General features: G+C 60.2%; 109 protein-coding genes, 5 tRNA genes and 1 pseudogene (2 of these 115 cut by a window edge). 60 read left to right on the plus strand and 55 right to left on the minus strand.

The features are described 5' to 3' along the window. Nucleotides 1-2,022 carry the 3' portion of a hypothetical protein gene (locus AB5287_RS08630; protein ID WP_368221056.1) on the plus strand. The gene continues 33 nt to the left of window position 1, outside the view, so the window shows 2,022 of its 2,055 coding nt (coding positions 34-2,055); its start codon lies beyond the left edge, outside the window; its stop codon occupies nt 2,020-2,022. Between the two features lie 225 nt (nt 2,023-2,247). Here the strand turns inward: AB5287_RS08630 and valS are convergent, their stop codons facing one another. The 8 genes from valS to AB5287_RS08670 form a co-directional block, all read right to left on the minus strand. Next, the gene (gene valS / locus AB5287_RS08635; protein WP_347014168.1) at nt 2,248-4,983 is read right to left on the minus strand and encodes a valine--tRNA ligase; all 2,736 of its coding nucleotides are present in this window, start codon (nt 4,981-4,983) and stop codon (nt 2,248-2,250) included. 143 nt (nt 4,984-5,126) lie between these two features. After that, nucleotides 5,127-6,653, minus strand: coding sequence for an ABC transporter substrate-binding protein (locus tag AB5287_RS08640; protein WP_007051521.1), 1,527 nt, complete (start codon nt 6,651-6,653; stop codon nt 5,127-5,129). A 61-nt stretch (nt 6,654-6,714) separates the two neighbouring features. Then, nucleotides 6,715-7,401: an endonuclease III gene (gene nth / locus AB5287_RS08645; protein ID WP_007051520.1), complete on the minus strand. Its 687-nt coding sequence runs from the start codon at nt 7,399-7,401 to the stop codon at nt 6,715-6,717. A gap of 58 nt (nt 7,402-7,459) precedes the next feature. Further along, the gene (locus AB5287_RS08650; RefSeq protein WP_007054758.1) at nt 7,460-8,242 is read right to left on the minus strand and encodes a response regulator transcription factor; all 783 of its coding nucleotides are present in this window, start codon (nt 8,240-8,242) and stop codon (nt 7,460-7,462) included. Nucleotides 8,243-8,420: 178 nt separating this feature from the next. Further along, a complete protein-coding gene (locus tag AB5287_RS08655) occupies nt 8,421-9,125 on the minus strand; it encodes a hypothetical protein (protein WP_338714669.1) in 705 nt (234 codons plus the stop codon). A 108-nt stretch (nt 9,126-9,233) separates the two neighbouring features. After that, complete coding sequence (locus AB5287_RS08660; protein ID WP_061870061.1) at nt 9,234-9,818, minus strand: manganese efflux pump MntP family protein; 585 nt, start codon at nt 9,816-9,818, stop codon at nt 9,234-9,236. Between the two features lie 233 nt (nt 9,819-10,051). Next, nucleotides 10,052-10,546: an inorganic diphosphatase gene (locus tag AB5287_RS08665; protein WP_007054759.1), complete on the minus strand. Its 495-nt coding sequence runs from the start codon at nt 10,544-10,546 to the stop codon at nt 10,052-10,054. A gap of 227 nt (nt 10,547-10,773) precedes the next feature. Beyond that, the gene (locus tag AB5287_RS08670) at nt 10,774-13,014 is read right to left on the minus strand and encodes an alpha-1,4-glucan--maltose-1-phosphate maltosyltransferase (RefSeq protein WP_013140162.1); all 2,241 of its coding nucleotides are present in this window, start codon (nt 13,012-13,014) and stop codon (nt 10,774-10,776) included. Nucleotides 13,015-13,257: 243 nt separating this feature from the next. Between AB5287_RS08670 and AB5287_RS08675 the strand changes: the two genes are divergently transcribed. Further along, complete coding sequence (locus AB5287_RS08675; protein WP_007056508.1) at nt 13,258-15,249, plus strand: cell surface protein; 1,992 nt, start codon at nt 13,258-13,260, stop codon at nt 15,247-15,249. Here AB5287_RS08675 and AB5287_RS08680 read toward each other — a convergent pair. Beyond that, complete coding sequence (locus tag AB5287_RS08680; protein ID WP_013140164.1) at nt 15,215-15,496, minus strand: hypothetical protein; 282 nt, start codon at nt 15,494-15,496, stop codon at nt 15,215-15,217. The genes AB5287_RS08675 and AB5287_RS08680 overlap by 35 nt on opposite strands. A gap of 303 nt (nt 15,497-15,799) precedes the next feature. Here AB5287_RS08680 and AB5287_RS08685 point away from each other — a divergent pair, with 303 nt between their 5' ends. The 3 genes from AB5287_RS08685 (at nt 15,800) to AB5287_RS08695 (ending at nt 18,927) form a co-directional block, all read left to right on the plus strand. Then, entirely contained in the window at nt 15,800-17,026 is a 1,227-nt protein-coding gene (locus AB5287_RS08685) for a site-specific integrase (protein WP_059280599.1), read from the plus strand. Between the two features lie 64 nt (nt 17,027-17,090). Beyond that, nucleotides 17,091-18,299 (plus strand): DNA cytosine methyltransferase, encoded by a 1,209-nt coding sequence (locus AB5287_RS08690; protein WP_118088626.1) that lies wholly within the window; start codon nt 17,091-17,093, stop codon nt 18,297-18,299. Next, the gene (locus AB5287_RS08695; protein WP_059280600.1) at nt 18,286-18,927 is read left to right on the plus strand and encodes an Eco29kI family restriction endonuclease; all 642 of its coding nucleotides are present in this window, start codon (nt 18,286-18,288) and stop codon (nt 18,925-18,927) included. Before AB5287_RS08690 ends, AB5287_RS08695 begins: the two co-directional genes overlap by 14 nt. 44 nt (nt 18,928-18,971) lie before the next feature. Here AB5287_RS08695 and AB5287_RS08700 read toward each other — a convergent pair whose 3' ends face one another. The 5 genes from AB5287_RS08700 to AB5287_RS08720 form a co-directional block, all read right to left on the minus strand. After that, nucleotides 18,972-19,202: a hypothetical protein gene (locus AB5287_RS08700; RefSeq protein WP_118088591.1), complete on the minus strand. Its 231-nt coding sequence runs from the start codon at nt 19,200-19,202 to the stop codon at nt 18,972-18,974. Beyond that, on the minus strand, nt 19,195-19,806 hold the full coding sequence (locus AB5287_RS08705) for a replication protein (RefSeq protein WP_081049859.1): 612 nt from the start codon (nt 19,804-19,806) through the stop codon (nt 19,195-19,197). Before AB5287_RS08705 ends, AB5287_RS08700 begins: the two co-directional genes overlap by 8 nt. A 15-nt stretch (nt 19,807-19,821) precedes the next feature. Further along, nucleotides 19,822-20,643, minus strand: coding sequence for an ATP-binding protein (locus tag AB5287_RS08710; protein WP_368221059.1), 822 nt, complete (start codon nt 20,641-20,643; stop codon nt 19,822-19,824). A gap of 41 nt (nt 20,644-20,684) precedes the next feature. Further along, nucleotides 20,685-21,074: a hypothetical protein gene (locus tag AB5287_RS08715; protein WP_051126051.1), complete on the minus strand. Its 390-nt coding sequence runs from the start codon at nt 21,072-21,074 to the stop codon at nt 20,685-20,687. Between the two features lie 79 nt (nt 21,075-21,153). Then, nucleotides 21,154-21,321, minus strand: coding sequence for a hypothetical protein (locus AB5287_RS08720; RefSeq protein WP_196228170.1), 168 nt, complete (start codon nt 21,319-21,321; stop codon nt 21,154-21,156). Nucleotides 21,322-21,464: 143 nt separating this feature from the next. Between AB5287_RS08720 and AB5287_RS08725 the strand changes: the two genes are divergently transcribed. Then, nucleotides 21,465-22,538, plus strand: coding sequence for a helix-turn-helix domain-containing protein (locus AB5287_RS08725; protein ID WP_368221061.1), 1,074 nt, complete (start codon nt 21,465-21,467; stop codon nt 22,536-22,538). A 376-nt stretch (nt 22,539-22,914) separates the two neighbouring features. Beyond that, complete coding sequence (locus tag AB5287_RS08730) at nt 22,915-23,628, plus strand: tyrosine-type recombinase/integrase (RefSeq protein ID WP_368221062.1); 714 nt, start codon at nt 22,915-22,917, stop codon at nt 23,626-23,628. On the opposite strand, the gene AB5287_RS08735 is transcribed toward AB5287_RS08730, so the two are convergent. From AB5287_RS08735 to AB5287_RS08830, 20 genes are all read right to left on the minus strand, one after another. Beyond that, nucleotides 23,625-23,975 (minus strand): phage holin, encoded by a 351-nt coding sequence (locus AB5287_RS08735; RefSeq protein WP_368108124.1) that lies wholly within the window; start codon nt 23,973-23,975, stop codon nt 23,625-23,627. The two genes, AB5287_RS08730 and AB5287_RS08735, sit on opposite strands and share 4 nt — an antisense overlap. Then, nucleotides 23,972-24,769 (minus strand): N-acetylmuramoyl-L-alanine amidase, encoded by a 798-nt coding sequence (locus AB5287_RS08740; protein WP_368108123.1) that lies wholly within the window; start codon nt 24,767-24,769, stop codon nt 23,972-23,974. The genes AB5287_RS08735 and AB5287_RS08740 overlap by 4 nt, the downstream gene beginning before the upstream one ends. 12 nt (nt 24,770-24,781) lie before the next feature. Then, a complete protein-coding gene (locus tag AB5287_RS08745; protein WP_368108121.1) occupies nt 24,782-25,012 on the minus strand; it encodes a hypothetical protein in 231 nt (76 codons plus the stop codon). Beyond that, entirely contained in the window at nt 25,009-25,617 is a 609-nt protein-coding gene (locus tag AB5287_RS08750; protein ID WP_368108120.1) for a hypothetical protein, read from the minus strand. Before AB5287_RS08750 ends, AB5287_RS08745 begins: the two co-directional genes overlap by 4 nt. Then, nucleotides 25,614-27,137, minus strand: coding sequence for a hypothetical protein (locus tag AB5287_RS08755; protein ID WP_368221063.1), 1,524 nt, complete (start codon nt 27,135-27,137; stop codon nt 25,614-25,616). Before AB5287_RS08755 ends, AB5287_RS08750 begins: the two co-directional genes overlap by 4 nt. 3 nt (nt 27,138-27,140) lie before the next feature. Next, nucleotides 27,141-29,009 (minus strand): tape measure protein, encoded by a 1,869-nt coding sequence (locus AB5287_RS08760; protein WP_368108118.1) that lies wholly within the window; start codon nt 29,007-29,009, stop codon nt 27,141-27,143. A 161-nt stretch (nt 29,010-29,170) separates the two neighbouring features. Continuing rightward, nucleotides 29,171-29,443 (minus strand): hypothetical protein, encoded by a 273-nt coding sequence (locus AB5287_RS08765; protein WP_347014745.1) that lies wholly within the window; start codon nt 29,441-29,443, stop codon nt 29,171-29,173. Next, nucleotides 29,443-29,826 carry an HK97 gp10 family phage protein gene (locus tag AB5287_RS08770; protein WP_368108117.1) on the minus strand — a complete coding sequence of 128 codons (384 nt, stop codon included), beginning with the start codon at nt 29,824-29,826 and terminating at the stop codon, nt 29,443-29,445. The genes AB5287_RS08765 and AB5287_RS08770 overlap by 1 nt, the downstream gene beginning before the upstream one ends. Beyond that, a complete protein-coding gene (locus AB5287_RS08775) occupies nt 29,826-30,239 on the minus strand; it encodes a hypothetical protein (protein WP_368108116.1) in 414 nt (137 codons plus the stop codon). The genes AB5287_RS08770 and AB5287_RS08775 overlap by 1 nt, the downstream gene beginning before the upstream one ends. Before the next feature lie 21 nt (nt 30,240-30,260). Beyond that, a complete protein-coding gene (locus tag AB5287_RS08780) occupies nt 30,261-30,629 on the minus strand; it encodes a hypothetical protein (RefSeq protein ID WP_368108115.1) in 369 nt (122 codons plus the stop codon). Further along, nucleotides 30,626-30,952 carry a hypothetical protein gene (locus tag AB5287_RS08785; RefSeq protein WP_368108113.1) on the minus strand — a complete coding sequence of 109 codons (327 nt, stop codon included), beginning with the start codon at nt 30,950-30,952 and terminating at the stop codon, nt 30,626-30,628. Before AB5287_RS08785 ends, AB5287_RS08780 begins: the two co-directional genes overlap by 4 nt. Nucleotides 30,953-30,960: 8 nt before the next feature. Then, complete coding sequence (locus AB5287_RS08790; protein WP_368108112.1) at nt 30,961-32,613, minus strand: HK97 family phage prohead protease; 1,653 nt, start codon at nt 32,611-32,613, stop codon at nt 30,961-30,963. Beyond that, nucleotides 32,603-33,751 (minus strand): phage portal protein, encoded by a 1,149-nt coding sequence (locus AB5287_RS08795; protein WP_195526907.1) that lies wholly within the window; start codon nt 33,749-33,751, stop codon nt 32,603-32,605. The genes AB5287_RS08790 and AB5287_RS08795 overlap by 11 nt, the downstream gene beginning before the upstream one ends. Nucleotides 33,752-33,834: 83 nt before the next feature. Continuing rightward, on the minus strand, nt 33,835-35,292 hold the full coding sequence (locus AB5287_RS08800) for a hypothetical protein (RefSeq protein ID WP_229081588.1): 1,458 nt from the start codon (nt 35,290-35,292) through the stop codon (nt 33,835-33,837). After that, a complete protein-coding gene (locus AB5287_RS08805; RefSeq protein WP_195526908.1) occupies nt 35,289-35,603 on the minus strand; it encodes a hypothetical protein in 315 nt (104 codons plus the stop codon). The genes AB5287_RS08800 and AB5287_RS08805 overlap by 4 nt, the downstream gene beginning before the upstream one ends. A gap of 116 nt (nt 35,604-35,719) precedes the next feature. Beyond that, the gene (locus tag AB5287_RS08810; protein WP_347949455.1) at nt 35,720-36,442 is read right to left on the minus strand and encodes an HNH endonuclease signature motif containing protein; all 723 of its coding nucleotides are present in this window, start codon (nt 36,440-36,442) and stop codon (nt 35,720-35,722) included. Further along, the gene (locus tag AB5287_RS08815; RefSeq protein ID WP_368221065.1) at nt 36,432-36,656 is read right to left on the minus strand and encodes a DNA-binding protein; all 225 of its coding nucleotides are present in this window, start codon (nt 36,654-36,656) and stop codon (nt 36,432-36,434) included. The genes AB5287_RS08810 and AB5287_RS08815 overlap by 11 nt, the downstream gene beginning before the upstream one ends. Further along, the gene (locus AB5287_RS08820) at nt 36,638-36,979 is read right to left on the minus strand and encodes a hypothetical protein (RefSeq protein ID WP_368108108.1); all 342 of its coding nucleotides are present in this window, start codon (nt 36,977-36,979) and stop codon (nt 36,638-36,640) included. The genes AB5287_RS08815 and AB5287_RS08820 overlap by 19 nt, the downstream gene beginning before the upstream one ends. Nucleotides 36,980-37,550: 571 nt before the next feature. Continuing rightward, nucleotides 37,551-37,706, minus strand: coding sequence for a hypothetical protein (locus AB5287_RS08825; protein ID WP_347903479.1), 156 nt, complete (start codon nt 37,704-37,706; stop codon nt 37,551-37,553). Further along, nucleotides 37,703-37,939, minus strand: coding sequence for a hypothetical protein (locus AB5287_RS08830; RefSeq protein WP_347903477.1), 237 nt, complete (start codon nt 37,937-37,939; stop codon nt 37,703-37,705). The genes AB5287_RS08825 and AB5287_RS08830 overlap by 4 nt, the downstream gene beginning before the upstream one ends. A 101-nt stretch (nt 37,940-38,040) precedes the next feature. Here AB5287_RS08830 and AB5287_RS08835 point away from each other — a divergent pair, with 101 nt between their 5' ends. Continuing rightward, complete coding sequence (locus AB5287_RS08835; protein WP_347903475.1) at nt 38,041-38,283, plus strand: hypothetical protein; 243 nt, start codon at nt 38,041-38,043, stop codon at nt 38,281-38,283. A 182-nt stretch (nt 38,284-38,465) separates the two neighbouring features. On the opposite strand, the gene AB5287_RS08840 is transcribed toward AB5287_RS08835, so the two are convergent. Beyond that, nucleotides 38,466-38,672 (minus strand): helix-turn-helix transcriptional regulator, encoded by a 207-nt coding sequence (locus AB5287_RS08840; RefSeq protein WP_343017892.1) that lies wholly within the window; start codon nt 38,670-38,672, stop codon nt 38,466-38,468. Between the two features lie 415 nt (nt 38,673-39,087). Next, nucleotides 39,088-39,164, minus strand: a tRNA-Met gene (locus tag AB5287_RS08845). A 215-nt stretch (nt 39,165-39,379) separates the two neighbouring features. On the opposite strand from AB5287_RS08845, the gene metA reads away from it, so the two are divergent. From metA to nucS, 10 genes are all read left to right on the plus strand, one after another. Further along, nucleotides 39,380-40,414 (plus strand): homoserine O-succinyltransferase, encoded by a 1,035-nt coding sequence (metA, locus tag AB5287_RS08850; RefSeq protein WP_007051484.1) that lies wholly within the window; start codon nt 39,380-39,382, stop codon nt 40,412-40,414. Between the two features lie 461 nt (nt 40,415-40,875). Beyond that, a complete protein-coding gene (gene atpB, locus AB5287_RS08855; protein WP_007051483.1) occupies nt 40,876-41,688 on the plus strand; it encodes a F0F1 ATP synthase subunit A in 813 nt (270 codons plus the stop codon). A 103-nt stretch (nt 41,689-41,791) separates the two neighbouring features. Next, nucleotides 41,792-42,019, plus strand: a complete 228-nt coding sequence (gene atpE, locus AB5287_RS08860; protein ID WP_003831420.1) for an ATP synthase F0 subunit C — start codon at nt 41,792-41,794, stop codon at nt 42,017-42,019. A 56-nt stretch (nt 42,020-42,075) separates the two neighbouring features. Beyond that, nucleotides 42,076-42,594: a F0F1 ATP synthase subunit B gene (locus tag AB5287_RS08865; protein WP_007051482.1), complete on the plus strand. Its 519-nt coding sequence runs from the start codon at nt 42,076-42,078 to the stop codon at nt 42,592-42,594. A 34-nt stretch (nt 42,595-42,628) separates the two neighbouring features. Continuing rightward, nucleotides 42,629-43,465 carry a F0F1 ATP synthase subunit delta gene (locus AB5287_RS08870; RefSeq protein ID WP_007054765.1) on the plus strand — a complete coding sequence of 279 codons (837 nt, stop codon included), beginning with the start codon at nt 42,629-42,631 and terminating at the stop codon, nt 43,463-43,465. A gap of 75 nt (nt 43,466-43,540) precedes the next feature. Beyond that, the gene (gene atpA, locus AB5287_RS08875) at nt 43,541-45,172 is read left to right on the plus strand and encodes a F0F1 ATP synthase subunit alpha (protein WP_007051480.1); all 1,632 of its coding nucleotides are present in this window, start codon (nt 43,541-43,543) and stop codon (nt 45,170-45,172) included. 3 nt (nt 45,173-45,175) lie between these two features. Continuing rightward, nucleotides 45,176-46,099: a F0F1 ATP synthase subunit gamma gene (locus tag AB5287_RS08880; protein ID WP_007051479.1), complete on the plus strand. Its 924-nt coding sequence runs from the start codon at nt 45,176-45,178 to the stop codon at nt 46,097-46,099. Between the two features lie 8 nt (nt 46,100-46,107). Continuing rightward, nucleotides 46,108-47,580 (plus strand): F0F1 ATP synthase subunit beta, encoded by a 1,473-nt coding sequence (atpD, locus tag AB5287_RS08885; protein WP_007051478.1) that lies wholly within the window; start codon nt 46,108-46,110, stop codon nt 47,578-47,580. Then, complete coding sequence (locus AB5287_RS08890; protein WP_007054766.1) at nt 47,580-47,873, plus strand: F0F1 ATP synthase subunit epsilon; 294 nt, start codon at nt 47,580-47,582, stop codon at nt 47,871-47,873. Before atpD ends, AB5287_RS08890 begins: the two co-directional genes overlap by 1 nt. A gap of 87 nt (nt 47,874-47,960) precedes the next feature. Next, nucleotides 47,961-48,731, plus strand: coding sequence for an endonuclease NucS (nucS, locus tag AB5287_RS08895; RefSeq protein ID WP_007051476.1), 771 nt, complete (start codon nt 47,961-47,963; stop codon nt 48,729-48,731). Nucleotides 48,732-48,776: 45 nt separating this feature from the next. Here the strand turns inward: nucS and AB5287_RS08900 are convergent, their stop codons facing one another. Then, a complete protein-coding gene (locus tag AB5287_RS08900) occupies nt 48,777-49,766 on the minus strand; it encodes an FKBP-type peptidyl-prolyl cis-trans isomerase (RefSeq protein ID WP_007051475.1) in 990 nt (329 codons plus the stop codon). 80 nt (nt 49,767-49,846) lie between these two features. On the opposite strand from AB5287_RS08900, the gene AB5287_RS08905 reads away from it, so the two are divergent. The 3 genes from AB5287_RS08905 to AB5287_RS08915 all read left to right on the plus strand — a co-directional run bounded on the left by AB5287_RS08905 (nt 49,847) and on the right by AB5287_RS08915 (nt 53,155). Then, nucleotides 49,847-50,926, plus strand: a complete 1,080-nt coding sequence (locus tag AB5287_RS08905; RefSeq protein ID WP_007051474.1) for a hypothetical protein — start codon at nt 49,847-49,849, stop codon at nt 50,924-50,926. Beyond that, nucleotides 50,926-51,933: a hypothetical protein gene (locus AB5287_RS08910; RefSeq protein ID WP_007051473.1), complete on the plus strand. Its 1,008-nt coding sequence runs from the start codon at nt 50,926-50,928 to the stop codon at nt 51,931-51,933. The genes AB5287_RS08905 and AB5287_RS08910 overlap by 1 nt, the downstream gene beginning before the upstream one ends. A 247-nt stretch (nt 51,934-52,180) precedes the next feature. Further along, nucleotides 52,181-53,155: a tetratricopeptide repeat protein gene (locus AB5287_RS08915; protein WP_368221071.1), complete on the plus strand. Its 975-nt coding sequence runs from the start codon at nt 52,181-52,183 to the stop codon at nt 53,153-53,155. Between the two features lie 86 nt (nt 53,156-53,241). Here AB5287_RS08915 and AB5287_RS08920 read toward each other — a convergent pair whose 3' ends face one another. Next, a complete protein-coding gene (locus AB5287_RS08920; protein ID WP_029680132.1) occupies nt 53,242-53,868 on the minus strand; it encodes a CYTH domain-containing protein in 627 nt (208 codons plus the stop codon). A gap of 97 nt (nt 53,869-53,965) precedes the next feature. Between AB5287_RS08920 and AB5287_RS08925 the strand changes: the two genes are divergently transcribed. From AB5287_RS08925 to AB5287_RS08970, 10 genes are all read left to right on the plus strand, one after another. Continuing rightward, nucleotides 53,966-54,041 (plus strand) — tRNA-Arg (locus AB5287_RS08925). A gap of 365 nt (nt 54,042-54,406) precedes the next feature. After that, nucleotides 54,407-54,796 carry a Rid family detoxifying hydrolase gene (locus tag AB5287_RS08930; protein WP_007054771.1) on the plus strand — a complete coding sequence of 130 codons (390 nt, stop codon included), beginning with the start codon at nt 54,407-54,409 and terminating at the stop codon, nt 54,794-54,796. Nucleotides 54,797-54,978: 182 nt separating this feature from the next. Beyond that, nucleotides 54,979-55,896 (plus strand): 1-acyl-sn-glycerol-3-phosphate acyltransferase, encoded by a 918-nt coding sequence (locus tag AB5287_RS08935; RefSeq protein ID WP_010081634.1) that lies wholly within the window; start codon nt 54,979-54,981, stop codon nt 55,894-55,896. A 93-nt stretch (nt 55,897-55,989) separates the two neighbouring features. After that, complete coding sequence (locus AB5287_RS08940) at nt 55,990-56,991, plus strand: NAD(P)H-dependent glycerol-3-phosphate dehydrogenase (protein ID WP_368221073.1); 1,002 nt, start codon at nt 55,990-55,992, stop codon at nt 56,989-56,991. Between the two features lie 186 nt (nt 56,992-57,177). Next, a complete protein-coding gene (locus AB5287_RS08945) occupies nt 57,178-58,365 on the plus strand; it encodes a D-alanine--D-alanine ligase family protein (protein ID WP_007055652.1) in 1,188 nt (395 codons plus the stop codon). 252 nt (nt 58,366-58,617) lie between these two features. Next, a complete protein-coding gene (locus AB5287_RS08950) occupies nt 58,618-59,784 on the plus strand; it encodes an ABC transporter substrate-binding protein (RefSeq protein WP_007051466.1) in 1,167 nt (388 codons plus the stop codon). Nucleotides 59,785-59,795: 11 nt separating this feature from the next. Further along, nucleotides 59,796-60,746, plus strand: a complete 951-nt coding sequence (locus AB5287_RS08955; protein ID WP_007055662.1) for an ABC transporter permease subunit — start codon at nt 59,796-59,798, stop codon at nt 60,744-60,746. Then, nucleotides 60,743-61,597: an iron ABC transporter permease gene (locus AB5287_RS08960; protein WP_007051464.1), complete on the plus strand. Its 855-nt coding sequence runs from the start codon at nt 60,743-60,745 to the stop codon at nt 61,595-61,597. The genes AB5287_RS08955 and AB5287_RS08960 overlap by 4 nt, the downstream gene beginning before the upstream one ends. Nucleotides 61,598-61,601: 4 nt before the next feature. Then, nucleotides 61,602-62,879: an ABC transporter ATP-binding protein gene (locus AB5287_RS08965; protein WP_368221076.1), complete on the plus strand. Its 1,278-nt coding sequence runs from the start codon at nt 61,602-61,604 to the stop codon at nt 62,877-62,879. Between the two features lie 303 nt (nt 62,880-63,182). Next, complete coding sequence (locus AB5287_RS08970) at nt 63,183-64,226, plus strand: CPBP family intramembrane glutamic endopeptidase (RefSeq protein WP_007051462.1); 1,044 nt, start codon at nt 63,183-63,185, stop codon at nt 64,224-64,226. Between the two features lie 38 nt (nt 64,227-64,264). Here AB5287_RS08970 and AB5287_RS08975 read toward each other — a convergent pair whose 3' ends face one another. The 5 genes from AB5287_RS08975 to AB5287_RS08995 form a co-directional block, all read right to left on the minus strand. Beyond that, nucleotides 64,265-65,062: a mechanosensitive ion channel family protein gene (locus AB5287_RS08975; RefSeq protein ID WP_007051461.1), complete on the minus strand. Its 798-nt coding sequence runs from the start codon at nt 65,060-65,062 to the stop codon at nt 64,265-64,267. 80 nt (nt 65,063-65,142) lie between these two features. Continuing rightward, entirely contained in the window at nt 65,143-66,576 is a 1,434-nt protein-coding gene (locus AB5287_RS08980; RefSeq protein ID WP_007051460.1) for an aspartate ammonia-lyase, read from the minus strand. Nucleotides 66,577-66,693: 117 nt separating this feature from the next. Continuing rightward, entirely contained in the window at nt 66,694-67,425 is a 732-nt protein-coding gene (locus AB5287_RS08985; protein WP_007051459.1) for a TetR/AcrR family transcriptional regulator, read from the minus strand. 90 nt (nt 67,426-67,515) lie between these two features. Continuing rightward, nucleotides 67,516-68,922, minus strand: a complete 1,407-nt coding sequence (locus AB5287_RS08990; RefSeq protein WP_007051458.1) for a DUF2974 domain-containing protein — start codon at nt 68,920-68,922, stop codon at nt 67,516-67,518. Between the two features lie 321 nt (nt 68,923-69,243). After that, the gene (locus tag AB5287_RS08995) at nt 69,244-69,795 is read right to left on the minus strand and encodes a methylated-DNA--[protein]-cysteine S-methyltransferase (RefSeq protein WP_007051457.1); all 552 of its coding nucleotides are present in this window, start codon (nt 69,793-69,795) and stop codon (nt 69,244-69,246) included. 193 nt (nt 69,796-69,988) lie between these two features. Here AB5287_RS08995 and AB5287_RS09000 point away from each other — a divergent pair. The 4 genes and pseudogenes from AB5287_RS09000 to AB5287_RS09015 form a co-directional block, all read left to right on the plus strand. Next, nucleotides 69,989-70,061 (plus strand) — tRNA-Gly (locus AB5287_RS09000). A 46-nt stretch (nt 70,062-70,107) separates the two neighbouring features. Continuing rightward, nucleotides 70,108-70,179, plus strand: a tRNA-Val gene (locus AB5287_RS09005). Nucleotides 70,180-70,227: 48 nt separating this feature from the next. Then, nucleotides 70,228-70,300: transfer RNA gene (locus AB5287_RS09010), tRNA-Val, on the plus strand. A gap of 256 nt (nt 70,301-70,556) precedes the next feature. Further along, nucleotides 70,557-71,273 (plus strand): annotated as a pseudogene (locus AB5287_RS09015) (helix-turn-helix transcriptional regulator); the annotation flags it as partial. A gap of 46 nt (nt 71,274-71,319) precedes the next feature. Here the strand turns inward: AB5287_RS09015 and AB5287_RS09020 are convergent. Continuing rightward, nucleotides 71,320-72,597 carry an MFS transporter gene (locus tag AB5287_RS09020; protein ID WP_011068433.1) on the minus strand — a complete coding sequence of 426 codons (1,278 nt, stop codon included), beginning with the start codon at nt 72,595-72,597 and terminating at the stop codon, nt 71,320-71,322. Nucleotides 72,598-72,784: 187 nt separating this feature from the next. Next, the gene (locus AB5287_RS09025; protein WP_012576769.1) at nt 72,785-73,801 is read right to left on the minus strand and encodes a carbohydrate kinase family protein; all 1,017 of its coding nucleotides are present in this window, start codon (nt 73,799-73,801) and stop codon (nt 72,785-72,787) included. 403 nt (nt 73,802-74,204) lie between these two features. Between AB5287_RS09025 and rpmB the strand changes: the two genes are divergently transcribed. The 3 genes from rpmB to rsmD all read left to right on the plus strand — a co-directional run bounded on the left by rpmB (nt 74,205) and on the right by rsmD (nt 78,180). Beyond that, nucleotides 74,205-74,399, plus strand: a complete 195-nt coding sequence (gene rpmB / locus AB5287_RS09030; protein ID WP_007051452.1) for a 50S ribosomal protein L28 — start codon at nt 74,205-74,207, stop codon at nt 74,397-74,399. A gap of 99 nt (nt 74,400-74,498) precedes the next feature. Then, nucleotides 74,499-77,342: an ATP-dependent DNA helicase RecG gene (locus AB5287_RS09035; RefSeq protein ID WP_368221077.1), complete on the plus strand. Its 2,844-nt coding sequence runs from the start codon at nt 74,499-74,501 to the stop codon at nt 77,340-77,342. 226 nt (nt 77,343-77,568) lie between these two features. Continuing rightward, entirely contained in the window at nt 77,569-78,180 is a 612-nt protein-coding gene (gene rsmD / locus AB5287_RS09040) for a 16S rRNA (guanine(966)-N(2))-methyltransferase RsmD (protein WP_007051450.1), read from the plus strand. A gap of 23 nt (nt 78,181-78,203) precedes the next feature. Here rsmD and trmD read toward each other — a convergent pair whose 3' ends face one another. Beyond that, nucleotides 78,204-79,019, minus strand: a complete 816-nt coding sequence (trmD, locus tag AB5287_RS09045; protein ID WP_007054789.1) for a tRNA (guanosine(37)-N1)-methyltransferase TrmD — start codon at nt 79,017-79,019, stop codon at nt 78,204-78,206. Between the two features lie 73 nt (nt 79,020-79,092). On the opposite strand from trmD, the gene AB5287_RS09050 reads away from it, so the two are divergent. The 19 genes from AB5287_RS09050 to AB5287_RS09140 all read left to right on the plus strand — a co-directional run bounded on the left by AB5287_RS09050 (nt 79,093) and on the right by AB5287_RS09140 (nt 102,386). Beyond that, nucleotides 79,093-80,739: a U32 family peptidase gene (locus AB5287_RS09050; RefSeq protein WP_007051448.1), complete on the plus strand. Its 1,647-nt coding sequence runs from the start codon at nt 79,093-79,095 to the stop codon at nt 80,737-80,739. Between the two features lie 77 nt (nt 80,740-80,816). Next, entirely contained in the window at nt 80,817-81,797 is a 981-nt protein-coding gene (locus AB5287_RS09055) for a polyphenol oxidase family protein (RefSeq protein ID WP_012576783.1), read from the plus strand. Between the two features lie 79 nt (nt 81,798-81,876). Beyond that, a complete protein-coding gene (locus AB5287_RS09060) occupies nt 81,877-82,752 on the plus strand; it encodes an IspD/TarI family cytidylyltransferase (RefSeq protein WP_049137692.1) in 876 nt (291 codons plus the stop codon). A 9-nt stretch (nt 82,753-82,761) separates the two neighbouring features. After that, a complete protein-coding gene (locus tag AB5287_RS09065) occupies nt 82,762-83,439 on the plus strand; it encodes a pyroglutamyl-peptidase I (protein ID WP_007051445.1) in 678 nt (225 codons plus the stop codon). Between the two features lie 147 nt (nt 83,440-83,586). After that, entirely contained in the window at nt 83,587-85,164 is a 1,578-nt protein-coding gene (locus AB5287_RS09070; RefSeq protein ID WP_007055711.1) for a hypothetical protein, read from the plus strand. A 114-nt stretch (nt 85,165-85,278) separates the two neighbouring features. Then, entirely contained in the window at nt 85,279-86,622 is a 1,344-nt protein-coding gene (locus tag AB5287_RS09075; RefSeq protein ID WP_007055726.1) for a C1 family peptidase, read from the plus strand. Between the two features lie 291 nt (nt 86,623-86,913). After that, the gene (locus AB5287_RS09080) at nt 86,914-88,047 is read left to right on the plus strand and encodes a 3-deoxy-7-phosphoheptulonate synthase (RefSeq protein ID WP_007051442.1); all 1,134 of its coding nucleotides are present in this window, start codon (nt 86,914-86,916) and stop codon (nt 88,045-88,047) included. Between the two features lie 128 nt (nt 88,048-88,175). After that, entirely contained in the window at nt 88,176-89,408 is a 1,233-nt protein-coding gene (locus tag AB5287_RS09085) for a 3-deoxy-7-phosphoheptulonate synthase (protein ID WP_007051440.1), read from the plus strand. A 121-nt stretch (nt 89,409-89,529) separates the two neighbouring features. After that, nucleotides 89,530-90,243, plus strand: coding sequence for a 5'-methylthioadenosine/S-adenosylhomocysteine nucleosidase (gene mtnN, locus AB5287_RS09090; protein ID WP_007051439.1), 714 nt, complete (start codon nt 89,530-89,532; stop codon nt 90,241-90,243). A 250-nt stretch (nt 90,244-90,493) separates the two neighbouring features. Beyond that, nucleotides 90,494-91,825, plus strand: a complete 1,332-nt coding sequence (locus AB5287_RS09095; RefSeq protein WP_117646676.1) for a cell wall metabolism sensor histidine kinase WalK — start codon at nt 90,494-90,496, stop codon at nt 91,823-91,825. Between the two features lie 198 nt (nt 91,826-92,023). Next, entirely contained in the window at nt 92,024-92,728 is a 705-nt protein-coding gene (locus AB5287_RS09100) for a response regulator transcription factor (RefSeq protein WP_032747128.1), read from the plus strand. Between the two features lie 248 nt (nt 92,729-92,976). Next, nucleotides 92,977-94,110 carry a phosphate ABC transporter substrate-binding protein PstS gene (gene pstS, locus AB5287_RS09105; RefSeq protein WP_014485891.1) on the plus strand — a complete coding sequence of 378 codons (1,134 nt, stop codon included), beginning with the start codon at nt 92,977-92,979 and terminating at the stop codon, nt 94,108-94,110. A gap of 210 nt (nt 94,111-94,320) precedes the next feature. Then, nucleotides 94,321-95,274 carry a phosphate ABC transporter permease subunit PstC gene (gene pstC / locus AB5287_RS09110; RefSeq protein WP_007055708.1) on the plus strand — a complete coding sequence of 318 codons (954 nt, stop codon included), beginning with the start codon at nt 94,321-94,323 and terminating at the stop codon, nt 95,272-95,274. Continuing rightward, nucleotides 95,274-96,272 carry a phosphate ABC transporter permease PstA gene (gene pstA / locus AB5287_RS09115; RefSeq protein WP_008782854.1) on the plus strand — a complete coding sequence of 333 codons (999 nt, stop codon included), beginning with the start codon at nt 95,274-95,276 and terminating at the stop codon, nt 96,270-96,272. Before pstC ends, pstA begins: the two co-directional genes overlap by 1 nt. Before the next feature lie 52 nt (nt 96,273-96,324). Further along, the gene (pstB, locus tag AB5287_RS09120; RefSeq protein WP_007054799.1) at nt 96,325-97,104 is read left to right on the plus strand and encodes a phosphate ABC transporter ATP-binding protein PstB; all 780 of its coding nucleotides are present in this window, start codon (nt 96,325-96,327) and stop codon (nt 97,102-97,104) included. A 296-nt stretch (nt 97,105-97,400) separates the two neighbouring features. Then, on the plus strand, nt 97,401-97,979 hold the full coding sequence (locus AB5287_RS09125; RefSeq protein WP_007054801.1) for a LemA family protein: 579 nt from the start codon (nt 97,401-97,403) through the stop codon (nt 97,977-97,979). A gap of 63 nt (nt 97,980-98,042) precedes the next feature. Further along, on the plus strand, nt 98,043-100,313 hold the full coding sequence (locus AB5287_RS09130; RefSeq protein WP_196019480.1) for a DUF2207 domain-containing protein: 2,271 nt from the start codon (nt 98,043-98,045) through the stop codon (nt 100,311-100,313). A 65-nt stretch (nt 100,314-100,378) separates the two neighbouring features. Beyond that, a complete protein-coding gene (locus tag AB5287_RS09135) occupies nt 100,379-101,242 on the plus strand; it encodes an aldo/keto reductase (RefSeq protein WP_013140228.1) in 864 nt (287 codons plus the stop codon). Nucleotides 101,243-101,333: 91 nt separating this feature from the next. Continuing rightward, on the plus strand, nt 101,334-102,386 hold the full coding sequence (locus AB5287_RS09140) for a nucleoside hydrolase (RefSeq protein WP_368221082.1): 1,053 nt from the start codon (nt 101,334-101,336) through the stop codon (nt 102,384-102,386). Nucleotides 102,387-102,508: 122 nt separating this feature from the next. Here AB5287_RS09140 and rimM read toward each other — a convergent pair whose 3' ends face one another. The 5 genes from rimM to ffh form a co-directional block, all read right to left on the minus strand. Next, nucleotides 102,509-103,132: a ribosome maturation factor RimM gene (gene rimM, locus AB5287_RS09145; protein ID WP_196024799.1), complete on the minus strand. Its 624-nt coding sequence runs from the start codon at nt 103,130-103,132 to the stop codon at nt 102,509-102,511. Nucleotides 103,133-103,154: 22 nt separating this feature from the next. Further along, nucleotides 103,155-103,388 (minus strand): RNA-binding protein, encoded by a 234-nt coding sequence (locus tag AB5287_RS09150; RefSeq protein ID WP_007051427.1) that lies wholly within the window; start codon nt 103,386-103,388, stop codon nt 103,155-103,157. A 20-nt stretch (nt 103,389-103,408) separates the two neighbouring features. After that, entirely contained in the window at nt 103,409-103,870 is a 462-nt protein-coding gene (rpsP, locus tag AB5287_RS09155) for a 30S ribosomal protein S16 (protein WP_007054806.1), read from the minus strand. Between the two features lie 232 nt (nt 103,871-104,102). Next, on the minus strand, nt 104,103-105,212 hold the full coding sequence (locus AB5287_RS09160; protein WP_007054807.1) for an endonuclease/exonuclease/phosphatase family protein: 1,110 nt from the start codon (nt 105,210-105,212) through the stop codon (nt 104,103-104,105). A gap of 76 nt (nt 105,213-105,288) precedes the next feature. Then, nucleotides 105,289-106,941, minus strand: coding sequence for a signal recognition particle protein (gene ffh / locus AB5287_RS09165; protein ID WP_022527326.1), 1,653 nt, complete (start codon nt 106,939-106,941; stop codon nt 105,289-105,291). Nucleotides 106,942-107,245: 304 nt separating this feature from the next. On the opposite strand from ffh, the gene AB5287_RS09170 reads away from it, so the two are divergent. Further along, complete coding sequence (locus AB5287_RS09170) at nt 107,246-108,154, plus strand: cation transporter (protein WP_007055692.1); 909 nt, start codon at nt 107,246-107,248, stop codon at nt 108,152-108,154. Nucleotides 108,155-108,172: 18 nt separating this feature from the next. Here the strand turns inward: AB5287_RS09170 and cysS are convergent, their stop codons facing one another. Then, a complete protein-coding gene (gene cysS, locus AB5287_RS09175) occupies nt 108,173-109,822 on the minus strand; it encodes a cysteine--tRNA ligase (protein ID WP_007054809.1) in 1,650 nt (549 codons plus the stop codon). Nucleotides 109,823-110,040: 218 nt separating this feature from the next. Here cysS and AB5287_RS09180 point away from each other — a divergent pair, with 218 nt between their 5' ends. Beyond that, the gene (locus tag AB5287_RS09180) at nt 110,041-110,769 is read left to right on the plus strand and encodes a type 1 glutamine amidotransferase (RefSeq protein WP_007054810.1); all 729 of its coding nucleotides are present in this window, start codon (nt 110,041-110,043) and stop codon (nt 110,767-110,769) included. A gap of 47 nt (nt 110,770-110,816) precedes the next feature. Further along, nucleotides 110,817-113,120 (plus strand): ABC-F family ATP-binding cassette domain-containing protein, encoded by a 2,304-nt coding sequence (locus AB5287_RS09185; RefSeq protein WP_368221086.1) that lies wholly within the window; start codon nt 110,817-110,819, stop codon nt 113,118-113,120. 52 nt (nt 113,121-113,172) lie between these two features. On the opposite strand, the gene AB5287_RS09190 is transcribed toward AB5287_RS09185, so the two are convergent. From AB5287_RS09190 to ilvN, 3 genes are all read right to left on the minus strand, one after another. Next, nucleotides 113,173-113,592 (minus strand): type II toxin-antitoxin system VapC family toxin, encoded by a 420-nt coding sequence (locus AB5287_RS09190; RefSeq protein ID WP_368221087.1) that lies wholly within the window; start codon nt 113,590-113,592, stop codon nt 113,173-113,175. 9 nt (nt 113,593-113,601) lie between these two features. After that, nucleotides 113,602-113,880 carry an Arc family DNA-binding protein gene (locus AB5287_RS09195; protein WP_007054812.1) on the minus strand — a complete coding sequence of 93 codons (279 nt, stop codon included), beginning with the start codon at nt 113,878-113,880 and terminating at the stop codon, nt 113,602-113,604. 155 nt (nt 113,881-114,035) lie between these two features. After that, nucleotides 114,036-114,071 carry the 3' portion of an acetolactate synthase small subunit gene (gene ilvN / locus AB5287_RS09200; RefSeq protein WP_007054813.1) on the minus strand. It continues 519 nt past the right edge of the window, so the window shows 36 of its 555 coding nt (coding positions 520-555); the start codon falls outside the window, past its right edge — the gene reads right to left on this strand; it ends in the stop codon at nt 114,036-114,038.

A 114,071-nucleotide genomic window follows, 5' to 3' on the forward strand; every position in this document is an offset into this window, starting at 1 on the left:
TTGTGCGTGGCTTCGATTCTCGGCGGTGCTTGGATGTCTCGTCCGACTCCGGTTGATTACGGTCCGGTGCTCGCTACGGCAAGTGATATGTACGCCGTCACCGATGCCGAAGGGGAGCCGGTCCGTTGGTATGTGGTAGGGAAGGGCGGCGCCGGCAATGGCGCCAGTGCCGATTCCGCCAATAGTAATTCCGGCACGTCCAAGGTTTCTCGTATCCCCGCTTCCGCCGCCACCCTGCCATGGAAAGTCAGCGTCACCTACTCGCTTGACGGTCCGAACGTCGAGGCAAACGAGGTTGCCGGCGCGTCTGGACTGATCGGCGTGTATATCGATATTAAGCCGCAAACCAAGGAAGCCAACCGTACGATCCCGGTTGTCGCCTTTACCGTGCCTACGCAGGTAGCCGATGATGTTTCCGCTGACAACTCCATTACGGTGACCACGCAAGGTTCCAATACCGTAGTCGCCGCAGCTGGAAAAGCCGCAACCGGCTTGGAATTCAGCTGCTATATGAACGCCAAAGACTTCTCCATGAGTTCCGTGGCGCTCGCCGTATTGCCTTCCAATTCCAGCAGTCCGGCAGTTGGTGCTAATCCCGATGCCGCGAATGCTGCGAATGCTGCCGCACAGCCTGCTGCCGATACGGATGTCGCCCAACTCACCGCCTCTGCCGCCACACTGGTCGATTCACTGACCGACGCCGGTTCTGGTGAACAGCAACAGCTCATCGAGCAGCTTCAAACCCTGCGCGATAACGAACGTGCGCTGAACAAGTCTGTAGTGGCCGAACGCGAAACCGCCCATAAGCGGACGTTTGAAGACTATATGGCCGCGTATGTGGGCTCATATACCACGCACCTGTCTGGATCGATTGGCACCTCCACCCAGTTGCCGGCGTTGATGGGCACGGCCGGCGAACTGTCCGGGGACACGCCTTTGGCTCAAGCCGTACTCGACTTGGCCAACGCGGTGAACAACGTCAGTGCCGCACATCAGCATGCCGGTGCGGTCGATGCGTTGGACGAGGTGATTCGCCGCATCCAGCAGCAAGGCACCACCGGACTGGTGGATGATCTGATCGCCGAGGCTTCGGAGGAAGCCACTCAAGGCTCCAAGCAATACGCCGATGGCCAGAGCCAGCTCTCCGCCGCAATGATTCCGTATTCGATGAAATACACGGACGTTTACACGGCCAATTTGAGCGCCCTGACCGGCGGCACGTCCTCGGGCGCCACCGCTTACGAGAGCCAAGCCATCGCCGAAACCAACGGTAGCGATGAACTCGCCGACGCTCAATCCAAGGTCGATGCCGCGATGAGCACGCTTGCCACCGCCTCCGAGCATACGGGCAAAGCCACGGCCTTGCGCCAGATTGTATTGCGATTCTCCGATCAGTTCGAAGGCGGCGCGTCCTCGGCTTCCGGCAGTGATGGTGATGGTTCGTCCGGTGATATCTCTTCCGATCCGGTGACCGAGGCTCAGGCACTGACCGGCCTGGTCGATTCGCAATCGCAATCGTTCTACGGCAAGACCCGGGTCGCCCAAGCCAAGCGTAAGGCCGATGCCGCCCGTAAGCAGGCCAAAGCCGCGCAACAGCAGCAGTCGCAGCATTCCAAGGCCTCACTGGTCGATGACACCATGTCCATGTCTGCTGGCGATGTGATGAACTATGCGGGTGGTCTTACTTCGGCCATCGGTGGTGGTGATAAGTCCGACTCGTCTAAGAGCGCTGGTTCGGGAACGAACGACTCAGCCAAGTCGAGCGACACTGGCGATTCCGGCAACGGCAAGGCCTCCAACGCCAGCGATTCCGGCAACAATCTTGACACCGCTCCAGTACTGTTCGGCTTTGGCACTGGCGGCACGCTGTTCAAGCACGATATGAACGCGCTGATTAATGAGACCGTGAAAATCAGTGATGCTGGCACGCTCTTGGCGCAGGCCGTCGCGCAGCTCGACAGCCCCAATACGCAACAAAAAACCGCCGAAACCCGATATCTCATCGTGATTCCGACGGTGTGATGGTGTATGCGGGATATTTGCGTGCCGTCCCACAGTCGTGTCATCCGAACGTCAAAAAACAAAAGAGGGGAACCTCAATAGGTTCCCCTCTTTTGTTGTTGTGCGTAACGTTCAGTGCTTTGGCTTCTTAGCTGGCCGAGCCGTTAAGCGGGAAGCCCGGTGGGCTTCCCGTAGGCTCGGAACGAGCGGCATTGCCGTGAGACCTACTGTTGTTGTGCGTAACGTTCAGTGCTTTGGCTTCTTAGCTGGCGGCTCACCGAGCTCGCTGGCTTCGACGGCGACCTCGGTTTCGGGCGTGCCTTCGGCGGCGGATTCCTCGGCGTGCTTGGCCACCAAGTCGAACTTGCCGACCACGCGACCGGCCTGCGCGATATCGCCCAAGGCGGCGTGAATCGCTTCCACACCTTCCGAAGCAGCGGACAGTGCCACAGACAGGATTGGGGTCTTCATGGAGACCTTGGCCTCGGACTTGATCTTACGCAGCTGCTCCACGGCCTTGCCGGCCCAAGTCAGCAGTTCGGGGGAAGCACCGGTGGCGGCCTCGACATACGGGTCCACGACCGGCCAGACGGCGCGATGCACGGAACCGGAACCGGCGTGCATCCAGCTCCACACTTCCTCGGTGGCGTACGGCAGGTACGGGGCCAGCAGACGTGCGAAGGCGTCCAGGCCCAGACCCAGAGCGGTGCGGGCGGACTTCACAGCCTTCTCGGACGGCACATTGCCGTGCTCGTCCGGAGTGCCATAGGCGCGGTTCTTGACCAGCTCGATGTAGTCGTCGCAGAACTGCCAGAAGTAGGACTCGATGACTTCCAGCGCCTTGGAATGCTCGTAGGATTCCAGCGCCTCGGTGGCCTGACGCACCACCAAAGCCAGCTTGGCCATAGCGGCGCGATCCAGCGGTTCGGTCACATCGGCCGGGTTCCACGCGGCCTCGGCGGCAGCGCCCACGTGATGGTTCTCGTCCTCACGGCCGATGGCCAGCGCGAACTTGGTGGCGTTCAGCAGCTTGATGGCCAGTCGACGGCCAATCTTCATCTGGCCGATGTCGTACGTGGCATCGAGGCCCAGGCGAGCGGCGGCGGCCCAGTAACGCACGGCGTCCGCGCCGAACTTCTCGATCGGCTCGTTCGGCACCACGACGTTGCCCTTGGACTTCGACATCTTCTTGTGGTCAGGGTCCAGAATCCAGCCGGACAGCGTGGCATGGGCCCACGGCAGGCACTTGTTCTCCAAGTGCGCGCGGTCCACAGTCGAGAACAGCCAGGTGCGGATGATGTCCTGACCCTGCGGGCGCAGGTCCATCGGGAAGGTGGAAGCGAACAGGGCCTTGGAGGCCTCGTCCGGCTCGGCCCAGTGGGTCACGATCTGCGGGGTCAGCGAAGAGGTGGCCCAAGTGTCCATGATGTCCTTTTCGGCGGTGAAACCACCGGGCACATCACGCTGGGACTCGTCGTAGCCCTCCGGCACGTCGATGGTCGGGTCGATCGGCAGACGATCCTCGGACGGAGTGATCGGGTGATCGTAATCCGGCTCGCCGGAAGCGTTCACCGGGTACCACAGCGGGAACGGGACGCCGAAGAAGCGCTGACGGGAGATCAGCCAGTCGCCGTTCAGGCCGTGCACCCAGTTCTCATAACGCACGCGCATGAAGTCGGGGTGGAACTCGAGTTCCTTGCCACGCTCGATAAGCTCGGCGTTCAGCTTGGCGTCGGTACCGCCGTTCTTCAAATACCACTGGCGGGAGGTGACGATCTCGAGCGGCTTGTCGCCCTTCTCGTAGAAGTTCGTCATACGCTTGGTCGGGGTCGGCTCGCCGTCCAGATCGCCGGACTCGCGCAGCTTGTCGACGATGATCTTGCGGGCGGAGAACGTGGTCTTGCCAGCGGTTTCGGCAAAGACCTCGCGGCCGGCCGGGTCCTCGATCCAGTCCGGGGTATCCATCACGATACGGCCGTTGCGCTGGATGATCGGGCGGGTGGGCAGCTTCAGGTCGCGCCACCACTCGACGTCGGTTACATCACCGAACGTACAGCACATGGCGATACCGGCACCCTTGTCCATTTCGGCGGCCGGGTGCGCCAGAATCGGCACCTTGACCTTGAACAGAGGGGAGTAGACGTACTGGCCGAAGTACTGCTTGTAGCGTTCGTCGTTCGGGTTGGCGATCAGCGAGGTGCAGGCCGCCAGCAGTTCGGGGCGGGTGGTCTCGATGTAGATCGGGGTGCCGTCCTCAAAGCGGAAGGCCACCTTGTGGTAGAAGCCGGGGTATTCGCGCGATTCGAGCTCGGCCTGGGCCACGGCGGTCTGGAAGGTCACATCCCACAGGCCGGGGGCGTCCTGCTGGTAGGCCTCGCCACGGGCGAGGTTGCGCAGGAAGGCCTTCTGGGCCACACGCTGCGGGTGCTGACCGATGGTGTGGTAGGTCTGCGACCAGTCGATGGACAGACCCAGCTTGCGCCACAGGGCCTCAAACAGCTTCTCATCCTGAGCAGTCAGACGCTCGCACAGCTCGATGAAGTTCTTGCGGGAAATCGGCACCTGATCCTTGGCGTCAATCTTCTTGCCATCAGTGCCTTCAAACGGCGGCTTGAAGTCCGGGTCGTAAGGCAGAGACACGTCCACGCGCACGCCATAGTAGTTCTGCACGCGGCGCTCGGTAGGCAGGCCGTTGTCATCCCAACCCATCGGGTAGAACACGTCGTAGCCGCGCATGCGCTTGTAGCGCGCAATCACATCGGTGTGCGTGTAAGAGAACACGTGACCCACGTGCAGCGAACCGGAGACGGTGGGCGGCGGGGTGTCGATGGAGTAGACGGCCTTGCGGTCGCGGGTGTTGCGGAATTTGTAGGTGCCGTCTTCATCCCAGACGGTGCGCCACTTGTCCTCAAGTCCGTCCACGCCGACCTTGTCGGGCAGCGGGGTGAGGTTGGCGTTGATGATGGATTTGCCTTCAGTCATAAGGCCAAAGTTTATGCACGTTGCATGACAAGCCGAACTGTACAGTAAACAGCCCAGTAGGCTGTTCGCAGGCGAGGTACGAACGATCGAACGATAGTGAGCCAAGGACTATCGGGCGTAGCCCGTCCGTGACTGAAGGTTGCCTACTTCACCGTCAACCCGGCCAGCGGCATGCGGCGATTGATCATCGAGGTCGGGTAGCCGGAGACCTTGGTGGACGCCACAGTGAAGCATTTGCGGGTATACAGCCAATCACTGGCCGCATCCTCGCTGATCAGCCGGGCGTACGCCTTCATTCGTGCCTCATAATCGGCGTCATTAGTGGCGGCGCGAGCATCCGCATAGGCCTGTTGCGCTTCGGTATGGTCGTAATGGAACATGGAATCGGGGTCGGCGAATATGCCGGCATCATCCGTGCCGTCCATGCTCATCACGGTCAGTTCCCATTTGCCGTCCTTGATTCGTTTGGCATAATCCTCATCGGAGAGCACTTCAAGGTTCACCGTGGGGCGCGGCTGCCGCTCGATCTGCTGCTTGATGGTTTCGGCCAACGACCGGTATTCTTCGGGAACCACCAGATTCACCGTAGTCAGGTATTGCGCACCAAAGTAGGAGAACATCTGCCCAGCTTGGTTTTCGTCATGCGGGTACAGTCCGGTCAAATCTTCGTATCCGGGTTCCAGCAGGCTGATGGGGCCGCCCAATGCTCCGGCTGCGTCGGGTTGGGCGGAGGCGATGCCGGCTGCGTCGATTTGATAGCGGAAGGCTTTACGCGCCTGTTCGTCGGAGAGCAGCGAATCGGTGCCGTTGTTGTAGGCCAGCAGCACCTTATCCGTAGTGGCCCCCTCCTTGACGGTCAGGCCATCCTTGCCGTTCAAACCGGTGGCCGTCGAAGCCGAAACCGGTGCCGCCATATCGAGACTGCCGTCGGTCAGGGCCTTGCTGAGCGCATCGGCGTCGGAGTATTGCATAAATTCAACGACATTGCTGGCCGCTTTGGTGCCATGGTAGGTATCGCTGCGCGCCAGCTTCAGGGAATGGCCAGGCTGGAAATCGGCCACGGTGAATGGTCCGGAACCTATGGCCTTGCGTTGATAATCGGCACTGGACGACTCGGAATCGTAGACAATGCCGAGTCTGCCGGACAGCGCTCGCAGCAGCGTCGGATTGGGCTTGGCAAGCGTAATGACCACCGTGGTGGCGTTCGGATTGGCGACCGACGCCAGATCGCCCAATTCGTCGACGTCCGCCACCTTGTTGGTCACGTTCTGTTGCAACGACCACACGGCGTCCGAGGCGTCCAACGTATGGCCGTTCGAGAAGGTGACGCCCGATTGCAGTGTCAGGGTGACGGTCAGTCCGTCATCGGAAGTCTTCCAGCTTGTCGCCAGTCCCGGCTGAAGCTTGTTGTCTTGATCGACGGTCACTAATGTCTCATACACATTGTCGACGAGCAGGCGTTCGGCTGCCGCAGAGGAATCGGACCGAATATCCAAGGATTGCGGCATATCGTCGATGCCAATGGTCACATCGGCATCGAGGGATGATCCCGGCTGGAACCGGTTTTGCATGAACGTCCATCCCACAACCACGAGTGCGCCGAGTGCCACGGCGACTCCGAGAAAAATCCCCCACTTGGACCATGTATTGTCCCGCTTGCTGTGCTGCATGGTTTTCAGTCTAGCGGTGGATTCAGCCTAGAATCCGCAATTCACCATGATGAGGTATGAGTTAGCGCTTGGACGTGCTCTTGCCGGCGGGCGGCGCATAGCTAGGGCAGGTGTCGGACAGCGGGCAGTTGGCGCAGTCAGGGGTACGTGCGTGGCAGGTGGCCCGGCCGAACAGAATCAGTCGGTGGCTGAGATTCGTCCACTCTTCGGGCGGAAAACAGGAGGTGATTTCCTTCTCGATTTTCACGGGATCGGGGTGTGCGGACCGCCAATCCGACCGCCAACGCAGTCGTCCGGTTACGCGCATCACATGCGTATCGACCGGGAATCCGGGGATATCGAACGCGTTGCCGAGCACGACGTTCGCGGTTTTGCGGCCGACCCCCGGCAAGCTGGTCAGTTCATCCATCGTGCGCGGCACCACGCCGCCGAATCGTTCGTCCAGTGCCGTGGCCAGTCCGATGAGATGCTGGGTTTTCGAACGATAGAACCCCAGCGGATGAATGATGTCTTCGACTTGGGCCGGGTTCGCGGCCGCCAAGTCACGGGCGGTGGGGTAGGTGGCGAACAGTTCCGGGGTGACCGTGTTGACACGCTTGTCGGTGGTCTGGGCGCTGAGCACGGTGGCGATCAGCAATTCGAGCGGATTCGAGAAATGCAGTGCGCAAGCGGGTGCCGGAATCACCTGGCGCAGAATGTCGTATTCGTCATGCATGCGCGTGAGACGCGCGGATTTGGTTTCTCTCATCGTATGGACCTAAGCGGCGTAATATCGATGATTGATGGTTTGCAGCGCCGCTGGTCTGTCAGGCGACGGTGTTGAGATCGGGAGTATCGTCATCGGTGTCGATGGCGGCAGAGGATGCTTTGGCGGCCTGCTGTGCGGCGGCAGTTTCCTTATCCGTCTCCGGCGGGTCGAATCGGTAGCCCACGTTGCGCACGGTGCCGATGAGGTGTTCGTATTCGCCGCCGAGCTTGGCGCGCAGACGACGGATATGCACGTCGACCGTACGAGTGCCACCGTAGTAGTCGTAGCCCCATACTTCCTGCAGCAACTGGGCGCGCGTGAACACGCGGCCGGGGTGCTGGACCAAGTACTTGAGGAGTTCGAACTCCTTGTATGCCAGATCGATGGGGCGTCCATGCAGGGAGGCGGTATAGCCGTTGGTGTCCACAATGAGGTCGCCGGAGCGAATCTGGCCATCTTCCACCGTGGTGGTGGATTCGGCGGGAGAACCGGCTGCTGCGGCTGCGGGAGCGTTGCCGCGCTCGGAGACCAATCGCAATCGGCCCTCGACTTCGGCCGGGGAAGCGGTGGCGACCACCACATCCGCAATGCCCCACTGGGAGTTGACCACGGTGAAGCCGCCTTCGGTCAGCACCAGCACGATTGGCGTGGACAGGCCGGAAGCGTGGATGAGGCGGCACAAGGTTTTGGCGGTCGCCAGATCATCGCGTGCATCCAGAAACAGAATGGTGTTCTCCGGCATCTTCACCAAGCTGGCTGCATCCATCGGCAGTACGCGGACGCGATGAGAAAGCAGGGCGAGTGATGGCAAAACGGTGGCGGGGTCGCTGGCGAAAGTCATCAACGTAAGATCCGTCACGCTAATCCCCCTTATCCTGCAATGTGTTACGCAATTGCTCGGTGTGGCTGTACGAGTCGTCAGCGGCGTTATGCCGCTTTCGCACGGTTTTCATTATTCTACGCGCTTGTAGTGGACACATAGGTTACAAGTTTGCGGAATATGGAACGGTGGACGTCCATCAACCGATGATACGGCCGAGCACCAGTGCGGTTGCGGCGATGGTCACGCCCATCAGCATTACCGGCATCAGGCCGGTACCGATCCACGGATAACGGATATCCGGGTCCGGATCGGCGTCGCGCACCCACAACGTGGAAGCCACGGCCAAAGCCAGTCCCAAAACGATGAGGATGATCAGGGCAACGGTTCCCGCAACGGTGCCCTTGGCGAGCATCGCGCCCAAATCAGGTAGGAAGCACCAGCCGGCCACGGCGAGAGCTGCCACACCGGAAGTCACGGCGTGAGAGAGTGCGCGGATAAGATGTTCGCGCTTCTCACGAGCCATCTGGCGTCCGAAGGAGAAGACCACCAGCACCACCAGCAGCAGGCCCATGGCCAGTGCCCATGAATACCAAGGAAGTACCGAGCCATCCGCAGCGGTCTGATCCGGCGGAACCTCGCTGGTCGGGAAAGGTACGATGACGAAAATCAGAGAAATCGCGCCAAACACCAAAGTGACGATACGATCCAGCATGCTGCCGCGGAACGGCCAGAACACGACAAATGCGGCCAACGTCAGAGCGGCGATAATCAAAGGGATGATGGGGACGGTGCCAGGGGAGGGAATGACCGTGGCTGCGATGAGCAGTACATAGGACGTCAGTTGGGCCAACAACATGCTCAGGGCTTTGTTCTTCCAACCCTCCTGGGTGATCTCGGTCATGATACGCCTCTCAGATAATCGAATTTCCATCCCAATCCTACGTCGGGCATTGGAACGGTGAAATCAAACAAAATAGCCCTTTCTGGTGAAGGGGCTTATGACACTAAATCAGAACGCGATAACGCCCAAATGCTCCAACAGCACTTTGACGCCAAGTAGAATCAGCACCACGCCGCCGGCGATCTGCGCCGGCTCCTGCCAGCGGGAGCCGAACGCGTGGCCAATGTACAGGCCCGCAGCGGAGAACAGTCCGGTGACCACACCGATGCTGAGGATGGCGAATGCCATATGGGCTTTGGTGAACATGAAGATCAGACTCACGCCCACGGCGAACGCATCGATGCTGCAGGCCACGGCCAGGGGAAGCATATGCTTCCAATCGAACTGGGCGGTCTCCTTGGAGTTTTCCTCATCTTCTTCGAAGGCTTCGTGAACCATGTTGCCGCCGATGAACACCAACAGGGCGAAGATGATCCAATGGTCGAATTGGGTTACGTATTTGCTGAATGTAGATGCCGCGAAATAGCCGAGAATAGGGAACAGCATCTGGAATCCGCCGAACCAGAGGGTGCTTTTCACGGCGTCTTGTACTCGTACGCGGGATACGGTCAGGCCTTTGCCAATGGATACGGCGAATGCATCCATAGCTACGGAAACAGAAATAAGCAGGATTTGAATGATTATCGAAATCATGGTGTGACAGAAGGTTCATCGCCGGATTACCGTGCGATGGGCCTCGACCAGCGTTCCTACACGCCGCCTACGCCTAGTTGAAAAGACAAAACATTACTGTATCACAAAATACAAGCTCCCTCTGTTGGGGAGCTGGCGCAGTGAAACTGCGACTGAGGGAGAGTAGAGCGGCTTTGCCACAAATACAACAAAAGGCCCCCGAAGGGGCCTCCTGTCAACGATTCAGAATCGAATCACTTCTCGGAATCGGCGAGACGCTGACGCGCGGCAATGATTTCCTTTTCGGCGGCGTCAGCACCAGTCCAGTAGTCGCCCGGCAGGACTTCCTTGCCCGGCTCCAGAGCCTTGTACTGCTCGAAGAAGTGCTTGATTTCGGCCTTGTGGTACTCGTTGACGTCGTCGATGTCCTTGATGTCATCGAAACGAACGTCGGCGGGCACGCACAGCACCTTGTCGTCGCCGCCGGCCTCGTCGACCATGTGGTACAGGCCCACGGCGCGGCACTCGACCACGCAGCCCGGGAACACGGAGTTCGGAATCATCACGAGAGCGTCCAGCGGATCGCCGTCCTCGCCCAGGGTGCCGTCGATGTAGCCGTAGTCATCCGGGTAACCCATTGCGGTGAACAGGGTACGGTCCAGGAAGACGCGACCGGTCTCGTGATCGACTTCGTACTTGTTCTTGGAGCCGCGCGGAATTTCCACAACGACGTTGAAGGTTTCTGCCATGTCATTTCTCCTTGAAAATCGACAGTTACGTTATCGTCTCACCACAATACCCTGTTTACGCCTGCAAAACAGGTGCGGAACTCAAGAAACCGTGCTGAGATTATGCCGACACTATGCCCAAACAGACGAAATCCTCCCCTTGAGGGGAGGATTTCTAGCGGTTTACGCGCACGATAAACCCATGCACGTCAACGGCATCACTGTTGCATTACCGTTGCAGTACCGCATCACTGCACGGACAGGATGTGGGCCACATCCGCCCAAGGAGCCAGAGACACGTAGTTGTCCCAACCCCACTGGAATTCGCGGCCGGTCAGCTCGTCGCGCACGTTGAGCGGGCGGTCGGTGGGCAGACCCAGCTCGCTGAGTTCCAGGTGAATCATCGACTGGTGTGCGTTGTGTCCATCGAGGTTCACGACCACAATCAGCGTGTCCGCTTGGCCGGTACCGGTCAGTTCGGCCGGCGTGTGGCGTGCGAAAGCCAGAATATTCGGGTCGGACGTAGGCAGCACGGTGAGGTTGTGGTAGCTCAACGCGGCCGGGTGGGCGCGACGAATCTTGTTGAGTGCGGTGAGCATCTCGGCCACGCCGTACTGCTTGGCCTTGCTCCAATCGCGAACCTTGACCTCGTACTTCTCGTTGTCGATCTGCTCTTCGAAGCCGGGGCGCTGCTTGTTCTCGATGAGTTCGTAACCGTTGTAGATACCCCAGGACGGCGAGCCCATGGCTGCCAGCACCGCACGCACGCAGTGGCCGGCTACGCCGTTGTCTCGCACGTAAGCGGTGAGAATATCCGGCGTGGTGGGCCAGAAGGTGTTGTGCTGGTAGTAGCCGTCGTCGCCATTGGTGACCGGCAGATACTCTTCCAGTTCGTCCTTGGTGTTGCGCCACGGGAAGTAGCAGTGGGACTGGGTGAAGCCCACGTAGCTCAGGGCGCGCATCATGCCCGGGCGGGTGAATGCCTCGGCCAGGAACAGGATCTCCGGGTGCTTCTTGGTCACGGCGGCAATCACGTCCTGCCAGAAACGCACCGGCTTGGTGTGCGGGTTATCGATGCGGAAGATGGTGACGCCCGCCTCGATCCACAGATTCATGATGCGTTCGACTTCTTTTTCGATGCCGGGCATGTCGGCGTTGAAGTCGATCGGGTAGATGTCCTGATACTTCTTCGGCGGGTTCTCGGCGAAGGCGATGGAGCCGTCCGGCTTGTGGCGGAACCAGTTCGGGTGGGCCTTGACCCACGGGTGATCGGGCGAGCACTGCAGGGCGAAATCAAGCGCGATTTCCAGACCCAGTTCATGTGCACGCTGGCACAGGGCCTTGAAATCGTCCATGGTGCCGAGCAGTGGATCCACGGTGTCGTGGCCACCTAGCTCGGAGCCGATGCCGAACGGGGAGCCCGGGTCATCGGGGCCGGCGACCAGCGTGTTGTTGCGGCCCTTGCGGTTGGTCACGCCAATCGGGAAGACCGGCGGCAGGTAGACGATGTCGAAGCCCTCGACAGCGGCGCGTTCGAGGCCGGCCATCGAAGTCTTCAGCGTACCCTGAATGATCTTGCCGGTGTTCGGATCGATGGTGGCGCCTTCGGAACGCGGGAAGAACTGGTACCAAGCCGCGAAGCTGGACTTCGGGCGTTCCACCTTGAAGCGCTGGGGCTGGCTGGGGGAGATGCCGTCGCGCAGCGGGTGAGTCTCGTGCAGGGCGGCGATGGTCGGGTTGTCGCCGGCGGCGAGACGATCCTCGGCGCTCAGCGTCTGATCGGCCATGGTCTCAGCGGCCTTCTCCAAGGTCTTGCGATCGCGTGCGGTCAGGCCGGTGTCCGGGGTTTCGGCCCAACGGGCCAGCAACTCGGCACCGGAATTGAGTGCGTTGTCCACGTCGTCCATCACACGCACCTTGATGCGGGCGTCGTGCAGCCAGGAGACGTACGCGTCTTCCCAACCTTCGATGGTCACGGTCCATTCGCCGAGCTGACGCTTGACGGCCGCGTAGCCATCCTCCCAAGGCTTCAGATCGCTGTGCTCGCCGCACTTGACCATCACGGTCCAACGATCGAGGCCGGGATTTACGCAGGTCATGGCCCGGCGCATGGTTTCCTTGCCGCGCGGGTTGCGCACGATGGCGGTGGCACCCACCTTGGTACGGCCTTCGATGAACACCTGGGCGGTCATCTCAAACGGTTCGCCGAGTTCCACACGGGCGGGGAAGATGCCGCGCTCCTCGGCGGGAGTGATGTCCATGACATTGATGCGGCCGAACTGGCCGGGCTCGTTTGCTTCGATGGACGGTGCGGGGGCTTCGACAGCCAGGCCTTTCAGCGCTGCTGCGGCGCGTGCCGTTTCGGCGCTGACTCTCTTGCGCTTGGTTGCGGGGCTCTTTCGGGCAGAAGTCGCCTTTGACTTCGTTTTCGTGGTGCTGTTATCGGTATTACTAGTGCGCGTGGTCGCGCGATGTTGTACTGCTGCCATAAGGCCCTATTCTAAGGGCTTTTGAACATATGTTGCGCATTGTGGATAACTATCAGGTAAACGTTCGGTCAACCGCATGAGGTGGATAACTCGGCGGAAGAGTTATCCACAACTCGCCGGCAAACGGCAAGCTCGGACCACATAGGTCGAAAAACCGGCTGTAGCGAATGAAAATCTGCCATGATCGTGGCCTACCCGCACACAGTGCAGTATGCGGGGAAACGTACCAGGAAAGGACGAATGATGATAACGACATGGCGGCAACGGGGCATGGCCATCGTAGCGATGCTGACCGGTCTGATAATAATGGTGGGAGTGGTGTTCGGCTCGGCGAATACGGCGTATGCCGCGACGTTGACGCCCGCCGACGAAAGATATCACGTGGCGTTTCCATACAACGATATGGAATATTACGTCGGTGTCGCGGGGCTGGACGCTTCGGGCAACAAGTACTACTGCATCGAAGCGGGGAAACTGAGCGACTATGTGATAGGCCCCACCACGGTGCTTGCCTCCGATGAGAACGCCCGGCGTATGGCATGGATCCTTGACCGGTACCGCGACACGGATGCCGCCACCCATGCGGCGATCGGCATCATCGTGCAGGATCACTTCGGGCGCGATCGGGACGAGTGGGCGAGACAGATGGCGGTCATTCAAGGCCGGTACCCCGAGATCGTGGCGAAGGCGGCCCGGATATGGGATCAATCGGCCGGCAAGACGCCTGCGGGCACGACGGTGGAACGCACCGATGCCGAGGCTTTGCGCAGCGGTTCCATCTCGGTGAAAGTGGTGAACCGCGCCGGTGACGCGATCGCGGGAGTGCCGTTCACCGTCACCTTGCAGGGGGCGGCGCGGTTCGTCCAAGGCGGCAACACGTTCTCGGGGGTGTCGACGAGCGCCGGGTCCTCGATCGCGTGGGAGGCGACCGGCGCCGGCGAGGTGACGGCGAACACCACATACGAGTATGGGCGGATGCACGTCATGGACAGCACTCAGGACATGCTGGCCTTTGACTCGATGGCTTCCACTGGCGGCGCGTCGACGACATTTCGGGTGCGTAAGGATTTTGTTCCGGCGGTATCCACCAAGGTCTCCGAGAAGGTGCTTGATGTGGCTTCTCCGGTGTTCGATGACGTGACCAGTGGCGTGGCGGATGCGGACAGTTATTGGGTGCCCGATTTGGAATTGCAGGCCCGCGGATACTATTTCGATGGTCTTGATACGGGCGATGTGGGCAATGTCATTACGCCGAATGCACAAGAGAGCGCCGATGCTTTTCTTGCGCGATTGGCGACTTTGGGTTATGAGCCGGTGGCCTATGGCAAGGCCTCTTTCACCGGGGTGGGGCAGCAGGCACGTGTGCAGGCCATGACCAAGCCGGATGACGGTGCCGCTTACCGGACCAAGCAGAATAGCGGTTTTGGCACATGGGTATGGGTGTTTCGGCGGTCCGAGCAGAGCAAACAGGCGCAGGAATACCTTATAGGCGACTGGATAAGTCCGTTTATGGAGGCTACGGAAAGCAATACAAGTCGCAGGAAGCTAGAAGTCATGTCGACGGTCACTGAGCATTCGGCGGATATCGGTGCCGAGCTCAGCGACACCATTACCGTATCGGGATTCCCTGCGGATCATGGCCAGTATGCCGGCAACGAAGAGTATGAGTTCGCGGCGGATCGGCCGTATGCGACGGTGAGCGTATGGTGGTCCGGCGATCCCGACAACCCCTCCAACGATGAGGCGTACAAGCCATCCGGGGGAGAGGTTCCCACGGAAGACGACAACCACCGGTTGCTGGCCACCTGGGAGATTCCCGCGATGAACGGCACGTTCAAAATCGGCGCCGGGGCGTTGGACGCGCATGGCGCTCCTATGTATCTGACCGCCGAACGGCCTGGGTGGTACGTGTTCGTCTGGCGGTTCGAGGGGGATGACCGTGTTTCCCCGGCGTCCAGCCGGTATGACGATGCCTGGGAGCGTGTGCGGGTGTTGCCCCCATGCGAGTCGGAGAAACCGTGCGAACCGGAGAAACCCGAGACGCCGCCGGCGCCGGCGGAGGCAACCACGCCCAACCCTCGCCCGTCACTGCCCGTCACGGGTGGCGATGTGTCGCTTGCCTCGGTTCTGGCCGTGTCAGCTCTGGCGATAGGCGCCATACTGTCCATCGTCGTTCGGTGGCGTCGTCGCTATGACCGATTCAAGCACTGGACGATGCGCTGGCCGATACGTTGACCCGCTGCGGCATGATGCCGATGATGTCGGCTGGATGGTGAACCACACTCCGCTTCTGAGCAGAAGAACGGGAGCTGGGCACGAAGTCGATCGTAACATACGACTTGTGCCCGGCTTCCGCTTCGTTGAGAAACTTCACGCCTGTCGCCTCCCGTGGATTAGACAACTGAAGATCCGCGATGAAAATGACGAGACGTTTATGATCGCCGACTTCCCTGGGCACCGTAGCTGCCTGATCGCCTTTCATCCATATCGCCACGGTAAACGGAAAGGCCGCTGATTTCGGTACCGAAATCAGCGGCCATATAACCACGTTCGTAGCGGGGCATGGATTTGAACCATGGACCTCTGGGTTATGAGCCCACGTTTTCTCATGTTGTTCTGAATTGGTATTGTCTAGTATACATTGAGACAATGGCTTAAAATGCGGCGTGTTGAGTGATTTAAGTTGGTTCTGATTGGTGGGTTTGTCCAACTTTTGTCCAGAAAATCTTTGTCCAGATTTGTCCAAATCTGATAAGATGAAGGCATCTACGAAGGAGGTGCCGAGATGGCGAAGCGGGAAACGTCGGGGCAGATCACCGAGCTGGAGCGCGGCCGCAGGTACTCTATCCGCGTGCGTCTTGCGCCGGATGAAAACCACAAGTCGTGGCATTGGTCGAAGTCGCGCAAGGTTAACGGCAACAAGGCCGAGGCGACGGCTGCCTTGGTGGCGTACAAGCAGGAACTCGAAGATGAGCGTTCCGGTAAGAATGTGACCGTGGGGGAGTATGCAGAAGCGTTCCAAGCAAACCGCAAGGCGCTGGGTAAGGTGTCGAACCTTACAATTGAACGCGACCGGCATGAAATTGACCGTATCGTGAAATTCCTCGGAGAAACGCGAGTGGTTGACCTCGACTCAAAGAAGATTGAGAATGCTTATCTGCGTATGGCCGAGCAGGATGGGGCGTCTCCTGATGCTATTCACAAGGTGCATATGAAATTATCTCAAATCATGCGTAAAGCGTTCTTGGACGAGTTGATAGACCGCAACCCGTGCGATGCCGTGGAAGGCATCAAGCGCCCGAAGGTGAGTCAGCAGAAGCGTAAGGAGACGCGAATCACCAAGGAGCAGGCTTTGGCGTTCGTTCATAAGATCAAGCAGGAGCCGCAAGATGGCCGGATCGTGGCGGTTTGGTTGGGCATTGCCACTGGTCTGCGCCGAGGTGAGGCATTGGCATTGGTCTGGGACGATGTTGATTTCGACGGTGCGCGTCTGCGCATCCGCAAGCAGTATGGCAAGGAGAAGGTGCTCAAAGACCCCAAGACAGCCAAATCGCGCCGCACAATCTCCATTGACAGGCAAACCATCGAGTTCTTGAAGCAGTGGAAGCTGAAGCAACGAGCTATGTTCGAGGCTGCCGGAATCGGCCAACAATCTAGTTCCCCGGTATGCAGTAATGAGCTGTGCGATTTCCTAGACCCCGATAACTTCAGCCGGTGGCGTAGGAAGTTTTACGTGAAGGAAGGACTTGCGCACTACTCCAACGAAACCAAGTACATCGACAAACGAGGCCTCGAACGAGTGAAGCGATCCGGTTATGTTGGCCCCAATTTCCATGCTCTCCGGCGCGCTCAGGCCACACTGCTAGTCGCAGGTGGCGTAGACCCAAAGACTGTGCAAGCACGACTGGGGCATGAAAGCCTGAATACGACGCTGAACATCTATGCCGAGGAAGTCGGGGAGAATGACCGTAAAGCTGCGGATTTCATGGGGAGCCTTCTCGAGAACGAGTGAAGACGGCTGGCAGAATCGGCCTTAGCGCGTTTTGCTGCTTGTCTTGTTCGGTACGATAGGGGACATGAACACAGACGGAAGATTGAACGCAATAGAGCTCTTCGCCGGAGGCGGTGGGCTGATGCTCGGGACTGCTTTGGCGGGGTTTGAGCATGTCGCCGCTATCGAGTGGGAACATAACTGTTGCCAGACGCTACGTCTGAATCAGGCGGCGGGGTATCCCTTGATTGGGGATACGACCATTATTGAGTCCGACGTGAGAAAGGTAGATTGGTCTCTTGCGCCGGATGATCTTGACTTACTGGCCGGTGGCCCACCATGTCAGCCGTTCTCTTTGGGCGGTCTTGCAAGAGCTGCCCTTGACCCAAGAGATATGTTCCCTGCCTATACAGAAGTCTTGTCACGTCTCAAACCGCGTGCGTTCATTGTCGAGAATGTCAAGGGACTAACCCGTGAATCTTTCCGAGACTATTACGATTACATTCTCATGCGGTTGCAACACCCGCTTGTTAAAGCTAAGGAAGATGAGACATGGCGTGAGCACGCGGAGCGACTAAGCAGAGAACATACTGCCGGGATTCATGACGAACTACGTTATGAAGTGGTTCCAACCATTGTGGATGCCGCAGACTACGGCGTGGCTCAGCGACGACATCGAGTAATTATGGTTGGGTTTCGCTCAGATGTTGAAGCGCAATGGTCTTTTCCTCGGCCGACTCATTCGCAAGCTGCATTGTTTGAGGCGCAAGAAGACGGGCGTTATTGGGCTTGGCACAATATGAAAACCGGAGCGGGAATTAAGGGGAAAGCCGGCGATTCTTCACTGAGACCATGGCGTACAGTTCGTGATGCTCTTTGGGGGCTTCCTGACCCGCATGAAAAGAAAGCGTCTGCGAAGTTCCTGAACCATGTATTGCGTACTGGGGCAAAGATGTATGCCGGTCATACAGGATCGCCCTTGGATGAGCCGTCTAAGGCAATCAAAGCCGGCGTGCATGGTGTTCCAGGGGGAGAGAACATGATGAGGTTCTCGAATGGACATGTTCGCTACTACACAGCCCGAGAAGCGGCACGAATTCAAGGTTTCCCGGATGGGTATGAGTTTTCGGGAGCTTGGAGCGAAGCACTTCGACAGATTGGGAACGCCGTACCTGTCGAACTTGCCCGTGTCGTTGCTTCAAGTGTTGCGGTCGCTTTGCATGAGGATACGGCACGTAAGGAGATGAACGAAGAACTTTCGTTGCTGTCGGAGGTGGAGCATGAAGCAGCCTGAGTTCTTCAACCCGTTAAGCTATACGGCTCTCTCGGATTCGTTGGCCCGTGCCATTATGTCATCGGAACTATACCCGATGACGACCGTTCGAGATGAATCTTTCGATGGCTACGGTATCTATGCGCTGTTCTATGACGGACCGTTCCATGCCTATCACAGATTGGCGGAGCAAAACCGAACTCAGCCGGGAACTTGGCCCATCTATATCGGCGTGGCGGCGCCAAAAGCCCTAAAAGGGACTCAATGGAGGCCGGAAGACGTGGATAAGAACCAACCTGAAAAGGGGCTGTCCAACCGTGTCCGGCACCATGCGAAGTCTATTGAAGCGGTTACCAATCTCAATATCAATGACTTCGCATGCAAGTTGCTTACGCTTTCATTCGTATGGGCTCCAGTCGCCGAATCCGCAATGATTGCAGCCTATGAGCCTGTATGGAATGCACATGTCACCGGTTTCGGCAACCATGCCCAAGGCAAGGGACGAAGTACAGGTATGCAGACTTTGTGGGACACTCTGCACCCCGGTCGATCGATGAATGGAACCCCCAACATCAGAACTGCACAGGAAATTGCCGATGAAGCCGAACAGGCGCTTGAGGAAACGTGGCAAAGGAAATTCCGGCAGTGACACATTATAAAGTCCCGTCGGTCTGTCCGACGGGACTTATGTAATCATTTACGCCTGCGCTTAGGCCATTTGATTGGGATGCCGTCGTTTTCGACAATGAAGGTGCTCAGAGCCGTGACGGTGATGTAATCTTTGCTACCAACTCGAATGGAGGGCAGGGCGTCCATCATCAGACGTGCTTTGGAGCGACCGACGCCGAACAGGGCTTGAAGGTCGGACACGTCCAAAAACTGAGGACGGTCGGCGATATTGTCCTCTGTGTGTCTCTCAATCATGGTCAGGCTCCTTCTTGGGCTTATCGCTGCTTGCGTGCCAGTATGACCAGATCACTTCGCGACAGAACACCGTTTGCCGGGTGGCATAGTCCAGCAAGTCGGGGTGCTCCTGTTCGCAGAGCTTGAGCAGGTCGTAATAGCCTCGAATGTCGTTTTCGGCGACGAGGTTCACAATGGACATGGCCTCCTGCTTGTCGTCGTCGGGGATAGCTATCTTCTGCCAGTCGGCACCGTTGAAAGCCAGTACATCATCGGGGGAATACTGCGCTTTCTCGGGGTTGTCGAGATGAATGAGATAGCGGGCCATGCCGCGTGGGCTTTCCAGACGGATGATCGTCTTGGGGCCGTTGAACTGCTCGAAGAACCGCTGTGCGTTCCGGTGTGTGGTGGTGTTCATCCACATCGCGACCACGTGGCGGTGCGGCTTCTTCAGTTCACCGGTCTTGACGTCAGCGATGTCCTGATCGTGCAGAGGGGACACGAGGATTTGCAGGCCGGACAGTTGCATAAGCTCCTGCCAGTTATCCGGGGCACTGTCGCCGGGGTAGATCAGGCCGGCCCAGTACCGACCCTTCTCATTCGGGTCGTTCTTCTTATCGCTCATCATTCGTCCCTCATCTCACATCTCAACAGGGGGGCGTCGTAGTAGCCCCCTGTGTCCAGAGAACGACGGCGTGGCCGGCACCGGGCTATCGCTACCGCTACGCCCGTCACCGTCCCCGCCTACTCGATGAAGAGCATGAATCTCCTCATCCGTGACGAACGGCACATGTAGATACCGGACTTGGTTTGTCTCGGCATCCCACAGATAACCGTCTCCTGGGCGATTGAACGGGATTTGCCATGGACGGGCACCGCGTCGTACCGCGTCTTCGCCCATCGCCATCACGGCCTCGCTCTTGGAGTTCAGACGCAGTGCCAGTGTGGTGAGCAGCAGACTCCGATACGGCAAGCTAGTGCTTACGCGTGGATTCTGTGTGGCGACGACCACGGTACAGTTCAACGCGCGAGAGCGTGAGAGTGCCGATCGTATCAGTTCCACGCAGGCATCCGACTTCTTCTTGTTTGCCCCGGAACGAATCATGTCGGCGGCCTCATCGATGACGAGTAGGCGATGAACTGCTTGGGCATCGTCTAGGGAGCGCATCTTACCGCGCCATTGTTCTGCTCGGGCGTCCACGCCGGCGTTGAAATCGGAGAGCAGAGCCTCAGCTTCGTCAAGGTCATACGCCTTACGGTCCAGCGCTTGTGCGTAGTTCTCAGCTTCCATGCCGGCCTTGAGATCGATGAACCAAACTTCGCCACCGACGGCGACTTCCTGCGAAATCAGGTTTGCCAGCACGCTGCCCTTGCCGCTGTTACTTTCGCCGATGATGGCCAGATGCGCCGTGCGGGGCACGGAGACGTCAATCTTAGGGTTTACAATCTCCGAACCCAACACATAACGGCTACCTGACCCGATGTGTTTACGACGAGGCCAGATCACCGCAAAGCCTCCAGCCTTGCAAACGTAACCCTATATCGAGCAGGAATCCACAGCTTCTGAGGGATGATGGTCACCTCGACCGGTTGAAAACCGGTGCCAAGGCGTACAGCGATTGTGGTAGCCCATTCATTGATGGTGTCATCCGTCGCAAGCACGGCGGGAATGATGAACACGAATCGTGTCGGATGGAACCGACGGTGCATCGTGACTTGTTTTGCTTGTTCGGCGGTCAAGGCCAGAGGCTTGGCGGCTACCGCATCAACCTTTCTGGCGTTGTGAGAGAACGCCATCAAGGCTGTAATGCCGGTGCTAACGAGTGCCGCCAATATGAGAATGGCTGCCGGGTTCTGTTGCACGTAATCGAGTATCGTCATGAATGTATCCATGATGATTCCTTTCCGCTGGAGTCTAGTGAATACGGCCGGGGGTGCCGCTAACACCCCCGGCACTTAGTAGTCTCAGCTCTCAGTATCCGAGAGCCTGTTTGATTGCCGCCATTTCAAGCGGGCGGGGGAAGATACGGCCCACGGGTGTGTCGCCGAGCTTGACCTCGATGCACTCGTAGGGGCGACCTTCCTTGCTGACTGCGCGCAGGACATCCGCGTGCAGAATGGGTGTGATTTCGTCGTCCACCTTGATCACCTCCTTTCGTTCTGCTTCGGTGTGATTCCATGCAACCGCACGAACAGTCATGCGGTTCCAATGATGGTGTAGTATTTACACTTCAATAGTGTGTTTTCCTTGGTAATAAGCCGTTTGGGAGGATTTTGGAGAAAATGAAGATTGACAGCAAGCTCTTGATACAAGCGCTAAAAAAAGCCGGAGAAGATCGGGGTATGACGCAAGAGGAGCTGGGTAAGCAGCTAGGTTTCAGTAAGGACCGCGCGAAGAACATATTCACCGGCCGCACCAAACTCAGCGGTGATGATGTGCTGAGAATCCTAAGTGACCCACAGTACTCGTTGCCGAAGCTGAAAAAGTACATGCCGTATTGGCGTTTGCGCAGCAACCTTGCTGATGTTGAGCGGGAGTCTCGCATTATGGATGCGTTTAATGAGAATGCGCTGACGTATCCGGAGAGAATTCAATCGTCTCCAATGCAAACGAATATTCGTAAACCGCTAAGTGAAATGGCTAGGGATGTAATGAGTGGTAAGCGTTGGTGGGTATTGCGCACGGGGTGGATTTGTTCAGCGGAGATCCAGAGGGAGGTGGTGGCGTTTAAGCCGATAGCTCCGGATTTCCTTACTGCGGCGAAAGCAATGAAGCGTATGGGTTGGATTGATTACAACAAGGATATGCATACAGCCTGTGCCTATTGGGGGAAAATAAATGGAGGCAAGACAGAGCCTGAATCAAATGTCTATTGTGAGGAGACGTTAAGAAACTACATTATGAATCCGAATAATGGTTTTGATTTGGATTCGCGATTCCGGCAAGTGATTACTGGTAAAAGTATCGGAGCTATAGAAATTGATAAAACAAAAGAACTGTTAAAATTCATTAACATCGTCTCGGATGTAGCCGCAAATTGGTCGAATTATTCTCTATCTACTCAGACCGATGTATATGGTTTTTCTCCTGCTGATTTATACCGGGATAAGTTCGATTATCTTGAGCTAGCTGTTCTTGGGATGTGTGCGGCTCACTATGACCTTGTGGAGTCCGATATCGAAATCGACGAATCGGTTGAACGCCGGTATCTTCAGATTATGTCCGAGGATGGCAAGCGCTATCGATACTCTGCGCTGATTGACCCAATCCTTGCTGTGAACGATCGAGCAGGACATCTGGCGAAGCCCACAGTTGATGACTGGAGGCGGTACAACGCGCTTCGGAGAAGCCGTTGATGTGGATGATTCGAATTGGCCGGTGTTGATTGTGCTTGGCGGATTTGTCCAGATTTTGTCCAGAAACGGCAACGGTGCCGAACTGACGACGAAAACAAAAGGCTAGGAACCTTACGATTCCTAGCCTTTGCTAGTAGCGGGGCATGGATTTGAACCTTGGACCTCTGGGGACACCAGAGGTCCAAGGTTCAAATCCATGGGGCTTCTGAGCTTATCCAAGCTCAGTTTAGCCGCGTGAAGATCAGGATGCCCATGATGGATCATGAGAAACAAGATCAGCGCACCGGTCCCATGGCGCAGAAGCATCGAAGGGTGGACTGACACCCTTAGGGCGGCCGGCCTATCAGCACAGACAATCAAAAGCCGTCGATACAAGATGGTGCATCTCGCGGCGCTGCTCATGCCGTCAGGTCCAAAAGACGTGACCACGGAGCAGATCGTGCAGGTCTTTGCACGGCAGCAATGGAAACCGGAAACGCGCAAGGCGTACCGGAACACCATTTCGTCGTTCTTTCGATGGCTGCACAAAAGCGGCCGGCGAGCCGATGACCCGAGTCTGGACGTGCCGCGGGTGAAGAAGCCGCACGCGCATCCCAGACCATGCCCGGACCGGTACATCACGGCCGCGATGGAGCAGGCCACGCCGTCGGAAAAACTCATGGTCCGGCTCGGAGCCGAGTGCGGGCTGCGGCGCGGGGAGATCGCCCGCGTCCATAGCGATGACGTCGTGGCCGACAGCGCCGGCCATTCGCTGATCGTGCGCGGCAAAGGCGACAAACAGCGCATCGTGCCGTTGCCGGACGACCTGGCGAACACCGTCATGGAGACGCAAGGGTATCTGTTCCCCGGCCGCTTCGGCGGACATGTGGAAGAGTCCTATATCGGTGACCACATCAGCCGCCTGCTGCCGGACGGATACGCGGCCCACACGCTGCGCCACCGTTTCGCCACGACGGCCTACGCCGCGACTCATGACCTGTTCGTGGTCGCCGAACTGCTCGGCCATGAATCGGTGGAGACCACGGAGCATTACGTGGCCATGCCGGACGGCCGTCTGAGAGAGGCCACGGCGGCCGTTCGGCTTATCTAGGCCGCGTGGCGGGCTGACAATCTGGCTTTCTTGACTCGCGCGCGTTTCGTCACGTCGTTGTCCTTCCAGTAGCACCAGATGGCGCTGCCGGCTGTCCATGCGAGGCTTACGAGCTGCGTGATGGTCGTGTCATCGATGTTGAGCACCGGATGGCCGAACATCGTCAATGCCTGGTTGACAAGCGCAAGGAGCAGCACGAGGAATCTGGATATTGTGCCGCCGTCGATTCTCGGCGTCGTGGTCTCGGCGTCGTCATCGGTGGCGGCCTGTATCTGCGCGGAGACCGGCATCACGGTTACTTCCGTTGTGCTGGTCGCTGGTAGTCGGTTTTCCGTCGTGTCGGTCATTTCGTGGTTCCTTCCAGCTTGCTGATTTTTTCGGACAATTCGCTGATCTGCTGCTGCTGCGTCTCGATGGTCTTGGTGAGATGCTTCAGCATTCCGGGGATCTCGAAGCAGATTGTGTTGTAGATGTTGCCGCCCGGTGCCGATCCCTTGTAGCTGTATTGCATGATGCTGTCTCTGATGCGTTTTGGCAGTTCGTAGTTGAGCAGGTTGTACATGTTGCCGCCCGGTGTGGCGTTCTTTCCGTTGGGCTTGTAGGCCCAGTTCCATACTTCGTCTCCTGCGTTGAACATGGTTCCTCCTTCGAGTATCTGATTTGCTTTGTCGATGATCTGCTTGTATGGCAGGCCGTTTGGCGCGAGGTCGGGGCATGAGAGGTGGTCTGTGCCTGGGATCTCCCGGTGTAGCCATACGTTGCCTTTCAGCCCGTCGTGCCACAGTTTCGTCCACCCGTACCTGCGCGCGATGTCGGCGCAGAGGCGCGCGCTTGCGTCGATGCACTCCTGGGTGCAGACCGCACCGTTGGCCATTCCTCCCTCATGCTCGATGCTGATGGTCGAATTGTTCGATGACCAGTTCGCGTCGGAATAGCTGCCGTCGAGTTCCGACACGTATTGGTGGATCTCTCCGGTCGCGCCGATGCCGTAGTGGGCCGAGGCACGGCTCGACTGGCTGGCGAACGTGGCATCTGTGCCGGCGAGGTATCCAACCATGATGTGCAAAGTGATGTGCGTGACGCCGTAGCCGTTGCGGCCCACGTAGTGGTTCGGGCTTCCTTTCCAGATGATGTCGCTCATGTTGGCTCCCTTTTAGTCGTTGAAAAGGTCTTCAGGTGGTTCCGGCGGTGGTGGCGGGGCGCGACGGTAGATGTGGTCGATGAGTTGCCGGTTCCATTGCCAGAGGCGTTGGTTGTCGGCCTGCATCTTCTGTGCGAGCCTGTAGGCTTCCATCTTGTTCTTCGCGGCGGCCGAGAGGGTGGAGACCAGTGCGCCGACGACCGCGCCGATAGCGCCGACGATGGCGATAATGAGATCCGTCATGCGGCCGGCCACATCATGGTTGCATAACGATTGTCGGAGATTTGCCCGCCGCCGCGACGCGAGTAGACGATGACCCCGGTGGGTTTGACGATGAATACACCGATTGAATTGTTGTTGGAGCACATCGGTGCGAAATTCAGTTCGCGCGGCGGCCGGGCTTCCTCGGGGAGCGTGCCGGGCATTTGGCTTTCGCTCCATCCTTTGTTGCCACTGTCTGAGAGATTAACCGTGACGTAAACGAATCCATGTTTTATCATGTATTCGCATTTCCAGCCTGATTTGTTAACAAGCGTTGTTTGGGCTTTGTCATCGGAGGTGTACCAGTGTGCGTGATGCCAGCTGGTCCCGTCCCAAATGTACGGGCCGGTGTTGTCGCCGTCCGAGGTGACGAAGCCGGTCTGGCCGACCGTGGCCGTCTGTGCCTTCAGCGATTCGAGCGTGGTGGCGATCACAGGTGTCGCGCCGGCTGGGGTGGAGCGTCTGTCGACGGTGTCCAGCGCGGTCTCGAAGGTGTCGGCCATGGCCTTGAACGAGTCCGGCGCGGATGACACGAGGTCGGAGCCTTCCGGATACGAGAGGCCGTAGATTGGTGTTGTTGCTGTCATTGTGTTCCTTCCTTTTCGGCGGTGGGCGAAGAAGTGTCGATGATCTGGATCATCGAGAGGTCGCAGATGTGCAGGTCGAGCTGCTGCCAGCTGAGGGTGGGCAGGTCGGCCCATGTGATCCGTTCCGTCAGCAGCGGCCGGAGCGCGGCCAGCGTCGCTTCCTGGGTGAGTGTCGGTTTGCCGTTGCGCCACCGGTATGAGAGCGTCCCGCCGATGGTCGTGATGGGGCCGGTGAAGGACGGTCGGCCATCTGAGCCGGTCAGGGCCGACGCCTTGGCCTTGACGATGATGAACGGGCCGGATGGGCTTGCCTTGTACAGCCATGGCCGTCGTGCCGGGTCGATTCGCGTGCTGTTGAACGTCACTGTCTCCGGTACCATGCGCAGGTCGTGCGATTCGAGCCATTGCGCGATGTTGACGCGGTCCGTGTCGCTGACGGTCGAGGTGCCGCCGCTGTTCCATACGCCGCCCGAGTCGTCCACGGCGAGCATGTCGGAATCGACGGTGAGGCTCTTCTGCATGGCGGTCAATTGTGGTGGCAGACGGTCCTGGTCTCCCATCGTGATCTCCACGTCGTCGAAAGAGAGCTTGCCGTTGTCCGATTTGACGCGTTTCGCGTTGATGACGACCTGTGTCAAAGGTTCGGTGATGCTCAGATCCGTCGATGCCTCGATGTCGGCCGCCGAGAGCGCGTATCGTGTCTCTCCGTCGGTGAGGACGGTGAGTCGGCCATCGGTTGACAGATGCACGGCGATCGGGTCGGCGAGGAACAGCGGCCTGAGGGTGGATACCGAGCCGTCGTAGACTTCGTGCCATTGCGGGAGTCGTGGCCCGACGGTGAGCCGGTGCAGCAGGTCGAGCTGCGATGGATGGTCGGATGACGTGTATGGCGCGACGCTTGACGGCAGGGCGAGCCCGTCCAGTTGGGCTTCCGGCGCTCCCTGCGCCGAGGCCCTGCGGTTCATCTCCGCGAGGCGTGCGGATGGCGTGCCTATCCAGTGCGCGCCGTTCCATTTCGCGGCCGTGTCTGTCGGTCCTTGTGATTGCAGACGTTTCCATACGGCCATCCTCGATGTGGCGGAGAGTTTGAGCAGCCACCCGCCGTCGCTGGCCGGTTCGATGCTGCCGCCGGTGGACACGCTGCCGGCGAACATTGTTTCGGATGGCGAGTCTGGCGAGTCTGGCGAGTCTGGCGAGTCTGGCGAATACGTCTTGTGGAGCGAGTCGATGGGGATGCGCAGATCGCGCCAGCCGCCCATCGCTGGCGTCAGGTCCATCCATCGAGGCTGGTTGGAGAATTGGACGACCACTTTCATTCCGGCCAACGTCAATGCCTGGCCTGCGAGCCGTCCGGTGCGGTCGCGGAGGGTGAACGACATCACGGCAGGTTCGGGCTGTTCGTCGATGCCGTCGCTTCCCCAGCCGATGGTGAACGAGTCGAGGGCCGCGATGTCCTTGGCTGAGTCGTTGACGGGTGTCCAGCCGTTGCCTGTGTCGATGAACATGAAGCACTGCTGCATATCTCATGACCTCCTTGCGTCGTAGTCGGCCAGGAGCCGTTTGATGGCCTTGGCGGTGCCGTCCTTGTCGATGACCTCGCCGTTGATCTCCACGTTCCAGTTGTTCGTGACGGCGGGCCGGTCGCCGGTCGTGGCGGCCGCGACGTTGAGCGGCATGGTGGCGAGACGGCGGTTGGCGCGGCTGATAGCGGTTTCAACACTGCTGTCAAACCCGTTGTTGAGGCCCTGTGCGAAACCGGTCATGATGGCCTGGCCGGCGGGGATGAGCAACCTCCGGTCGTAGCTGATCGGGCCCTTGTGGGCCTTGATCCAGTCGCCGATGCCGCTGATCCAGCCGGTCACGTTGCTCCACATCGATTTGAGGCCGTTGAGGAATCCGCTGATGATGCTCGCGCCGGCGTTGTAGAGCAGTGTGCCGGCTCCGGAGAAGAAGCCGCCGATTGCGCCCGGGATGCCACGGAACCATGAGACGACGCCGTTCCACGCGTTCCTGGCACCGTTCGCGGCCGAGTTGAAGATGTTGACGATGGTGGAGCCGAGACCGGAGAAGAAGCCGATGATGCCCTGCACGCAGCCGGACAGGAAACTTGTGAAGCTCGACCAGACGGCCTTGCCGGTGTTGGTGCAGGTGAAGAAGTAGGTGAGTCCGGCCACGAGCGCGGCGATGAGCGTGATGACCAGCATGATCGGGTTCGCGGCCATGACCGCGTTGAGCAGTGCCTGAGCGACGGCGGCCAGCTGCATGGCGGTGGTGACGGCAGTGACGGCCGCCACGGCGCCGCCGACGGCGGCCACGAGTGGTGTCACGAGATCCGTGTTTCGACTGATCCAGTTGCCGGCGGTCTTCAGCCAGCCGCCGACCGTCTGCGCGGCCGTGGCGACGGTGTTGAGCACGTTGCCGAACGAGGTTCCGGCCGGCTGTCCTCCGGTCATCGCGTTCACGACGGCCATGATGCCGTTCCACAATGATTGCAGTCCGCCGCCGACCGACTGCGCGGCCGTCTGCAAGGCGGTGAACGCTCCGGTGTCCTTGACCTGTGTGAAGAACGTCTGCAATCCCTGCGTGCCGTTCTGCGCGAGGTTTGTGACTGCCGTTGCGGCCGCGTTGATGCCGCCGGTGACGGCCGGTTTGAAGAGGTTGAAGGCGTCGGTCAGGCCGCCGGTGACGGCTGCTTCGAGGTTTCCCATGGCTCCCTCGATGGTGCTGGTCGATGTCGCGGCCTGTTTCGCCACGTCGGTCATGCCGAGGTCCAGCAGCGCCTGGTTGAACTCGTCGGCCGTGATCTCGCCCTTGGCCATGGCGTCGCGGAAGTTGCCCGTGTACGCGCCGTTCTTCAGCAGCGCCTCCTGGAGTTTGCCGGACGCGCCAGGGATGGCGTCGGCAAGCTGGTTCCAGTTCTCGGTGGTCAATTTTCCCGCGCCGGCGGTCTGGGTGAGGACCATGGCCACGCTTTTGAAACTGTCGGCGTTGCCTCCGGCCACCGCGTTGAGGTTTCCGGCCGCCTCGGTCAGTTCCATGTAGTTGCCGATGCCGTTTGCCGCGAGCTGCGCGGTGGTGTTCTGGATGTCATCGAGGCCGTACACGGTGGCGTCGGCGTATTTGCGGGTTTCCTTCGTGGCTGCCTGCACGGCTTTGGTGTCGATGCCGGCGAAGCTCATGGTGTTCATGAACTTGTCGGTGCTGTCCGACATGTTCACCACGTCGCCGGCGAAGCCCTTCACCGTGTCCCACAGCGCGGTCACGCCCTTGACGGCCAATCCGCCGATGGCGCTGCCGAAAGCGGCCGCCTTCGTGGTGGTCTTCTCGAAAGCCTTGACGGCATCATCGGCGTTGCCGGTGATGCGCACGCTCATGATCGCGCTGTGCGCCATGGTTCACTCCTTCGGTGTTTCTTCCGCTTCCTTGAGCAGTTCGGCCAGTCCGGTGCCCCAATCCAATTCGTCGGCCTCGTTCCTCCACTGCCATGGCGTGCCGCCGAAACGGCTTGCCAAGAGGAACGAGAGACGGCCGAGCGAGTCTTGGGGCCACGTGGCTAGTCCGTAGGGTTTCCCTCTTCCGGTTCCTCCTTCGGTGCCGCAAGGTCGAAGGACGCCACGGTGTCCAGCCAATGCTCGAAATCAGGCATGGTGCGGCCGGCCATGCGCAGGGCCGCGTAGGCCGCGTACGCGCCGGAACGGACGGGGGACTGGGTGATTGGCCCCCAGCCGGCCTCGATGGCGTGCGCCTCGGCCTTGCATGTCGCGCGCATCGTGATCGGCACGAGTTCGCTGGTACCGTCCGTGTAGGTGATTCTTGTGGTTGCCATTATTTTCCTTTCACTTGTTTCAGTGTCTTGCCGACGAAGTCCTTGTAGACCTTTTGCCATTGGCTCTCGGTGGAGGCGACGCCGTTGTTGACGAAGAGCCGTGGCCGGATGTGCCGTTTCGGCCAGCCGTAATTGATTGGGCCCGCGTATGGCACGGCCTTGCGGCCGGCGCGGATGACGCCGGCGCGTTTCGTCGCTCCGACACGCAGGCTGCCGGCCAGCCGGCCGGTTTTGCCTCGTGGGGCGAGGTTGCGGACGGCGGGCAGTGCGATCTGCGCGGCCTCGCGGTTCACTTCCTTCAGGTCGTCCATGTCCGCGCCGGCCTTGCGCATCGTCTGCACGAAGCGTCTCTGGCCGACGACCATCAATGCCTTGCCGGCCATCACTTGCCCTCGTATGCGGCGTGGGCGACGTTCGTGACGGCGAAACTCAGATCGTTCGTGTTCTGCGACTTGACGTCGCCACCGATGGCGATTGGCGCGATGGTGGCGCTGAAGGTCCACTGGATCTTGCCGTTCTCGTTCGGAACGAACTGGGCCGGCAGCGTCTCGCCCTTGTGGTCGAAGAGCCAGACGGCCAGACCGTCCTCGCTGAAGTCGTCGCCGACGGTGCCCTCGAACGTCCACGTGGTCGTGGTGTTCGTTTCCTCGGAACCGTCCAGGAACGTCGTCGGGTCGTCGCTGCTGTTCGACGGGTTCAATTGCGCCTTGGTCAGGTCGGCGCTGAAGTCCCTGCCGTTTGCGGTGTCGGTGATTTTGAAGATGCCTGGTCCGAGCGTGCGGATCTTTCCAGCCATGATTGTTTTCCTTTCCTTGTCTTATTCGGTTTCCAGAGCGTTCAACGTGACCTGGTAGGCGGCGAGCGTGCCGGCCCCTGCGAGGTTCCATGTCGCAGGCGTGGCCTTATGGAGGTTCAGGCCACGTTCGGCGAGCCGGTCGAGCGCTGTGAGGATGTCATCGACTGCGGATGGCTGCGTGGCCGGCGTGCCGGCGATGACGTCCAACGTCCAGACCGGTTCCGGCGGGCCCCATGACGGCCATTCCACGGCCGGCGGTTCGATGAACACGGCCACCTTGCCGGCGGCCGGGCGCACCAGCTGGGCGTCGATGCTGATACTGCTCACGAGCCCGTCGAGCATGTCGGTGAGCGTGTTCATCAGCGCGGCGCGTTGTTCCTGGATGTTCATGCGATCACCAGCCCGCCGGTGTTCACGCCCGCCGCCTTGAGTTTCGGCCAGACCGAGCGGAGCGGGTCGGTGGAGATCCTGAACGGTTCCACAGTCGAATCGCCCACGTCCATGACGCCCAGCCGGGCGTCGCGGCTGTTGTACAGATCCGCCGCGCACGACACAATGCAATCGGCCAGCACTTCGTCCTTGATGGATGCCGCGCCCACGGCGCTTGCCACATACGCCTTGGCGGCGGCCAGCTTCGCGGTTAGTCGTTCATCGTCACCGCTTGGCATGCCCACTTCGTCGCGAAGCTGGGCCAACAACTGTTCGTCGTTCATGCGGCACATCATGCGGCAGCGAACTTGACAGGCAACAAGCCGTCGGTGAAGGTCGCGGCCACGGCCATGTACCCGTACACCGAATAGTTGTCCACGATGTTCACTGGGTCGGTGTTGGAAAGCTGGGTGGGGCCGCCGCTCTCCCACACGGTGACGGCGGTCGGGTCGATGAACGCGGCGGTGCCGGTCGGGGCCTTCGGCAGCAAGTACACCGGCACGCGCATGAGGTCGCCCACCACGCCGGTGACGTCGAAAGCGCCGATGGTATCCGACCCCTTGCCGGAAATGTCCATGAACCGGTTGCCCGAGTCCTTGAGCTTGATAAGGGCCAGCGCCACGTCCTTGGAAACGCCCAGACGGGTCATGGCCGCGTTCCTATCGTCCATCACCTCGGCGGCGTCAAGGATAAGGCCGGCCCACTGGTCTGTCGTCATGTCGTTCAAAGCGGCCGGAGCCGTGATGTTGTTCGGGTTGTCGGTCGCGTCGCGCTGGGACTTGATGAGGTCGTACAGGTAGGTGCGCACGGCGTTTTCGGTGGACTTCGCGTAGGCGTTGTTCAGGGCCTTCAGCGCCGTGTTGAGCATGGGGGTGGTGCTGCGCTCGATGGTCTGGCGCGAAAGCGTGGTGTAGCCGCCATAAGTGTTGATGTCGGCGGTCTTGGTGCCGAACTTCACCTTGCCGAAGGTCAGGGCCGCGCCCTCGGCGGTCTGCTTGTCCACGGCCGTGGTGTCCTCGGAGACCACGTTGTATTCCATGCTCATACCGGTGGCCGGCAGCGTGTCGCGGGTGAGGATGTTCGTCACCTTGCGGCGCTGTTCGATCAGGCGTAAGTCATCGGCAATCCATGCCACGGTGTTGCCGGTGTCGCCGGTAACGATGGCGTCGCGGGTCTGGCGCATAAGGTCGATGGCGGCCGCGTGGTCGGCATTGCGTTCGTCGCTCAGCGCCTTGAGATAGTCGCCGGCGGTGCGGAACTCGCCGCCCAGCTCGGCCGGCGGGGTGGTCTGGATGCCGGCGGCCACGGTGGCCTTGATGCCGCGCAGTTCCTCACTGAACGCCTCCAAGCGTTCGTTCATGGCGTTATCGCGCTGTTCGTTGTTGGTGTTGTCGCCCATAACGGGTGCCTCCATTCCTTCGTCGTTGTTGTTGGTTGTGATGGTCTGGGAACGCTGGCCGGTGATTTCGGCGGCCGGATACGCGGGGATGCCGGTAACGGCCACCTCGAACAGGTCGATTGCCCTACGGTGGACTTCGGTAACGCCGTCGTCCGAGTCGATAACCCTGTTTTCCACCGGCCTGAAGCCGATGCTGAAGCCGTCGTAGACGCCTTCACGCACCAGTTCGGCGGCCTCGCGCCCGCTTTCGGTGTCGGCCAGCTTCGCCACGACGTGCAAGCCGTCCGCTTCGCGGCGCATGTCGGTCAGCTTGCCGATAAGGTCGCCATGCTCGCGGCTCACTTTCACGGTCTTGCGGGTGCCGAAGTCGCAATCGGGGTCTATCACCTCGGCGTAATCACTAAACAGCGCATATCGCTGATTGAAGGGCACGGCCACGCCCTCCAAGGTCATGCCGTCGCCGGTGTCGCCGGTGTCACGCAAGCGTAGGCCGGTGACGTTGAGCGTGCGCGCCTCCATAAGCCTTTCGTCGTGCTCATTGCTCATTGGTGGTTCCTCCGATCTGTTGAATCTGGGCCGCCTGTTCGGGCGTCAACGGCGGCAAGCCCTCGCGGTCGCGCACGTCGTCCACGGTGAGCCACCCGGAGCCGATGGCGGTCTTGTAGGCGTTGTAACGGTCGGCCATATCGGCGCGGCGCGAACTATCCCAGTCGAAGCGCACAACGCGGCCACGCGGTAGCAAAGAACTTAGAAGTTCCTCGATCTCGCCCGTGTAGGCGGCCAGCGTGTAGTCCGCAAACTCAATCCACGATTGCTCGATGTTGGAATAGGTGAGGTTGCTGCCGTCCACGGCGGCAAGCATGATGCTGGCCGGGATGCCCAACAGGCGGGCGATCTGGGTGGTGTCGAACTTCTGTGTTTCCAAAAACTGAAGGTCGGCCGGCTTCATGTCCAAGGGCACATAGGTTAGGTTGCTGCCAACCACCTTGATGTCTCCGGCCTTGCCGGCCTTGCCCCAATCGTCCTTCGCCTGTTTCGCGCTGTCGGGCGTGATCTTCTGGTCGCTCTTCAGATAGCCCTTAACGTTGCTGCTATCGGTGTAGAACCGGGCCTTGTAGTCGCGGGCCATCTTCGCGCCCTCCACCTCTTCGCGCGCCGCCGAAATGGGGCCAAGGCCACGCAACCGGCCGGGAACGTTCAGGAACTTCAGGTGTGTGATTTCATCCGGCGTGTACTCGCGGCCAAGATACGAATAGCGAAGCACCGGCGCGGCGGGGTCGCGGCCATCGTCGCGCACGGTCACCAGAGACGGCGGCAAGACTTGGCACGACACCACTTCGCCGTCATAGCGCAGTTTGCGAACGAACGCGTTGCCGTCCAAGCACAGCGACGCCACGATGTCGCTTATGAAGTCGCGGCGGCTTCGGTTGGCGTCCGGGCGGTCGATGATGGACGTAAGCGTGTTGAGTTTCACGCCGCCGCGCATTTCGTGCAACGGCAAGCCGGCGATTGCGGTCTGGAGCACCTGGACGCCACGGAACACGGTGGACAGTTGCAGCGGGTCATACGCGGCCGTGCGGCTTGGCGGCATTATCTCGGCCGGCATGTCGTCCACGGCGGCCACGCCGCGCGTGATGATCTTGCCGGCGAAGCGTAGCCGCTGAAAAAAACCGAAGTCGTTCATGCGACACATCATGCGCGCTCACGCATGGCCGTGGCGAGTGGCGCGCGCCATTGCCCGCCACAGTCCGCCACAGCCGTACATGGTCAGAATATTTGCAACGGCCCTTCGGGTTCGGGCCGGTGGGATACGCCCCACGCGGCAAGCATGGCGCTTTCGAGCGGTGATGTCTTGCCGGTGCTGCCGCGCCGTGATATGCGCCAAGCGTCGCCGCTCCATGCGCGCGCGCTGTTCGCCGCGCTGGCGTCCAGCTCGGTGTCGGCCGCGTGCCGCACGGTGCCGTTCTCAAGGCCGCTCACGAACGCCTGGCCCACGCTGAGAAAATCGCCGGCTTGCATGTCCACGAAACGCACAACCGGGTCGCCGTTGATGTCGGCCAACGCCTTCAGCCGGTCGCACAAGTCGCCGTTCGGTCCGCGCGAGTCCATGCACAGGGGCGCGTCGTAGGTGGCGCACAGCCTGGTTATCTCATTGGGTGCCGCGCCGGTGCCGTCCAGCACCTTGAGCAACTGCACGTTAACGGTGCCGTCGTGTTCCAATATTCCGGCGCTAATCGCCGTGTGGGTGGCGTCAACGTCCACGGCGGCACCGAACACCACAGGCCGGCCGGCCAAGTCGCCGGGCGCTATCGGCCAGCATGTGGTGGCGTTCCACAGGTCGGCCGATATGATGCGCTCGGCTATGCCCACGTCGCGCCGGTTGGCGAAGGCTCGCGCCCAACCGGCCTTGTTGTCCCCGAACTGCTGGCGGAAGTCGGCCAACTGGCGCAAGTCCCACAACAGGCCGGCGGCCGGGTGCCATCGTGCCACGGCCTTGAGGTCTTCGGGGTCTTCATCATCGGGCAAGCCGAAGTCGAACCACGCCGTGCGTTCGGGCACGTCGCCGGCGCGCAAGCCGTCCAACAGAGTGTTGAAGAACGTCGAAGCGGCCGTGCCTTCGGTCGATGTAATCCACATCTGTGGTTGCACGCCGGTGAAGCGCAAGCGGGTGTTCATGGTCGGCCCCAAGCCGTCCAAGATCATATAGCCGGCCTCTTCGGTCAGGCTAAAAGCCTCGTCCAGGGTGAATTTGTCCATCTGCACGCCGTGGCCGGCCACCTTCGTGACGGCCAAAGGGCGTATGAAGCTGCCGTTGGCGAACCGCTGTTCCATGCCGCCGTTGCTCAGTCGTGGCTTCAGGGCCAGCGGTGCCAGCCGGCTGTCCCTCAGTTGCTTCACGTATTCCTTGAAATGCTGTTCGGCGTCCTTGCCGGTCTGGGCAAGGTAATAGATCTTCCTATCGCGTCCAAGCTGGGCGTTGCGCGTGTCCTCGGTGTCTATCAACGTGCTTTTGCCGCACTGGCGGGGCGTGGTAAGCACGATGGTGTCATACCGGTACGTGCCTGTGGCGTCGTCCAGTTCGCCGGCCACGTCCGCGACGTACCGTTGCCAAGGCAACAACGGTTTGCCCAACAGTTCGGCAGTGCGCGCCACCACGTTGCCGTCTGTGCGGCGCGATGGGTCGCGGCGCGTTCCGGCTCGCATAAGCGGCGGTTCCCTGGTCATGCCTTCGCCTCGGCCAAGTAGGCGGCCACGTCTTCGTCCACCTTCGGTTCCGGCGGGTACATGTCCTGAAGGCGCTGCACGTTGTCCAGGTACGTGTTCATGTTGCGGCTGATCTCCTTGCCGGCGTTGCGCTGTGTGTCGATGTTCTGGGCCAAGGACAACAGGCTGGCGCATAGCGTGGTGGCGAACGGGTCAAGGTCGCCGCCCGAACGCTCGGTAAGGCTCTCGATCAGCCGACGGGTGGCCTTTTCCTGTTGCCCGACGTGCCGGCCGGCGGTATCGTCGAAAATGTCGAACGTGTTTTGGCTCATTTATCCGTATCCTTTCTTTTCCTTGATGTTCCAACGTTTTCGTGCCGTTTTTCTCCTGTGTTGGGGGGAGAAAAAACTGGGCGCGGGGTCTTTCCCGGCGCCGTGAGTTTAAAAAATCACCATTCCGGGCGCGATGAAGGCACCGAAGATGGCATGGAGCGCAAGCCAAGGGCCGCGAGTCGCTGGCGGCGGGCCGCTTGCCTCGCGTCTATCGTCTCTTGTGACAGGTGGAGGGCGTACCACTGGCGCACCAGCTGCCGGTGCATGTCGTTACGTGCCCGTGCCATGCTCTCGGCATAGCCGGGGTCTAGCACTCGGATGTCGTAGTCCAGCGCTATCCACTCGGCCAGCATCTGCGGGTGCTTGCGGCTGGCTGGTATGGTGCGCACCAGCCACACGTCCAACGGCGCGCGGCTCTTGGCGAACTGGCGGTAGGCGGCAGACCAGGCCATGGCCACGGCCCGCCGCTGCTCCATGTCCGCTTCGTCCACGCGCATGGCGACGGCCAGCGAAGCCCACGACACAACCGGGTCGCTTGGCTTCGCGTGCTGTGCTATGTAGTCCACGGCCTCCCGGTCGCATGAGCCGGGCGGGCATACGATCATGTGCAAGCGGCAGCCATAGCCATACAGCACGCGGTCTTGCCGTGAAGCGTTGCAATGCTTGCACGCGCGGCGTAGGTTCGGCACGGTGTCCTTGCCGCCATGCGCATGGGGCACTATGTGATCGTCTTCGGTGCCAACCTTCGTGCAGCCGGGCAGTTCCAACCAACAGTCGTTGCCCCACGCCGCTATCTCGGCCGAACGGATTGACGGGGCGACTACTTGTCTACGCGGCACTCTGGGCCGCCTTGCGTTTGCGCTGCGCTACGAACATGTCCAAGTCCGACAACTCGTACAGCACGGGGCAGTTGGGCACGTCCGTGGGCCGGTAGAACACCGGGCCGTAATGTTCGCCGCGCCACTTGCGCAACAGGCTTTCGCTCACGCCCAGATATAGGGCCGCCTGTTTGGCCGTGAGCTTCGCGCGCGGGTTCACAGCAAACCAACCCAAGCCTTGAGCGATGTCAACAACTCGGCACGGTCGAACACCTGCACACTTCCGCGCCTCTCGGTCTTGCCCAAGATACCGTCGCTGATAAGCTGCTGCATCACATGGTCGCCGCTAGGGTCGGCCGTCGGCGCGATCTTGTTCAGTCGAAGCATACTGATGGCAAGGGAACGCGCAATGGTGTCCGCTCCAACAGTGTCATGCTCCAATTGCCTGATATTCCATCGAATGGCGTTCTTGATGTCCCTCGTGCGCTGGGCCTTGTTCTTCGGCACCGTCCTCTTGGCACGTCGGCGTGTTGGCTTGTAATCAACCGAATAACCCATGTCTCGAACCTCGTTTCATATTGTGGATAAGAACTGTGGATAAGTGGATAAGAATTGTGGATGATATGCCCTTCGGGTGGTGGGGCGTTAGAGCGGGGAACCCAGCCAGGAAAACACAAGATTGCTCAAGTGTTTTCCGGGTTAGGGTTCGCCATGCAAGGTTGCTTCGTAACGGAGCCGCGCCGTCGCATAGGTCAGCGGCCGAAGCCGCGCGCAAGGTCTCGCCGCACAGCCCGGCACGTATGCCGGCGATGGTCCCCAGTTGCGCCCGAACAAGACGCCGTGAAGCGATCTGTATACACCCGCATAGCTCCCCGCTGGGGCCGTGGTAACCGCCCGGCATTCCGGGCGTGTTTGTAACGCGCTGGGCAAGGCGCGGCCGGGTGCTTTATCACGCCTCACCAGCAACCGACCTTCGGCTGGGTCAAGGGCTATGAAGTTATCGGATGCCGTCAGTCGTCGTCGGTGAGGAACTCGCCAAACCGGACGACGGCGAGGGTAATCCCGAGCATGAGGAACACGAACGGGCTTACCAGCAGCAGTATGACGGTCTTGATGAAACGTTTCACGGTCAATCCTCCTCGTTGAAGCAGCGGTTGATCTGCCTTTCCAAGTCCTCAAGCTCGACGCCGTTGAACGGGACGCGCACCGTCATGCCGTCCTCCTCAACGATCAGCTCGAAGAAGCAATGCCGCTTGCCATCCACCCGCTTGACTGTGACGCTCATTCCTGGGCTCCTTCCCATTCACGACGGGCACGCCTCGCGTGCGTCATCGCCTTGTTGATCGCGCCCTTCATCGCCTGAAGGTCGCCCATGTCCAAGCCATCGAACCCGAACGTGCTTCCGGCCACCTTGATACGGCACTTGAAGCCGTAGGGCTTGCCGCCGGTGCATTCCGACGGGTCGATGTCCAGCACCTGGAAGTAATTGCTGGTGCATTCCGGATTGAAAACACTCATTTCACTGCTCCTTGATTCATGGATTTAGGCTCCTTCCTCCGCAGCGATAGGCTTGTAATCGCACAAACCAAACCTTTCAAACAACGGAGGAAGGAAGAACAATGAGTGACGAAAACACGTTCGATTTCGCCCTTTACCTGGGAACGACCACGCCGCTTACCATCACTGGTGCGACGGCCTCCACGGTCAGTGGACTCTCCGAACGTCTGAAGTCTGGTGACAGCTTCATCCAGACCGTCAGGTTTCCCGACATGAGCATCCATGCCATCACCATCAACCCCAAGGCCGTTCCGTGGTGGCAGATCGATGCCGGTGACGTCGTGCTTCCCATGCAGATCTTCTAACGCCGCTGGATCGTCGAGCGTGGCCATGACACCACGCTTGACAATCGCGGCCTGCTCTGGCGTCAGCGCCTGATTATGGATGTACACGGCGCGCGCATTAAGGACGATGCAGTCCTCGCCAGCCATCTTCACGGATTCAGCCGAGACCACGACAATGGAGCCGGCAGCATCATGGAGCAGCATCACTTCACCCCCAATGGCTCGCGGCCAAGCACGAGATCAGTGGAAACGTCAAAAAAGTCGGCTATGCGCGACACATCACGCAACGTGAAATTTGAGCGGCCATGGAATTTGTCGCTGATGGCCTGCTCGGAGACGCCTAGCTCATGCGCCAGATCGCGCTGTGTGACGTGATTGTCTCTCATGAGTTTTCTTATCTGACTAATCATTTAAAAACTTTCAGACTAAAGATTTGATGAAGTTCTAGACCAAAGATTAACCATATGACGTAGCCAACACGCCGAGTACTACGCTAAAACCGTAGTAAAATGAATTTCATGACAATGCTAGATATTCAGCCGAGCGCTACATTGCGCAGGCAGGACGTTGTTGCGATGAATGCGAACATGATCTTGTCCAACAGCGGTTTAATGAAGAAGGACCTTGCTAAGGCAATGGGACTCTCGCCGCAATCGATGGCGTCGAGGCTTCAGAGCAAGGCCGATTGGACCATTGACGAAACTTGCGCGGCGGCCGATTTCTTCGGCGTCCCGTTGATGGCTTTGCTGGATGAGAACTTAACGCCAGCAAAAGCCATGGAATATATAAAAAACCGCCGTTCCGATAATGGGAACGGCGGTCAAGTGGTAGCGGGGCATGGATTTGAACCATGGACCTCTGGGTTATGAGCCCAGCGAGCTACCGAGCTGCTCCACCCCGCGTCGGCTTGTCTCTCAGACAGCTCTACCTACAATAGGTGCAGATTCCAGAAAGTCAACATCGGCGTGTCGCGTCATCTTCCCGCGGTTTTAAAACGTGAATCGGCTCACGCGGCGAGGGATTTGGGGCGGAGTCGGAGTTGGGGTGATAACGCGCCATAAATGGCCGTTATAGGAATGCCCTGAACCGTTATCCCAAATATTGACATAATAGGAACATGCCTATCAAGATCCCCAGTGGCCTGCCGGCCAGAGATATCCTCGATTCGGAGCGCATCTTCGCTCTGGAGAAGCCCGAGGCGGAGCGTCAGCGCGTCCGCCCGCTCAAACTGGTGATCCTGAACTTGATGCCTAAGAAAATCGAGACTGAAACGCAGCTGCTGCGTCTGATTTCCAAGTCGCCGCTGCAGGTCGAAATCGACTTCATGAAGACCTCCACGCATGAGGCCACGCACGTTTCCGCCGATCATCTCGTCAAGTTCTACGAAAACCTCGATGCGTTCAAAGACAACTATTACGACGGTTTTGTGGTCACCGGCGCGCCTGTAGAGCATATGCCGTTCGAAGATGTGGACTACTGGGACGAGTTCAAGACGATTCTCGACTGGGCCTCCACCCATGTGTTCTCCACCATGTACCTGTGCTGGGGTGCGATGGGCGCACTGTACTACCGCTACGGCATCCACAAGGTGGATTACCCCGAGAAGATTTTCGGCGTATTCCCGCAGTACCTGCAGGATGAATACTGCTTCCTGACCAATGGCTTCGACGAGATTGATCTGCAGCCGCACTCCCGCCTCGCCGGCGTGAACGAAAACGAGGTACGTGCCAACCATGACCTTCAGATCTTGACTTGGGGGCCGCAGTCCGGCCCGGGCCTGATCGCCACGCGTGACTTCTCCGAAGTGTTCGCGCTCGGCCATTGGGAGTACGGCAAGTACACGCTCGCCGAAGAATACGAGCGCGATATGGCCAAGGGCATGACCAACGTGCCCTTCCCGAAGAACTACTTCCCGCATGACGATCCGAAGCTGGAACCGTTGTTCGCCTGGCGCGCCCACGCCAATCTGCTGTGGCGCAACTGGCTCAACTGGGTGTACCAGACCACGCCGTATGACCTGACCGAGGTGCCGCAGCTCAGGGCTGAGAAGAAGCTCGGTACTGATCGTTCGATTCGGCATGAGCCGGGCGGGCCGCGCCAGGATGATTTCAAGCCGTTTGTGCATGACGGGTATGGGGTGATTCAGGGCTGAGCCTACGATCTCCCCTCAGTCGCCTACGACGACAGCTCCCCTCGACGGGGAGCTCCTTTGCTTCTCCTTCACGGCTCGGCCCATCAGAGGGAGCTACTGTTGGAGGTTGCGTTCGTAGCGTGGACGGTTGTTCGTCCACGATGTGGACGGCTTGATGAACGTAATGCCACACATCCGCGTAATGCGACCAATAGTGCACAACGTTCGCGAAACGCCCGGGAAAACCTTGCAGCAGTAGGGATTTCAGGAGACTCGCCGGTATAATATTGACATTGTCTAGACGCAGGCAAATAATCACTCTTCAGTCATTCGGAGCCGAATGCCCAGCGCAGACTCCGTGTCCATGCCCGGCAGACTCCACACCGAGGAGACAAAAAAAGACGAAAGTAACGAGCACGTCACATTTGCCTGCCCGGTGGGTTTAAACTGACACCTGACATTGAAGAAGCAGGAGGCGTGATATGGTCGGTTCGCTCAGCGCAGGATTGCTGTTGGCTGACGAGGCAGGCGCTCATCTGCCCTCGGTTGATGACTTCCTTCCCCCGGAGATTCTGTTCCAGGGAACTCCGTTTGCCATCAACCGCATTATTTTGATTCGTATCGTGGCAACCATCGTGCTGTTGGTGGTGCTCGGCGTGACCGCAAAGCGCGCCAAGCTCATCCCCGGCCGTTGGCAGGGCGTAGTCGAGTACGGTCTCGACTTCGTGCGCGACAAGGTCGTGTATGACGTGATGGGTGAGGCCCGTGGCAAGCGCTACGTGCCGATGATCACCACCCTGTTCTTCACGATCTTCATTTTCAACCTGTGCGGCATCATTCCAGGTATGAACATGGCGGCCAACGCCACGGTGGTCATGCCGCTCGTGTTCGCTGTCTGGACACTGATCCAGTACTGGATCGCCGCCATCCGCTCGCAGGGCCTCGGCCACTATCTGCGCCACGAGCTGTTCACCCCCGGTGTGCCGTGGCCGGTCTATTTCCTGCTGGCTCCGATCAACCTGCTTGAGCTGTTGATCATCCGCCCGGCCTCCCTGACCATCCGTCTGTTCGCCAACATGGTTTCCGGCCACCTTATGGTCGCCACCTGCCTGGCGTTCGCACAGTTCTGGATGGTTGACGCGGTCAACAAGCTGCAGGGCATCCCGGTGGGTGCGCTGTGGTTCGCCGGTGGTTTCGCCATGACCTGCTTCGAGGCGTTCGTCGCCTTCCTGCAAGCCTACGTCTTCGCGATTCTTTCCACCGTGTACATCAACCTGAGCTTCCCGGAAGAGTGACGGGCGACTAACCCGCCGCTTCCGGTCCCCGGTCTGGGAAAATCGCAGACCGACCAAACCCCAAGATTTATAACGTCGCCAAGTACGTTAGAAAGGAAACACAATGGATATCATCACCCTCGCAGAGGTCGCCGGCAACCTGTCCGTCATCGGTTACGGTATCGGTACTCTTGGCCCTGGCATTGGTCTGGGCATCCTCTTCGGCAAGGCCATGGAATCCACCGCTCGTCAGCCTGAGATGTCCGGCAAGATCCAGACCATCATGTTCATCGGCCTGGCTCTGGTCGAGGTGCTGGCACTGATCGGCTTCGTCGCCGCCCTGATCATCTGATCTGCGCAGATCAACAGACGAAAACCGATTATGTCCATCACTGAAAGGAGGGCTTGATGACACAAGCAGCAAGCGGGATTGACCTGTTCATTCCTGAGGTTTATGACATCGTATGGTCGCTGATCATTCTTGTCATCGTTGCGGTGTTCTTCTACAAGTTCTTCATGCCGAAGTTCAATGCGATCTTCGACGAGCGCGCCGCCAAGATTCAGGGCAACATCGCCAAGGCGGAGCAGGCTAGGAAGGACGCCGACGAGGCCAAGGCCAAGTATGAGGCCCAGCTGAGCACCGCCCGTGTGGACGCCGCCAAGATTCGCGACGACGCCCGTGCGGAAGCGTCCCACATCATCGCCGACGCTCGTTCCCGCGCCGAGTCCGATGCGGCCCAGATCACCGCATCCGCACAGCGCTCGATCGAATCCCAGCACCAGCAGGCCATCGTCTCGCTCAAGGGCGAGGTCGGCGCACTTGCCACCGCCCTGGCCGGCAAGATCCTCGGTGCCAAGCTGGAAGACAACGACGTGCAGTCCTCGATGATCGATTCGATGATCGACGACCTGGGCGCCAAGAAGTGACCGTGACCATCCGTAACCAGAAAGGGAGGTGACCATGCGAGGAGAGGCATCACGTATTGCAGACCGCGAGTCGCGTGATTCGCTGGCCCCGAAACTGCGCGACACCCGTGAGGACGCGTGGCGGATCGGCAACGAACTGTTCACGATCACCAAGGTGCTCGATGACAGCATTCAGCTGGAGCGCGCACTGACCGACCCGTCCCGCCCGGTTGCCGACAAGGTGGCCGTCCTGAAGGAACTGCTCGGTGACAACGCGCATCCGATGACCATGGAGATCATGACTGACTTGGTCTCCCGCCGTTGGAGCCGTGCGCGCGACATCGCCAACGCAGTGGAAGACTTCGGCGTGGACGCCATGATGTACTACGCGGACGCCACTGACGCCACGCTGCAGGTATCCATCGAGCTGTCCGAGCTGCATTCCGCACTGCTGAACCTGCCGGTCGTACGCGCCAAGCTGTACGACTACCAGGCCACCAGCGAGGCCCGTGTGAAGCTGTTCCGCGAGGTGTTCTCTGGCAAGACCCTGAACAAGGTCACCATGAGGCTCGCCGAACACGCCACTTGCAACCTGCGCCGCCGCCGCTACTTGGAGACCATCCAGTGGCTGATCAACAAGTTCTCCCGCCACATGGGCGAGTCGATGGTCACCGTGACCACCGCCACCCCGCTGAAGAAGGAGCAGATCAAGCGACTGGTCGAGGTCTACTCCGCCAAGGTGGGCCGTCAGGTGCACATCAACTCGGTGGTCGACCCGACCGTGCTGGGTGGCATGCGCATCCAGGTGGGCGACGAAGTCACGGACAACACCGTGGTCGCACAGCTGCAGAACCTGCATCGCAAGGTGCAGACGGAGGCGACTCCGGCCTGACCGGCCGAGCCAATCCGTCCAACACCACACACAAGCAAAGACTTGACTGAACAATAACCAATAGAAGGAGTGATCATGGCAGAACTGACCATCGATCCCGCCTCGATTCGCAAGGCCCTCGACGACTTCGTGTCGTCGTACAAGCCGAGCGACACCCCCACCCAGGAAGTGGGCTATGTCGCCACGGCCGGTGACGGCATTGCACACGTGACGGGATTGCCTGGTTGCATGGCCAATGAGCTGCTGACGTTCGAAGACGGCACGCTCGGCCTGGCGTTCAACCTTGACGCCCGTGAGATCGGCGTGGTGATCCTCGGCGATTTCGCTGGAATTGAGGAAGGCCAGGAAGTGCGACGCACCGGCGAAGTGCTTTCCGTGCCCGTCGGCGACGGCTATCTCGGCCGCGTCGTGGACCCGCTGGGCAAGCCGCTCGACGGCCTCGGCGAGATCCAGGGCATTGAGGGTCGTCGTATCCTCGAAGCCCAGGCCCCCGACGTGATGCACCGCCACCCGGTCGACGAGCCGCTGTCCACCGGCCTCAAGGCCATCGACGCGATGACCCCGATCGGCCGCGGCCAGCGCCAGCTCATCATCGGCGACCGCCAGACCGGTAAGACCGCCATCGCGATCGATACCATCATCAACCAGAAGGCCAACTGGGAATCCGGCGACCCGAAGAAGCAGGTCCGCTGCATCTACGTGGCCATCGGCCAGAAGGGCTCCACCATCGCCTCGGTGAAGCAGAGCCTGGAAGACGCCGGCGCCATGGAGTACACCACCATCGTGGCCTCCCCGGCAGCCGATTCCGCTGGCTTCAAGTACATCGCCCCGTACACCGGCTCGGCCATCGGCCAGCACTGGATGTACAACGGCAAGCATGTGCTCATCGTCTTCGATGACTTGTCCAAGCAGGCAGAGGCCTATCGTTCGATTTCCCTGCTGCTGCGCCGCCCGCCGGGGCGTGAAGCCTACCCGGGTGATGTGTTCTACCTGCACTCCCGCCTGCTCGAACGTTGCGCCAAGGTCTCCGATGACCTGGGCGGCGGTTCGATGACGGGTCTGCCGATCGTCGAGACCAAGGCGAACGATGTGTCCGCCTACATCCCGACCAACGTGATCTCCATCACTGACGGCCAGATCTTCCTGCAGTCCGATCTGTTCAACGCCAACCAGCGCCCCGCCGTGGACGTCGGTATCTCCGTCTCTCGAGTCGGTGGCGCCGCACAGACCAAGGCTCTGAAGAAGGTCTCCGGTACGCTGAAGATCTCCCTGGCACAGTACCGTTCGCTGGAATCCTTCGCCATGTTCGCCTCCGATCTGGATGCGGCTTCCAAGGCCCAGTTGACCCGTGGTGCCCACCTGACCGAGCTGTTGAAGCAGCCGCAGTTCCACCCGTACTCGCCGGAACAGGAAGTCGTGTCCGTATGGACCGGCACCCACGGCAAGCTCGACGACCTCGACCTGAAGGACGTCCTTCCGTTCGAGCAGGGACTGCTGGACTACATCGACCACAACACCGATATCCTCAAGACCATTCGCGAGACCGAGGAATTCACCGCCGACACCGAGGCTGCCCTCGATAAGGCCGTGGACGAGTTCCGTTCGACGTTCGTCTCTTCCGCCGGCAAGCCGCTGGTCGAGAAGAAGCCGGACGTTGACAAGGCCGCGCCGGTCGATCAGGAAAAGATCGTGGCGGGAGAAAAGTAAGCCATGGGCTCGCAACTCGCATTGAAATCACGCATCCGCTCCACCGAGTCGTTGGCGAAGATCTTCAACGCTCAGGAGATGATCGCGTCTTCGCATATCGCCAAGGCCCGTGATGTGGCCCTGAACGCGAAGCCGTACACCGATGCGATTTTCGATGCCGTGCAAGCGTTGGTGGCCCACACCCATATCACGCATCCGATCGCGGTGAAGGACGAGAAGAACCCGCGCGTGGCTGTTCTCGCCCTCACCTCGGATCGTGGTATGGCCGGCCCGTACACCTCTTCGATTATCCGTGAAACGGAGTCGCTGCTGTCCCGCCTCGATGCGGCAGGCAAGCAGCCGGAGCTGTTCGTGTACGGGCGTCGCGGTTCGACGTACTACAAGTACCGTAATCGTGACATCGCGGCGACGTGGGAAGGCGACACCGACCAGCCCGGCGTGGAAATTGCTGAAACGATCTCCAACACCTTGATGGACGCCTACATGAAGCCGGCTGAGAAGGGTGGAGTTTCCGAACTCTACATCGTCTACACCGAGTTCATCAACATGGTGGTGCAGAAGGTGCGCGTGCTGCGCATGCTGCCGGTCGAAATCGTGAAAAACGAGACCAAGGTGCCCGATCCTGATGAAGAGGCACCGGCTACTGCGGATGTCGCTCCGCTGTACACTTTCGAGCCCAGCCTCGAAAAGGTACTGGATGCGATTCTGCCGAAGTACATTCAGTCCCGTATCCACGAGTGCCTGCTGACCGCGGCCGCGTCGGAAACCGCAAGCCGCCAGAACGCCATGCACACGGCAACCGACAACGCACGAAACCTGATCGACGACCTTACGCGCAAGCTCAACGCTTCCCGCCAGGCCTCGATCACCCAGGAACTTACCGAAATCATCGGCAGCGCTGACGCGCTGACCAAGAAGGAAGAGTAGGAACGCATATGGCTGACAACCAGACCACTGCGGCCGAGCCTACCAACGGTCGCGTCACCCGCGTCCAGGGCTCGGTTATCGACGTTGAATTCCCGGTGGGTCATCTGCCCGACATCTACAACGCCCTGAAAGTAACGATCGTCAACACCAGCGCCAAGGAAGAAGGCGAGGCGAAGGAGACCGAGATCACCCTCGAGGTCGAACAGCACCTCGGTGATTCCACGGTCCGTTGCGTCGCTCTGAAGCCCACCGACGGCCTGGTTCGTGGTGCCTCCGTCTCCGACACCGGCGCCCCGATCTCCGTGCCGGTCGGCGACGTGACCAAGGGCCACGTCTTCGACGTGTCCGGTAACATCCTCAACAAGAAGCCGGATGAGACCATCACCGTCTCCGAGCGTTGGCCTATCCACCGCAACCCGCCGGCCTTCGATCAGCTGGAGTCCAAGACCCAGATGTTCGAAACGGGCATCAAGGTCATCGATCTGCTGACCCCGTACGTGCAGGGCGGCAAGATCGGTCTGTTCGGTGGTGCAGGTGTGGGCAAGACCGTGCTGATTCAGGAAATGATTCAGCGCGTGGCCCAGAACCACGGTGGTGTGTCCGTGTTCGCTGGCGTCGGCGAGCGTACCCGTGAGGGTAACGATCTGATCGGCGAAATGGCCGAGGCCGGCGTGCTTGAGAAGACCGCACTGGTCTTCGGCCAGATGGATGAGCAGCCGGGTACCCGTCTGCGTGTCCCGCTGACCGCACTGACCATGGCAGAGTACTTCCGTGACGTGCAGAACCAGGACGTGCTGCTGTTCATCGACAACATCTTCCGCTTCACCCAGGCCGGTTCCGAGGTGTCCACCCTGCTGGGTCGTATGCCTTCCGCCGTGGGGTACCAGCCGAACCTGGCCGATGAGATGGGTTCCCTCCAGGAGCGCATCACCTCGACCCGTGGTCACTCGATCACCTCGTTGCAGGCCATTTACGTGCCGGCCGATGATTACACCGACCCGGCCCCGGCCACGACCTTCGCCCACTTGGATGCAACCACCGAGCTTTCTCGTGACATTGCCTCCAAGGGTATCTACCCGGCTGTGGACCCGCTGAGCTCCACCTCGCGAATCCTCGATCCGCGTTACGTGGGCCAGGCTCACTACGACTGCGCCAACCGCGTCAAGGCGATTCTGCAGCGTAACAAGGAGCTGCAGGACATCATCGCCCTGATCGGTATCGACGAGCTCGGCGAAGAGGACAAGACCACCGTGAACCGTGCTCGTAAGATCGAGCAGTTCCTCGGCCAGAACTTCTATGTGGCTGAGAAGTTCACCGGTCGCCCCGGCTCCTACGTGCCGGCCGACGAGACCATCGAAGCCTTCACCCGCATCTGCGACGGCGTGTACGACGACGTCCCGGAGCAGGCGTTCTCCGGCATCGGCGGCATCGACGACCTCGAAGAGAAGTGGCACAACATGCAGAAGGAACTGGGTGCGTGATGGCTGCGGAAAAAACCACGATGAAGGTCAACATCGTCGCCGCTGACCACCCTGTGTGGCACGGCGAGGCGACGAGCGTGACCATTCCCGCCTCTGAGGGCGGCATGGGCATCCTGCCCGACCATGAGCCTGTGCTCACGGTGATCAAGCAGGGTACGCTCACCGTGGTTGAGCCCGATGGCGATCGCCACATGTTCGAGGTGACCGACGGATTCATTTCCTTCGACTCGAACAAACTCACCGTGGCGGTCGAGCGCGGCCACGACGTCCAGTACTCCGGCACCGCCGAGTGACCTGAACCAACTCCTTAAGGGGCTCTCTGGTTTTCCAGAGAGCCCCTTTTGCTATGTATGCCATGTGTTGCGCTACAGTGGTGGCCTATGCGAGTTATTGTTGCCGACTGTTCGGCCGAGTATTCGGGCCGCCTCAACGCCTCACTGCCCCTGGCCAAGCGCGTATTGCTGATCAAGGCCGATTCCAGCCTGTTGATTTTCTCCGAATTGGGCTCCTACAAGCCGCTGAACTGGATGACCGCGCCCTGCACGATTCGTGAGATCGACCCAGCCGCCAAATCCGCGCAACATTCCCGGGAAAGTGTCGCTGGTGGGGCTGTGGATGGTGATTCTGCGACGCATTCCCCGGAAAGTGTCGCCGCTGGTGAGCCGGAAAAGGTGCTACGTGTCAGCGCCGACAAGGGTTCGGACATTCTTGAAGTGACGCTGCAGCATATCTATTCCGACCAAACCTATGATCTGGGCGAAGATCCGGGTCTCATCAAGGATGGCGTGGAAGACCATCTGCAGCGCTATCTGGCCGAGCAAATCGAGCGTATCGGCAAGGGAGCCAAGCTGGTGCGTCGCGAATACCCGACCGCCATTGGCCCAGTGGATATTATGGCCGTGAATGCCGAGGGCGAGCATGTGGCTGTGGAAATCAAACGTCACGGCGGCATTGATGGCGTCGAGCAGCTGACTCGCTACTGCGAACTGCTCAATCGAGATCCGCTGCTGGCCCCGGTGCACGGCATCTTCGCCGCACAAACCATCACGCCGCAAGCCCAGGTCTTGGCCAAAGACCGCGGCTTCACCTGCCTCATCCTCGATTACGACGATATGAAAGGCACCGAGGACGACAGTCTCAGGCTGTTCTAGATATAGCAGGGGCTCCCTCATCAGAGGGAGCCCCTGCTATATCTTTTAGTACGCGGCGAGAATATCGATTACGAAGACCAACGTGGAGTTGGCGGGAATCGGACCTTGCTCCTTATCTCCATAGGCCTGATCCGGCGGAATCACCAGCAGAACCTGAGAGCCGACGGTCTGGCCGACCAGACCCTTCTGCCAGCCCTCGATAACCTGATGCTGGCCGCTGGAATCGCTGAACAGATCGGCGTCGATTGTGGAATCGCGATCCCAGGACGAATCGAACTGCTTGCCATTCGTAAGCCAACCGGTGTACTTGACCACCACGGTGTTCTTGTCGGTCAGCTTGGCGCCGTTACCCTTGATCAGCGTCTGCGAGATCAGCGAATCAACCGAACCCTGACCGTTCATGTCGATGGACGGCTCGCCGTTTTTGGCTCGCGTCACCTTCGGCAGATTGGCCGGCACATCCTTGACTTCCTCGCCAGTGGCCTTCTCCAAGTCCTTGGACTTGGACACAAACGTCATCGCCAGAATGTAAGAGTACCCGGACGAATCCTGAGCGTTGACGCCAAAGCCAATCGTGGTGTTGATCTTGGCACCCTTGATCTGGTTGTAGTAGGTCGAGGAGAGGGTCTTGGAATCCACCTTCAGCGAGCAATCCGGCGTGTTCTTGGTCCAGGTGTCCATGAGCTCGGTTCCGTCTTTAACGTTGAGCGCGATGCCTTGGGCGCAGACGCGGTCGCCCTCCTCGATCACGTCGCCATCGCCCTTCTGCAGCACCACATAAGAGCCGTCGGACACGGTCATCGGCGTATTAAAGGAGATGGTCGGCTTCTCGCCGAGCTTGCCCTTGGCGGTCACGCCGGCAATTTGGCCCTTCTTGTCAGAAGAGTCGGAAGATGAAGAGGAATCGGAAGAAGAGGATTTCGAGTCCGAGCTCGAACTGGAGCAGGCAGCCAGCGACACGCACATCGCCAGCGAGCAGGCAAGGGCAACGGCCTTGCCGAGGGGAGATAACATAGACTTAACAGACTTACGCATGACACATCACCCTACTGGTAAACCTTGATTTTCTGCGCTCCTAGGTAATAAACAGGTGAAGATTGTAGAATGGTTGAGTTATGAGTGCTGAAGAACAGACTACAAGACCGGATAAGGGCGCCAAGCGTCCATCCCGTCATGCCAAAATCATGCGTGGAGTGGTGACGCCTATCTTCGGACTATTGGCCGTGGCGGCTGTGGTGTTGGGGTACATGAATGCCACGATGTGGAAGCCCTCCACTGAAATCACCGCTTCCGCAACCATGAGCGGCTCCCGGTATGTCGTCACTGATCCGAATGTGCTGACCTTGTTGGATCAGAATGCCACGATAACCGTGGACTCGGGATCCTCTCAGGACGAGGCGTGCGTGGCGTTGGGTTCGTCCAAGGATGTTGCCGGATGGGTCGCGTCCGAGAAGTCCTATACCCGCATCACCGGATTGGCATCATGGAGCGAGCTGAGCACCCAGAAGGGAAGCAGCACGAGTCAGGGAGCGCCTACCAGTGCCGATGACGCGGTGTCGTTCAAGGATTCCGATATGTGGACTGCCGTGAAATGCGGCACTGGGTCCGTTTCGCTGAAGAGCAAGAAGACCGGCGCCTCGACGGTAGCCATTGTGGATTTGGGCGAAAATGTCACCAACGCCAAGGTGCAGCTGCACTGGGTGCGCTCCGAAGTGCCGGACTTTGCGATGCCGTTCTATCTGTCCGGCGGATTGCTGGCCGTGCTGGCCGTACTGTGCGCCTCCGTGTTCGCCATGCCGCCGCATAAGCGCCGCAAGCGCATGGTGGAAGGCATGGCAAGCGCCGTAATCGAGGAAGAGGCACCCGCCAGCATCGCAGTGTCCGGGAAGCCGGATGGTGCAAGTCGACGTAATCGTCGCCGTCACGCCACACATCGGCGTTCGGGCCGTGCGTCCTCGCAATCCTCGCAATCTGAAGCCACCGAAACACCGGTTATCATCGACCCAAGTTCGCGTAACCTGGTCGCCGACCAGCAGACCGGTGCCGAAAGCGGCGCTGAGCCCGGCCTCAGCGCCGGCGATAACGAATCGACTTCGGTAATCACCCCTGACGAACTGCAGGCCTACTTCTCCCGCTTGGCCCAAGAGGTCAATACCGGAGACGACTCGGCCGATGACGGACAGGAGGAAAGCTGATGAACAAGCGATGGAACAAACTGTGTGTGTCCGCCCTCGCCTGCATGGCGTTGGTCGTGCCGTTGACCGCCTGTGAAGGCCAACTGCCGACGCCGGCTGCTGATACCTCCACCAAGGTTGCGCCGGATTTGACCGAGGCGCAGGAGAAGAAGATTCGTCTGAAGATTCTCAAGACGATCGATGAAGCCGATCAGGCCAAGAATCCCGATGGGTATGCGACCGTTATGGGCGGGCCCCAGCTGGACATTCGCATCAGCCAGACCACGATCAATCAGCGTGGCGGCGGTATGTCCGAATATGCGACCATTCCCAAGGACATCGCCCAGACGGTGATTCCTACGGACGACGGATGGCCTCGCTCGGTGTTCACCATCACGACCACCACCGAAGATCAGCAGTCCAAGCGTTTGCTGGTCTTCGATCAGGAATCCGCCCAGCAGAATTACAAGCTGATGGCTATGGCTCGACTGTTTGAGGGCGCCAAGCTGCCGAAGTTCGAGATTCCGACTATTGGCTCGCAGATGGGCACCGCAAAGGATGAGAAGCTGGTGGCCGCTCCCGCCGATGCCTTGGCCCAATACGCCGATGTGCTGCAGAACGGCTCCAAGAGCCAATACGCTTCCAAGTTCGCAGACGATTTGCTGCGCCAGGAACTGGCCAATACCACGGCCAAGGTGCAGGAAGGTATGCAACGCAACAACGGTACGCAGGAGCAAAAATTCACCGCTGTGCCTGAACAGATGTGGGTGATGCGTGCTGCAGACGGTGCCGGTGATCTGGTGGTTGGCCGTATTAACGGCGAATGGACTCGCAAGGCAGGGGATGGCCGCGAATCGCGGCCGGCTTCCGACGACGAGAAGGCGCTGTTCAATAGCGACAAGTACACCAGCACCATGAAGGTCACGTATGTGAACGTGGTGGCCTTGTACATTCCGTTGGCAAGCTCCGGTGAGCAAATCACCGCAGTGGGCGCCGACCGTCAGCCGGTAAAGGTCGAAGCGCTGTAATTGTTGCCGCCACCCACCGCGCGGTTAACGCCCCCACCACGATATGATTCATCCACCACGATGTCGGTAAGTTTTACCTTTCGCATAATGGTGCCGTTTTGAGTCACATCGTGGTGGGCGTTTTGCTACGTGGTGGGAATTTCACCGCGTAGTGGAAGAATCCCTACGTGGTGGGAATCGGCATTACAATCAATGTCAGCAAATGTGATTGTTGTTGTACGCGAATCGCGTGGAATCGGGAGGCATTATGGCAGAGCAGCAGTTCAATCCGGGAGTCTCATTGGCGGGCGCCGTCGATTTGGAGGCGCTGAAGCATCAGGTCAAGGCCAAGCCCGGCCAGGCGGGTGGCGCTCCTGCCGCTGGTGGGTACGTGATCGACACCACCGAAAACACCTTCCAGGCAATGGTGCAGACTTCTGCGACCTTCCCGATCCTGCTGCTCCTGTGGATACCGACCGATGACCGCCTGTTCCCGATGGCCCGTGCACTGGGCGACGCGGTGAACGCCCTGAACGGCCAGATTCAGCTCTCCCGTATCGATATCTCGTCCAATCCCTCGATTGCCCAAGCGTTGCAGGTGCAGGGCGCGCCCGCACTGTTCGCGTTGATTGCCGGCCGTCCGATGCCACTGTTGCAGGGCCTTCCGGGTGACGACGAGCTCAAGCAACTTACTGACGAGGTGATTCCGAAGATCATTCAGGCCGCCGCGCAGTCTGGTGTGAACGGTACCGCGCCGTACTCGGGTGATCCTGATTCCGATGCCGCCAAGAGCGCTGGTGCCACCGGTGCCGGCGTGGGTGCTGAGCAGGTGCCGCCGGAGCATGCCGAAGCCCATCGTTTGGCCGAGGAGGGCGATTACGCCGGTGCCGCCGCCGAATACGAGCGCGTGCTCGGATCCGACCCGTCCGATGCACTGGCCGCCCGCGAACGTGCGAAGGCGCTGTTGCTGGCCCGCTCCGGGTCCGCTGATGTACGTGACGTGCGTGCCGCTGCCGCCGCAGCGCCGGACGATGTGGAAGCGCAGTTGGCTGTGGCTGATATCGACATGATTGGTGGCCAGATTCAAGACGCTTTCGACCGTTTGCTGGACTTTTTGGCCGCCGGGCACAAGGCCGATATCGAGCAGGTTCGCAAGCGTCTGCTCGAATACTTCGCCATCCCCGAACCCACCGACCCGCGTCTGACCCGCGCCCGTCGTCGCCTAGCCACCCTCATGTACTAAGTGGTTTTGGCTCCCCTCTTTGAGAGGGGCTGTCGTCGTAGATGACTGAGGGGAGCTCACGAGCGTACTCGATTGCTCCCCCCCCCCTAAACCATCCGATTCTTCCCGAAATACTGCTGGAACCTTGGCCCCTCCAGCGCCAGCTCCTCCTCGAAATCATCCGCCCACTTACAGAACGGACGGTTGGCGAGACCATCGTTATTGAATCGCGCCTGATCGGTGATTTCGGTGATGCAGAATTTCGGAATCGTCAGATTGGTAACCGGCCCGGATCGTTCGGCCTCGGCTACGATCAGCGGCGCGTTCGGCCCGCCGAACACGTCCACGCTCCAGCCGTCTTCCGCAATCCACACGGAATACCGGTTCTTGATGATTACCGAGCCGCCGCGCTTGATGAGTTCGGCGGCGATGCGCGTGTCGATCTCGCGCTCGACCTCGTAGCGCGTGCCACCCACGGACGGACCTTTGACGGTGACATACGCTTCCGAGAACCGGTCGCGGTACTCGTCCAGCACGGCCACCGGATTTACGTCGGGCGTCATGTCGACGTGAACCTTGTGCGAGACCAGCCGCACGCGCAAGGCGTAATTGTCGGCATGCACGTAGTAGCTCTGAATGATGAGGGTCGGGGCGTCGCCGTCGTCGTATTCCGCCGGCAGTTCGCGGCAGAAGAAGCGGCGTTCGTATTCGAAGTCATCTGTAGGTTCCGACATAACCCCATTGTAGAGCCGATAATGGCGATTTTCTCGTTATTTTGGCGACGTATGTGCCGCATGCAACGTGATGTGGTGTACAGTAAAGAAGTTGCTCGGGTTTGTAGCTCAGTGGATAGAGCGTCTGTCTCCGGAACAGAAGGTCGTGGGTTCGATCCCCATCAAGCCCACCAGCATGGCTTTCGGCTAACCGCCGGAAGCCTTTTGCATATTCGGCGCGTGCAAGGCTGGTGCTGGTGTCGGCAATGGCAAGGCCGGTGATGCCGGCTCGCTTGGGTCGTGGAAAAACCGTCCGGTTTGGCGAGAACGGTAGCCGAATCGTCTGGAATCGTCTGGAATCGTCTGGAATAGCAAGGAATAGTCTGTTGATGGCCGTATGCCGGGCATCATGCGCGCTAAACGCGACTTTGCTCAGTAGACTGCTACGTAATCGGCATTGCCAATCGTTGCTGATCGTGCGATTGGTCGTAGCCGGTGGTGATGTGTACCGGCGCCGGCCGCAGCAGGTGGGCGCCCCCAAGATGAGAAGGAGCACAATATGAGCGAAAAGATGGAAGCCGTAGCCACTTCCGAGGCGCCGGCCGCGCTGGGCGCATACAGCCAGGCGGTGAAGGCCAATGGCTTCGTGTTCGTATCCGGCCAGCTGGGCATTGATCCGGCCACCGGCGAACTGGCGGGCGAGACCGCTGGAGAGCAGGCTGCACAGGCGCTGAAGAATATTAAGCACATTCTCGACACTGCCGGTACCGGCATTGAGCATGTGTGCCGTGCCACCATCTACCTGAAGAACGTCGAGGACTTCAAGGAAGTGGACGCACGTTACGCTGAGGCGTTCATCGGCTCCGTCAAGCCCGCCCGCGTGGCCTTTGGCAACAACATGATTCCCAAGGGCGCGCTCGTGGAGATTGACGCCATCGCGGTGGAGTGATTCGAACGTTTCCCCGGCGGCCCGTCTGCGCGCATGGTGTGTGCAGACGGGCCGCCGCGTATTGTGCGACGCATTCCGGGGAATGTTTCGCTGGGCGGGGGTGCGAGGTGTGGTTCCGCGACACGTTCCCGGGAACGTTGCGCTGGAATCGTTGGGCGGTGGTCCGTGCCACAATAGAGACCATGGCATCCAAAGGAAAACCGTCGCCGCGTTCGGCCGTAAGCCCGCTGAGTGATGAGCAGGTCAAGCGTCTGGCCGCCCGCCACACGCTTGTGGACTCGACACAGTATTACCCGACCGGCCCCCGCACGCCCAATCAGCCGGAAATCAACGCCCAGAATCCCAAGGCCACCAAACGACTGCTGGGAGGGGTGTCCATTGTGTTCCGCGCCAGCTGCAAGACCAAGGCCTGGGGCTTGGAACAGGTGCCGGAAACCGGACCGTTCATCACCGCCGCCAGTCATGTCACCATGTTTGATGTGTTCGTGCCAATGATGAGCCTGTTCCACATGGGCCGCCGCCCCCGTTACATGGCCAAGGCCGAGATGGCGAAGTGGCCATTGATCGGCAAGTGGTTCCAGTTGGTCGGCATGCAGCCGGTGCAGCGTCATTCGGGCAAGGCCAAGCAGATCGAAGAGACCTCGATTGATATTCTGACGTCCGGCCGCCCGCTGACGGTCTGGCCGGAAGGCACCGTGACCCGCGACCCGAAAAAGTGGGTGATGAGCATTAAGGAGGGCGTGGGATATATCGCCCTTGAATCCTCGCGCAGACTGGGGCATCAGGTGCCGCTGTACCCGGCGGTGACGTGGGGTGCCGCCTCCATCAACCACTGGTGGCCATGGCCGCGCAAAAACGTGGTGATGTGCTATGACCATGCGCTCGATTACTCCGATCTGCTTGCCGACATGGACTCATGGGGTGAAGAGCCGCCTGCCGAGGCCGTGAACGAGCTGATGTGGCGCGTGCTCAAACGCATGAACACAGTACTGGAGGAAATTCGTGGCGAGCAGTTCCCCGCTGAAGGCTACTGGGACTACCGCAGCATGAGTCGTAAGCCTTGGCCTGAAGCCGGCGGCCCGTTCCCGGCTGAGAAGTAGCCGCACCGGTTCCCGTACGGGGAGCCTAGGCGAGTAGCATGGCACAAGATTGTGCCGATGAAGTTGCGCGACAAGCGAAGGTAGGAATTTGATATGGGTAAAAATATAACGGTTCTCGGTGCAGGAGCATGGGGTACTGCTTTCGGCCAAGTGCTGGCGGACGCAGGCAACACGGTGACCATGTGGGCCAAGGAGCAGCAGATTGTCGAGGGCATTCGCGATCACCACCACAACGCCGTGCGCCTGCCGTCCGTCGAAAAGTTGCCGGACAACATGACCGCCACTGGGGATCGCGCCGAAGCCGTCAAGAACGCGGACATCGTAGTCGTGGCCATCGCCGCGCAGTTCGCGCGAGTGGCACTCGTCGAATTCAAGGGACTGATTCCCGATCACGCCATCGTCGTCAGCCTGATGAAGGGCATCGAGCGTGGCACCAACAAGCGTATGGACGAAGTCGTCCGCGAATCCCTTGACTTGCCGGCCGACCGGTTCGCCGCCATTTCCGGACCGAACCTGTCCAAGGAAATCGCCGATCGTCATCCCGCCGCCACCGTGGTGGCTTGCACGAACCTCGATAATGCCACGAAGGTGGCCGAGGCATGCACCACCTCCTATTTCAAGCCGTTCGTGACCACCGACGTCATCGGCCTGGAAATGTGCGGCAGCCTGAAGAACGTGACCGCGCTGGCCGTGGGCATGGCCCGTGGTGCCGGCTACGGTGAGAACACCGCAGCCATGATCGAAACTCGTGGACTGGCCGAACTGACCGCGCTGGGCGTAGCCGCTGGCGCCGATCCCAAGACCTTCTTCGGCTTGGCCGGTGCGGGCGATCTCATCGCCACCTGTGGCTCTTCGCTGTCTCGTAACTATACGTTCGGCGCGAATCTCGGCAAGGGATTGACGGTCGAAGAGGCCACCAAGGTCAGCAACGGTGTGGCCGAAGGCGTGCCCACCACGGATGCGGTGGTGGCTCTTGGCGATCAGCTTGATGTGCCGACCCCGTTGGCGTATCAGATGAGCCGCGTGCTGAACGAAGGCATTTCCTGCTCGGAGATGCTTGCCGGACTGTTCGGTCACGAGGTTACCGGCGAATAACGAGAGAAGCGACGTATACGTGGCGTATACGTTGTACGTGCAAAGTCGCGTGGCGTATACGTCGTTGACGTGCACGAGTAGACTGGTGTGCGTCTCTTGTGCGCGGCGTTCCGAGCGCGGTTCGGTCCGGTTGGCGGTGCAAAGCATAGGCTTGAAAACGGTTGTAGTTTCAACAAAAGGATGGTTATGGCCAAGAAGCGTGTTGTGGTGCTCTATGGTGGGCGTGCAGACGAGCATTCGATTTCCTGCATCTCCACTGCCGGTGTGCTGGGGGCCATGGACACTGAGCGGTTCGAGCCGATTCCGGTCGGCATCACCAAGGACGGCAAGTGGATCATCAATGGCGAAGATCCGCGTGGCTGGAACTTGGACGGCGGCGAGCTGCCGACCGTAAAGATCACCCCGGAATCGCGCCCGGTGATGCTTGACCCCTCTCGCGGACAGGACGGTTTCTTCATCGGCGAGCCCAGCCACATCAATTCCGCCGATTCCGGCTTCGGCACCAGCTTCGTCAGCATGTCCGACCCGGAAATGCACCATGTGCTGACCTCCCTTGGCCATGTGGACGCGGTACTGCCGGTGCTGCACGGCCCCTATGGCGAGGATGGTACGGTTCAAGGCCTGCTGGAAATGATGGGTGTGCCGTACGTGGGGTGCGGAGTGTTTGCTTCCGCCGCCTGCATGGATAAGCATTACACCAAGGTGGTACTGGATGCCGCCGGCATTCCCACCGCGCCCGGTGTGACGGTCGATGCGCGCAACTTCACCGCCGCCGATGTGCTTGCCGAGATCGAGGACGCCGGTCTTACTTATCCGCTGTTTGTCAAGCCTTCGCGCGCAGGCTCCAGCTTCGGTGTGACCAAAGTCGAGAAAGCCGATGACCGCGAGACCCAGCAGGATCGTCTGGCCGCCGCCATCGCCACCGCCGGCGAGCACGACTGGAAGGTGCTCGTCGAACAGGGGATTGATGGTCGCGAAATCGAATGTGCCGTGCTGTGCCCGAAGGCCGGTGACGAGCCCGAGGCCAGCTGGCCCGGCGAAATCGTGCTCGATCATCAGAACGACGACCAGTTCTACGATTTCGACTCCAAGTACATGGATGCCTCCGCCAGCCACGTGGAAGTGCCTGCCAATCTGCCGGTCAGCGTGCTTGAGGACGTGCGTGACGTGGCCCGTCGCGCGTTCAAGGCCGTGGATGGTGCCGGCTTGAGCCGTGTGGACACCTTCGTGACGCCTGATGGCACGGTGATGGTCAACGAAATCAACACCATGCCCGGCTTCACGCCGATTTCCATGTATCCCAAGGCTTGGGATGCCACCGGAGTGAGCTACACCGAACTCATCACGCGATTGATTGAGGGCGTGCTGAGGTAAGTGTGGTGCGGAATCGGCCGCAGGCCGGTTCCGCTATTGACACATCGCCCATACCTGTCAGTAATTCATGCCAAGTTTTCCTAAGTTCAACAGGCGTACAGCAAATGGCGAACGCAATTCACTTGCGCGCCAGTGTCAGGACAGATTAGGCGCATAGTTTCTTTTCTTGGATTCACGGGCCGCGCGAATGCCGCGCATACCAAGCCCGACTCCCCAGACTGTCGTCTGGATGATGTTGAGAAAAGGAACATTATGAACAACCTGCGTAAGATCGCGGCCGGCTCCCTCGCCGCCGTGCTCGCGTTCTCGATGGCCGCCTGCGGCTCGAGCAACGCCTCCTCCGATGGCACCGGCGAAAGCACCGGCAAGGCCGTCACCGTGAACGAAAAGTCCGCCAAAGCCACCTCCCTCGCCGACTTCGGCACCATGGAAGACCTCGAGAAGGCCGCCAAGGAAGAGGGCGCGCTGAACGTCATCGCCCTTCCGCACGACTGGTCCAACTACGGCGAGGTCATCGAGAGCTTCAAGAAGAAGTACCCGGAGATCAAGGTCACCGAGCTCAACCCGAACGCCTCATCCAAGGAAGAGCTCGACGCCGCCAAGACCAACAAGGGCACCGACGCCGCCCCCGACGTCTTCGATGTCGGCCAGGCCATCGCCGCCACCTCCACCGACTACTTCGCCCCGTACAAGGTGCAGGCCTGGGACAAGATCCCGGACACCGCCAAGGACGCCGACGGCGCCTACTACGCCGACTACACCGGCATCATGTCCGTGGGCTGGAACGCCGACAAGTACGGCGACATCAGCTCCCTGGACGACCTGCTCGACCCGAAGTTCGCCGGCACCGTGGCCCTCAACGGCAAGCCCGCCGAGGCTGGCGCCGCCTTCAACGGCTACCTGATGGCCAACCAGCTCGCCGGTGGCGACATCAACAACCTGCAGCCCGGCCTTGACTACTTCAAGAAGCTCAAGGAAGCCGGCAACCTGACCACCGTCGACGTGACCAACGGCACCATCGACTCCGGCCAGACCGGCGTGGTCTTCGACTGGACCTACAACCAGGCCTCCTACAAGAAGGAGCTCAAGGACAAGGGCGTGAACTGGAAGTACAAGACCTTCCCGAAGGCCCAGGTCGTCAGCTACTACAACCAGGCCATCAACAAGGACGCGCCGCACCCGGCCGCCGCCCGCCTGTGGGAGGAGTACCTGTACACCGCCGACGCCCAGAACCTGTGGTTCAAGGGCGGCGCCAACCCGGTGCTGCTCGATTCCATGAAGGAAGACGGCACCGTCGACCAGGCCACTCTGAAGGACGCCATCACCATCGAAGGCGAGCCGGTCTCCTACACCAACGACGACTCCACCCGCATCACCGAGTGGCTCCAGAACAACTGGGACAAGACGATCGGCAACTGAGGCACAGACCGATGACCGCCGCAATCGCACCCATTGCATCGAACGGACCTGCTGCCGCCAAGGCTGCGGGTCCGTCCGCTACTCCCGCTTCTCCTCTCTCCTCGGCGATGGCCAAGCACCGCCAGGAGCTGGGCACGCTCGCCACCACGCTCCCGTTCTTCGCCTACACCGCCTGCTTCCTGCTCGCACCCACCGTCATCGTGATTGTCGGTGCATTCCAGGATCGCAGCGGCAACTTCACGCTCGCGAACTTCAATAAGATGTTCGAGGCCAACACCATCGCCGCATTCGGCACCTCGATTCTGGTGTCTTTAGCATCCTCTCTGATCGGCGCAGTGGTGGGCGCGCTCGCTTCCTACGCACTGGTCATTGGTGCCAAGCCGAACGGCCTGCTGCGTCGTATGGTCTCCGCCATCTCCTCCGTGCTTGCTCAGTTCGGCGGCGTGATGCTCGCGTTCGCGTTCATCGCCACCATCGGCATCAACGGTATCGGCACCATGCTTATCAAGACACTGACCGGCTACACCGTGAACCCGAACTGGCTCAGTTCGTTGCCGGGCCTGGTGACCATCTACTGCTACTTCCAGATTCCGCTGATGATCATCATCTTCCTGCCCGCGGTCGATTCGATCCGTCCACAGTGGCGCGAGGCATGCGAATCCCTCGGTGGCAACACGTTCCAGTACTGGACGCGCGTGGCCTGCCCGATTCTGGCACCCCGCTTCATCTCCGCGTTCCTGCTGCTGTTCGCCTCCGCGTTCTCCGCATACGCGACCGCCGCGGCCCTGTTCTCCCAGCGTTCGATTCTGGTGCCGCTTATGATCCAAGGTGCCATGCGCAACGAACTGGACCCCAACCAGCAGGGCTTTGCCCAGGTGCTGGCATTCGCAATGATCATCGTCGTGGCCATCGTCATGCTGTTGAGCCACGCCGTGGAAAAGAGGGCCGGACGTTGGCAATGACCGAAACTTCCGCAACCAAGCCGCCGCAGCTGCGCGCCGCTCGTGCGCGTAAACAGAGCATCATCAAATTCGTGATCCTGTTCGTCACCCTGGCGTTCCTGTTCGTGCCGCTGCTGGCCATGCTCATCTTCACCCTGCGTCACCCGCTGTCCGGCCGCTGGTCGGCCGCGCCGTGGATCGCGATTTTCACCGGCAACGGCGAGTCGCTGGGTGCCGACCTGACCGTGCTGTGGCAGGGCATCGGCACCTCGCTGGCCCTGAGCGCGGTCACCGTGGTGATCATGCTGGTGCTGCTGGTGCCCACCATGGTCATCGTGCATATTCGCTCCAAGGTTTTGGAGCGCGCGATCGAATGGGTGGCCACGCTGCCGCTGACCATCCCGGCCATCGTGCTGGTGGTGGGTTTGGGCCCGATCTACCGCTGGCTGTCCGCCGACGTGCTGAGCACCAACCCAATCTGGCTGTGCTTTGCCTACGTGATTCTCGTGATGCCGTTCGCCTTCCGCGCGATCGCCGTGGGGCTTAACTCCATCGACGTCAAGACGCTGGTCGAGGCATCCCGCTCGCTCGGTGCCTCCTGGCCCAAGGTGTTCTTCAAGGTGATCATCCCGAACCTATGGCAGTCGATTCTCTCGGCATCCTTTATCTCCATCGCCGTGGTGCTGGGCGAATACACCGTCGCCTCGCTGCTCGGCCGTATGAACCTGCAGGTCGCGCTCTACCAGCTCGGCCAGTCCAATTCTCAAATCTCCACCGCCATGTCGCTGCTGGCTCTGCTCTTCGGTGCGGTGCTCCTCGTTGCGCTCGACCTGATCTCCGACGCAATGCGCAAGTCAAGGGAAGGTAAGTAACCTGATGAACAGCAATTCGATTTTCACCCGTCGCCATGCCGGTGCCGATGCCGCGGCTTCTGTTTCGGCACCCGCCACCACGTCCGCTGCCGCCGAGGACGCCTTCAAGAACGATCCCACCGCCACCCTCGAAGGCGTGCGCGGCAAGGACGTGACCAAGGCCGCCAAGGCCCTGCTCAAAGACAGCGTCAAGCGCGGCGGCGGCTCCATCCAGATGCGCGACGTCGTCAAGATCTACCCCGGCTCCACCGTTCACGCGCTCGACGACTTCAACCTGGACATCAAGCCCGGCGAAATGGTCGTGCTGCTCGGCGGCTCCGGCTGCGGCAAGTCCACCGCGCTGCGCTCGCTCGCCGGCCTCGAAGACATCCAGGGCGGCCGCATCATGGTCGGCGGCCAAGACGTCACCGGCGTGCCGGTCAACAAGCGCGAGATGGCCATGGTGTTCCAGGCCTACTCGCTTTTCCCGCACATGACCGCCCTGGAGAACGTGGAATTCGGCCTCGAAGTGCGCGGCATGGGCAAGGCAGAACGCCGCAAGATCGCCATGGAACAGCTGGAGCTCGTGGGACTTGCCGATCAGGCCAAGAAGTACACGCAGCAGATGTCCGGCGGCCAGCAACAGCGCGTGGCCCTGGCCCGCGCGCTGGCCGTCAAGCCGCGCGTGCTACTGCTCGACGAGCCGCTCTCCGCCCTCGACGCCAAGGTGCGCGTCCAGCTGCGCGACCAGATTCGCCGCATCCAACTCACCACCGGCACCACCACCGTCTTCGTGACCCACGATCAGGAAGAGGCGCTGGCCGTGGCCGACCGCATCGGTGTGATGAACAAGGGCAAGATCGAGCAGATCGCCGCCCCGCAGAACCTGTACCAGCGCCCCGCCACCGAGTACGTGGCCACGTTCATTGGACTCACCAACCGCCTGCCCGGCGCATCCAATGGCGACGAGGTCGTGGTCTTCGGCCAGCGCGTGCCGCTGCTCGCCGGCTCCGCCAAGGGCGATTCCGTGGCCGTGCTCGTGCGCCCGGAGAACCTGACGCTGGCCTTGGCCGGCAGCAGCGATTCGCACGTCGGCGAACGCGCCCGCGTGGAGGTCATTCACTTCCTTGGCTCCTTGGTGCGCGTGGATACGGTCATCACCTCCGGCGAATACCAGCGCTGGAACAAGGGCGAACAGCTCAAGGCCACCGTGCAGCTGCCCGCCAGCGAGCTGCCGGCCGGTCTGGCGGTGGGCGATGACGTGATTGTCACCCCGCGTCCGGTCGCCGCGCTCGCCTGCTGAATGGCGTTGCGATGATCGTGCGGTTCTGTTCTGTTTTTGTGACTGTACGATCGTCGAATGGCTTATCGGCAATGATGTGTGTGGGACGGCGGCGATTTTTGGGCGATTATCGCGTGCCGTCCCACAGCAATCTTGCAGAGTAGGGGACTTTCTCGGCATTGGGAATGATTGACGTTGATCATTCCTTGCCCATTGATGATTTCCTCCCCCATTCCCAATGCAATCGAAACGCCGTGCCGTATTCTTGAAGAGTATTGCACGTGTGATCGGTCCGTTTGCGGCCAGTAACTATGGGGGATAAGTATGAGCGAACCAATGCCGCCGGCGCAGCAGCCGCAGGCACCTCAGCAATCGCAGCAGCCGCAACAATCTCCACGCGATTGGTGGTTCACGGCCCATCGCCGGTTTTCGACAATCGGCTCGGCGCTCGCCATTATGATGGTGTTCTGGATCGGACTGAATATTCTGGCCACTGAAGCACTACGAACGCTGCTTGGCACCGATGTGCCCGCTTGGGCTGTGCTGCTCGCCTCCTCCGGACCGCTGTATGTGGTGGCCATGCCGCTGAGTATGTTGGCCTTCACTCGCGTACCGGTTATTCGCACCCGGCAGTACCCCATGAAGGCGGGGGAGTTCATTCAGATTTTCGTCATGTGCATTCCGGTAATGTTCTTGGGCAATATGATTGGCAATATATTGTCTGCCGGAGCCACTGATGGTCAGGCCACCAATCGCATCAACGACGTGATTCTTGGCAGCGACTGGCGGGTGAACGCATTGTTCATAGGCCTGTTGGCACCGGTTTGCGAAGAATGGATTTTTCGCAAGGAGATTATCTCCCGCCTGCGCCGGTACGGAGAGAAGACCGCAATCATATTCTCCGCATTGGCATTCGCGCTATTCCATATGAACGTGTTCCAGTTCTTCTACGCCTTTGGCCTAGGACTGATGTTCGGATATGTATACACGCGCACCTCCCGACTGCGGTATTCGGTGGCTATGCACATGCTGATCAACCTGAACGGGTCAGTACTCGCCCCATTGGTGATACAACAGATCGATCCCCGCATCCTCGACGGCACGGTCAGCGAGGCCGAAATCATGCGTATGGCTGAAGCCGGCAACATGGGCGACATGGGCATCATGATGTTGTACGGCACAGTGATGTTGGGCCTCTGCATTGCCGGTATCGTGCTGCTTATCACCAAGCGCAAGAGCTGGGAGTTCTATCTTGCGCCAGAGGAGTTGCCTGCGGGGCTTAAAATACGCACCGCCTATGCCAATCCCGGCGTTATCGCGTACCTACTGTTGACTGTGATGCTTACCGGTTGGATGCTGTTCGCATGACTGTCATAGCCGGACCCAGAGAGGCGAGCCGGGAGATATCACAGATTGCCTGACGAGCCGCCATCTTCAACAAGGTATTCGGTGCCCGAACCGGCGATGGCTCGCGCCGCCATATCTTTGATGGTGGAAGGCAGCACACCCTCGCGCGCGAACACAAGCACTTGGCCGGTCATGCCGTAAGGGGAGAAGCCGGTGAACTTGACCAATGGCGGCTGACCCTCCAGCGCCACGTCGGCGGTGGCTTTGGTTACGCGGTCGAGAATATCCTGACTGATCGCAGACGGGTCGCCGGAGGCCTTGGCCGTGAACTCAAGCGTGGCCATGCCTTCGCTGACCGGCGTGAGCTTGGTCAGGGCGGCCGTATTGAGTACCGAATTGGGGATGACCATCATGTCTCCGGAACGGGTGCGCACCACGGTCTGACGCCAGGTGATGTCGTGCACGGTGCCTGTGACGCCTTGAATGGTCACCAGATCGCCGGGTTGGATTACGCGGCCCAGCATCAGGCCGAAGCCGCCGATGATGTTGGCGATTGTATCCTTCAGACCCAGCGAGATCGCCACACCTCCAACACCAAGGGCGGTGATAAGTGTGGTCGGATTGATGCCGAATACGGGCTGCAGTACCATCGCTGCGCCGGTGACCCAGATGGTCACGCGCGTGAGGTTCACGAAAATCGAGGCGCTGGGAATCTGAGAATTGTCCAGAATCTTGCGCAACACGCGGCTGATGACGCGGTCGGCCACAAATACGATGGCCAATACAATGGTCAGCCAGATGAGTTTGCCGGCGTTCACCTGAAACCAGCGTGCGATGTCTTCTGCATATTCAGTCATACGCCTACTGTATCGGTCGTTTCTGGTGAAGTCGTGGAGACGGGGTGGCAGAAAGCGGAATCGGCCTACGGTCGATTCCGCTACTCCTGGCGTTCGCGGCAGGTCTGGCCGAGGCCGCGGGCCAGTCGAATCGGATCGAGAATCTCGTCCAACTGCTCGGCGGGCAGGTCGGTGCGTTCGCCGGCCACCTCGCGCACGGTACGGCCGGTATGTACGGCTTCGGCGGCGATGTCGGCCGCGTGCTCGTAGCCGATGTAGTGGTTGAGCGCGGCGGAAATCGACGGTGAGGACTGGGCGTATGAACGCCCCAGGTCAGCATTGATTTCGATGCCTTCCACGCAGTTGACGCGGAACGTCTCCATGGCGTGCGTCAGCAACGCCATGCCGGTCAGCAGCTCATGCACCATCACCGGGTCGAAGGCGTTCAGCTGCAACTGTCCCTCGGCCACAGCCCAGTTCACAGTCACGTCCATGCCGAAAATCGTGAAGCAGCACTGGTTGACGCATTCGGGGATCACAGGGTTCACTTTGGCCGGCATGATCGACGATCCGGCCTGGCGAGCCGGCACGTTGAGATCGTTGAAACCGCAGCGCGGCCCGGAATTGAGCAGTCGCAAATCGTCGGCGGCCTTCTTCAGGTGCACGGCGAGGCTCTTGATGGCAGCCGACGTGGCCACGTACGCGCCCATATCCGTCATGGCGGCCACCGGATCGGGCGCGGCGGTGACCGGCAGCCCGGTGATTTGCGCCAGATGCTTGATAGCGGACTTGCGGAATCGCAGATCCGCGCAAATGCCGGTACCGATGGCGGTGGCACCGAGGTTGAGCTGGGCCAGCAGCGGCACCACGCGATCGAATGCAGCCAAATCAGACTTCAACAGCGTGGCAAACGCATGAAATTCCTGACCATAGGTCATTGGTACGGCGTCCTGCAGCTGCGTGCGGCCAATCGTCACGTCATTGATATGTTTGTCGGCCAGATCGTGGAAGGCCTTGGCGAGTTTCTTGGTGGACTCGGCGAGCGGCCCGATCGCGTCGATAAGCGCGAGTTTGCAGGCGGCCGGGTAGGTGTCGTTCGTGGACTGCGACTTGTTGACGTCGTCGTTCGGATGGATGTATGTGTAATCGCCGCGCTGGCGGCCGGCGATTTCCAACGCACGGTTGGCGATCACCTCGTTCATGTTCATGTTCGACGAGGTGCCGGCACCGCCCTGCATCACATCGACCGGGAACTGATCGGCCAGTTTGCCGGCCTCAATTTCTAGGCAGGCGGCGCGAATGGCCTCGGCCTTGGCTGGGTCGATCAGGCCTAATTCCTCATTGGCGATGGCGCAGGCGCGCTTGACCGTGGCATAGGCGCGAATCAGCTCGGGATGTTGGCTATCGGTGATGCCGGAGACCGGGAAGTTGCCGATAGCGCGCTGGGTGTGAATACCCCAGTAGACGTTCGCCGGCACCTCCATCTGGCCGATGCAGTCATGTTCCAGACGGGTCTTGTTCGATGTTTCGCTCATGCTTCCATCTTCCTGTGCGTGGGTTGGAAACGCCAGCATGAGAGGCTGATTGCGCCTTGTGAGAAACCTCACGCGAGGTTCGTGCGGCGGAAACAATCCAGACTCGCTGGTTTTCGGTCAAGCGGTGTACCCGGGGAATCCTGCGGGGCCGTTCGACGATGAGATGGTGGATGGCGCGGCATGCGTGGCGGCGACCGGCATGCCGGGGGCGGTCGAATCCTGCGCATTGTGCACGAAGATGCGATTCCAGTAATTAAGCATGTCCTTTTGGCTCATGGCCAGGTATATGCCCATGGCCAGCACGGCCACATCTTCTTTAAGCAGGTCTTTGATTTCGATGGTGTCGCTCAATTCGGGCCAACGTTGCAGCACGGCGAGCATGCCGCCCACGGTGAACTCGACCATGAGATCGGTTTTCAGGTCAAGGTTCTTGGGGTCGCGTTGCAATGTGCTGAGCATTTGCAGACGGCAGAAGTCGCGCAGCGATTCGGTCAGTTCAAGCGTGCTGTGCGGGCCTGCCAACAGGGCCAGGTGGTCGAGGCGCTGACGCTGCTCTGGATCGGAGAGCGTGGCGGTGACGCGGTCTCGCCATTGTTCCTCGGGATTGCCGTTCGGATCGGGGGTGCGGTTGATCGGAATCGATTCGACCTGATGCAGGATGGCTGAATCGGCCAATTCGGGCAGGCTGGAGAAGTGATAGTAGAACGAATTACGGTTCACGCCAGCCTCACGCACCACGTCGGTAACGGTGATCTTGCGATAGTCGCGGTCGGCGAGCAATTCCCAGAAAGCGTTCTCGAGGCGTTCTTTGGCGGGCAGCACCTCGGAATCATGGCGTGGACGTGGCATCTCTTCCTCCTGATGCACCAGCGTGATATGGTCACGCTGTCTAATAACTTATTGGGCAGTATAACTATTATTTGTGGACATGTCTATGAGCTAATCGGCGATTTCAGTTGCGTCCTCCGCTGATGGCGAAGCTGTGGTGCCGGCATCGGCATCAGTATCGGCTCTGGCCGGAGCTGCGCTATCTGCTCCTGCTGCAGTTTCTGCTGGGATCTCGGCTGTTGCTTTGGAGGTCGCAGAACTTGGTGCGGAAGCCGGGGCGGGCGTCGGCTTGCGTTTGGCCGTGGACGCCTTGAACAGTATCGCCAGAGCCTCAACCAAATGACGCCGGTCTGCGGGGGTCAGCCCAACGTACGCGCCAAGCATCGCCGGAATCGAAGCGGGGAAGTTGCTCATCACCTCGCTGAAGCTGGTGGCGCCGTTGGCGTGCAGCACGGTGAACAGCGCATCCACCGCACGCTCGCGCTGTTCGGGCGTAAGCGTGGCGATCCAATGGTTCAGCTCCTCGTTAAACAACTGCGAGCTGGAACTCAAATCCGGCTCGGTGATGAACTGGTCACCATCCAATAGCCAGGTGAAGGCGGAATGCTGCATGATGCCATCCGAATCGGAAGAGACCACGCGGCAAGGCTCCGGGGTCTCGAAAATCATGCCCACAATCGACGAACTCGGCACGATTTTCGTCACCTTCGGCTGGATGGTGCGGTAGGCGGGGCTGGTCACAATCTCCGGCGGGAAACCGGGGCCATCCAGTGAATAGACATGCTGAATGCGCTTGCGCACCTTGGGATCGGCGTTCATGGCCGCGTAAATCGCCAGATTGCCTCCCTTGGAATGGCCGACCAGAATAATCGGACCCTCCCACAGTCGCGCCACCATATCCAGATAGGCGCTGGCTGAACGTTGCGCCGGCACCGGATACTGGAAAGCCATATTGAAATCTTCCTTCCATCCGATGAGCGAATCATCGGTGCCGCGGAAGGAAATAACCAACGTGCCTTTGTAGGTCGGCTTTCGGCGCTTGTGGCCGTCGGGCAGTTGGAAGGTGGCGGCGGCGAATTGGGTTTGCTCACCCTGATTGATGTGCTCGACCACCGCGCCCAGGCGAACGTTGGCGTAGCGGGGGTTTTCGCCTGCGGCCTGGAACAGGTCGTGGGTCAGGTCCGGGTTGACCACTGAAACCATTTGGGCTTCGTGCGGCTTGTCGTCGGCATGTGTTTCCGGCGAACGATGCAGCTCGCGGTTGGCCTCGTCAAGGCTTACCGATTCAAGCTCGGGATGCCAGATACCCTTCAGCCAGATCAGTGGATGCTTGGGTTCGAAAGCGCGAATGCGTGCGGCGAACGAGCCTGACCGCGTCTCATCCAGCATCAACGTCGGACAGACACTGGCCACATCCTCATAGATGAGCGTGGAGATGATCAAGGCGTCGATTTCGTTGAACGGCAAGTCGGCGAAGGAGCGCGTTTCGGTGTGCGCGTAATCGATAATGCCGGTCATGCGCACCTCCTGCTTCCGTTGATATTGCATATCCCCTTGGGCTGCGTGGTCTTGCGATCGCGTGCGGCCGTGCGGCTGCGCGCAGCAATTAACCATATGCATTCCATTGTAGGGATTGTACGGTTTTGGCCGGCGCGATCGAGCAAGACTGCACCGACGGCGAACAATTCGTGGAAGGATTCCCGTCGGCTTGTCGAAAATTGTCGGGTAGCAGGGTTGCGATGCCAGCCAGCCGACCACCCTCCGGCGCTACGCGCCATCTCCCGCCGGCGGGAGGGTTAACCACTCAATCCTTTTTGACGAGGCGGACCGCTGGACCCGTCAAAGGTTCGGCAGATCGAAGCGCGCCAGATCCACGCCCTCGAGTTCAAGCAACTCGGCCTTGATGTCGAGTCGGCCGCCGTAGCCGCCAAACGCGCGGCCCGAGCCGACTACGCGGTGGCAGGGCACGATGATGGTAACCGGATTGCGCTTCACTGCGCCTCCGACCGCCTGCGCGGCCATGCGGCCGCCGCCGCGTCGTTCGGCCAATTCGGCGGCGAGTTCGCCGTAACTTACCGTCATGCCATAGGGGATTTCGGCCACCAGATTCCACACTTCATGTTGGAATGGCGTGCCGGCGGGATGCAAAGGCGGCACCTGATCCGAGCCGGGGCGTTCGCCGGCGAAATAGGCGGTCAGCCATTCGCGGGTTATACGGAATACGTCGGGTTCACTATCGGATTCGCGATTCGAATCGAGAACGGCTTGGTGATCGGTGGCCCACCACCAGTCTTCAAGACAGAGTTCGGTAAGTCCCTCGCCGTCGGAGGCCATCATCATCCGGCCGATGGGCGTTTCGACTGTGGCCCGCATCAGTTGTCGTTGCGTCATACCGCCATTATCGCGCGTTGAGGGATGAAGCCCATACCGTGCCTGATTCCATGAAGGACGGCACGTCGGCGTAGTTCGGGAACTTCACTTCGGCGCTCGATAATCGTTGGAAAACCGGTGGGACACGCGGGGGCTTGGCTTTTTCCTGAGATTGGCGTATCTTTGTCACCTGTTGCCTGTGAAGGTAACACATGCGGACATAGCTTAGTTGGTAAAGCGCAACCTTGCCAAGGTTGAGACCGCGGGTTCGAGTCCCGTTGTCCGCTCTCGGATGGTTGATTCATGCTGATTGATTCGACCGGATGATGACCCGGGCGGTTGGCGCAGTGGTAGCGCACTTCCCTGACACGGAAGGGGTCACAAGTTCGAATCTTGTATCGCCCACTCGATGAATCGCCGGCAGAATGTTGCCGGTTTTTTCATCACAGGCTCGGGCGATTGGCGCAGCGGCTAGCGCACTTCGTTCACACCGAAGGGGTCGTAGGTTCGATTCCTACATCGCCCACCCGAGATTCACGCTCGTTGGCCATGTGGCCGCGAGCGTTTTTTCATAATCGATGTATTCCGATTATGCCGGTCCAATCGGGGTGCGGGCTAGAATGCCGCGGAGCCGGCAGAATGGCGGGATTCCGCCGATGCAACCTGTGGTTGCGCGCGAATATGCAACCTGAAGATGGTGGCGCGGAACTGGTTTGCCGTGGCATAGTGAGGGCATCGGCCGAATATGTCATGATGAGCATTACCTATGAAGGGACACTCCGATGAGCTTCCGCGCCAACCTGCAATACCTGCGCGCACAACGCAACATGCCCCAGGAACAGCTGGCCATGTTGCTCGGCGTCTCGCGCCAGGCCATCTCCAAATGGGAATCCGAGAAGGCCTATCCCGAGATGGACAAGCTGCTTATGATCTGCGACCTGTTCGGTTGCACGCTTGATGACCTGGTACTTGGCGATGTGAGTGCGAGCGTGAACGTGGGTGCGGCCGCGCGCGGCGCAGCGGAGGGCGACCATGGCTCGGCTGCCAGAACCGTAACCGGGGAGGGAGCCGGGGAACCCGCGTATATGAAGGATGCTGATGGGAACATCGGTGAATCAGCGCGGTCCGGCGGTGACGGCATCAATGGCCCGAGCTCCGCAAATGCATTGCCCGGCGAAATGTTGCACGGAACCAGTTCATCACGTCCCGGCACGCTGGCTAATGTGGCTGCCTTACCGCAGGATCTGACCGGCTACGATGAACACCGCTGCCGATTCGCGCTACTGATTGCCGGCGGTGTCGCGGCGATTATCGCGGGAGCCGGCATCGGCAACCTGTTCGATTCCGATAATTCCATTCTCGGCGTGACGCCACTCAACGATTTTCTGACATTCCTGGGCATCTGCGTGGGCGTGATTATCGGGCTGGCGATGCTGATTCCGGGCGGCATGTCACATACCGACTTCAAACGGCGGCATCCCTATGTCGAGGATTTCTATGCTGCGAGATGTCGCCCTCGGCACAGAGTTGCCGAGGGCCGGCAAATCACTCCCGCGTCGGGTCCTTTTGCAGGAGCAGGAAGACGAGTGCCGCGACGAGCAGGACGGCGATGGAGAGCACGCCGAGCGAGGCGTTGCCGGTCAGGGACGTGGTGGTGGCCACCAGGAAGGTGCCGATGATCGAGGCGGTCTTGCCGAAGATATCGTAGAAGCCGTAGTACTCGTTGGCGTGATCCTTGGGGATGATCTTGCCGTAGTACGAGCGGGAGAGCGCCTGGATGCCGCCCTGGAACATGCCGACCAGAATCGCCAGAATCCAGAACTCCACGGCCGACTTCAGGAAGAACGCGGCGAAGAACACGATGCACATGTATGCCACGACCGCCGCCGTGATCATCACTTTGCAGCCGAACCGGCCGGCCAAACGACCGTAGAGAATCGCGCAGGGGAAGGCCACGAACTGCGTGACGAGCAGTGCCACCACCAGCTGGGTGGAGTCGATGCCAAGCTCGGCACCGTAGGAGGTACTCATCGAAATCACCGTGTTCACGGCATCGATGTAGAAGAAGAACGCGATCATGAACATCCACAACGGCTTGTTCTTCACGATTTTGCCGAACGTGCCCGCCAGTTCGCTGAACGTGCCGCGCACGGCCGAGCCCAGCTGGTCACGGGTGGCGCGATAGTGCACTTGGCGGTAGCTGGTAAGCAGCGGGATGGTGAATGCCACCCACCAGATGGCGGTGATGATGAACGAGGCGCGCGTGCAAGCCACCGTGGACCAGTCGAAGAGCGACGGGCCGCCGAAGATCAGCGCGATGCAGAAGATGAACGGCACGGTGGAGCCGATGTAGCCCCAGCCGTAGCCGTGCGAGGAGACCTTGTCCATGCGCTCGTTCGAGGTGGCGTCGATAAGCATCGAATCATAGAACGTTAGCGAGCCGTTGAGGCCGATGGTCGCCAGAATGTAGACGACCAGGAACGGCAGCCAGGTCAGGGGCAGGGCCATTGCGCAGCAGGTGACCACGCCGGTGCCGAAGAAGCCCAGGAAGAACTTGATTTTCATGCCTTGCACGTCGGCGATGGAGCCGAGCAACGGCATGAGCAGCGCTATGACCAAGGAGGCAATGGTTTGCGCGTAGCCCCAGGCGGACACGATGTTGCCGTCCGCCGGCATCAGTGATTTGGCGTAAATGGGGATGACGGCGGTGGACAGCAGCACGAATGCCGAGTTGCCGACGTCGTAGATGATCCACTTCTTCTCGCGGGCGGTCAGTTTGGCGCTTTGCGGCACCGGTTCGTGGACATTCGTGGGATCAGTCATATACACTCCTCGACAGTATTCAACTCAATCTATCGTAGAAGCGCGGACTAGGGTAGGGGAGCCATTCCGGTTGAACGGCGGATGAATAATGCCGGGCCTCTTTCTAAGGGGAGCCAGAGCAAAAATAGCTCCCCTCGCTGAGGGGAGCTGGCCGCGAAGCGGACTGGGGGGAGCTACCTATAGTCGACTATTCGCCGATCAGCGCGATGGCCTCGTCGTAATCGGGGCATTGCGGCACGCCGTTGAGGCTGCGCTGAATGGCGATGGATGCCGCCGCGTTGGCGATCTTTACCGATTCGGCCAGACTATGGCCCTTTGCCAGCATCGCGCACATCACGCCGGTGTGGCAACCGCCCGCCGAACGGGTGTGTACGGCCTTGGTCGGGTATCCCTCGATATGAATCGTCTCGCCACCTGGCTCACGAATCCAAGCGCCGCGGGCGCCGACACGCACCACCAGCGGCGCGCGCAGTGTAGTGCCCAAGCCGTCACACAACTGGTGCATGAAGTCGTCGAGTCCACCGCCGATGGTGACCTTGCTGTCGTCGATCGGCGCGCCCAGGCGCTCGGCCAGCGTCATGGCCTCCTGACGGTTGCAGGACCAGACCGGGCGTGCGAGCACCAGGTCCTCAAGCATATGGTCGTTGACCAGACGCAACGTATTGGTGGGATTGATCACCAGCGTGTAGTCGCGTGCAGCCGGGTCGGTACCGGCCTTGAGTAGGAATCCGTCCACGCCGGTGGCCGTATGGTCCATCAGTGTGTTGCCGCTGATGTGCACCACGTCTTTGGGCTGCGGCTCCAGCGTGTTGAACGTGTCCGCGTCGCCATGAGCCTCGGCGCCATAGGAAGCGATGAACGTCTTCTTCGGCGCGCCGGAGCTCAGCACCACGCGGAAACCGGAATCCTCATCAAGACGATCCTGGCCGATATGCGTGATGCCGTTGTCTTGGAATGACTGGCGGATGAAATGCGCCCACAGGCCGTTGCCCAGAATGCCGGCGTGCTCGGTCGGCACGCCCATGCGGCTGGCCGCCTGCAGCACGCGATAGCTGCCGCCAATGGAGGGCTTCGGATGATCGGCCACGGCGAATCCGCCCTGTGCCGGCACCTCGTCCACATTGAGCATAATGTCCACCCAGACTTGACCCAGTGAAATCACGCTGGGCTCGTGAGTGCCGATACCTCGCCTGAGATTCAACATGACAGCCTCCTTCGTCGTAAGTTGCACGAGGACCCCTTCGTCCCTTGCCGTCTCTTATACCGAGATTATATGAGAGTTTGCTGGATGCGGAATAGGCAGGCCGGCGTGTTTTATCAGGTAAACGCTACGATTTGCGGCGTAATTCGCCGCTGGCGAACTGCTGGCGAACTACTTGCGGACCGCTGGCGAACCAATGCCGAACCGCTCGCGAACCGCTGATGGCCCATTCGCAAGTTACGCTCGAACCGCGCGTGAACCGCCGAAGTTCGCCCATGATACACGCAAGAGTTGCGGTTGTCGGTATTGGGCTATATATTTGTGAAGTTGTGTGTTCGGCATGTCGGGTGAAACCGGCGGTCGAATGCGTGAAAGACTTGACACATCAAGGTTAAGGGAGTCCATCATGGCAGCTCGTTGCGCAGTGTGCGGCAAGGGACCGCAGACCGGTTTCACCGTTTCCCATTCGCACCGTCGTACCAAGCGTAGCTTCCGCCCGAACCTGCAGTCTGTACGCACCACGATTGATGGCGAGAACACTCGTCTGCGCGTGTGCGTCAAGTGCCTCAAGGCCGGCAAGGTTCAGCGCGTGGCCGCGTGAATCGCGTACTAACGTGGAGCAAAACCCGTTTGAGCTTCGGCTCAGCGGGTTTTGTTGTTTCTGCGGCCTAAAGAGGCCGTGCGAATAGAATAGGCCAATATGAGCATCACTATGGACACCACTCTCGCTTCGCTGGTCACCAACAAGCGTCGCGTGTCCGCGCTCAAATCGCTGGGAATCGTCACTGTCGGCGACGCCCTGACCTACTATCCCTTCCGCGTCACCGAACCGGTGCCGCTTCGCGCCATCCGCGAGGCCGCACCCGGCCAGCAGATGGCATTTGCCGCCGTGATACGAGACATGCGCGTGGTGCCGATGAACGCTCGCCGCGGCTACCGACTCGAGGCGACGGTTGACGACGCTGACTTTGCCCGTTCGCGTCGCGTACCCGGCAGCACGGCCCGGCTCACGTTCTTTTCGTATCGTAAATCGTATGTGGATTGGGTCAGCATGCGGCTGCGCGCCGGCACGTCTGTGGTGGTCTCCGGTATGCCCAGCGAATACATGGGGCAGCTGCAATTCACGCACCCCGAAATCCTCACTGTCGCGCCCGGGTCGGCCGGAGCAGGAGCGGGGCTTGAGGGTTACGCTCGGGGTGCGGCATCCGGCAATGGTGCGTTTGCGGGAAGTACCGATCCGTATGCCAGTGTGCAGTCCGCGTATCCGCCGGCCGCGGCTGCCTCTTCCGGGGCCGCGCTGAAATACGACGCCGATACCGTGCAAGAGGCGCTTACCCGCGTCTGCCGGCCCCGCCCGGTATATCACGCCAGTTCGCGTATCTCGTCCGAACATATTCATGAGACGATTCTGGGATTGCTGTGGATGATGGGGGCCCGCACGTCATCCACGCCTGACGGGCAACTCGCTGGCGCTGGGTCAGCCGGCATTGTGGCTCCCACGACCGACACCATCGCCGTCCAAAACGGGGAAGAGAATTCCGGCACGACCGCCGAATCCGGTGCTGAGGCGCTCTCCCAATCCATCCCAGATGTGCTGCCCGAATCGGTGCGCAAGGCCAAGAACCTCATGCATCGGGCTGAGGCGTTCCTGGCCATTCATGATCCGGCTTCCACGACCCGGTTCAAGGAGGCCATCGAAACCCTGCGCTATGAGGAGGCTTTCGTTTCGCAGACCTCGCTGCTGAAGTCTCGACAGCACGCGCACAAGTCATCGGCGCATCCTTGCCCGCTGAACGAGGCGCTGGAAACAGCTCGAGCGTCGGTGGGCGAAGCGGTTGCGGAGCCAAGTACGCAACCAGAAGCATCGGAGCGCGGTTCTGCGACCGATCTGCCTGATCTGCCCAATTTGCCCAATTTGCGCGACCGCTTCATCGCATCGTTGCCGTTCACACTGACAGCCGGGCAGAGTCAGGTGGTGGACGACATCGCGTCCGATCTTGAACGTGACTGGCCCATGCAGCGTCTGTTGCAGGGCGAAGTCGGCTCCGGCAAAACCGTAGTGGCGCTCGCGGCCATGCTGCAGGCGGTCGGCGCCGGCTATCAGGCGGTGCTGGTGGCTCCCACTCAGGTGCTTGCCGAACAGCATTACGAGACCATCAGCAAGATGGTGTCGGGGTTGACCCTTGCACAGCCGGGTGCCAAGGAGACCGATGCCGCGGCCGACGTTGAGGGCGCGATGGGCGCGTCCGGTGCTTCGACGGTCTCTTCTTCCAAGGTGACTGCGGAAATTCCCGTCACCCTGCTGACCGGTGGTATGAAGCTTGCCGCCCGGCGTAAGGCGCTCGCTGCGGCCGCCAGTGGTGAGCCGGGCATTATCGTGGCCACGCACGCGGCGTTTTCCAAGACCTTCCAAGCCCCGCACTTGGCCTTGGTGGTGATCGACGAGCAACACCGGTTCGGTGTGGAACAGCGCGAAAGCCTCAACGCCAAAACCGATGACGGCACCACGCCGCATCTACTGGTGATGACCGCCACGCCCATCCCGCGCACCGCCGCCATGACTTGGTTTGGCGATCTCGATATTTCCTGGCTCACCGAATTGCCTGGCGGCCGCAAACCGATTCGTACCGTGGTGGTCAATGAGGCCGACGCCGCCACCATGGGGCGTATGTTCGCGCACATTCGCGCGCGAGTCGACGCGGGGGAGCGGGCCTATATCGTGTGCCCGCGCATTGATGCGGATGATGAGGAGAACGAAGGCGGTTCCGGCGTTTCGGCAGCAGCCGGTTCTGCCCGCGGACGCGCCGCAGCATCTGGTTCCAGTGCCCGCACAGCTGCGGGCGGCCGTGCGACGCGCGCGGCGGCCGATGCCATCGGCATCGACGACCCCTACGAAACCTTCGACGAAAATGGCGAAACCGTGGCTCGCCCGCCATTGCATGCGGTGGCCGAAATCGCCGACCGGTTGCAGAAACTTCCACAGTTCCAAGGCATTCGGTTTGCGACTCTGACCGGCCGCGACAAGGATGACGTCAAAACCCAGGTCATGGCCGATTTTGCCGGCGGCGAGACTCCGATCCTGGTGTCCACCACGGTGATCGAAGTCGGCGTGGACGTCAAGCAGGCCAGCTGCATCGTCATCTTTGATGCCGACCGATACGGCCTCTCTCAGCTGCATCAGCTGCGCGGCCGCGTGGGGCGTGGCGGCACCAACTCGTGGGCGTTCCTTATTTCCCGTGCGGAACCCGGCTCCCCGGCCGAGCAACGGCTCGAAGTGATTCACCACTCGCTCGACGGTGCCGAAATCGCCCAAGCCGACTTGGAATTCCGCGGTGCCGGCGATGTGCTCGGCGACGCCCAATCCGGCGGCAAGTCCAGCCTGAAGCTCCTGCGCGTGGTCAAGGACGCCGACATGATCGCCGACGCCCGCACCCGTGCCGGGCAGCTTCTGGCCGCCGACCCCGAACTGGCAGGTGAGGTCCAACTCGCCGGTGCCGTCCTCGACTTCACCCGAGGCAACGAAACCTTCCTGACCTCCAGCTGAGGCACCTCCAGCTGAGGCTAGGGCTGCGCCCCCGTAATCGCACGATATAGTTTTTCCGTATGCCGATCGTGAGGAAATCACGGTCGGGAAGCCCTCGAATGTGCTTCAGTGGAGGCAAGACCATTCGTACATGAGGTACTCGAAGTGCATATATCATTGGTGCGCTTCGAGCACCCCATTGTTGTTCATGATTGGTATGCGCAGATGAACCTGTACAGTGAAAGCTATGCGTGTAATTTCTGGACGATTCAAGGGTGTGGCGCTTGCTACGCCGAAAACGGGTACCCGGCCTACCACGGATCGCACCAAAGAGGCGATTTTCTCGCACCTCGACTCATGGGGAGTGCTGGATGATGCCCGTGTACTGGACCTGTTCGCCGGTACTGGTGCGTTGGGCATCGAAGCGCTGAGCCGTGGCGCGCGAGAACTCGTGGCCGTGGAAAGTTCCCGGCCTGCGGCGGCGCTGATTACCAAGACCTTGGCGCAGCTACAGAAGAATCGTTCGTGGGATGCTTCGCTCAAGGCCCGTGTGCTGGTCAAAAAAGCCGAGCAAGTGGCTGGCGGCTTCGGCGAACCATTCGACGTGATATTCATCGACCCGCCCTATGCCTATGAGACCGCTGAATGCAATCAGCTACTGTCCGATCTGGCGGCGGGCAGCGCCACCAACGAGAACACGGTGATCATGCTCGAACGCTCGGTACGCTCGGATGATCCCACTGCCCCCGGAGGCTGGCAAATCACCGAAAGCCGCAACTACGGCGAAACCGCCGTCTTCTACATCGAATCCGCGGATGACGACTCGGATATAGAGCGTTCCGACGATTCCGCCGCGTAGTGAATCTCCCACCGTGTGGTGAATTAATCGGCGAGCCGGCGCGGATGGGCGGCGGAGACCTCCCAGCCCAAGGCCATCAGGGTCTTGCGATCGGCCTTATCCAGCGCCTTGCAATCCAGTGCCGCGATAAGGTCTGGCCGAATCTCGGCGGTGCGGGCCAGCGCTTCGTCGCGGCGAAAACGGTCCACCTTGCCGTGGTCGCCGGACAACAGCACATCCGGCACCGCAATACCGCGCCACACGGCCGGCTTGGTGTACTGGCGATGTTCAAGCAGTGCGCCCTCGCCGGTGTAGGATTCCTCAACAATCGAATCTGGGTTGCCCATGAATCCGGGCATCAGGCGGGTGATGGCCTCAAGCATCACCGATACCGCTACTTCGCCGCCGTTCAGCACATAGTCGCCGATCGAATATTCGCGTACGTCGACGCCTTGGGCGCGGTAGTAGTCCGGGATGCGCGCATCGTAGCCCTCATACCGGCCGCAGCCGAACAGCAGATGGTCGGCATGGCTGAGCTCGGTGGCGTCGCGCTGGGTGAACAACGGGGCCGATGGGTTCGGGAAGATGAGCACCGGTGCGCCGGATGGGGCGGGGGAGCCGGACGGCTGCGAGAATCCCAGCAGTTCGTCCAGACATTCGCTCCACACTTCGGGCTTCATCACCATGCCGGCCCCGCCGCCGACTGGCGTATCATCCACCGAATGATGCACATCGTGGGTCCAGTCGCGCAGGTTGTGCGCCTTGATCTCCAACAATCCCTTGGCCTGGGCTTTGCCCATCAGGCTGAGGTTCATCACCTCAAAGTATTCGGGGAACACGCTCACGATATCGATCTTCATGTCATCCAGCCTAACGGTAGCCCCTCCCGCATTACACGGCCACCACTACACTATTGCGGTGATGAATACGACGATGAACCTCCCCACCCGCAAAAAGCCCGAAGTGTTGTCCCCGGCCGGCAACCTGAGGGGCCTGAAAACCGCGGTCGATTATGGTGCCGACGCCGTCTACTGCGGCGGCAAAGCCTTCGGCATGCGATCGGCCCCCAAAAACCTTAGCCTTGAGGATTTCGAGGAAGGATCGCGCTACGCCCATGAACGCGGCGCTCGCGTGTACGTGACCTGCAACGTGCTGCCGCGCAACAACGAGATCGAAGCCATGCGCGAGTACGTCGGCCAGCTCAAAGACACCGGCGTGGACGCGCTGATCGTCTCCGATATTGGCGTGATGATGATGGCCCGTCAGGTGGCTCCGAATCTGGAACTGCACGTCTCCACTCAGGCCGGCGTGACTAATTATCAGGCTGCGAACGCCTTCTACGAGCTTGGTGCTCGCCGTGTGGTGTTGGCCCGCGAGATGGACTTGCAGGCCGTGCGTGATATTCGCGCCAACATTCCTGATGACCTCGACATCGAATGCTTCGTCCACGGTGCTATGTGCATGGCCTTCTCCGGCCGCTGCCTGTTCTCCAACTATCTGACCGGCCGCGATGGCAATCACGGCGAATGCGCCCAGCCATGCCGCTGGAAGTATTCGATCGTGGAAGAGAAGCGCCCCGGCCAGTACTTCCCGATCGAGCAGACCGAGAACGGCGCCTATCTGTTCAATTCGCAGGACATGAATATGCTGGGGCACTTGGATGATTTGATTGACTCCGGTGCCACCAGCCTCAAAATCGAAGGCCGCGCGAAAAGCGCCTACTATATCGCCGCCATGACCAACGCCTACAAAACCGCGGTTAATGAATACATGATTCAACGCGGTTTTGAAGACGCTGATGGCAATGTTTTGAAGCCTTTCCATGACCGTGTGATTCGCCCGGGCGACCCCGATTTTGGCCAAGGAACCGAAGATCAAGTGATGCGCAATGCTGATGCCGCGTTCGCCGGTGTGGCCGATGAGGGATATGACCGTGGCTCTGATACTGCGGTTGCCGATTCGGTCACCGGCTCGGTTGCCGCAGAACGTGACCGCGTGACGGTTGCTGATGCCGTCGACTCAACTGCCTCTGGTACGCCGGCCGGCACCGCCGTCGAACCCGACGGCATGAGCTCTCACGCCCGTTCCACGCGCCGCAAGTCCAACACCGCGGTCGAACAGATTGAGACCGATTGGAAACATGCGGCCGTTCGCCCGGCCCCACACGTCGAACTGCCCGAATGGCTGCTCGAGGAAACCGACAAGGTGGCCCACCGCGACTACTCCACCGGCTTCTATTACCCGGAGCACAAGGTCACACAGAACACCGACCGCTCCGCCTACTTCCGCTCATGGCTGGTAGTGGGCGAAGTGCTGAGCTGGAGCGCGGACGAAGACGGACGTGTCACGCTGATGAGCCGTAACAAGATTGAGCCCGGTCAACAGGTCGAATTCCTGCTGCCTGGCGAGAGACCATTGGTCTTTACCGTGCCGGAAACCGGCCTGCGCGATGCCGATGGCGCGCCAGTACCCGCCATCAATAATCCGGCGCACGTGTTCTCGATGCCCTGCCCGCACCAGGTGCCCATCAACGCCGCCATCCGCTCGCGCACCAAAAAGCCCACCCTCAAAGCCGAATAACCTACCACTCCGCCCCCGCTGACTGGGGGTGGTCATGAAAATCATGAACACCGCCCGCACCCAAGAAAGAATGCCTTATGCCTGAATACAGCGAAGAAATCCTCGATTCCAACAGCATCAGCTCTACCGATAAAGCCGGTCGCCCTATTCCGGTGACCATCCCCATCGCACTGGCCCCCGGCATCAAGGTGGTGTACACCACGCGACTGGGCGGCCTGAGCGCCGGCGATTACGGCAACCTGAACCTCGGCGGCAAGTCCGGCGACGAACCTGAGGCCGTGCTGTCGAACCGCATCGCACTCGCCGAAGCGGTGCAAGCCCGCCTATCGCTGGTCTCCCAAGTACATTCCGGCGTGGCTGTGGACGTGGACGACTCGTTCGTCATCAACACCCCCTTCGGCTTCGACGTGTCCGGCACACATGGTGAGACTGACACTCCGCACGTCATCGAGGCGGACGGCCAGGTCACCGCACAATCCGGCATCGCCCTAGGCATGTTCGCGGCCGACTGTCTGCCGGTGCTGCTGGGCGACCCGGTCACCGGTATCATCGGTGCGGCCCACTGCGGCCGTCGTGGTCTGGAGCGCGGCGTGATCGGCACCACGGTGGACCTGATGAAGAGCAAGGGTGCCGACCCGGCGAACATCGTGGCCACACTCGGCCCGCGCATCTGCGGCGACTGCTATGAAGTGGGCGACGAGATCGCCGACCAGTTCATCAAGCGCTTCCCGCTGACCAAGACGAAGACCCGTTTCGGCGGTGCCGGCATCGACATCGCCGAAGCCGCGATGATCGACCTCGCTTTCGCCGGTGTACATCAGGTGGTCGATTCGATGCCGCGCGTGCACGCCGCCACCCAGTACCTTGAGGAAGACCCGGAACTCGCCGAACTGTGCCGTACGGATGGCGAAGGCCCGGCCGAGCTCGCGGAGCGCATCGACAACATCAGCCACAGCATGTGCACGCTCGAAAACCCACTGTGGTACTCGCACCGCCGCGCCGCGCTCGCCAACAAAACACACGAAGGCCGCCTCCTCGCCCTCATCGTGCGTGACTAAACGGAGAATGCGAGCACATTCCGTGGAGAAGATGTGATGCAGTTCACGGACGGCCAGCCCTCACCCTACGGTGGTGCCTATGACTGAGAGAGATTTCGATACCCCCGTCGAGACGCCTACCGTCCAGCCGGTCCCCGCTCAGGGCGCCAAACCGGCGCAAACCGTGCCGGTGGTGGCCGTGGTGCTGGCCGCCGGCTTCGGTACGCGCTTCGACCCCGATAATCCCAAGCAGCTTGTCTCCGTGGGCGGCAAGCCCATCGTGTGCTGGAGCATTGATGCCTTTGAACATTGCGACCGCGTCAGCGACATCGTGGTGGTGGTCAATCCCAAGGTGCGCGGTGAAGTGGAAACGTTGGTTGGCGAGATGGGCTACACCAAGGTCCGCGTCATCATTGACGGCGGTGACGAGCGTGTGGACAGTACCGCCGCCGCGCTCGACATGCTGGCTACGGCTGGCATTCCGGACGATGCCAAGATTCTGATCCATGACGCCGTCCGTCCGTTCGTGGAACAGTCCGCCATCGACGGTTCGATTGATGCGCTCGACCAGTTCACGGCCGCAACCGTGGCCTACGCCTCAACCGACACCGTGCTGTTGACCGAGGATCTGGGCGATTTGAAAGTGGTCAAGTCGGTGCCGGACCGCCCGAACACCTTCCGCGCGCAGACCCCGCAATCCTTCCGCTTCGCGACGATTCGTCACGCTTACGATTTGGCTGCCGCCGACCCGGACTTCCATCCCACCGACGACACGCGCGTAGTGGTCGATTATCTGCCTGATGAACCCGTCGCCATTGTCTCCGGTGCGGAAACCAACCTGAAGATCACCACGCTGGAAGATATTCCCACAGCTGAGCGTATCGCCGAGGAGATTCTCGGTCGTGATCCCAAGGAAGAGGCCCGCGCCCGCATGCACGCCCTGCTGGCCCAAGCGGCCGGCCAGATGCATCGCTAGACTGGCATTATGCGTGAACTCAATGTTGTGATCTCCGGCTTCGACCACTATGACGGCGTGGAGGTCAATCCCGCCGTCGAAGTGCCCAAGGCCATCGCCGAGCAGGGACTGGGCGTCTCCTCTGCTCCGGACGATCCGTTGGAGCAGGTCGCCGTCACCGTTCATGCTGTCAGCATCCCGGTGAGCTTCGCCAAAGCCTGGCCCACGCTGAAAGAGACGATTGAGGCCACCAAGCCCAATATCGTCATCGCCACCGGGCTCAAGCACGCAGCCCGAGGCGTGATGCTTGAACGATGCGCCACCAACCTGATGGACGCGATCAAGCCAGACGCGGACAACGTGATCCCACGCCGCGAACCCATCGATCCCAATGGCCCGGCCGCCTATTGGACCCGCCTGCCGTTGCGCTCGATCCTGAATGATTTCACGGACGATTCGATTCCGGCCACCTTGAGTTCGGACGCAGGTACGTTCGTATGTAATTCGCTGTTCTACAACTTGCTCAACTGGACCGCCACCCAGGAGCAGGTGCTGGGCGGATTCGTCAGCTTCCCTCCGGTCGTTCCGGCGCATTCCAGCCAGCATGGTCTACCACTCGACCAGCAAATCGCCGCTGGCCGTGATGTGGTGCGCGAAGCCGTGCGCTACTATCTCAAGCCCTCCAGCTCCGACATCCTCATCGCCTAGCACGCTGTGCGCCACGCCGGAATAGAACATGGTTCGCACGCATTGTAACGATTGCGCGTCGCTCAACGCTCAGCGCTAGTGCGATGCGCTACAGTGCTTCAAGGATGTGCCAAGAGCTTTATGCGTGTGCGAAAGGAATAAACAGCGATGGTGGATCGTTTCCCGGTGGTGCTGCGAGGATATGACAAGGAGAAGGTTGATGCTGCCTTCGACGCTACTCAGGAGAGTATGAAGCGTGCGCAGCAGACGTTGGCCAGCATGCGTGAGCAGATTGCGGCGGATGACGACCGTATTCTGCAACTGCAGGCCCAACTTCAGGAAGAGAAGAACAAGAAGCCGGAAGGCAACAGCTTCGCTTCCTTGGGAGCGAACGCCCAGCAGATGCTTGCCTCCGCCGAACAGACGAGTACCGAACTGCTGGAACGCGCCAAGCAGGACGCGTCCTCCATCCGTACCACGGCTCAGGCTCAGGCCGAAACACTGATCAACAACGCCAAGCTGGATGCCCAGCATATTGTTGACGACGCCAATGCCAAGGCCGCCTCGATTCTGACGAACGCCAGCAATCAAGCCGAATCAGTGACCACCTCCGCCAACGAGGATGCCGCACAACTGCGCTCCGAAACTGCCAAGACCATCACCGAACAGCGTCAGACCGTCGAGCTTGAGCTCAGCAACGCGCGCGAAGAGCACACTAAGAAGATGGCTTCCGAACGCTCCACTCAAGAGCGCGAAATCGCCGACATGAAGGCGGAGGCGACCCAGCAGGTTGCCGCAATGCGCAAAAGCGCCAATGAGGAGATCACCAAGCTTAAGTCTGATTCCAACGATCAGATTGAGGCGGCGCTCGCCGAGGCCAACAAGAAGCTCGCCGACGTGCGCGAGCAAGTGTCCAAGATGATGACCGAAGCCCAGCGCAAGGCCAGCGAAATCATTGATGCGGCCAAAACCAAGGGTCAGGAAATCACTGATGAGGCCGAGGTCAAGCGCACCAGCACGATGAGCCAGGTCAACGCCGAGGTCGAGCAGATCCGTCACGACATCGCCGCTCAGCAGGATGAGGCCACGAAGAAGGTCAACGAACTGCTGCAGCACCTCGAAGAGCGTCGTGTGGCGGCCAAGCGGGAAGCCGATGAGTTGGTCGGTCAGGCCAAGAACACTCGCGACCAAGCCGATTCGTATGCCGCGTCCAAGCGCGAGGAGGCGGACATCCAGGCCGCCGCAATCGTACATAAGGCGGGCGAGGAAGCCGATGCGCAGATCGAGGAGCGTCGCGCCGCCGCCCAAAGCGAGCTTGACGGTCTGTCCAAGCGCATCGCCGATCTGCAGGAACGCGAGTCCGTCATCACCCAGCGTGTTTCGGAACTGCGTTCTATGTTCTCGCAGGCGTTCTCCGGATTCGCTTTCGGCGGTAATGCGGCGGCCTCTGGTCAGGATCAGGAAGCCGCTGCCGCGGCGGCATTGCCGGTGGTTGCGCCCGTCCCGGAAGTCAAGCCTGTACACAACGAGGCCGATGACCAGCCGGGTGAGTTGAGCGGAAACGAGTCGGCTGCCGACGATCACAATGAGACAGATGCGGCACCGGCTGATTCGGCTGATTCGGCTGATTCGGCTGCGCAGAATGAGCAGTCCGAATCGTCTGAGCCGTCCGAGCACCAGACACAGGGCGAACCGGAGGCCCCGACTCAGGAGAATCCGGCCGTATCTGAGCAGAACGGCGAATGACAGGCCTTCGATTAGACTACTAGCGGTAAGAATTACGGCACCTGCGCTTTCGAGCCAGGTGCCGTATTCGTTTGAATCTGCGCCACAAGCGCACCATCACAGAAGGAGTATGACATGAGTGAATTGACGCCTCTGACCGACGAAGCGTTGAATACCCTGCGCGGCGATTTCGCACAGAGCGGCACCAACCGTCTGGCCATGAACGCGGTGACCGCCGCCGGCATCGACAAGGTGGCTCGCAATTATGACCGCGCTCGTCTGATGCAGCGTCGTTTCTCCACCATCGTTGACAATGGCGAAGCCACCCATCAGGATCGCTCCGGCCGCTGCTGGCTGTTCAGCTCCCTGAACGTGGCCCGTTTCGTGGCCAAGAAGAACATGAACTTGAAGGAGTTCGAGTTCTCCCAGAACTACGCGATGTACTACGACAAGCTGGAGCGCGTCAACTACTTCCTTAAGGATGTGGCCGCTCTGGTGGCTGCCGGAGAGCCTTCCGACTCCCGCCTGATGCAGCACCTGCTCGCCGACGTGATGGGCGATGGCGGCCAGTGGACCATGGCCATGAACGTGTACAAGAAGTACGGCGCTGTGCCCAAGGACCTGTTCCCGGAGACCGAATCCTCCAAGAACACCGGTGAAATGAACATCCAGCTGCGCCACATGCTGCACACCGCCGTGGCGCACATGTACGCCGCTGACGGCGATGCCTCCAAGGTCGAGGCGATTATTGCCGACGCCACTGCTGCCGGCCACCGTATTCTGACCATCCACCTGGGCGAGCCGCCGGTTTCCTTCGACTGGGAATGGACCGACAAGGATGGCGAATTCCACCGCGACGGCGAGATTACGCCGGTTGAGTTCTGGAAGAAGTACGTGGGTCCGGCTGATCTTGAGGACTACGTGTGCCTGGTGGACGATCCGCGCACCGAGCACGCCAAGGGCAAGAAGATCGGCATCGAGCACCTCGGCAATGTGGCTGGCGGCGACGCCACCGAGTACCTCAACGTGCCAAACCAGTTCATGAAGGACTGCGTCAAGCAGATTCTCGTTGAGCAGGGCATTCCGGTATGGTTCGGTGCCGACTGCCACCCGTTCATGGACCGTGAGAACGGCGCTTGGGCCACCGACCTGTTCGAGTACGGCCGCGTGTACGACGTGGACTTCGATTTGGACAAGGAAGCCCGCGTGCGCTTCGGCGACTCCGCCATGAACCACGCCATGGCTTTCGCCGGCGTTGACGTGGCCGACGACGGCACCACCCGCCGCTGGCGCGTGGAGAACTCTTGGGGCGCCAAGATCGCCGACAAGGGCTACTTCACCATGTCCGACGACTGGTTCACCGAATACGTCTACGAGGTAGCCGTCCCGAAGGCCCTGTTGCCCGAGGAATACCAGAAGGCCCTCGAAGAGCCAGCCACCATGCTCCCCGCATGGGATCCGATGGGCGCTTTGGCCTGACTTCGTCAGCCTCCCGGAATCGGCCTGACGGCCAATGCTGTGTTTTCTCGCAGCCTGTCGGCTGCTAGGGTCTCTCCCTCTGTCAGCGCGAAGCCGCTGACAGAGGGAGAGACCGCGGTCGCAGGCCGCACAACAACACAGCATCGCCGCAGGCGAGTCCACACAGGCGAGTCCACCCAAAGTCCATAACCGCCGGCCCAACAAGCAGTCCCCGTAACAAACTGCTATAGTTGGGCTTTTGCGTCTATGGCGACATACCGACAGTACGTATACAAGGAAAGGAGTCGAGCAATGGCAGCACTACGTGGTCCGGATAGTTCCGAGGATGAACGTCGTTTGGGGGAGCAGGCCGTCTTTCCTGAGACCGTCGATGTCAACATTCGTCAGCTTGACCCCATTCCCGCGCCGCGTGCCTTCCTCAGGGAGCAGCCGCTCACCGATGAGATGAGCGAGCTCGTGCTCCACTCGCGGCAGGAAATCCGCGATGTGCTCAACGGCCGCGACGACCGACTGCTCGTCATCGTGGGCCCCTGCTCAATCCACGACCCGAAGGCCGCGCACGAGTACGCAGAAAAGCTGGCTGCCGTCAAGCGCGAGTTGGAAGACCGACTCGTGATCGTGATGCGCGTGTACTTCGAGAAGCCGCGCACCACCATCGGCTGGAAAGGCCTCATCAACGACCCCGATCTGGACGGTCGCTTCAATATTCGTAAGGGCATGTGGCTGGCCCGCAAGGTGCTCACCGACGTGCTGAGCCTCGGCCTGCCCGCCGCCACCGAATGGCTTGACCCCATCACCCCGCAGTACATCTGCGACGCGATCAGCTGGGGTGCCATCGGCGCGCGTAACACCGAATCCCAAGTCCACCGCGAACTGGCCAGTGGCCTGTCCATGCCGGTGGGCTTCAAGAACTCCACCGACGGCTCCATCAAGGCCGCCGCCGATTCCTGTTTCGCGGCCGGCTTCGAGCATCACTTCCTGTCCATTAACTTGGACGGTCGCGTGATTTCCGCCGAAACCAAAGGCAACCCGGATTGCCATCTGGTTCTGCGCGGCTCCAGCCACGGCCCGAACTACGATGCCGAATCCGTGCGTCAAGCTCTGGAAGACCTCAAGGTTTCCAAAGCGTCCGGCCCGAGCCAGCATGGCCTCGTCATCGATGCCGCCCACGGCAACTGCGGCAAAGACGAAAACCGCGAAGCCGAAGTCATCGAAGAGATCGCTGAGCGCCTGGCGCACGGCGAACAAGGCATCACCGGCGTAATGATGGAAAGCTTCTTGGTCGGCGGTCACCAAAAGCCGGCCCCGCTCGACCAGTTGGTCTACGGTCAGTCCGTCACCGACTCTTGCGTGCCGTGGGAACGCACCAACGAACTGCTGCACACCCTAGCCGACGCCGTCACCGCTCGCCGCTCGGCTAAATAGCTTTGTCTTTGTAAAAATGCTCACTGAGACCCACTCAGTGAGCATTTTTTGCCAATAACGGTGGTCATGTCAGTTTGTTCCCGTGACACCTTATCCTTGGGAAGGATACTGACCCAAGGAGAGATGTTATGCAGCAGCAGGAGGAAGCAGCACATTCGCTGCATCCGTTGCAAGTCGGTCCGCAGCCGTTGAACACCCCAGAAGAGCTTCGCGCCATTCGTCAGGCGATGGGGGAGGGGAAGAACCCGCTCGTTGCCACTGATGTGCCGCGTTGGGAAGATCAGGTGGGTGTCAGTCGCATCATCAACCGCCGCGTATTGGAGTTGGAGCCGCTGCCCACGCCCGCGCAAGTGCTCGCTGAACTCCCGCTGACTGATCAGGCTCAGGAAATCGTCGCCTACTCGCGTGATGAGATTCGCGCGTGCCTGTACGGCCAAGACGACAGGCTGTTGGTCATCGTCGGCCCCTGTTCGGTTCATGACCCGAAGGCCGCGCTGGACTACGCGCGCCGATTGGCCAAGCTGAAAGATGAGCTCGGTGAACAGCTGCTCATCGTCATGCGCGTGTACTTCGAGAAGCCGCGCACTACCATTGGCTGGAAGGGCCTGATCAACGACCCGGATATTGATGGCAGCCACAATATTCGCAAGGGCCTGTTGCTTGCTCGCAAAACCTTGCTTGGTGTGCTGAAGGAAGGATTGGCGGCCGCCACGGAATTTCTGGAGCCCACCAGCCCGCAGTTCATCTCGGACGCGGTGAGTTGGGGCGCCATTGGTGCGCGCAACACGGAAAGCCAGATCCACCGCCAATTGGCCAGCGGGCTTTCCATGCCGGTCGGCTTTAAGAATGCCACTGACGGCTCGGTGAAGGCAGCGGTCAACGGTTGCTTCGCCGCTGCTCAGCAGCACACGTTCTTCGGCATTGACCATCTGGGGCGTGCCTGCGCAGTCGAGACCCTTGGCAACCCGGACTGCCATGTGGTGTTGCGCGGCTCGATTCACGGCCCGAACTACGATGCCGAATCCGTGGCCAAAGCCATGGAAGACGTACGCGCCGAAATGCCCGCCGAATCCGCAGCCTCGCATGGTCTGATTGTTGATTGCTCGCACGGTAACTCCGGCAAGGACGAACATCGTCAGGCCGAAGTCGTGCGCAATATTGCCAGCAGAATTGCAGCTGGCGAACAGGGTATTACCGGCATCATGATGGAAAGCTTTATTGAAGGAGGCAATCAGAAGGCCGCGCCGCTTGATCAGCTGGTCTATGGCAAGTCGATTACTGACAAGTGCATCAGCTGGGAAGAAACCGAGGCCTTGCTGCGCGAGCTTGCGGAAGCCGTAGCCACACGGCGTTGGCACTGAGTTGCGTCATCGGCTCTCTCGCGGGAGCAATGCAACGAAACGTCTCTACCCCTCAGCCTGCCATTCGGCGGCCACCTCCCCTGACAAGGGGAGCCGAAAGTGTTGTGAAAGGAACTTACGTATGGGTATGAAAACTGTAGCTATTATTGGCGCATTGGATGAGGAAGTGGCGCTGATCGCCAAATCGCTCACGCATGTGACGCACACCGCCAAGGGCAGCCTTGACATCGTGTCCGGCACGGTCGACTCCTTCGGTTCTGACGTCATCAAGGTTGCCGCAACGGTAGGCGGCATGGGACTGGTCAATGCGGCCGCCACCACGCAGCTGCTGATTGACGAGATTGCCCCGGACGCCGTGATTTTCAGCGGCATCGCCGGCAACCTCAACACCCACCTGCACATCAACGACGTGGTGCTCGGCGGCACCCTGCGCTACCTCGACACTGACATGCGGCTCGTAGGCCAGTGGAAGCCCGGCACGGCGGACGCTCCGGTGGAGGAATTCCACTCTGATGACCGTCTGCTGGAAGTCGCCGACGAGGCGCTTGCCAATGCGGGCATTACCCACATCACCGGCATCATCGCCTCCGGCAACTACTTCGTGGACACGCCCCAAAAGGTCGAGGAGGTCATCCGACTCACCGGGGCTGACGCCGTGGAGATGGAAGGCGCCGCCGTGGCACAGGTCGCCGCCCGCAATAACGTGCCGGCACTGGTGATTCGTGCCCTTTCCGACAACGCCGACACCGATTACGAGGTATTCAAGGAGTTCGACATCTCCGAATACGCCGATACCGCCGCCCGTCTGGCTGTCGACATCGTCAAGCGCCTGTAACTGGTCACCTCCAAGTTCGGCGTTGCCGGTGTGGGCTGGTACATGGCCATCATGACTGCCCTCGCTCTGCTCGCTCTGTTCCTGATCAAGGAAAGCAAGGACAAGGACTACGAGCTGTAAATAGAGCTCCCCATATTATGCTCCCGCCAGCGGGAGCATTTTGTTATGTCGTCCCGCCAAAAATGAACAATAGACGAACTTACGTAGTTTAGGCATCTCACTACGCCTCGCACGTTTTACTCTGGAAATCATGGATATCTGGCAGATCGTCGTGATTGTGGTGCTCGCCGCGCTGATACTGGTGTGGGTTGCCGTCATCGCCTACAACAAAGGCCGCGTTTCAGGCCGGCTCGCCGCCGAACAGGACCTGTCCGGAGACGAGGATACGCATTCTCTATTCGGTGATGATGCGCCCGTGCGCCCCACCGAGCGTCGCCTGATTGAAGTCCTGCCCGAAGCCCTGATCGTCACCGACCGCAACGGTCTGGTCCAATATTCAAGCCCCGGCTCAGTGCCATTCGGCCTAGTCTCCGGCGACCGACTCAACTCGCGTGAAGTCGAGGACATCCTCACTCAGGCCGCCGCCGACGGTGGCATGCGTGAGCGTGAGGTTCAGCTGCCGATCAATCGCAATTCCTATCCGTCCTCTAATGGCCGAGGACTGGAGGCCGGCCAGTCACGCCCGTCCAACACGCTGTATTTGCGTGTGCGCATTGGCGATATCGGCGATGACCTGTACGCCATCTTCATCAACGACATGTCCGAGCAGCGCCGTTTCGAGGCCGTCCGCCGTGACTTTGTGACCAACGTTTCGCACGAACTCAAGACTCCGGCCGGTGCCATCGCGCTACTGGCCGAAACCGTGACCGACGCCGCCGATGATCCGGACGCCGTACGGTATTTTTCCGGCCGTATCTCCAAGGAATCCGCGCGCCTGACCGAACTGGTGCATCATCTTATCGACTTGCAGAAAGCCCAAAGCCCGCAAAGCGTGATCGATGCGCGGCGCATTTCCGCGCTGGATGTGGCACGCGCCGCCATCGCCGCCAATCAGACCCAAGCCGACTCCCGCCATGTGGATATCCGACTGAGTGTCAACGGACAGTCAGTGCCCACGAAGGTCGAGGAGCTGGCCGATGGCGAAGGTTCCTTGGAAGAATCAGGCAGCCCAGCCACGAACGGTCCGATGATCAAGGCCGACAAAGAGGCCATGCAAACCGCCGTCAAGAACCTCGTAGAGAACGCCATCCATTACTCGCCCGAACACACCACTGTGGCGGTCGGTGTGGGGGAGCGCGATGGCAAAGTCACCATCCGCGTGGTCGATCAGGGCATCGGCATCCCCGCCAAATCGCTGGACCGCATTTTCGAGCGGTTCTACCGGGTCGACCCGGCCCGTTCGCGCGAGACCGGCGGTTCGGGACTCGGCTTGGCCATCACCAAGCACTGCGTGCAGGAGAACGGCGGTCGGATTTCGGTCTGGTCGCGTACGGGGGAGGGGTCGACGTTCACCATCGAGCTGCCGGCCGCCCCGGATGAGGATGACGACGAGGTCCGGCCGGACGAGTCGACACAAGCGTAGGGCCTTGGTTGGTGCCCGATATGGTGCCATTCCATTGCCACACAATCACACAGTGGGCGAGGTGCGCACACCGCGCGTAGCCCAATTACGCAATTACGTACTTTCGGGAAACAGCAGGCTAACGGAGAACAAATGGTTACGATAATGTCGGAAAACTTTGCGCCTATGCGCACGGGAACATACCCAAGAAAGGCTACTATGACACGCATTCTTATCGTCGAAGACGAGGAATCCTATCGCGAGCCGCTGGTATACCAGCTCACACGCGAGGGGTACGACGTGTCCGCCGCCGCCACTGGCGAGGAAGGTCTGGAACTGTTCACCAAGGGCGGCATCGATTTGGTGCTGCTTGATTTGATGCTGCCGGGCATTGACGGCACTGCACTGTGCCGCCGCATTCGTGAGCAGAGCCGTGTGCCGATTATTATGCTCACCGCCAAGAGCGCCGAAATCGATAAGGTCGTTGGCCTTGAGATTGGTGCGGACGATTATGTGACCAAGCCGTACTCTTTCCGTGAGCTGCTGGCACGTATTCGTGCCGTGATGCGTCGCAATCAGGCCACTGCCCAGGCTTCCGGCACTGTGGATGACGATATTCCGCTGGTGTGTGGCGATATCGCCATGCAGGTTGGCCAGCATCAGGTCACCGTACGCGGCGAAGCCGTGTTCTTCCCGCTCAAGGAATTCGAACTGCTCGAATACCTCATGCAGAACAAGGGCCGTGTGATGACGCGTCACCAGCTGATCGACCGCATCTGGGGTTCGGATTATGTGGGCGACACCAAGACGCTCGACGTGCATGTCAAGCGCGTGCGCTCCAAGATCGAGGAAGATCCGGCGCACCCCAAGTATCTGACTACCGTGCGCGGTCTCGGATACAAGATCGATACTCCCGCGGAGTAAATGGAAGGCGGCCTTCGGGTCGCCTTTTTTGTTGTGGATTGTGGGCTCGCTGTGGACTCGCCGCAGGCGAGCCCGCTCCAAAAACTACGTAGCCTCAACGTAGCCCACAAACATCCAAGTGTTCATCTTCTGTTTACTGATTTCGGTTTTGGGCCCTTGAAACCACCAATACGCTTGTAGTTGTCATGAATTGACCGGGCAGCGCTGAGCCGCCCGCGAATAGTTGATAGAGGGATTAAGTAATAATCATGCAGAAGAACATCCTCGTTCGCTCCATTGCCGCTCTGTCCGGCATTGTGATGCTCGCTTCCGTGGCCGCCTGCGGCGATAACACTGCCGCCACGACCGACAACAGCTCCTCCTCCGATTCCACTTCCAAGTCCACCCCGATCTCCGGCAACTTCTCGGGCGCCGGCGCCTCCTCTCAGCAGGCCGCCGTTGAAGCCTGGATCGCCGGCTTCCAGGGCACCAACCCTGAGGCCAAGATCGCCTACAACCCGTCCGGTTCCGGCGCTGGCGTGCAGACCTTCCTGACCGGTGCCACCGCTTGGGCCGGCTCCGACAAGGCCCTTGCCGATGACGAAGTTGAGCAGTCCAAGTCCGTGTGCACTGAAGGCACCGCCTTCGATGTCCCGGTCTACATCTCCCCGATCGCCGTGGTCTTCAACCTCAAGGGCGTTTCCGATGCCGGCAAGCACATCAACATGGACGCTGCCACCATCGCCAAGATCTTCGACGGCAAGATCACCAAGTGGAACGATCCGGCCATCGCCGATCAGAACAAGGACCTGAAGCTGCCCGACACCGCCATCACCGTGGTGCACCGCTCCGATAAGTCCGGCACCACCCAGAACTTCGTCTCCTACTTCAAGGACGTCACCCCTGACAACTGGACCTACGACCTCTCCGAGAACTGGCCGAACGAGGTTGGCCAGGGTGCCAAGGGCACTTCCGGCGTGATCTCCACCGTCAAGCAGGCCGACGGCACCATCGGCTACGCTGACTTCTCTCAGGTCGGCGACCTGGGCACCGTGGCCGTCAAGGTCGGCGACAAGTACAACGAGATTTCCGCCGAGGCCGGCTCCAAGGTCATTGGGGATTCCAAGCAGGACGACACCGTTAAGGGTGACAACCGCATCGTCATCAAGATCAACCACGCCACCGAGGCCGAGGGCGCCTACCCGATCGTCCTGGTCTCCTACGACATCGTCTGCCCGGCCTACAAGGACACCAAGCAGGCTGAGTTCGCCAAGGCTTGGCTGACCTACGTGACCTCCGACGAGGGCCAGAAGGCCGCTCAGGATGCCGCCGGCACCGCTCCGCTGCCCTCCTCCCTGAAGTCCGAGATCACCAAGTCCATCGAGGCCATCAAGACCAAGTGATGACGTCGGCCCGCAAGGGTCGTGTGGACTGGACCTGACAACTGAACGATAGACTGTAGTAGTAAGAGCAGTCGCCGCCAACTTTAAGCCGCAGTCGTAAACCATACGGCTGCGGCTTAAAGCGGGTCAGGACCCGAACGGTTTGGCAACGTCACAGACGAAAACCGCACCACTTGAATACTTGATAACCACCCTATATAAGGAGAATCCGTGAGTTCGCAAGACAAAACGGCTGTGCAGCCAGTTGGTGGCAAGACCGCCGACAAGGTGTTTCGCGGTGTGGCATACGCCTGCGGCATCCTGATCCTGGTTGTACTTGCCGCTGTGTTCCTGTTCCTGTTCTTCCGCGCCTGGCCACTCATCGGTGGCGATCAGGCCGCCAACAGCCAGACCGTGTCCAGCTTTACCGGCGGCAAGGCCAGCAGCTTCTGGGGCTACGTGCTCCCGCTGTTGTTCGGTACTGTGCTCGTGTCTTTGCTGGCACTGCTGATTGCCTTCTTCGTGTCCATCGGCATTGCGCTGTTCATTTCGCATTATGCGCCTAAGAAGCTCGCCACCGCGCTGAGCTATGTGGTCGATTTGCTGGCTGCCATCCCGTCCGTTATCTACGGTTTGTGGGGCGGCCTGATTCTGGTGCCGGCCATCTACCCGTTCTGGAACTGGGTTGCCAACCACCTGGGCTTCATTCCACTGTTCGAGGGCCCGGCCGCCAACCCGCCGCGCACCGTCGCCACCGTGGCTGTGGTGCTCGCCGTTATGATTTTGCCGATTATCACCTCCATGTCCCGCGATATCTTCATGCAGACCCCACGCCTGCACGAAGAGGCCGCGCTGGCGCTCGGCGCCACCAAGTGGGAGATGATTCGTCTGGCCGTGCTGCCCTTCGGCAAGTCCGGTATCGTGTCCGCCTCCATGCTGGCTCTCGGCCGCGCGCTTGGTGAGACGATGGCCGTGTTGATGATCCTGTCCCCGGGCCTCAACTACTCCATCAAGCTGCTGCAGGCCTCGCAGAACCAGACCATCGCCGCGAATATTGCCGCACAGTACCCTGAAGCCAACGATCTGGGCGTCTCCACGCTGATCGGAACTGGTCTGATTCTGTTCCTGATCACGTTCGTGGTCAACTTCATCGCCCGTAAGCTTACCGAGAAAGCGACTGCGTGATGACTGCTGCTGAGAACACTGAAAAGACTCCGATGGACGGCGCGCCCGAAATCGACTTCGATCGTTTCCGCCCGACCCGTTCCGCCATCCAGCGCCGTAATATCATGGACCACTTCATGTGGGTCCTGATCGCGGTGGCGTTTGTGATCGCCTGCATCCCGCTGATCTCCCTGCTGTGGACCACTATCGTCAACGGCATCAAGCGCCTGAACCTGAACTTCCTGAGCTACAACATGACCGGTGTGGTCGGTGGTAACCAGACCCCGTCCGGTGGTTACGGCGGTGTGCTGCACGCCATCATCGGTACTCTCGAAATCACCGCTGGCGCTATGGTTATCTCCATTCCGATCGGTTTGATGTGCGCCGTGTACCTGGTCGAATACTCGAACCGCGGCAAGCTCGCCACCACGGTCTCCCTGCTCGTCGACGTGATGAGCGGCATCCCGTCCATCGTGGCCGGCCTGTTCGCCTTCTCGATGTTCACGATTCTGCTGGGCCCCGGTACCATCAACGGTTTCGAAGGCTCCGTGGCTCTCTCCCTGCTGATGTTGCCCACCGTGGTCAAGTCCAGCGAGGAAATGCTCAAGATCGTGCCGAACGATTTGCGTGAGGCTTCCTTGGCTCTGGGCGTTACCAAGCAGCGCACGATTACCAAGATCGTGCTGCGCACCGCTCTGCCGGGCATCGTCTCCGGTGCCATTCTGGCCATCGCCCGCGTGATTGGTGAGACCGCACCGTTGCTGATGACCGCCGGCTACATCTCCAGCACCAACGTGAACCTGTTCTCCGGCCAGATGACCACCCTGCCGGTGTTCGTCTACCAGGAGTACTCGAAGCTCAGCGCGAACTGCCCGCCCAACGCCGACGCCACCTGCGTGACCACGATTCCGATGGAACGTGCGTGGGCTGCGGCTCTCGTGCTGATCGTCATCGTGCTGCTGCTGAACCTCATTGGCCGAATCGTGGCGAAGGTCTTCGCCGTCAAGACCGAACGCTAAGCCAGTCGCTAAGCCTAAGCCTTAAGAACACAAGGAAATATAAGGAAACATCATGGGACAACGTATTGACGTCAACCACGAAAACATCTACTACGGCGACTTTCTGGCCGTGGAAGATGTGAACATCAACATCGAGCCGAACAAGGTCACCTCCTTCATCGGCCCGTCCGGCTGCGGCAAGTCCACCGTGCTGCGCACCTTGGACCGTATGCACGAGATCATCCCTGGCGCTCACGTCGAGGGCGAGGTGCTGCTCGAAGGCAAGAACCTGTACGACAAGGACGTGGATCCGGTGGCCGTGCGCCGCGACGTCGGCATGGTCTTCCAGCGACCGAACCCGTTCCCGACCATGTCCATCCGTGAGAACGTGCTGGCCGGTGTGCGCCTGAACAACCACCACCTGGCCAAGTCCGACGCCGACGATCTGGTCGAGTGGGCTCTGCGCGGTGCCAACCTCTGGGAAGAGGTCAAGGACCGTCTTGACAACCCTGGCATCGGCCTGTCCGGTGGCCAGCAGCAGCGTCTGTGCATCGCCCGCGCCGTGGCCGTCCACCCGCAGGTGCTGCTCATGGATGAGCCCTGCTCCGCCTTGGACCCGATTTCGACCTTGGCTGTCGAGGATCTGATCAACGAGCTCAAGAGCGACTACACCATCGTGATCGTGACCCACAACATGCAGCAGGCCGCCCGTATCGCCGACTACACCGCCTTCTTCAACCTGAAGGCAGTGGGCCAGCCCGGTCACCTCGAGTACTTCGCGGACACCATCACGATGTTCAACAACCCGCAAAACGAAGAAGCCGAGCGCTACATCTCTGGAAGGTTCGGCTGATCGTTTCCTGCGCGCAGCGTAATGATTTGTGCGTAGGAGAAACGGCAAAGCCCGTCGCAAGGCGGGCTTTCGCATATTCAGCGCGAGTATTGCCGAGTATTACCGTTCTCGTAACGGAGCGAGCTGGAATACTTCGTCAGACTGGGCGGCGACTTCCCGCTTCGGTCGATCGACGGGAGAACGGCGGGTAAAGCGGTACAAGACAAGTCCGCACGATGAATACTCTGTGATGAATCTTCTGTTTACGGTGCGAGTGTGGAAGAATGGTCACAGCAAGGTCCAGCAAAGGAGCATAGGTGAGTACTGGTCTGATCGTCAGCATCGTCGTTGTCGTTATTATCGTTGTCTTGATTGGTTGGGGCGTCAGCGCCTATAACAACCTGGTGACGCTGAAGAACCGTGTGAAGAACGGTTGGGCGCAAATCGACGTGCAGTTGAAGCAGCGCGCCGACCTCATCCCGAACCTGGTGAATACCGTCAAGGGGTACGCATCCCACGAGTCTGAAGTCTTCACTCAGGTGACCGCCGCCCGCGCCGGCGTAGTGGCTGCGGCCAGCAACCCGAGCACGACCACTGCTCAGCGCGCCGCCGCCGAAAACCAGCTGTCCCGCGCCCTGTTCAACCTGCAAGCCACGGCTGAGGCATATCCGCAGCTGCAAGCCAACCAGAACTTCATGGATCTGCAGAACCAGCTCAAGGAACTGGAGAACAAGATCGCCTACGCCCGTCAGTTCTACAACGACGTGGTCCTGAAGCTCAACACCGCCATCGAAACCGTGCCGACGAACATCATCGCCGGTCTGTTCCACTTTGAGCAGGCGCAATACTTCGAGGCCGATGACGCTTCCCGTCAGGTGCCACAGGTCCAGTTCTGACCCGCTTCAGGCCCGTCCGGTAAGCCGCCGGCCGGGCCCGTATTGTCTTAAGAGAGGGAAGATATGCGGATACGATTCATTCGCGCCGGAATCATCAGCATTGTTGCCACGGTGGTGTTGGCAGTTATCACCTTGGCGATAATCGGGACTTCCGCGTTCGGCGATTCGGCCGACCTCAGCTACCGCACGCTGGACTATGACGTGACCGCCACCGCGAACGGTGATTTGAAGGTCACGCAGCATATCGACGTCAAGATGCGTGAGCGTACCGACAGTGACGACAACACCAAGCCGTGGAAGCAGCTGTTCCAGCAATACACGCTGAACTCCGGCACCTTGACTGATATCAGCGATATCAGCGTGCGCAACGTCACCGACGGCATCGACTACGCACAACAGAGCGAGCCCAAGCTGCCCAGTGACGTCTCTTCCGACAAGGAATGGAACAGCGACTACGCCAACCATTGGTATGTCGCCGATGTGAGCGATGGCAGCGACCATCCAAAGGCATACACGCCCGGTACCGATGGCCTCAAGCCCAGCGCCTCCGCCACCGAAGATGACACAACCGTGGAGATCGGCTGGAATATTCCGGTCACCACCGAGGCCGACAGCATGAAGTTCGATGTAAGCTTCACCATGCACGATGTGGCCACCAAATGGAAAGACGTGGCTTCCTTCCAATGGGAGCCGTTCGGCAAGAAGAACCAAGTGCCTATCGGCACGGTCACCGGCACCGTCCATTTCCCCAACGGCATCACCGGCAAAACCTCATGGACATGGCTGCACACCGAGCGCACCTCGGAAACCAAGCGCAACAGCGACGGCAGCTACACGTTCACGGCCTACAACATCCACAATGGCGACTACCTCGATGTGGTCGCGGCGTTCGATGCCGCCAAAGCCAAGGGCATCGCCCGCAAGGGAACCGGCAATCATCTCAAGGACCTGAAACAGGACGAATATAAGCAACAGCAGCGCTGGCTCGACAAGCAACGATTCGCTGCCAGAGCTCGTCTCGTGTTCTGGATTGTCAGCATCGTGCTCGGCATCGCGTTGTGCGCGTGGGGTATCTGGGCTGTGATCTCCAGCAACCGGCGTGCGCAATACAGTGGCAGCGTCGAATACTGGCGCGACCAGCCCGGCATCAGTCCGGCTTCCGCAGCCCGTCTGATTCGCGTGGTCGATCCGTCGACGCGCCAATCCGATGAAGACCGCCAGCTGACCGCCACCATGCTGTCGCTCGCCGTCAAGAAGGCCATCGCCATTTATCCGGGGCCGTCGGACATGTATCGCGGCATCGACATGAGCCAGGCCACGCCGGTGGGCTTGAGCCAAATGATTGCCGCCGACCAAGGCAAGCAGTATGCGGCAGGCATCACCAGCACCATCGTGATTCTGCCGCTCGCCATTGATGAGGCACCCAACGCGCAACAGTTGGGATTGAGCGAATCGGAAGATGCGCTGCTGAACCTGCTCATCGTCATTTCTCAGCGCGTGGGCAGCCCGGTATTCGACCTGAACCAGATGAAGGCGACCTGCCAGAACTGGCAAGACGGCTATATTGAGCTCGGCAAATTCACCGGTGCATGCAGCATGGAATACCAGCGGCTGGGTGCCACGCGCTCTGTGGGCTGGCAATGGATCCTACCCGGCGTATTGGCCGCCGTGCTGGGATTTGGTTCGCTGCTGGCCAACAGCTTTATCGGATACCCGGTGGCTGGTCTTATCGGGCTGCCGATATTCCTGGTCGGACTGTTCTGCTCGATGGCCGGCGCGATGACCGTGCTCACTGATCAAGGGCAGGATATCGCCGGCCGGACTCTGGGCCTTAAGCGTTATATGGAAGACTTCTCCAACTTCACCGACCGGGGTACCGCCGATTTGGCCTTGTGGGATTGGTATATGGTCTACGCCGCCGCGTTTGGCATTTCCGATCGCGTGATGCGTGAACTGGCCAAAGCATATCCTCAGGTCAACGACCCGGCTTGGCTGGATGCCAACGCCTCCAACTCGTTGTTCTACTGGAACTACCGCCCGTATGGCTGGTACAGCCACCGCCATAATGGTCCGTTCGACCACGATGCTGCCGGGCAGATGGACCCGGGCATTAGCGGCCCAGCTCCGGCTTACGGAGGCACATCGTTTGCCGGCGGATTCTCCGACCTCGGCTCGCAGCTGAACTCCGGACTCGCTGACATCAGCTCGACCATCAGCGCGGCAGCACCATCCGCCGATTCCGGTGGCGATTTCTCCAGCTTCGGCTCGGGTGGCGGCTCCGGTTTCGGTGGCTCGTTCGGCGGTTCGGGTGGCGGCTCGTTCGGCGGGCGGTAAATCCAGCGTTCTGCTTACGCTGGAATCGGACACAGACCGTCTCATTACTGTTGAAGGGAATCACCATGGCATTGTTCCGTAACCTCGGACCGTTCTCCACCACCGCCATCGGCCACGGCGAAATGCCGCTGACCATCGAAAACAATCGCGGCCACGAGGTCGGCATCGAAACCCTGCATGCCTCGCTGGACGCCGGCTGCCGCCACATCGACACCGCTTGGGCCTACTACTGCTCCGGCGGCGAAGAACAGACCGGTGAAAAGCTGGTGCGCGAGGCCCTTGAGACCTGGAAGGGGCCGAAGGACGAGGTGCTGGTGGCCACCAAGGTGGGCCACTTCCGCAACTTCACCGACGGCCGCCCCACGTGGGATGTGGACGGTCGCCCGGAGAACCTGATTCGGCGCGGCAAGGAGAGCGCACTGGCGCTCGGCGTGGACACCATCGACCTGCTGTACTTCCACCGCCCGGACCCGAAGGTGCCGTACAACGAGTCCGTCGAAGCCATCAAGCAGCTGGTGGACGAGGGCGTGGCGCAGGAGGCCGGTATCTCCAACGCCTCCATCGAGCAAATCGACATTGCGCGCGGCATTCTGGGCGACAAGCTCGTGGCCGTGCAGAACCAGTACTCGCCGATTCACCTGGAGACCCAGGACACGCTCGACTACTGTGCCAAGGTCGGTCTGGCCTTCGTGTGCTGGAGCCCGCTCGGCGGCTACCGTCACCCCTATGATGAGACCAAGTTCGACCCGTTCCGCGAGGTCGCGGCGGCCCACGGCGTGAGCTACCAGCAGGTCGTGCTGGCATGGGAGCTCGCCAAGGGCGACCACATGTTCGTGATTCCCGGCGCCCACCACCCCGAGACCATCCTTGACTCCCTCAAGGCCGACCAGCTCGAGCTCACCCCCGAAGAGCTCGCCAAGCTCGGCTGATTGCCCATTCCCCATCCTCCCGAATTTGTGCCGCTGACGTTGGCTTAACGTCACAAATTCGGGAGGATTGATTCGTCTTGAAGGAACCGTCATGCGCAAAAAACTCATCCTCGACCTCGATACCGGCATCGATGACGCGCTCGCCATCGCATATGCCCTAGGCAGTGCCGACGAGATCGATCTGATCGGTATCACGGCCACCTACGGCAATGTCGCGGTGCCCCTGGCCGCGCACAACGCGCTGGCGGTGGTGCACTTGTTCGGGCGTGACGATGTCCCGGTCTATCCCGGAGTCGACCATCCCATCGCCCCGGCAACATTGCCGAAAATGCGTGGCACCACACCAGACGAGCGGGCCCAGGCCTACGCGCGCTGGCAGAACGGCGGCGCGGACGGCTGGCAAACGGACGCTTCGTGGTCACCAACTCCCGGCTCGGTGGCGGTCCACCATTCCAACGGCATCGGCGGCGCAATCATCCCCGACTCCCCGCGCGCTCCGGAAGCACCAGGCTCGGCGGTCGATTTCATCATCACCGCCGCGCGCGAATACGGCCCGGACCTGACCATCGTACCTACGGGCGCGATGACCACCATGGCCACCGTATTCCGCAACGCTCCGGACCTGAAGGATTCCGGTGTGAACGTGACGTTGATGGGCGGCGCCCTCACATTGCCCGGCAATGTAAGCCCGGCCGCCGAAGCGAACATCTCCCAAGACCCAGAGGCAGCAGACTATCTGTTCAAGTGTGGCGCACGCACCACCATGATCGGCCTCGACGTGACCCACCAGACCGCGCTCACCCGCGAGAAAGCCCATGAATGGGCGTCTCTGGGGACGCAGGCCGGCGACTTCCTCGTCACCATGACCGACTACTACATCGACTTCTACCTGAAGAACCAGCCGGAGATTCGCGGATGTGGACTGCACGACCCGCTGGCCGTGGCCGCCGCGCTCGACCCATCGCTGGTCACGACCTTCGGGTTCAACTTGCAAGTCGATCTCGAGGGCCCGTTCCGAGGCCGTACCATCGGCGATCGTTCACGGCTTCAGGACCCCGACAAACACACGCAGGTCGCCTTGGGCGTCGATGTGCCGGAATTCCTCGGCCGTTTCATGACCCGCGTCACCGCGGCGGCCCGGTGACGCGGACGGCGGCCGTCCGGTCCGCTCCACGCCGTGGATGGATATGACCCACGGCGTGGAGCGCCTTTTCGGGAACCGACAGAACATAGGGGGGCGCTGCATGCGCAGCGCCCCCCTATGTGTCAGATCACGCCGCAGCCCGGAATCAGGCCGCCGGGCGGATCGAGCGTGAGATATTGCTCCTCCAGATCGATGTCGGGGACCAAGGCCTCCACGAACGGGACCAACGCGGTCTTTTCGACCACATCCTCGCCCTTGGAATTCTGGCCGGTTACCACCGGCTCGGTCAAACGAATCTTGAGCAGGGATTGGGCGGGGGAGTCGATCACATCCACCACTTTGCCGACCACTTGGCCGGCGGGCAGTCCCAGACCGTTGCCCTCGACTAGACGGGCCTCAAGGCCAATAAGATCCTTGGGATACCATTCGTCGGCCTCGAGCATGTCCTCCGCATCGTCGGCCTCGCCGTAGAGTTCGACACCGTTTAGGGCCTCGGCGGCATTGCGGTCGTCGACGCCCTCAAGCTTGAGAATCCAACGATCCTTGAACGTGCGCGAGCCCTCGACGATGTACTCGGTCTCGCCATCCTGGCTGTAGAGCACGGAGTCCGGCTCGAAGCGCCACTCGGGATCATCGGTGTACAGGCGCACGGTGACTTCGCCCTTCAGGCCCTGTGCGCGGCCAATACGAGCGACCCTCAGCAACTCGAGCTGCTGAGGGTCGTCGTGCATGTCTTGCTGTGCCATGCTGTGAATCGTTCCTTATCGGTTATCGACGGACGTCCATGATGTCAACGCGGACCTTGTGGTCAGACAGTGCCTGAATCACGGTGCGAATCGCGTTGGCGGTGCGGCCGCCACGGCCGATCACACGGCCGATGTCTTCCGGGTTCACGCGTACGCGAAGCAGTTCGCCGCGCGCGTTCTCATGAGACTTGACGGAAACATCGTCGGGAAAATCAACGATGTTCTTGATGAGGTGTTCCACAGCTTGTGCAAGCATAGCTAGCCTTTCGTTTCCGCTCAGGCCTCAGCCGGAGCTTCTTCGGCGGCCTCTTCAGCCGGGGCTTCCTCAGCGGCGGCAGCGGCTTCGGCTTCAGCCTTGGCCTTGGCAGCAGCTTCGGACTTGGCGGCCTTCAGCTTCTGAGCCTGGTCCTCAACGGCCGCGATGCGGGCCTCGGCGTCCGGGCCAGCCTCAACGGTCTTCAGGGTGCCTTCGGCACCTTCAAGGCCCTTGTACTTCTGCCAGTCGCCGGTGATGTTCAGCAGCTTGAAGACGGGCTCGGACGGCTGAGCGCCAACGCCGAGCCAGTACTGAGCGCGATCAGACTTGATCTGGATGGTCGAGGGCTGGGTGTTGGGGTTGTAGGTACCGATCTCCTCGATGACCTTGCCGTCACGCTTCTTGCGGGAATCGACGACCACCACACGGTAGAAGGCGTAGAACTTCTTGCCCTGTCGCTTCAGACGAATCTTGGTTGCCAAAATGGCTCTCCTTGTAATGCTAGGTGTGCGGGTTCTCGGTTTGCCATGTGGGGCATGGCCGTCCGGAATCCACGTGTCCTCGCGGCTCGGGGTGTAGAGGGCGCCACGCGCGCGCGAATAACTGGCCTATTATAGCGCACAGGGCCGGACTGGGCGTGGCGCACTGTGGTTGCGGTGTGGTGCGCGTTCCCCGTTGCGCAACATTCCGGGGAATGTATCGCGAAAATGCCGGCTATCGCAGTGCAAGCGTTGCGGTCAGGGCCAGATGATCAGTGCCCTCGACCTCAAACGACTTCACGCCGGACGGTTTGAGCCCGGGAGTGAACAGCACGTGATCCAGCTCGATGCGCGGCCACTTGAGCCAGCTCGGGAAGGTGAGATTCGGGCCGGCGGCTTGAATCAGACTTGCGTCCTTGAATCCGGACTTGAGCAACGCGCGGAAGCTCGGATGGTCGGTGCTCGAGTTGAGATCGCCCATAACGACGACGATATTGCGATTGCTGACGGATTTTGCACGGGCGAGTTCTCGCAGACCCAGAATGCCGGCCGACCAATCCGCGCAGCCGCGCATCGGCGATTTCGGGTGAGCCGAACAAAGCGTCACCGTGCGATTACCGGAGGTTTTGAGGGTGATGGCGGGAACGTCGGCGGCGGGGATGGAGACCACGTTGGGCACCGCTGCGCTCGGCTCGTAGCGGGAATAGATCACGTTGAATCCGCCATTATCGGTCTCTTTGGCGTCTCCGAACTGATGGTAGGGGAGAAGTTCGTTGATGTCGGCTTCGGTAAGACGTGTGATGAGGTCGTCGGTGACTTCCTGCAAGGCCAATACGCTGATATTGCGTTCGCGAATATTGCGAATGATTTCAGCGGCGTCGGCGCGTCCGTATCGACAATTCATCGTCATAACCGAGAACTGGGGCGAGAGTGTTTCACGCGTTGTTTCACAGTGTCCATCGGAGATGGTTTCGGGCCCTTCCTTCGGAGTGTTTGAGGTACCCGATGTATTGCTGTTATGGCTTTTTGACAGCGTCGGCGAAGTTGTTTCACGGGCTGTTTCACGGTGGGATTCTTTGCGTTTCCCGGCCGGGTCGATTGACGTACCCCAGTAGTTGATGCGCTGTGAGCTGGCAATCAGCGCGACCACAATAAGCAACGACATCGCAGTCCATTCATGTTGCCATGCGGCGACCGCAGCCAGAATCATCAAAGGAACCCACAACAGCGGCGTCAGGGCAATCATGTACGGAAGCGGCATACGGGCCTCGAGACCGGCGGGCAGCGCGCTTAAGGTCGTCCATAACAGTGCGATGATTGCCACCGCGCTGAGGATTGTCGTCATGGAAGTTCCTTTCGAAATATAAATTGAACCGAGATATAATTTGGCTCCCCTCTGCGAGGGGAGCCAAATTGTGAGATCAGCGACCGAACAGTCCGCCAAGGCCTCCGCCGAGGTTCGGCGGCAGTTCAGTGCCACCGTCGACGTTGCCCATCATCTGCTCAAGGCCAGCGGGCAGGGCCGGGTTCTGTGGCTTCTTGGCGAAGGCGGAACCGCCGGTCGAACCGGAGGACTTGCCGGCCAGCTTATCGCGCAATGCCTTCTCCTCGGCCTCGCGCTTCATCGGATTGCCGGACTTGCCGCCCTTCTTCTTGTTCTTGCCCTTCTTCTTGCCGCCGCCCATAGCCGGGCCGCCGAAGCCGGGGATGCCGCCGCCCATGCCGCCACGATTGGACATGCGCTTCATCATCTTTGCGGCCTGCTCGAAACGCTGCAGCAAAGCGTTCACCTGAGAAACCGTCACGCCGGAACCATAGGCGATACGGGCGCGGCGGGAACCATTGATAATCGACGGATCGCGGCGCTCGGCCGGGGTCATCGAGCGAATAATCGCCTCGGTGCGGTCGATTTCCCTCTCATCGAACTGCTCGAGTTCCTTGCGGTGCTGGGCCATGCCCGGAATCATGCCGAGCAGCGACTTCATTGAGCCCAGCTTGCGCACCTGCTGCAGCTGATCAAGGAAGTCGTCCAGGCCGAAGGAACCTTCGGAGATTTTCTCGGCGGCCTTGCGGGCCTCTTCCTCATCGAACTGCTTCTGCGCCTGCTCGATGAGCGTCATGATGTCGCCCATGTCGAGGATACGCGAGGCCATGCGGTCCGGGTGGAAGACCTCGAAGTCCTTCAGGCCCTCACCGTTGGAGGCGAACAGGATCGGCTTGCCGGTCACGGACGCCACGGACAGCGCGGCACCACCGCGGGCGTCGCCATCGAGCTTGGAGAGCACCACGCCGGTGAAGTCCACGCCTTCGTCAAAGGCCTTGGCGGTCTTGACGGCGTCCTGGCCGATCATCGCGTCGATGACGAACAGGATTTCGTTGGGACGCACGGCATCGCGAATGTCGCGAGCCTGCTTCATCAGCTCCTCGTCCACGCCCAGACGACCGGCGGTATCGATGATCACCGTGTCGTAGAGCTTCTGCTTGGCGAGTTCGATGGAATCGCGGGCCACCTTCACCGGGTCGCCGGAGGTCTGGCCCGGAGCTGCGACGGCCTCGCCGCCATCGGATTGGACGCCCTTTTCGGGAGCATAGACGGGCACGCCGGCGCGTTCGCCGACCACCTGCAGCTGCGTCACCGCGTTCGGACGCTGCAAATCGGCCGCCACCAGCAGCGGCGTGTGGCCGGAATCCTTGAGCCAGTAGCCGAGCTTGCCGGCCAGCGTGGTTTTACCGGCACCCTGAAGGCCGGCGAGCATGATGATCGTCGGCGGGTTCTTCGCGAAGTTCAGCGGACGGTCGACGCCTTGGCCGAGCACGTCGGTGAGCTCCTCGTTGACGATTTTCACCACCTGCTGGGCGGGGTTGAGTGCGTCGGACACCTCGGTGCCCAGTGCACGCTCACGCACCTTGCCGGTGAAGGAACGCACCACGTCGAGCGCCACGTCGGCGTCGAGCAGCGCGCGGCGGATTTCACGGATCGTGCCGTCGATATCCGCCTCGGAAAGCTTGCCCTTGCTCTTCAGATGCTTGAACGCATTCGAGAGTCTGTCTGTCAAAGATGAAAAAGCTGCCATAATGGGCAACAGTCTAGCCGCCACGCGGGAAATTGCGGTGTTGGGGACGACGCTTTTCGGGGAATGTGCCGCGTAGTAGTCAGGGATGTTGGGCATTCAGACGGCAAATGCCGTGCCGTCCGCTCGTGGCGAAGCCAATCGAGTGCTTCCGATACCATGGAAACCGTAAAGAATCCTGTGTTTTTTGGAATACTTACGCTGTTTTGAAAATCGCTGGACACCGCTTATACGCAGACTGCCGTGCGCTCCGAACCATGACGTTCGGGCCAACGCAGACATGCCGTGCAATAAGGAAGGCCCACTGATGCCCACCCAAAAACTACTCGAACGCAAAGCCCTGATCGTTGGTATCGTCATCAACGTGCTGCAGGTCTTAGCCGGCATGGCCGTGTTCTTCATGACCGGTCTCAAGGCCATGTTCCTCGACTTCTCCTTCACCGCGATTTCCGTCCTGTCCGGAATGGTGGCGGTGTACCTCTCGTCGCGCACGGTGCGAACCACCGAGCGCTTCCCCAATGGCATGTTCGCACTGGAACCTATCTACGCGATCTGCAAGGCCATTTTCACCATGTCGTTGTTGGTGTATTCGCTGATTGACGTGTGCCGAGTAGCGTACGACTACTTCGTGTTCGGGTCCGGCGAACGCATTGAAACCGGCCCGGTGGTCATCTACGAGATCCTGACCGTAATCGTGTGCTTCAGCCTATACACGTATTACCGGCGCTCCAACCGATCCATCGGCGATTCCAGCACCATGCTCACCGCCGAGTGCAAGAGCACGTTGGTCGACGGATCGATGTCGTTCGGCATCGGCGTAGTTGCCATCTTCCTGATGCTGCTACCGGCCGGCGGTCCGCTTGACTTCCTGCACTACACCGGCGATTTCTTCATCACCGTGGCTTTGGTGGCATTGACCATCAAGGAGCCGTTCAGCGTGCTCAAAGAGGCGTTCGTGGAATTGGTCGGCGGCGTGCATGACGACGATGAAACCAACGCCTACGTGGAGGCCGAGGCACAGCGCCATCTGCCTGCCAACACCGACTACGAGCAGACGCTGATCTTCAAGACCGGTATGAACTACACCGTTGACGTGTATCTGAGCGGCATCGGCGAAACCATTGATGTAGCTGACCTCATCGAATGCAAGCGCTCGCTGGAAAAGGAGCTCAGCAAGCGCCTGCACATCGTGGACGTGGACTTCGTGTTTGACTGATTGATGGGTTTGAAGCGACTACTTCAGACTCCAAGTGGAACCCTGCGGGCCGTCTTCGATGGCGATGCCGGCCTCGGTCAGGGCGTCGCGAATCTGATCGGCCTTGGCGAAATCCTTGGCCTTGCGAGCTTCGGCACGGGCGTTGAGCTGTTCGGCGATCAGTGCCTCCAGCGCTGCATGCTCGGGCGACTCGGCCGTGCCATCAGCGGCACCGCCGGCAGCGCCGGCGGACACCCACGGTTCGGCCAGCGGGTCCAGGCCCAAGGTGTCGAGCATGGCACGCACGGCGAGCAGCGCCTCACGCACCTCGGCCTTGGCGGTTTCGGAATCGGCGCGGTCAGCCAGCTGTGAAAGCAACGTATTGCCGGAACGGATGGCGGTGAAGATCGCGGCGGTTGCACCAGACACATTGACATCGTCATTCATGGCGGCCACGAAATCGGCGGGCAAATCGTCGGCGGAGACGGCAGTGACTTCCTCGCGAGAAGGCTGTCCACCCAGCGCCACACCGGCACGCTCGATGAAGTTCGAGACGCGGTCGTATGCGGCCTGCGCCTCGACCAGCGCCTGATCGGACCATTCGAGCATCGACCGGTACTGCACGGAGCCCAGGGCGTAACGCACCACCCAAGCGGAATGCTCAGCCAACACGCTCGGCACGGACAGGCCGGTGCCCAGTGACTTCGACATCTTCTCGCCCTTGGCGGTCACCCATGCCGAATGCATCCAGCGCGCAGCGGAGGGGTAGCCGGCCGCACGGGTCTGAGCCATTTCGTTTTCGTGGTGGGGGAAGCGCAGATCCAAGCCGCCGCCGTGAATGTCGAAGCCATCGCCCAGGTAACGGTGGGACATGGCGGAGCATTCGATGTGCCAGCCAGGGCGGCCCACGCCAAACGGCGTCGACCAACGGGCGTCCTCGGGATCGGTGTCCTTCGGAGCCTTCCACAGGGCGAAATCACGCGGATCATGCTTGTCGGGGGAGGCATCGGCCGGGTCGACCGGATTGTACTTGTCGGCACCGGTGGCGTCCACGGACGGGCCCATGCGGTCGGCCACGGCGGCGGCCTCATCGACTTCGGAGGTCTGCTTCTGGTGAGTGAGTTCGCCGTAATGCGGCCAGGATGCCACATCGAAGTACACGTTGCCGGTGGGCTTGCCGTCCGCATCCGTGACCACATAGCCGTGTCCGTTGTCGAGAATGCGCTGAATCAGGTCGATCATGTCCGACATGTGGCCGGTGGCGCGAGGTTCCACGGTGGGCGGCAGTACGCCGAGTGTGTTGTATGCCTCGGTGAATTCGCGCTCGTAGTAATAGGCGCGGGCCCACCAACGCTGGCCTGCGGCCGCGGCCTTAACGAGAATCTTGTCGTCGATATCGGTCACATTACGCACAAAAGTGACTTTGTAGCCGAGCTTCAAAAACCAGCGGCGCACGATGTCGAACGCCACGGCGGCACGGATATGGCCAATATGCGGTGACGACTGCACAGTCGCGCCACACACATAAATGCCGACTTCGCCCGGCTTGAGCGGCACGAAATGGCTGACCTGGTGCGAGGCGGTGTCATACAGATTCAGGCCTTCTGCGGCCTTGGCAACATGCACTGGCGTCAGGCTTGAAGGCATGACGGAAATGTTGAAATCCTGCGGTTCTTGGCTGTTTCCCATAACACTCAAGCGTAGGGTCCGAACCAGACATGCTGAATCGTTACTCGAAGAGTTTGATGAACGCTTCACAGGTGGGGCCCGAACGAGGTGACAGACGGATGAGAAGCGGGACAACAGTCTCGCGAGAACACGTCTTTGACCGCTGCGGAAACTGCGAGATTCATGGATTTGCCCTGCTCGTTACGCAAACGGGGAACGCTCGTGCCACAATAGAAGTCATGGCCACACCACAAGTGCTCATTTTGCAACATGTCCCATGGGAACGCCCGGGACGCATATTGTCGAACCTCGAGGACATCGGTCTTGAGACGGTGACGATGAATATCGTCGACAAAAAGAAACCGGACTTGCCTGATTTCGGCGAACTGGCTGGCGTGGTAATCATGGGTGGGCCTATGGGCGCGCTTGATTACGATAAGTATCCGGGGCTGAAGGCAGAAGCCAAGTTGGCGCGTGCCGCCGTGGCTTCAGGCAAGCCGATTCTCGGTGTATGCCTGGGGCATCAGATTATCGCCACTGCGCTTGGTGCGCAGCTGCGCAAGGGCGATGCGCCGGAGATTGGGTTCGCGCCGATCAAGCGTGTGGACAAGCATGACTTCTTCTCCATGTGGGATAAGCAGCTGACAGTGCTGCACTGGCATAACGACGTGGTGGGCCTGCCCGCGGAAGGCCAGCTGCTGTCGCGTTCGTCTTCCACCAAGGTGCAGGCATTCCGACTGGGATCCGCGCTGGGCATGCAGTTCCACCTGGAAGTGTGCGGCTCGCTGCTGGACGAATGGCTGGATGAGCCGAGCATGGTCAAGGATCTCAAGGCCGCGGGTGGTTCCAAGTCCCAATTGCGCGAGCAGTTCGCCCAATACGACCAGCTACTGCAACCGCTCGCCGAGCAAGTGTTCTCCGGTTTTGCGGCCCGCTGCAACTCCTACGCTCAGACGCTGAACAAATAACGTTTGTGGGCCGCCGCTGGGCAAGCGTGGCGCTACATTGGTGAGTCATGCCGACTTATGACATTGGACTGGAACACGTTTCGCTCGCTTTCGCCACCAAAACCATCTTCACTGATGTGACGCAGGGTGTTTTCGAGGGCGACCGCATCGGCATCGTCGGCAAGAACGGCGACGGCAAATCCACGTTGCTGCACCTGTTCTGCGGCACCCAGGAGCCGGATTCCGGCCGCGTGACGAAGCGCGGCGGACTCACGTTCGGCATGCTTGACCAGCGCGATCCGCTCGACGACAACGCCACCATCCGTCAGGCCGCGCTCGAAGGCCGCGCCGACTACGAATGGGCGTCCGATAACACTTCCCGTGAAATCGTCGAGGCATTGCTCGGCGGCATGAGTCTGGATGCCAAGGTCGGCTCCTTGTCCGGCGGCCAGCGTCGCCGCGCCGATTTGGCTCGACTTCTGCTCAAGGATTGGGATATTCTCGCGCTTGACGAGCCCACTAACCACCTTGATGTGGTCACCATCCACTGGCTCGCCGAACATCTGAAGAACCGCTGGTCCAAAGGCCAGGGCGCTCTGTTGCTCGTGACCCACGATCGCTGGTTCTTGGACGAGGTCTGCGAATCGATGTGGGAAGTCCACGATGGCGTGATCGAGCCGTTCGAGGGCGGCTATTCCGCATATATGCTGCAGCGCGTGGAACGCGATCGCCAAGCCGATGTGCGCGAAACCAAGCGCCGCAATCTGGCTCGCAAGGAGCTCGCATGGCTTTCCCGCGGTGCTCGTGCCCGCTCCACCAAGCAGAAGTTCCACGTCAAGGCCGCACGCGAATTGATTGCCGATGTGCCGCCGATGCGTAACACACTTGAACTGAAGCAAATGGCCACCTCCCGTCTCGGCAAACAGGTGGTCGATTTGGTCGACGTGACGCAGATTTTCGAAAAACCGCAGGGCATGGCCGATATCGACCCGGATGTGGCGGCGCTCTCCGCGTCCGCTTCCCGCGTGGATGTGGTCAACGCCATGTACGCCGAGCCGCAGCTGCATGGTTCCGTTGAGGTGGCGGTCACCGACATGACTGACCCGCGCCTGGTGGACGCCGGCGTGCCGGAAGCCGTCGAGTCCGCTGAGGAAGCGCGTAAGAAGGCCGAGGCTGAGAGCGGCAATCCGCAGCTTGCTGACGATCGCGAGGTTCGTCGCATGAACACGGGTGGTGAAACCATCGGCGGTGGCACTGCTGCAACGGATTCGGATGATGACACTGCTGCAACGGATTCGGATGATGACACTGCTGCAGCCGGTGTCACCTCGGCTGCACGCAAGGTGACGGTTTCCGGCCGCGAGATTCTTGACGATGTGACTTGGCTGATTGGCCCGGGCGACCGCTTCGGCATCGTCGGTGCGAATGGTGCCGGCAAGTCCACGCTGCTTAAGTTGATTGATGGCACACTCACCCCGACCGCAGGCCATGTGAACATTGGCAAGACGGTGAAGTTCGCGGTGCTCTCGCAGCGCCTCGATGAGCTGGAGAAGCTCGGCAAGTACAAGATCAAGGAAGTGCTTTCCCGCTATAAGCCGAGCTACATTGTGGATGGCAAGGAAGTGACGCCGGGACAGTTGATGGAGCGTCTCGGCTTCGAATCCGCCCAGCTGATGACGCCGATCCGCGATCTCTCCGGTGGTCAGAAGCGCCGCATGCAACTGCTGCTGATTCTGCTTGACGAGCCGAACGTGCTCATCATGGACGAGCCCGGCAACGATCTGGACACCGATATGCTCGCCGTGATGGAAGACCTGCTCGATACTTGGCCGGGCACGTTGATTGTGGTCTCCCACGACCGGTACCTGCTGGAGCGCGTCACCGATCAGCAGTTCGCGCTGATTGGCGGCAAAGTACGTCACTTGCCCGGCGGCGTGCAGGACTACCTCGATATGGTTGAGGCTATTAAGAACGGCAAGGGATTGCCGGCTGACACGCCTGGCTTCGCGGGCACCGGTAGCAGCTCGGCGAAGTCTGGTAAGGGTAAGGCGGCCGCCGTCAACGCTGCCGCATCTCTCCCTCAGTCCGCTTCGCGGATAGCTCCCTCGTCAGAGGGAGCCAATAACGGTGAGGACTCCACCTCGAAGCTCACCGGCAAGGCCTTCCACGAGGCATCCAAGCGCGTGAATGCCATCGAACGTAAGCTCGCTAAGCTTGAAGAGCAGAAGGCCGATCTCGAGGCGCAGATGGCCGCCCATGACCCGAGCGACTACGAGGGTCTCAACAAGCTCAATGAACAACTCACCGCCGTCAATACTGAAAGCGATGATCTCGAAGCCGAATGGCTCGAACTCTCCGAACAATTGGAGTAGCGGGAGAAACCGTAACGTTCACAAGGCCTCGGCAGTTTGCCGGGGCCTCCCGCTATGCAAACTCCCACGGATTAATCAATTCCACGTCGGTACCTTCGAAGTCCTTGATATTGCGCGTGGCTATGGCCGCATCCCAGGAACAGGCAATTGCCGCAATCATGGCGTCTTGAATACTGGTAGGTGTGCCCCTGTGTTCGCGTTCGACAAGGATATGGGCATAATCCGCAGCTGTCTGAGTGTCAAATGCGAACGTTCTGTCCTCTAATGTCATAAGCGCCAGCTTGACGGTCGTATCTGTGTACTTTCGTCGTTTGCCTTCAGGCATGCGACATATTCCGGCCAACAACTCGGCGACGGTGATGGCGGTGGTTGCCAAATTGCTTGTATCTTGGTTCCTCAGCCAATTGGCAACGTGTTCGTCTGGCTGTTTCTTGATGATTTCGCTGATGACGTTGGTGTCCAGAATAATCATGGCCGATTCCTATTCAAAAGATACTGGCGGTCGGGAATCGGCGGAATTTCGCTCGGATAGTGGGAGTTCCCCCTTGTCGAGTCCCTCAAAATCCATGTTCTTCATGAATTCGCGGATCTCGTCATAGAAATTGGTCTTTCGCGTGATTTCATGCGCCACCGTGCCAGCCAGCCATTCTTCAAGAATGGATCGCACCTGAGATTCCATGGAGCGGTTGTTTTTCTCAGCCACTTCTTTGAGCTGCTGAATCTGCTCATCGGGTATTTTTCGGATGGTCAATGTTGCCATGATGCACCTCCTTGTTGCTGTCATAATGCTAGCATGAGGTGCTGTCGTTTTGCTTGCAGTACGGGTGATGAGGTATGCACGCATGAAAAAAGGCGGATATGCATCATGCGCATCCGCCTTTTGAGCTTGGACTGGGTCTTCCCGCAGTCGCCGAATCAGCGCCCGGTAACCTCGGAACCGACGACCTTTTC

This window comes from Bifidobacterium sp. RTP21102st3_E2_RTP21102_210122 (assembly GCF_040916945.1).
GTDB classification, from domain to species: domain Bacteria; phylum Actinomycetota; class Actinomycetes; order Actinomycetales; family Bifidobacteriaceae; genus Bifidobacterium; species Bifidobacterium longum.

Bases quoted from the DNA above. Each gene is read 5' to 3' on its own strand.
- valS (WP_347014168.1), bottom strand. From the start codon at position 4,983: ATGACTGAAGGCAAATCCATCATCAACGCCAACCTCACCCCGCTGCCC.
- AB5287_RS08640 (WP_007051521.1), bottom strand. From the start codon at position 6,653: ATGCAGCACAGCAAGCGGGACAATACATGGTCCAAGTGGGGGATTTTT.
- nth (WP_007051520.1), bottom strand. From the start codon at position 7,401: ATGAGAGAAACCAAATCCGCGCGTCTCACGCGCATGCATGACGAATAC.
- AB5287_RS08650 (WP_007054758.1), bottom strand. From the start codon at position 8,242: ATGACTTTCGCCAGCGACCCCGCCACCGTTTTGCCATCACTCGCCCTG.
- AB5287_RS08655 (WP_338714669.1), bottom strand. From the start codon at position 9,125: ATGACCGAGATCACCCAGGAGGGTTGGAAGAACAAAGCCCTGAGCATG.
- AB5287_RS08660 (WP_061870061.1), bottom strand. From the start codon at position 9,818: ATGATTTCGATAATCATTCAAATCCTGCTTATTTCTGTTTCCGTAGCT.
- AB5287_RS08665 (WP_007054759.1), bottom strand. From the start codon at position 10,546: ATGGCAGAAACCTTCAACGTCGTTGTGGAAATTCCGCGCGGCTCCAAG.
- AB5287_RS08670 (WP_013140162.1), bottom strand. From the start codon at position 13,014: ATGGCAGCAGTACAACATCGCGCGACCACGCGCACTAGTAATACCGAT.
- AB5287_RS08675 (WP_007056508.1), top strand. From the start codon at position 13,258: ATGATAACGACATGGCGGCAACGGGGCATGGCCATCGTAGCGATGCTG.
- AB5287_RS08680 (WP_013140164.1), bottom strand. From the start codon at position 15,496: ATGAAAGGCGATCAGGCAGCTACGGTGCCCAGGGAAGTCGGCGATCAT.
- AB5287_RS08685 (WP_059280599.1), top strand. From the start codon at position 15,800: ATGGCGAAGCGGGAAACGTCGGGGCAGATCACCGAGCTGGAGCGCGGC.
- AB5287_RS08690 (WP_118088626.1), top strand. From the start codon at position 17,091: ATGAACACAGACGGAAGATTGAACGCAATAGAGCTCTTCGCCGGAGGC.
- AB5287_RS08695 (WP_059280600.1), top strand. From the start codon at position 18,286: ATGAAGCAGCCTGAGTTCTTCAACCCGTTAAGCTATACGGCTCTCTCG.
- AB5287_RS08700 (WP_118088591.1), bottom strand. From the start codon at position 19,202: ATGATTGAGAGACACACAGAGGACAATATCGCCGACCGTCCTCAGTTT.
- AB5287_RS08705 (WP_081049859.1), bottom strand. From the start codon at position 19,806: ATGAGCGATAAGAAGAACGACCCGAATGAGAAGGGTCGGTACTGGGCC.
- AB5287_RS08715 (WP_051126051.1), bottom strand. From the start codon at position 21,074: ATGGATACATTCATGACGATACTCGATTACGTGCAACAGAACCCGGCA.
- AB5287_RS08725 (WP_368221061.1), top strand. From the start codon at position 21,465: ATGAAGATTGACAGCAAGCTCTTGATACAAGCGCTAAAAAAAGCCGGA.
- AB5287_RS08730 (WP_368221062.1), top strand. From the start codon at position 22,915: ATGGTGCATCTCGCGGCGCTGCTCATGCCGTCAGGTCCAAAAGACGTG.
- AB5287_RS08735 (WP_368108124.1), bottom strand. From the start codon at position 23,975: ATGACCGACACGACGGAAAACCGACTACCAGCGACCAGCACAACGGAA.
- AB5287_RS08740 (WP_368108123.1), bottom strand. From the start codon at position 24,769: ATGAGCGACATCATCTGGAAAGGAAGCCCGAACCACTACGTGGGCCGC.
- AB5287_RS08745 (WP_368108121.1), bottom strand. From the start codon at position 25,012: ATGACGGATCTCATTATCGCCATCGTCGGCGCTATCGGCGCGGTCGTC.
- AB5287_RS08750 (WP_368108120.1), bottom strand. From the start codon at position 25,617: ATGACAGCAACAACACCAATCTACGGCCTCTCGTATCCGGAAGGCTCC.
- AB5287_RS08755 (WP_368221063.1), bottom strand. From the start codon at position 27,137: ATGCAGCAGTGCTTCATGTTCATCGACACAGGCAACGGCTGGACACCC.
- AB5287_RS08760 (WP_368108118.1), bottom strand. From the start codon at position 29,009: ATGGCGCACAGCGCGATCATGAGCGTGCGCATCACCGGCAACGCCGAT.
- AB5287_RS08765 (WP_347014745.1), bottom strand. From the start codon at position 29,443: ATGGCAACCACAAGAATCACCTACACGGACGGTACCAGCGAACTCGTG.
- AB5287_RS08770 (WP_368108117.1), bottom strand. From the start codon at position 29,826: ATGGCCGGCAAGGCATTGATGGTCGTCGGCCAGAGACGCTTCGTGCAG.
- AB5287_RS08775 (WP_368108116.1), bottom strand. From the start codon at position 30,239: ATGGCTGGAAAGATCCGCACGCTCGGACCAGGCATCTTCAAAATCACC.
- AB5287_RS08780 (WP_368108115.1), bottom strand. From the start codon at position 30,629: ATGAACATCCAGGAACAACGCGCCGCGCTGATGAACACGCTCACCGAC.
- AB5287_RS08785 (WP_368108113.1), bottom strand. From the start codon at position 30,952: ATGAACGACGAACAGTTGTTGGCCCAGCTTCGCGACGAAGTGGGCATG.
- AB5287_RS08790 (WP_368108112.1), bottom strand. From the start codon at position 32,613: ATGAGCAATGAGCACGACGAAAGGCTTATGGAGGCGCGCACGCTCAAC.
- AB5287_RS08795 (WP_195526907.1), bottom strand. From the start codon at position 33,751: ATGAACGACTTCGGTTTTTTTCAGCGGCTACGCTTCGCCGGCAAGATC.
- AB5287_RS08800 (WP_229081588.1), bottom strand. From the start codon at position 35,292: ATGACCAGGGAACCGCCGCTTATGCGAGCCGGAACGCGCCGCGACCCA.
- AB5287_RS08805 (WP_195526908.1), bottom strand. From the start codon at position 35,603: ATGAGCCAAAACACGTTCGACATTTTCGACGATACCGCCGGCCGGCAC.
- AB5287_RS08820 (WP_368108108.1), bottom strand. From the start codon at position 36,979: ATGGGTTATTCGGTTGATTACAAGCCAACACGCCGACGTGCCAAGAGG.
- AB5287_RS08825 (WP_347903479.1), bottom strand. From the start codon at position 37,706: ATGAGCGTCACAGTCAAGCGGGTGGATGGCAAGCGGCATTGCTTCTTC.
- AB5287_RS08830 (WP_347903477.1), bottom strand. From the start codon at position 37,939: ATGAGTGTTTTCAATCCGGAATGCACCAGCAATTACTTCCAGGTGCTG.
- AB5287_RS08835 (WP_347903475.1), top strand. From the start codon at position 38,041: ATGAGTGACGAAAACACGTTCGATTTCGCCCTTTACCTGGGAACGACC.
- AB5287_RS08840 (WP_343017892.1), bottom strand. From the start codon at position 38,672: ATGATTAGTCAGATAAGAAAACTCATGAGAGACAATCACGTCACACAG.
- metA (WP_007051484.1), top strand. From the start codon at position 39,380: ATGCCTATCAAGATCCCCAGTGGCCTGCCGGCCAGAGATATCCTCGAT.
- atpB (WP_007051483.1), top strand. From the start codon at position 40,876: ATGGTCGGTTCGCTCAGCGCAGGATTGCTGTTGGCTGACGAGGCAGGC.
- atpE (WP_003831420.1), top strand. From the start codon at position 41,792: ATGGATATCATCACCCTCGCAGAGGTCGCCGGCAACCTGTCCGTCATC.
- AB5287_RS08865 (WP_007051482.1), top strand. From the start codon at position 42,076: ATGACACAAGCAGCAAGCGGGATTGACCTGTTCATTCCTGAGGTTTAT.
- AB5287_RS08870 (WP_007054765.1), top strand. From the start codon at position 42,629: ATGCGAGGAGAGGCATCACGTATTGCAGACCGCGAGTCGCGTGATTCG.
- atpA (WP_007051480.1), top strand. From the start codon at position 43,541: ATGGCAGAACTGACCATCGATCCCGCCTCGATTCGCAAGGCCCTCGAC.
- AB5287_RS08880 (WP_007051479.1), top strand. From the start codon at position 45,176: ATGGGCTCGCAACTCGCATTGAAATCACGCATCCGCTCCACCGAGTCG.
- atpD (WP_007051478.1), top strand. From the start codon at position 46,108: ATGGCTGACAACCAGACCACTGCGGCCGAGCCTACCAACGGTCGCGTC.
- AB5287_RS08890 (WP_007054766.1), top strand. From the start codon at position 47,580: ATGGCTGCGGAAAAAACCACGATGAAGGTCAACATCGTCGCCGCTGAC.
- nucS (WP_007051476.1), top strand. From the start codon at position 47,961: ATGCGAGTTATTGTTGCCGACTGTTCGGCCGAGTATTCGGGCCGCCTC.
- AB5287_RS08900 (WP_007051475.1), bottom strand. From the start codon at position 49,766: ATGCGTAAGTCTGTTAAGTCTATGTTATCTCCCCTCGGCAAGGCCGTT.
- AB5287_RS08905 (WP_007051474.1), top strand. From the start codon at position 49,847: ATGAGTGCTGAAGAACAGACTACAAGACCGGATAAGGGCGCCAAGCGT.
- AB5287_RS08910 (WP_007051473.1), top strand. From the start codon at position 50,926: ATGAACAAGCGATGGAACAAACTGTGTGTGTCCGCCCTCGCCTGCATG.
- AB5287_RS08915 (WP_368221071.1), top strand. From the start codon at position 52,181: ATGGCAGAGCAGCAGTTCAATCCGGGAGTCTCATTGGCGGGCGCCGTC.
- AB5287_RS08920 (WP_029680132.1), bottom strand. From the start codon at position 53,868: ATGTCGGAACCTACAGATGACTTCGAATACGAACGCCGCTTCTTCTGC.
- AB5287_RS08930 (WP_007054771.1), top strand. From the start codon at position 54,407: ATGAGCGAAAAGATGGAAGCCGTAGCCACTTCCGAGGCGCCGGCCGCG.
- AB5287_RS08935 (WP_010081634.1), top strand. From the start codon at position 54,979: ATGGCATCCAAAGGAAAACCGTCGCCGCGTTCGGCCGTAAGCCCGCTG.
- AB5287_RS08940 (WP_368221073.1), top strand. From the start codon at position 55,990: ATGGGTAAAAATATAACGGTTCTCGGTGCAGGAGCATGGGGTACTGCT.
- AB5287_RS08945 (WP_007055652.1), top strand. From the start codon at position 57,178: ATGGCCAAGAAGCGTGTTGTGGTGCTCTATGGTGGGCGTGCAGACGAG.
- AB5287_RS08950 (WP_007051466.1), top strand. From the start codon at position 58,618: ATGAACAACCTGCGTAAGATCGCGGCCGGCTCCCTCGCCGCCGTGCTC.
- AB5287_RS08955 (WP_007055662.1), top strand. From the start codon at position 59,796: ATGACCGCCGCAATCGCACCCATTGCATCGAACGGACCTGCTGCCGCC.
- AB5287_RS08960 (WP_007051464.1), top strand. From the start codon at position 60,743: ATGACCGAAACTTCCGCAACCAAGCCGCCGCAGCTGCGCGCCGCTCGT.
- AB5287_RS08965 (WP_368221076.1), top strand. From the start codon at position 61,602: ATGAACAGCAATTCGATTTTCACCCGTCGCCATGCCGGTGCCGATGCC.
- AB5287_RS08970 (WP_007051462.1), top strand. From the start codon at position 63,183: ATGAGCGAACCAATGCCGCCGGCGCAGCAGCCGCAGGCACCTCAGCAA.
- AB5287_RS08975 (WP_007051461.1), bottom strand. From the start codon at position 65,062: ATGACTGAATATGCAGAAGACATCGCACGCTGGTTTCAGGTGAACGCC.
- AB5287_RS08980 (WP_007051460.1), bottom strand. From the start codon at position 66,576: ATGAGCGAAACATCGAACAAGACCCGTCTGGAACATGACTGCATCGGC.
- AB5287_RS08985 (WP_007051459.1), bottom strand. From the start codon at position 67,425: ATGCCACGTCCACGCCATGATTCCGAGGTGCTGCCCGCCAAAGAACGC.
- AB5287_RS08990 (WP_007051458.1), bottom strand. From the start codon at position 68,922: ATGACCGGCATTATCGATTACGCGCACACCGAAACGCGCTCCTTCGCC.
- AB5287_RS08995 (WP_007051457.1), bottom strand. From the start codon at position 69,795: ATGACGCAACGACAACTGATGCGGGCCACAGTCGAAACGCCCATCGGC.
- AB5287_RS09020 (WP_011068433.1), bottom strand. From the start codon at position 72,597: ATGACTGATCCCACGAATGTCCACGAACCGGTGCCGCAAAGCGCCAAA.
- AB5287_RS09025 (WP_012576769.1), bottom strand. From the start codon at position 73,801: ATGTTGAATCTCAGGCGAGGTATCGGCACTCACGAGCCCAGCGTGATT.
- rpmB (WP_007051452.1), top strand. From the start codon at position 74,205: ATGGCAGCTCGTTGCGCAGTGTGCGGCAAGGGACCGCAGACCGGTTTC.
- AB5287_RS09035 (WP_368221077.1), top strand. From the start codon at position 74,499: ATGAGCATCACTATGGACACCACTCTCGCTTCGCTGGTCACCAACAAG.
- rsmD (WP_007051450.1), top strand. From the start codon at position 77,569: ATGCGTGTAATTTCTGGACGATTCAAGGGTGTGGCGCTTGCTACGCCG.
- trmD (WP_007054789.1), bottom strand. From the start codon at position 79,019: ATGAAGATCGATATCGTGAGCGTGTTCCCCGAATACTTTGAGGTGATG.
- AB5287_RS09050 (WP_007051448.1), top strand. From the start codon at position 79,093: ATGAACCTCCCCACCCGCAAAAAGCCCGAAGTGTTGTCCCCGGCCGGC.
- AB5287_RS09055 (WP_012576783.1), top strand. From the start codon at position 80,817: ATGCCTGAATACAGCGAAGAAATCCTCGATTCCAACAGCATCAGCTCT.
- AB5287_RS09060 (WP_049137692.1), top strand. From the start codon at position 81,877: ATGACTGAGAGAGATTTCGATACCCCCGTCGAGACGCCTACCGTCCAG.
- AB5287_RS09065 (WP_007051445.1), top strand. From the start codon at position 82,762: ATGCGTGAACTCAATGTTGTGATCTCCGGCTTCGACCACTATGACGGC.
- AB5287_RS09070 (WP_007055711.1), top strand. From the start codon at position 83,587: ATGGTGGATCGTTTCCCGGTGGTGCTGCGAGGATATGACAAGGAGAAG.
- AB5287_RS09075 (WP_007055726.1), top strand. From the start codon at position 85,279: ATGAGTGAATTGACGCCTCTGACCGACGAAGCGTTGAATACCCTGCGC.
- AB5287_RS09080 (WP_007051442.1), top strand. From the start codon at position 86,914: ATGGCAGCACTACGTGGTCCGGATAGTTCCGAGGATGAACGTCGTTTG.
- AB5287_RS09085 (WP_007051440.1), top strand. From the start codon at position 88,176: ATGCAGCAGCAGGAGGAAGCAGCACATTCGCTGCATCCGTTGCAAGTC.
- mtnN (WP_007051439.1), top strand. From the start codon at position 89,530: ATGGGTATGAAAACTGTAGCTATTATTGGCGCATTGGATGAGGAAGTG.
- AB5287_RS09095 (WP_117646676.1), top strand. From the start codon at position 90,494: ATGGATATCTGGCAGATCGTCGTGATTGTGGTGCTCGCCGCGCTGATA.
- AB5287_RS09100 (WP_032747128.1), top strand. From the start codon at position 92,024: ATGACACGCATTCTTATCGTCGAAGACGAGGAATCCTATCGCGAGCCG.
- pstS (WP_014485891.1), top strand. From the start codon at position 92,977: ATGCAGAAGAACATCCTCGTTCGCTCCATTGCCGCTCTGTCCGGCATT.
- pstA (WP_008782854.1), top strand. From the start codon at position 95,274: ATGACTGCTGCTGAGAACACTGAAAAGACTCCGATGGACGGCGCGCCC.
- pstB (WP_007054799.1), top strand. From the start codon at position 96,325: ATGGGACAACGTATTGACGTCAACCACGAAAACATCTACTACGGCGAC.
- AB5287_RS09130 (WP_196019480.1), top strand. From the start codon at position 98,043: ATGCGGATACGATTCATTCGCGCCGGAATCATCAGCATTGTTGCCACG.
- AB5287_RS09135 (WP_013140228.1), top strand. From the start codon at position 100,379: ATGGCATTGTTCCGTAACCTCGGACCGTTCTCCACCACCGCCATCGGC.
- AB5287_RS09140 (WP_368221082.1), top strand. From the start codon at position 101,334: ATGCGCAAAAAACTCATCCTCGACCTCGATACCGGCATCGATGACGCG.
- rimM (WP_196024799.1), bottom strand. From the start codon at position 103,132: ATGGCACAGCAAGACATGCACGACGACCCTCAGCAGCTCGAGTTGCTG.
- AB5287_RS09150 (WP_007051427.1), bottom strand. From the start codon at position 103,388: ATGCTTGCACAAGCTGTGGAACACCTCATCAAGAACATCGTTGATTTT.
- AB5287_RS09160 (WP_007054807.1), bottom strand. From the start codon at position 105,212: ATGACGACAATCCTCAGCGCGGTGGCAATCATCGCACTGTTATGGACG.
- ffh (WP_022527326.1), bottom strand. From the start codon at position 106,941: ATGGCAGCTTTTTCATCTTTGACAGACAGACTCTCGAATGCGTTCAAG.
- AB5287_RS09170 (WP_007055692.1), top strand. From the start codon at position 107,246: ATGCCCACCCAAAAACTACTCGAACGCAAAGCCCTGATCGTTGGTATC.
- cysS (WP_007054809.1), bottom strand. From the start codon at position 109,822: ATGGGAAACAGCCAAGAACCGCAGGATTTCAACATTTCCGTCATGCCT.
- AB5287_RS09180 (WP_007054810.1), top strand. From the start codon at position 110,041: ATGGCCACACCACAAGTGCTCATTTTGCAACATGTCCCATGGGAACGC.
- AB5287_RS09185 (WP_368221086.1), top strand. From the start codon at position 110,817: ATGCCGACTTATGACATTGGACTGGAACACGTTTCGCTCGCTTTCGCC.
- AB5287_RS09190 (WP_368221087.1), bottom strand. From the start codon at position 113,592: ATGATTATTCTGGACACCAACGTCATCAGCGAAATCATCAAGAAACAG.
- AB5287_RS09195 (WP_007054812.1), bottom strand. From the start codon at position 113,880: ATGGCAACATTGACCATCCGAAAAATACCCGATGAGCAGATTCAGCAG.